The following is a 115,343-nucleotide window of genomic DNA, read 5'->3' as shown; positions in this document are numbered from 1 at the left end:
CACCAATGTAAACGATACCTGACTCGTCTAGTTTAGACAGAGCAGACTCACCTACGTTTGGAATATCAGCTGTGATCTCTTCAGAACCCAGCTTAGTATCACGAGCCACACAAGATAGTTCTTGAATGTGGATTGTCGTGAAACGGTCTTCTTGAACTACGCGCTCAGATACTAAGATCGAGTCTTCGAAGTTGTAACCGTTCCAAGGCATGAATGCGATACGCATGTTTTGGCCAAGAGCAAGTTCACCAAGGTCAGTTGAAGGACCATCAGCAAGAACATCACCGCGTGCAACTGGTTCACCAGGAAGTACAGTTGGACGTTGGTTAATACATGTGTTTTGGTTCGAACGCGTGTACTTAGTTAGGTTGTAGATATCGATACCAGCTTCGCCAGGTACCAATTCATCTTCGTTAACCTTAACTACGATACGAGAAGCGTCTACAGACTGAACCTGACCACCACGTTTAGCAACCGCTGTAACACCAGAGTCAACTGCGATGTTACGTTCAATACCAGTACCTACTAGAGGCTTATCAGCTCTAAGTGTTGGTACCGCTTGACGTTGCATGTTGGCACCCATCAATGCACGGTTCGCATCATCGTGTTCTAGGAACGGGATAAGCGAAGCAGCGATAGATACTACTTGGTTTGTCGCAACGTCCATGTAGTCAACGTGCTCGCGTGGGTGAAGACCAGATTCACCTTTTTGACGAGCTGTGATTAGCTCATCTGCAAACGTACCTTCTTCTGTAAGAATAGTGTTTGCTTGCGCGATTACGAATTGACCTTCCTGGATTGCAGACAGGTAATCAACTTCTTCTGTTACTACACCATCTACTACACGACGGTACGGAGTTTCTAGGAAACCGTAATCGTTACAACGTGCAAACGCAGATAGCGAGTTAATTAGACCGATATTTGGACCTTCAGGCGTTTCGATCGGACATAGACGACCGTAGTGAGTTACGTGAACGTCACGTACTTCGAAGCCTGCGCGCTCACGAGTAAGACCACCAGGACCTAAAGCAGAGATACGACGTTTGTGCGTAACTTCTGACAATGGGTTGTTTTGGTCCATAAATTGTGAAAGCTGTGAAGAGCCAAAGAATTCTTTAACTGCAGCAGAGATCGGCTTAGCGTTGATAAGATCTTGAGGCATAATTGCATCAAGGTCACCAAGGCTTAGGCGCTCTTTAACGGCACGTTCTACACGAACTAGACCAACACGGAATTGGTTTTCTGCCATTTCACCTACAGAACGGATACGACGGTTGCCAAGGTGGTCGATATCGTCCACTTCACCAATACCGTTACGGATGCCGATCAGTTTCTTCATCACTTCGATGATGTCTGATTCATCCAGAGTACCGCGCTCTTCTTCTTCTTCACGCTCGATAGAGCTGTTGAATTTCATACGGCCTACAGTTGATAGGTCGTAACGATCTTCAGAGAAGAATAGGCTTTCGAACAATGATTCTGCAGCTTCTTTCGTTGGTGGCTCGCCAGGGCGCATCATGCGGTAGATTTCTACCAATGCAGAGATGCGATCTACTGTGCTATCCGCACGTAGAGTGTCTGACATGAATGGACCATGGTCTAGGTCATTCGTGAACAGCACTTCTAGAGTCTTGTGACCTGCTTGAGACAGGTTAGCAAGTGCTTCTAGGCTAATCTCTTGGTTTGCGCCAACGATGATCTCGCCAGTTGCTTCGTTGATGTAATCTTTCGCAGCAATCTTTTCAACGATGTACTCTACTGGTACTTCGATGTGCTCAACGCCATCTTTTTCAAGTTGACGGATATGGCGAGCAGTAACACGACGACCAGTCTCAACGTAAGTTTTACCGTTTGATTCGATGTCGAATGACGCAGTTTCACCACGTAGACGATCAGGAACCAACTCCATAAGTAGAGTTTGGTCTTTAACTTCGAAGTTCACCTTGTCGAAGAACAGATCTAGGATCTCTTCAGTCGATTTACCAAGTGCACGAAGAATAATCGATGCAGGTAGCTTACGACGACGGTCGATACGTACGAATAAGTTATCCTTAGGATCGAACTCAAAGTCTAACCATGAGCCACGGTAAGGAATTACACGTGCGTTATAAAGAACTTTACCTGATGAGTGGGTCTTACCCTTATCACTGTCGAAGAACACGCCTGGGCTTCGGTGCAGCTGGGATACGATAACCCTCTCGGTACCATTAATTACGAAAGTACCATTGTCTGTCATAAGCGGAATTTCGCCCATGTAGACTTCTTGCTCTTTAATGTCTTTTACAGTGCCTGCTGGTGCGTCTCGATCAAAGATAACTAGACGTAGTTTTACGCGTAGTGGCTTTGAGTAAGTTACACCGCGGATTTGACATTCTTTAACGTCAAAAACTGGCTCACCAAGACGGTAGCTAACGTATTGCAGCTCAGAATTGCCGTTGTAGCTCTGAATTGGAAATACAGAACGGAAAGCAGCTTCAAGACCGTATTGACCTTCTGGATCCTGTTCGATGAATTTATCGAAAGAATCAAGCTGGATCGATAACAGGTATGGAATGTCCAAAACTTGTGGACGAGTACCAAAATCCTTACGGATGCGCTTTTTCTCGGTATAAGAGTAAACCATGGGGTTCCTCAGCTCGCTGATAAGTGACCCAAACCACCCAAAACACTCTTCAGAGGGGGCGGTGACAAACAGCTGTTTACTGTAGTTGAACAATCATTTCGAAAAAATGACTGTTTTTTTGCTCGGATTATGACGGTTAAACAGCGGGAAATTCGTCATAGCCCTACAGCGCAAAAAGGCCGGTGGTTAATAAACCACCAGCCAATAGCCTTGCGGCTAGGAAATTAAGTAATAATTACTTGATTTCAACAGAAGCGCCAACTTCTTCTAGCTGTGCTTTAAGAGCTTCAGCTTCAGCTTTGTCAACGCCTTCTTTAAGCGCTGCAGGAGCTGAGTCTACAAGACCTTTAGCTTCTTTAAGACCTAGGCCAGTTGCGCCACGTACAGCTTTGATAACTTGTACTTTGTTAGCGCCAGCAGCAGTAAGGATAACGTCGAATTCAGTTTGCTCAGCAGCAGCTTCAGCAGAAGCACCACCAGCTACAACTGCAGCAGCAGCAGTAACACCGAATTTTTCTTCCATAGCTTCGATAAGCTCAACAACTTGCATTACAGACATTTCTGCAACTGCGTCTAGGATTTGCTCGTTAGTAATAGACATAACAATTCTCTTTTAAGTCAACAATAAGTTTAAATAGCAACCAGTGAAAAGCAAGGCTTATGCCGCAGCTTCTTCTTTTTGGTCGCGAACAGCAGCGATAGTACGAACCAGCTTGCCAGCAGAAGCTTCTTTCATGCACATCATTAGGCGTGCGATAGCTTCGTCGTAAGTTGGTAGTGTCGCTAGTACATCAGCATCAGTAACTGCGCCTTCAAATGCAGCAGCTTTGATCTCGAATGTTTTGTTCTCTTTAGCGAAGTCTTTGAAAAGACGCGCTGCAGCACCAGGGTGCTCGTTAGAGAACGCAAGTAGGCTAGGACCAGTAAATGTGTCTTGTAGACACTCATACTCAGTACCTTCTACTGCACGGCGTGCTAGTGTGTTACGAACAACTCTCATGTAAACACCCGCTTCGCGAGCTTGTTTACGTAGAGAAGTCATCGCGCCAACAGTAACGCCACGAGAGTCAGCTACAACTGCAGAAAGTGCACCACTGGCTGCTTCGTTGACTTCAGCAACAATTGCTTTTTTGTCTTGAAGATTTAAAGCCATTTGGATTAACCTCTGGTTGTGATTACAGCACTCAATATAAAATACATTGAGCGTTTACGATGTTATTCAAAAATGAATAAATTCATTTCAAACGACAACATCGCCTACGTAGGTTTTATTAAGCTTCACCTTAAAAGGTTCAGCGCCTACGGTCTTGGGATAGACAGTTATGAATTGCTTCAAAAACCACCCAACCACAAATATTAGGCGCAGAATTATACACTAAATCTGCGCCAAAGCAAATTAGTTTGCTTGAGTGTCAAGACTAGCTTGATCAACAGTAACACCAGCACCCATCGTAGTAGAGATGCTTACTTTCTTCAGGAAAGTTCCTTTCGCTGAAGAAGGCTTAGCTTTCTTAAGAGCAACTAGAAGTGCTTCTAGGTTTTCTTGAAGCTGGTTAGCTTCGAAAGACGCTTTGCCGATAGTAGTGTGGATGATACCGTTCTTGTCGTTACGGTAACGAACCTGACCAGCTTTAGCGTTCTTAACCGCTTCAGCAACGTTAGGAGTTACAGTACCAACTTTAGGGTTTGGCATTAGACCGCGTGGACCTAGGATTGTACCTAGTTGACCAACAACGCGCATTGCATCAGGAGAAGCAACAACAACGTCAAAGTCCATTACGCCTTTTTTCACTTGCTCAGCAAGATCTTCCATACCAACGATATCTGCGCCAGCTGCTTTAGCTGCTTCTGCGTTTGCACCTTGAGTGAACACAGCAACGCGGATTTCACGGCCAGTACCGTGAGGTAGCACAGTTGCGCCACGTACGTTTTGGTCAGATTTACGAGCATCGATGCCTAGGTTAACAGCAACATCTACAGACTCAACGAATTTAGCAGTCGCTAGTTCTTTAAGAAGAGCAACAGCTTCGTTGATTTCGTATTCTTTAGTTACTTCAACTTTGTCGCGGATTACGCGCATACGCTTAGTAAGTTTTGCCATGATCTTATCCCTCTACCACTAGGCCCATTGAACGAGCAGTACCAGCAATAGAACGCTTCATTGCTTCGATGTCAGCACCAGTCATATCAGCAGCTTTAGTTTCTGCGATTTCCTGAACTTGAGCGTCAGTTACAGTACCAACTTTCTCAGTGTTTGGACGACCTGAACCAGACTTAACGCCAGCAGCTTTCTTAAGAAGAACAGCAGCAGGTGGAGTCTTAGTTACGAACGTGAAAGAACGGTCGTTGTAAACAGTAATAACTACTGGAGTAGGTAGACCTTTCTCAACAGATTCTGTTTTTGCGTTGAACGCTTTACAGAATTCCATGATGTTCACGCCGTGTTGACCTAGAGCAGGACCAACCGGTGGACTTGGGTTTGCCATACCAGCTGCAACTTGCAGTTTGATATAAGCTTCAACTTTCTTAGCCATGATATTTCCTAATTTTTGGGTACATGCGCTAGCCCTAAGGCAAGCTCCCCTTAATTTCAATTAACTCTTTCTTACTTCGATAGAAGCAAAAAGGCGCGAAATTATAATCATAATTCGCGCCTTTAACAACCCTAAAAAGGTGGTTTTTTATACTCTTTTATTTTGAACAACTTATGAAGCATTTATCCACAGCTTGTTCAAAAGTTAGAGTTTTAGTCTAGCTTTTCAACTTGACCAAATTCAAGCTCAACCGGTGTTGCACGACCAAAGATCGATACAGATACCTTAATGCGGCTTTTCTCGTAATCTACTTCTTCAACTGTCCCGTTGAAATCAGCAAACGGACCATCGTTCACACGAACCACTTCACCCGCTTCGAACATTGTCTTAGGACGTGGAGACTCGCTCGCTTTCTCTAGACGGTTCAAGATAGCATCAGCTTCTTTGTCAGTGATTGGTGCAGGACGATCAGAGGTACCACCAATGAAGCCCATAACACGAGGGATACTGCGCACTAAGTGCCATGATTCATCATTCATGATCATTTGCACTAATACGTAGCCAGGGAAGAACTTACGTTCGCTTTTACGGCGTTGACCTGCACGCATTTCCACTACTTCTTCAGTAGGTACTAAAACGTCACCAAAGAACTCTTCCATGTCGTGCATTTTAATATGTTCGCGTAGCGATTGAGATACACGACCTTCATAGCCAGAAAAGGCTTGAACTACATACCAACGTTTTTTTGGAGCTTCACTCATGAATCAGAACCCTCTACACCCCAGTCGCTAGAGAAACTAAACGGACCATAATGCCGTCAATTCCCCAAAGCACTAGAGACATAACAATACATACAGCTAAAACGATCAATGTAGTTTGCATAGTTTCTTGGCGAGTAGGCCAAACAACTTTACGAATCTCCATACGAGATTCTTTTGCAAAATCGATCGCAGCTTTACCTTTAACTGTTGTTGCTGCAACGCCTAGTGCGGCAGCAATCAGCACAACTACACCTGCAGCGCGAATTACAACAGACAATTCACCATACAGGTAATTACCCACAACAGCAGCAGCCAACAGTACAAAAGCGACTACCCACTTCATTGTATCTGCTGCACCTGAGCTATCAGGAGTTTCAGCGTTTGCTTTCATAAAACCAACCTGTGATAAGTCTTAAATATAGACGACAATAACCCCGCTGTTGCAGGGCACATTCCTTTGCGTTGCAAAACAACACATCTAACAGTCATTTTAGTCAAAAAGACCGTTTAATTCTTTGCTAAGAGCTAAAATTGATGCCAAAACATCCAACTCTTTTTTCAGCGAAGAAAAAGGGCATCAAATGATGCCCTTTTTACTAGTGGTTCGTCAAATCTTATGCAAAGATTTTAGCTACAACACCAGCACCAACTGTACGGCCACCTTCGCGGATTGCGAAACGTAGACCTTCGTCCATTGCGATTGGAGCGATTAGCTCAACAGTCATTTGAACGTTGTCACCTGGCATTACCATTTCTACGCCTTCTGGTAGAGTGATATCGCCTGTTACGTCAGTTGTACGGAAGTAGAACTGTGGACGGTAACCCTTGAAGAAAGGAGTGTGACGGCCGCCTTCGTCTTTAGAAAGTACGTATACTTCAGACTCAAACTTAGTATGTGGGTTGATTGAACCTTTAGCAGAAAGTACTTGGCCACGTTCAACGTCATCACGCTTAGTACCACGTAGAAGTGCACCAACGTTCTCACCTGCACGACCTTCGTCAAGCAGTTTACGGAACATTTCAACACCAGTACAAGTAGTAAGAGTAGTTTCTTTGATACCAACGATTTCTACTTCGTCACCTACACGTAGGATACCGCGCTCGATACGACCAGTAACTACAGTACCACGACCTTGGATTGAGAATACATCTTCAATAGGAAGTAGGAACGGTAGATCAACAGCACGCTCTGGAAGTGGAATGTAAGAATCTAGTGCTTCTGCAAGCTCAACAATCTTGTCTTCCCACTGCTTTTCGCCGTTTAGAGCGCCAAGTGCAGAACCTTGAATTACTGGAAGGTCGTCTCCTGGGTACTCGTACTCAGAAAGAAGTTCACGTACTTCCATTTCTACTAGCTCAAGTAGCTCTTCGTCATCAACCATGTCACATTTGTTCATGAATACGATGATGTAAGGGATACCAACTTGACGACCAAGTAGGATGTGCTCACGTGTTTGTGGCATAGGGCCATCTGTAGCAGCAACAACTAGGATACCGCCGTCCATTTGAGCAGCACCAGTGATCATGTTTTTAACATAATCGGCGTGTCCAGGACAGTCTACGTGTGCGTAGTGACGTTCAGGAGTATCGTACTCAACGTGAGAAGTTGCGATTGTGATACCGCGCTCGCGCTCTTCTGGAGCGTTATCGATAGATGCGAAATCTTTAGCAACACCGCCGTACACTTTTGCAAGTGTAGTACAGATAGCAGCAGTTAGAGTTGTTTTACCGTGGTCAACGTGGCCGATAGTACCAACGTTTACGTGCGGTTTCGTACGTTCAAATTTTTCTTTAGACATGGGGTGTCCCTCTAGGTACGGATTAGGTGGCTTAAAATAAGACCACGCAACCAAAAAAAATGGTTTTCTTTATTAAAGGAGAAGAAGCTTTAGACTGGTGCTAATACCCAGAGTCGAACTGGGGGCCTCACCCTTACCAAGGGTGCGCTCTACCGACTGAGCTATATCAGCACACAAAAATGAGTTGGAGCGTGCAGCGGGAATCGAACCCGCATCATCAGCTTGGAAGGCTGAGGTAATAGCCATTATACGATGCACGCAACACGTAACTCTTTTGAGCTATTTAACCTTTAGAATATGGTGGAGGGAGACGGATTCGAACCATCGAAGGCAGTGCCGGCAGATTTACAGTCTGCTCCCTTTGGCCACTCGGGAACCCCTCCAAATTTTGATCTTTCTCTCGCTCTCTATAAATAGAAGGGAGAAAGTGGTGCCGACTACCGGAGTCGAACTGGTGACCTACTGATTACAAGTCAGTTGCTCTACCTACTGAGCTAAGTCGGCACAAGTGGGGCGCATTTTATTGAATGATTTTCCACCTTGCAATAGTAAATTGCAAAAAAGTGTAAAATTCTCTTATCAAATTCCCATATACGGTTATTTAGCTCAAGGTTTCTGCCTTTAATCCGCATCTAGTAAAGGAAGATATTTAATTTATCTATCGCTTGATGTATTTTCCATGCACTTGTTTTGTTATCCACTATAGAGTTTTGTATGAGCCCATTTATGTCATTTGACCGCGCGCAGTGGTCTGAACTAAGGAATTTAGTTCCAATGACACTTTCTGAGAGCGATTTGAAAGAGCTTCAAGGCATCAATGAAAAGCTGACAATGGAAGAAGCTGTAGAAATTTACCTACCGTTATCTCGTCTGTTGAATCTCTATGTGGCCGCTCGACAAAATAGAAACTCAGTACTTCATCAATTTCTGGATAAGAAAGAGACTGCGCCGCCATTTATCATTGGTATCGCTGGCAGTGTGGCGGTAGGTAAAAGTACCACCGCTCGTCTACTCAAAGCTCTGTTATCTCGTTGGGACAACCACCCTAAAGTTGAACTAGTTACGACAGATGGCTTTTTGTATCCCAATGAAGTGCTTCAAGAAAAAGGCCTAATGAGTAAGAAAGGGTTCCCTGAGTCTTATGATATTAAAGCGCTAGTCAATTTTGTATCAGACGTGAAGGCATGCAAGCGTAATGTGACAGCACCTGTGTACTCTCACCTCACCTACAACATTACCAATGAAGTAAAAGAGGTCGACTTACCAGATGTGCTTATTATTGAAGGACTCAACGTTCTACAAAGCGGTATGAATTACCCACATGAGCCTCATAGAGTCTTTATTTCAGACTTCCTCGACTTCTCGTTATATGTCGATGCTGAAAGCGCTCAAATTCAACAATGGTATGTAAATCGTTTTATGAAGTTTCGTGAAGGTGCCTTCGCTAAACCAGGGTCATACTTCGGGCACTACACTAAATTATCAGATCTAGCCGCTAAGGAAAAAGCAGAAGGTATTTGGCAATCAATCAATGGTTTAAACCTAGAGCAGAATATCCTTCCGACCAGAGAAAGGGCTCACCTGATTCTACGCAAGGGCGCAGATCATATGGTCGAAGAAGTGTTACTAAGAAAATAGTAGAGCCTTAGTCTCCTTTTCTCAGCGAGATTTCTCCCCCGATATAGCTCTCTATACCACTCTCAGTTTTGAGCAGCACGGCGCCTTGTTCATCAATCCCCTGAACGACACCTTCAATTTCTCTAGGTCCAATAATCAACCTTACGTTGCGACCTAAGAAATTATCTAAGCGGTTCCACCGTTCGACAAAATTAGACATTCCTTTCAACTCATAGTCGGCAAGTGACTTGTCCCAAGCATTGATCAGAGCCTGTGCTAAATCATTACGATCTGGCACTTTCCCATCACACACTTCTTTGAGAGAGGTCCACGGCTGACCAATACCTGATGTTGTCGGGTCCATGGACAGGTTTAGTCCCAAACCAATAACAATATGAGCAGCGCCACCAGACTGTCCTGACAACTCGACTAAAATACCCGCGAGTTTCTTGTCATTATGATAAAGGTCGTTCGGCCACTTTAGTTTAACTCCTTCAACTCCCATATCCTCCAACGCCTCTACAACGGCGACACCAACCACAAGACTCAGCCCCATAGCCGCAGCCATACCGGCATCGAGTCTCCAATACATAGAAAGGTAAAGATTTGCACCAAATGGCGATACCCACTCTCTTCCACGACGTCCACGACCTGCAGCTTGATATTCAGCAATACAGACCGAACCCGATTCGAGGGTATTAGTACGCTCTAATAGATGCTGGTTTGTTGAACCTATGATTGGAATGAGTTCAAGAGAAGCATCACGACTCACAGCAGACAATTTTTCTTGGTCAAGCATATCTAAACGACTGGCTAGCTTATAACCTTTGCCTTGTACTCGGTAGATATCTAACCCCCACTCTTGGATACCTTTAATGTGCTTACTGATAGCCGCTCGTGATACACCGATCATTTCACCTAAGTATTCACCAGAATGAAACTCACCATCGGCAAGACATCTCAATAGTGCAAGCTTGGTACTGTGCTCTCTCATACCAATGACTCCAAAGCTTTATCTAGGTTTGTCTCACTGTCTTGACCCATGAAGCGAACTTCGTGTTCCAATGATATATCGAACTTGTCTAGGACAGCTTGACGTACTCGTGCTGCAAGTCTGAGGATATCCGTAGCAGACGCTTCATCATAATTGATGATAACTAATGCTTGATTTGGGTGAACTTGAGCACCGCCTTCTGTCACGCCTTTGAACTGGCATTGATCAATCAGCCAGCCTGCAGCTACTTTGATCATGCCATTACTCTCATAGCCGACAATGTTGGGATATAGAGCTGACAGGCGATCAAAATGATCTTTGATGATCACAGGGTTTTTGAAGAAGCTACCCGCATTGCCTTGGACTCTAGGATCTGGCAACTTACTTGAACGGATAGCGCATACTTCATCAAATATAGTACGAGGTGAGAGAGTTTCAGCCAGTAGGCTTTTTAACGGACCATAGTGATTACATGGTTTCCACTCTTTAGGTAGGATCAAACCAATCGCAACAACAATCGCTTTGCCATAGAGAGCGTGCTTAAAAATAGAATCTCGGTAGCCAAAGAGACATTCCTCTTTGCTTAACCGCTTAACTGTATAAGTATCCAGATACAGAATATCAACATATTCGCATACGTCTTGCAGTTCAACACCATACGCACCAATATTCTGAATAGGAGCAGAACCTGAACAACCAGGTATCATTGCGAGGTTTTCTAGACCACCCAGACCTTTATCAACACTCCACTCAACCAAGCTTGGCCAATCCTCACCACCACTCACATGCAGAAGGTGATGACGGTCCGTCTCGGTCATCTCAATCCCAGCTAATTTATTGACAATGATCAAACCAGCGAAATGCTTGGTAAAAAGCATATTGCTGCCCTTACCCAGAATTAACTTAGGTGAAGTTGACCATTTAGGATTCCTATAAACCGAAATCAGTTCGTCGATCGTAGTTACTTCAACCAACGCATCACAGGTCTGATCGATAGAAAAAGTATGAACATTTTTTAAACTAGCATTGAGATGGAATTGCATGGCGATATTCAATTAACTTACACTGCCATCATTCTACAGCAGATAAACCAATGGCGCAGTGACTGAATGAACAATGTCATCATTACTCAATTAGACCCAGTAAAGGTTCCCCTAGTTAAACGTTTCTATAAGGAACATTATCCAACGGGAAAAGCGAACAAGAGTGAACTGATCTATTCGTTATTACTAGATAACGAGCTTTGTGGTGTCGTGCGTTTTCGCACCATTGAAGATAATCGCTTACTTACTGGTATGGCGATATCAAAACAACATCGTGGTAAGCAATTAGGCTCTCTGCTTATGGACTATTGTGTGAAACATACGCTAACAGCAAGCGATTATTGCTTTGCTTATGCTCATCTCACCAACTTTTACTCTCGACACAAGTTCATGCAAGTAGACCCGACAGATCTTCCTAATGGCCTAAGAGTTTTGTACGAGCGCTATTCGAATAGCGGAAAAGATCTCATTCCTATGCATTATCTGCAAAATTGTTAGAGAATGCCTCGATTATCTAGTATTTGATGCTATCCCTTTGGTAAAATTAAAGGTTCGCAATTTTGCATATTTTTAAGGTAAAACAGTCAATATGATTGCCAGTAGGAATCCATTCATACAGTTGCCAACCATAGCGCAGAATCCTGACAAGTTTGAAGTACTACTATCAGCGCAAGAGTTTAGAGCTCGCTTACTTGATGAGATATCTCGCGCAACAACTCGTATTAGTTTAGTCGCTTTGTATCTTGAAGATGATGAGGCTGGCCGTGAGATCCTAACTGCCTTATATGAAGCAAAGCAAAAGAATCCAGAATTAGATGTGAGTGTGTGTGTCGATTGGCACAGAGCTCAACGTGGATTGATTGGCGCGGAGTCTTCTGAAGGCAATGCAGCCATGTATAAAGAGTTTGCGGAAAAATATCAGCACTCTGTACCTGTTTATGGCATTCCAGTTCGCGGCAAAGAAGTCTTTGGCGTATTGCACTTAAAAGGCTTTATCGTCGATGACAGCGTGATATACAGCGGTGCAAGCCTTAACAATATCTATTTAAGTTATCATGATCGTTACCGTTTCGATCGCTACCATGTTTTAAACAACGCAACACTTGCTGACTCAATGTTCTCCTATGTCCAAGAACAAATGATCTCAGACATCGCTGTTTATGATCTTGCTGATAAGAACAAACCGCTAACTAAAGAGTTAAAGCCAGCAATCCGTCAATTCAGAGCATCGTTAGCACGCTCTCAATACAAGTTCGACTCTCAAGATGTCTCCGCAGAACAAGTGGCCGTAACTCCTTTAGTTGGTATAGGTAAGAGACGTAACCGCCTAAATCAGGGAATTAACCAACTGGTTGCTCAAGCTAAAGATGAAATTTTCATTTGTACGCCATATTTCAATTTTCCGCCTAGCCTAGCGAAAGAAGTGAAGAGAGCACTTAAGCGTGGCGTAAAGGTAACGATTGTTGTCGGCGATAAGACAGCCAATGACTTCTTTATCTCACCAGAGGAAGAGTTTAAAACGATTGGTGGCTTGCCTTACTTATACGAATTGAACCTGCGTCGATTTGCGAAGGCAAATGAAGCGAATATAGCAAGTCGTAACCTGTCTATCCGACTTTGGCAACACGATTCCAACAGCTTCCATTTGAAGGGCATTTGGGTTGATAAACGCTACATGCTACTCACAGGTAATAACCTAAACCCACGCGCATGGAAGTTGGACTTAGAAAATGGCATATTCATCCAAGATAACTATCATCATCTAACGGATAAATTCCAAGCTGAGGTTGATAATATTGTTCAACACACACAGCTAATCTGCACTTATAAGCAATTGGACAAGATTGAGAGCTATCCGATGGAGGTTCAGAAGTTGATTCGTAAGATCACTCGTGTCAAAGCCGATAGAGTCCTTAAACAAATATTGTAGTCGATGTATTAGAAACATTATTTATCAACGCCTAGCAAACGCTAGGCGTTTTTGTATCTGCGAGATAAGTTTGTTTGTTGTAATTTCTCTATTTACTCAAGACTAATGCCAACGCCTAAATCTCCAAGTATCTACCTTTCTAGTCAGCCTAATAATTAAGGCTATCAGACACAAATAACAACCAAGTAAGATACCAACTCAATCGACAATTACTTTCTATATCCTAATCGCCACTCCTTACAACGAGGAACTAGCGTGATAGCTCACTTGTGCTCAGATTAGTCTAATTTGATGCTCAGTTCTACTTGGCTTAGCTAAAAAATAGTTAGAAAGAACTATTTCGATTCGTCAGATTTAAGAACCAAACTGCACCTCCCGACGCCGAGAGAGATACCTCATAGGTAGTGATAATGATCTGCAGCCAAACTCCAAAACACATACGCCAGAAACGACGAAAGCCTAGTCGTCAGACTAGGCTTTCTGATAAGTAGCGGAATGGACGGGGTTGCGGACTTCAGGCAATCCCTTTGTGGGACTCATTCGACCGAAGGGCAAAACACTTTTCTTGAGATGTAAAAAAGCCCTGCTATTTCTAGCAGGGCTTTTTTAATAAGTGGCGGAGTGGACGGGACTCGAACCCGCGACCCCCGGCGTGACAGGCCGGTATTCTAACCAACTGAACTACCACTCCGCAGTGGTCAACTCACTAAGTGAGCGTCCATATCTCCAGGTCGGTCAACCTAAAGATTTAATTTAAAGCCTGGCGATGTCCTACTCTCACATGGGGAAACCCCACACTACCATCGGCGCTATTGTGTTTCACTTCTGAGTTCGGCATGGAATCAGGTGGGTCCACAATGCTATGGTCGCCAAGCAAATTTTAAAATTCGGAAAGCTTATCTAAAAGTTATTTCTCTTCAAACGCATTCAAGGTCTGGTACTTCTGAGTCCACAAAACCCCTTGGGTGTTGTATGGTTAAGCCTCACGGGCAATTAGTACAGGTTAGCTCAATGCCTCGCAGCACTTACACACCCTGCCTATCAACGTCGTAGTCTACGACAACCCTTTAGGACACTTATAGTGCCAGGGAAAACTCATCTCAAGGCTCGCTTCCCGCTTAGATGCTTTCAGCGGTTATCGATTCCGAACTTAGCTACCGGGCAATGCCATTGGCATGACAACCCGAACACCAGAGGTTCGTCCACTCCGGTCCTCTCGTACTAGGAGCAGCCCCTTTCAATTTTCCAACGCCCACGGCAGATAGGGACCGAACTGTCTCACGACGTTCTAAACCCAGCTCGCGTACCACTTTAAATGGCGAACAGCCATACCCTTGGGACCGACTTCAGCCCCAGGATGTGATGAGCCGACATCGAGGTGCCAAACACCGCCGTCGATATGAACTCTTGGGCGGTATCAGCCTGTTATCCCCGGAGTACCTTTTATCCGTTGAGCGATGGCCCTTCCATTCAGAACCACCGGATCACTATGACCTGCTTTCGCACCTGCTCGAATTGTCATTCTCGCAGTCAAGCGGGCTTATGCCATTGCACTAACCACACGATGTCCAACCGTGTTTAGCCCACCTTCGTGCTCCTCCGTTACTCTTTGGGAGGAGACCGCCCCAGTCAAACTACCCACCAGGCACTGTCCGTAATCCCGATTCAGGGACCAACGTTAGAACATCAAAACTACAAGGGTGGTATTTCAAGGACGACTCCACCACATCTAGCGACGCGGTTTCATAGTCTCCCACCTATCCTACACATGTAGGTTCAATGTTCAGTGCCAAGCTGTAGTAAAGGTTCACGGGGTCTTTCCGTCTAGCCGCGGGTACACTGCATCTTCACAGCGATTTCAATTTCACTGAGTCTCGGGTGGAGACAGCGTGGCCATCATTACGCCATTCGTGCAGGTCGGAACTTACCCGACAAGGAATTTCGCTACCTTAGGACCGTTATAGTTACGGCCGCCGTTTACCGGGGCTTCGATCAAGAGCTTCGACCGAAGTCTAACCCCATCAATTAACCTTCCGGCACCGGGCAGGCGTCACACCGTATACGTCATCTTACGATTTTGCACAGTGCTGTGTTTTTAATAAACAGTTGCAGCCACCTGGTATCTGCGACTCTCGTCTGCTCCATCCGCAAGGGACTTCACTGATAAGAGCGTACCTTCTCCCGAAGTTACGGTACCATTTTGCCTAGTTCCTTCACCCGAGTTCTCTCAAGCGCCTTGGTATTCTCTACCCGACCACCTGTGTCGGTTTGGGGTACGATTCCTTACAATCTGAAGCTTAGAGGCTTTTCCTGGAAGCATGGCATCAATGACTTCACTACCGTAGTAGCTCGACATCGTATCTCAGCGTTAAGAAAGTCCGGATTTACCTAAACTTTCCGCCTACGTACTTGAACCTGGACAACCGTCGCCAGGCCCACCTAGCCTTCTCCGTCCCCCCATCGCAATTGTAAGAAGTACGGGAATATTAACCCGTTTCCCATCGACTACGCCTTTCGGCCTCGCCTTAGGAGTCGACTTACCCTGCCCCGATTAACGTTGGACAGGAACCCTTGGTCTTCCGGCGAGGGAGTTTTTCACTCCCTTTATCGTTACTCATGTCAGCATTCGCACTTCTGATACCTCCAGCAGCCCTTACAGACCACCTTCAACGGCTTACAGAACGCTCCCCTACCCCACATACCCTAAGGTATGTAGCCGCAGCTTCGGTGTATAGCTTAGCCCCGTTACATCTTCCGCGCAGGCCGACTCGACCAGTGAGCTATTACGCTTTCTTTAAATGATGGCTGCTTCTAAGCCAACATCCTGGCTGTCTGAGCCTTCCCACATCGTTTCCCACTTAGCTATACTTTGGGACCTTAGCTGGCGGTCTGGGTTGTTTCCCTCTCCACGACGGACGTTAGCACCCGCCGTGTGTCTCCCGGATAGTACTTACTGGTATTCGGAGTTTGCAAAGGGTTGGTAAGTCGGGATGACCCCCTAGCCTTAACAGTGCTCTACCCCCAGTAGTATTCGTCCGAGGCGCTACCTAAATAGCTTTCGGGGAGAACCAGCTATCTCCAGGTTTGATTGGCCTTTCACCCCTAGCCACAAGTCATCCGCTAATTTTTCAACATTAGTCGGTTCGGTCCTCCAGTTGATGTTACTCAACCTTCAACCTGCCCATGGCTAGATCACCTGGTTTCGGGTCTAATCCTAGCAACTGTACGCCCAGTTAAGACTCGGTTTCCCTACGGCTCCCCTAAACGGTTAACCTTGCTACTAAAATTAAGTCGCTGACCCATTATACAAAAGGTACGCAGTCACACCACGAAGGTGCTCCTACTGCTTGTACGTACACGGTTTCAGGTTCTATTTCACTCCCCTCACAGGGGTTCTTTTCGCCTTTCCCTCACGGTACTGGTTCACTATCGGTCAGTCAGTAGTATTTAGCCTTGGAGGATGGTCCCCCCATATTCAGACAGGATATCACGTGTCCCGCCCTACTCGTTTTCACTGATTATGAGATGTCGACTACGGGGCTATCACCCTTTACTGCGGCACTTTCCAGAGCCTTCGTCTGTCTCATTAAAAGCTTAAGGGCTAATCCAATTTCGCTCGCCGCTACTTTCGGAATCTCGGTTGATTTCTCTTCCTCGGGGTACTTAGATGTTTCAGTTCCCCCGGTTTGCCTCCTGTTGCTATGTATTCACAACAGGATACTTACTTATGTAAGTGGGTTTCCCCATTCAGGAATCCCAGACTCAAAAGGTTATTACTACCTAATCTGGGCTTATCGCAAGTTATTACGCCTTTCATCGCCTCTGACTGCCAAGGCATCCACCGTGTACGCTTAGTCACTTAACCATACAACCCGAAAGGGTTTCTATTTGCTTTCACTTTAAAAAGTGAAGACAAATAAGCGTATGGCAACTAACCAAGGTTTTTGGTTGCCATCAAGAAGGGTTAATTCTTGATGACTGTTTGCCGGACTCAATTGTGAATCAAACTAAAGTTTGATTCGAATACAAGACACTTGAATGTGTTTGTTGTGTTTATCTAATGAAAGATAAACATTGAGAACTTTTAAATTTGATTGAATTACTCGTAAGTAATCAATCAGTCAGCTTTCCAAATTGTTAAAGAGCTTGATTCAAACTAATGAACCATTTCTAAATATTTTCAAATAAAAACACTTAAAGATGGTGGAGCTATGCGGGATCGAACCGCAGACCTCCTGCGTGCAAGGCAGGCGCTCTCCCAGCTGAGCTATAGCCCCATCTTTGTTTCTCATCGATATTGGTGGGTCTGAGTGGACTCGAACCACCGACCTCCCGCTTATCAGGCGAGCGCTCTAACCAGCTGAGCTACAGACCCAATATCGTCTCTTTTACTTTCTAAACCTAATCAATCTGTGTGGACACTCATCGTAAGTATCTTCGTATAAGGAGGTGATCCAGCCCCAGGTTCCCCTAGGGCTACCTTGTTACGACTTCACCCCAGTCATGAACCACAAAGTGGTGAGCGTCCTCCCCGAAAGGTTAAACTACCCACTTCTTTTGCAGCCCACTCCCATGGTGTGACGGGCGGTGTGTACAAGGCCCGGGAACGTATTCACCGTGACATTCTGATTCACGATTACTAGCGATTCCGACTTCATGGAGTCGAGTTGCAGACTCCAATCCGGACTACGACGCACTTTTTGGGATTCGCTCACTATCGCTAGCTTGCTGCCCTCTGTATGCGCCATTGTAGCACGTGTGTAGCCCTACTCGTAAGGGCCATGATGACTTGACGTCGTCCCCACCTTCCTCCGGTTTATCACCGGCAGTCTCCCTGGAGTTCCCGACATTACTCGCTGGCAAACAAGGATAAGGGTTGCGCTCGTTGCGGGACTTAACCCAACATTTCACAACACGAGCTGACGACAGCCATGCAGCACCTGTCTCAGAGTTCCCGAAGGCACACCTGCGTCTCCGCTGGCTTCTCTGGATGTCAAGAGTAGGTAAGGTTCTTCGCGTTGCATCGAATTAAACCACATGCTCCACCGCTTGTGCGGGCCCCCGTCAATTCATTTGAGTTTTAATCTTGCGACCGTACTCCCCAGGCGGTCTACTTAACGCGTTAGCTCCGAAAGCCACGGCTCAAGGCCACAACCTCCAAGTAGACATCGTTTACGGCGTGGACTACCAGGGTATCTAATCCTGTTTGCTCCCCACGCTTTCGCATCTGAGTGTCAGTGTCTGTCCAGGGGGCCGCCTTCGCCACTGGTATTCCTTCAGATCTCTACGCATTTCACCGCTACACCTGAAATTCTACCCCCCTCTACAGCACTCTAGTTCACCAGTTTCAAATGCAGTTCCGAGGTTGAGCCCCGGGCTTTCACATCTGACTTAATGAACCACCTGCATGCGCTTTACGCCCAGTAATTCCGATTAACGCTCGCACCCTCCGTATTACCGCGGCTGCTGGCACGGAGTTAGCCGGTGCTTCTTCTGTTGCTAACGTCAAGATGCGCAGCTATTAACTACACACCCTTCCTCACAACTGAAAGTACTTTACAACCCGAAGGCCTTCTTCATACACGCGGCATGGCTGCATCAGGCTTTCGCCCATTGTGCAATATTCCCCACTGCTGCCTCCCGTAGGAGTCTGGACCGTGTCTCAGTTCCAGTGTGGCTGATCATCCTCTCAGACCAGCTAGGGATCGTCGCCTTGGTGAGCCATTACCTCACCAACTAGCTAATCCCACCTAGGCATATCTTGACGCGAGAGGTCCGAAGATCCCCCTCTTTGGCCCGTAGGCATTATGCGGTATTAGCCATCGTTTCCAATGGTTATCCCCCACATCAAGGCAATTTCCTAGGCATTACTCACCCGTCCGCCGCTCGACGCCCATTAACGCACCCGAAGGATTGTTAGTGTCGTTTCCGCTCGACTTGCATGTGTTAGGCCTGCCGCCAGCGTTCAATCTGAGCCATGATCAAACTCTTCAATTTAAGATTTTGTGACTCAACGAATACTGACTTCAAAACTAATATTTATTCGCTCTTTCGAAAAAGATTGATAAACATGTAATTTTAAAGCTATTACCATTCCAACAGAATGGTAATGAATTGACTGTGCCAAAATTAAATAAACTTAACTTTGTATTGGTCACTCAGTTCATTGAAATCAAGTTTGTTACCGAAGTAACTGTTACTACCTAAGTAATAACGTTTTGATATTCATCAACGAGTGCCCACACAGATTGATAGGTTTAAATTGTTAAAGAGCGTGTTCTCTAAAAAGAGAACGCTTTCAGTGCCTTAGCACGTAAGCAGGACGCGTATAATACGCTTTCCACTTTGAAAGTCAACATAAAACTCTAAGAAAACTTAGAACCCTATGGTGACTTGTCTATTAAATAGACAAAGTCGAAATTAAAGCCTGGCGATGTCCTACTCTCACATGGGGAAACCCCACACTACCATCGGCGCTATTGTGTTTCACTTCTGAGTTCGGCATGGAATCAGGTGGGTCCACAATGCTATGGTCGCCAAGCAAATTTTAAAATTCGGAAAGCTTATCTAAAAGTTATTTCTCTTCAAACGCATTCAAGGTCTGGTACTTCTGAGTCCACAAAACCCCTTGGGTGTTGTATGGTTAAGCCTCACGGGCAATTAGTACAGGTTAGCTCAATGCCTCGCAGCACTTACACACCCTGCCTATCAACGTCGTAGTCTACGACAACCCTTTAGGACACTTATAGTGCCAGGGAAAACTCATCTCAAGGCTCGCTTCCCGCTTAGATGCTTTCAGCGGTTATCGATTCCGAACTTAGCTACCGGGCAATGCCATTGGCATGACAACCCGAACACCAGAGGTTCGTCCACTCCGGTCCTCTCGTACTAGGAGCAGCCCCTTTCAATTTTCCAACGCCCACGGCAGATAGGGACCGAACTGTCTCACGACGTTCTAAACCCAGCTCGCGTACCACTTTAAATGGCGAACAGCCATACCCTTGGGACCGACTTCAGCCCCAGGATGTGATGAGCCGACATCGAGGTGCCAAACACCGCCGTCGATATGAACTCTTGGGCGGTATCAGCCTGTTATCCCCGGAGTACCTTTTATCCGTTGAGCGATGGCCCTTCCATTCAGAACCACCGGATCACTATGACCTGCTTTCGCACCTGCTCGAATTGTCATTCTCGCAGTCAAGCGGGCTTATGCCATTGCACTAACCACACGATGTCCAACCGTGTTTAGCCCACCTTCGTGCTCCTCCGTTACTCTTTGGGAGGAGACCGCCCCAGTCAAACTACCCACCAGGCACTGTCCGTAATCCCGATTCAGGGACCAACGTTAGAACATCAAAACTACAAGGGTGGTATTTCAAGGACGACTCCATCACATCTAGCGACGCAATTTCATAGTCTCCCACCTATCCTACACATGTAGGTTCAATGTTCAGTGCCAAGCTGTAGTAAAGGTTCACGGGGTCTTTCCGTCTAGCCGCGGGTACACTGCATCTTCACAGCGATTTCAATTTCACTGAGTCTCGGGTGGAGACAGCGTGGCCATCATTACGCCATTCGTGCAGGTCGGAACTTACCCGACAAGGAATTTCGCTACCTTAGGACCGTTATAGTTACGGCCGCCGTTTACCGGGGCTTCGATCAAGAGCTTCGACCGAAGTCTAACCCCATCAATTAACCTTCCGGCACCGGGCAGGCGTCACACCGTATACGTCATCTTACGATTTTGCACAGTGCTGTGTTTTTAATAAACAGTTGCAGCCACCTGGTATCTGCGACTCTCGTCTGCTCCATCCGCAAGGGACTTCACTGATAAGAGCGTACCTTCTCCCGAAGTTACGGTACCATTTTGCCTAGTTCCTTCACCCGAGTTCTCTCAAGCGCCTTGGTATTCTCTACCCGACCACCTGTGTCGGTTTGGGGTACGATTCCTTACAATCTGAAGCTTAGAGGCTTTTCCTGGAAGCATGGCATCAATGACTTCACTACCGTAGTAGCTCGACATCGTATCTCAGCGTTAATGAAAGTCCGGATTTACCTAAACTTTCCGCCTACGTACTTGAACCTGGACAACCGTCGCCAGGCCCACCTAGCCTTCTCCGTCCCCCCATCGCAATTGTAAGAAGTACGGGAATATTAACCCGTTTCCCATCGACTACGCCTTTCGGCCTCGCCTTAGGAGTCGACTTACCCTGCCCCGATTAACGTTGGACAGGAACCCTTGGTCTTCCGGCGAGGGAGTTTTTCACTCCCTTTATCGTTACTCATGTCAGCATTCGCACTTCTGATACCTCCAGCATGCCTTACAGCACACCTTCAACGGCTTACAGAACGCTCCCCTACCCCACATACCCTAAGGTACGTAGCCGCAGCTTCGGTGTATAGCTTAGCCCCGTTACATCTTCCGCGCAGGCCGACTCGACCAGTGAGCTATTACGCTTTCTTTAAATGATGGCTGCTTCTAAGCCAACATCCTGGCTGTCTGAGCCTTCCCACATCGTTTCCCACTTAGCTATACTTTGGGACCTTAGCTGGCGGTCTGGGTTGTTTCCCTCTCCACGACGGACGTTAGCACCCGCCGTGTGTCTCCCGGATAGTACTTACTGGTATTCGGAGTTTGCAAAGGGTTGGTAAGTCGGGATGACCCCCTAGCCTTAACAGTGCTCTACCCCCAGTAGTATTCGTCCGAGGCGCTACCTAAATAGCTTTCGGGGAGAACCAGCTATCTCCAGGTTTGATTGGCCTTTCACCCCTAGCCACAAGTCATCCGCTAATTTTTCAACATTAGTCGGTTCGGTCCTCCAGTTGATGTTACTCAACCTTCAACCTGCCCATGGCTAGATCACCTGGTTTCGGGTCTAATCCTAGCAACTGTACGCCCAGTTAAGACTCGGTTTCCCTACGGCTCCCCTAAACGGTTAACCTTGCTACTAAAATTAAGTCGCTGACCCATTATACAAAAGGTACGCAGTCACACCACGAAGGTGCTCCTACTGCTTGTACGTACACGGTTTCAGGTTCTATTTCACTCCCCTCACAGGGGTTCTTTTCGCCTTTCCCTCACGGTACTGGTTCACTATCGGTCAGTCAGTAGTATTTAGCCTTGGAGGATGGTCCCCCCATATTCAGACAGGATATCACGTGTCCCGCCCTACTCGTTTTCACTGATTATGAGATGTCGACTACGGGGCTATCACCCTTTACTGCGGCACTTTCCAGAGCCTTCGTCTGTCTCATTAAAAGCTTAAGGGCTAATCCAATTTCGCTCGCCGCTACTTTCGGAATCTCGGTTGATTTCTCTTCCTCGGGGTACTTAGATGTTTCAGTTCCCCCGGTTTGCCTCCTGTTGCTATGTATTCACAACAGGATACTTACTTATGCAAGTGGGTTTCCCCATTCAGGAATCCCAGACTCAAAAGGTTATTACTACCTAATCTGGGCTTATCGCAAGTTATTACGCCTTTCATCGCCTCTGACTGCCAAGGCATCCACCGTGTACGCTTAGTCACTTAACCATACAACCCGAAAGGGTTTCTATTTGCTTTCACTTTAAAAAGTGAAGGCAAATAAGCGTATGGCAACTAACCAAGGTTTTTGGTTGTCATCAAGAAGGGTTAATTCTTGATGACTGTTTGCCGGACTCAATTGTGAATCAAACTAAAGTTTGATTCGAATACAAGACACTTGAATGTGTTTGTTGTGTTTATCTAATGAAAGATAAACATTGAGAACTTTTAAATTTGATTGAATTACTCGTAAGTAATCAATCAGTCAGCTTTCCAAATTGTTAAAGAGCATGAGACTTTAAGAACCAGTGTTCTAAAATTCACATTTTCTAAAGACTCTCAGGGTCAAACATACCAACCAACGACAAAAGAAGTGGTTTGGATATGAATATAACCAAGAATTTTTAGAGAATGGTGGGCGATACCGGGCTCGAACCAGTGACCCCCTGCTTGTAAGGCAGGTGCTCTCCCAACTGAGCTAATCGCCCACGATAGTTTTAATTCCTTCGCGGAGAAAGAATGGTGGGTCGTGCAGGATTCGAACCTGCGACCAATTGATTAAAAGTCAACTGCTCTACCAACTGAGCTAACGACCCAATGGTATCCCGTAGGGGAGTCGAACCCCTGTTACCGCCGTGAAAGGGCGGTGTCCTAGGCCTCTAGACGAACGGGACACTGGATATTGAAGAACTTGGGAGTTCTTCGTCTCTTTACTTTTCTAAACCTAATCAATCTGTGTGGACACTCATCGTGACTATCTTCGTATAAGGAGGTGATCCAGCCCCAGGTTCCCCTAGGGCTACCTTGTTACGACTTCACCCCAGTCATGAACCACAAAGTGGTGAGCGTCCTCCTCGAAAGGTTAAACTACCCACTTCTTTTGCAGCCCACTCCCATGGTGTGACGGGCGGTGTGTACAAGGCCCGGGAACGTATTCACCGTGACATTCTGATTCACGATTACTAGCGATTCCGACTTCATGGAGTCGAGTTGCAGACTCCAATCCGGACTACGACGCACTTTTTGGGATTCGCTCACTATCGCTAGCTTGCTGCCCTCTGTATGCGCCATTGTAGCACGTGTGTAGCCCTACTCGTAAGGGCCATGATGACTTGACGTCGTCCCCACCTTCCTCCGGTTTATCACCGGCAGTCTCCCTGGAGTTCCCGACATTACTCGCTGGCAAACAAGGATAAGGGTTGCGCTCGTTGCGGGACTTAACCCAACATTTCACAACACGAGCTGACGACAGCCATGCAGCACCTGTCTCAGAGTTCCCGAAGGCACACCTGCGTCTCCGCTGGCTTCTCTGGATGTCAAGAGTAGGTAAGGTTCTTCGCGTTGCATCGAATTAAACCACATGCTCCACCGCTTGTGCGGGCCCCCGTCAATTCATTTGAGTTTTAATCTTGCGACCGTACTCCCCAGGCGGTCTACTTAACGCGTTAGCTCCGAAAGCCACGGCTCAAGGCCACAACCTCCAAGTAGACATCGTTTACGGCGTGGACTACCAGGGTATCTAATCCTGTTTGCTCCCCACGCTTTCGCATCTGAGTGTCAGTGTCTGTCCAGGGGGCCGCCTTCGCCACTGGTATTCCTTCAGATCTCTACGCATTTCACCGCTACACCTGAAATTCTACCCCCCTCTACAGCACTCTAGTTCACCAGTTTCAAATGCAGTTCCGAGGTTGAGCCCCGGGCTTTCACATCTGACTTAATGAACCACCTGCATGCGCTTTACGCCCAGTAATTCCGATTAACGCTCGCACCCTCCGTATTACCGCGGCTGCTGGCACGGAGTTAGCCGGTGCTTCTTCTGTTGCTAACGTCAAGATGCGCAGCTATTAACTACACACCCTTCCTCACAACTGAAAGTACTTTACAACCCGAAGGCCTTCTTCATACACGCGGCATGGCTGCATCAGGCTTTCGCCCATTGTGCAATATTCCCCACTGCTGCCTCCCGTAGGAGTCTGGACCGTGTCTCAGTTCCAGTGTGGCTGATCATCCTCTCAGACCAGCTAGGGATCGTCGCCTTGGTGAGCCATTACCTCACCAACTAGCTAATCCCACCTAGGCATATCTTGACGCGAGAGGCCCGAAGGTCCCCCTCTTTGGCCCGTAGGCATTATGCGGTATTAGCCATCGTTTCCAATGGTTATCCCCCACATCAAGGCAATTTCCTAGGCATTACTCACCCGTCCGCCGCTCGACGCCCATTAACGCACCCGAAGGATTGTTAGTGTCGTTTCCGCTCGACTTGCATGTGTTAGGCCTGCCGCCAGCGTTCAATCTGAGCCATGATCAAACTCTTCAATTTAAGATTTTGTGACTCAACGAATACTGACTTCAAAACTAATATTCATGTAAACATGAACATGTAATTCTAAAGCTATTACCATTCCAACAGAATGGTAATGAATTGACTGTGCCAAAATTAAATAAACTTAACTTTGTATTGGTCACTCAGTTCATTGAAATCAAGTTTGTTACCGAAGTAACTGTTACTACCTAAGTAATAACGTTTTGATATTCATCAACGAGTGCCCACACAGATTGATAGGTTTAAATTGTTAAAGAGCGTGTTCTCTAAAAAGAGAACGCTTTCAGTGCCTTAGCACGTAAGCAGGACGCGTATAATACGCTTTCCACTTTGAAAGTCAACATAAAACTCTAAGAAAACTTAGAACCCTATGGTGACTTGTCTATTAAATAGACAAAGTCGAAATTAAAGCCTGGCGATGTCCTACTCTCACATGGGGAAACCCCACACTACCATCGGCGCTATTGTGTTTCACTTCTGAGTTCGGCATGGAATCAGGTGGGTCCACAATGCTATGGTCGCCAAGCAAATTTTAAAATTCGGAAAGCTTATCTAAAAGTTATTTCTCTTCAAACGCATTCAAGGTCTGGTACTTCTGAGTCCACAAAACCCCTTGGGTGTTGTATGGTTAAGCCTCACGGGCAATTAGTACAGGTTAGCTCAATGCCTCGCAGCACTTACACACCCTGCCTATCAACGTCGTAGTCTACGACAACCCTTTAGGACACTTATAGTGCCAGGGAAAACTCATCTCAAGGCTCGCTTCCCGCTTAGATGCTTTCAGCGGTTATCGATTCCGAACTTAGCTACCGGGCAATGCCATTGGCATGACAACCCGAACACCAGAGGTTCGTCCACTCCGGTCCTCTCGTACTAGGAGCAGCCCCTTTCAATTTTCCAACGCCCACGGCAGATAGGGACCGAACTGTCTCACGACGTTCTAAACCCAGCTCGCGTACCACTTTAAATGGCGAACAGCCATACCCTTGGGACCGACTTCAGCCCCAGGATGTGATGAGCCGACATCGAGGTGCCAAACACCGCCGTCGATATGAACTCTTGGGCGGTATCAGCCTGTTATCCCCGGAGTACCTTTTATCCGTTGAGCGATGGCCCTTCCATTCAGAACCACCGGATCACTATGACCTGCTTTCGCACCTGCTCGAATTGTCATTCTCGCAGTCAAGCGGGCTTATGCCATTGCACTAACCACACGATGTCCAACCGTGTTTAGCCCACCTTCGTGCTCCTCCGTTACTCTTTGGGAGGAGACCGCCCCAGTCAAACTACCCACCAGGCACTGTCCGTAATCCCGATTCAGGGACCAACGTTAGAACATCAAAACTACAAGGGTGGTATTTCAAGGACGACTCCATCACATCTAGCGACGCAATTTCATAGTCTCCCACCTATCCTACACATGTAGGTTCAATGTTCAGTGCCAAGCTGTAGTAAAGGTTCACGGGGTCTTTCCGTCTAGCCGCGGGTACACTGCATCTTCACAGCGATTTCAATTTCACTGAGTCTCGGGTGGAGACAGCGTGGCCATCATTACGCCATTCGTGCAGGTCGGAACTTACCCGACAAGGAATTTCGCTACCTTAGGACCGTTATAGTTACGGCCGCCGTTTACCGGGGCTTCGATCAAGAGCTTCGACCGAAGTCTAACCCCATCAATTAACCTTCCGGCACCGGGCAGGCGTCACACCGTATACGTCATCTTACGATTTTGCACAGTGCTGTGTTTTTAATAAACAGTTGCAGCCACCTGGTATCTGCGACTCTCGTCTGCTCCATCCGCAAGGGACTTCACTGATAAGAGCGTACCTTCTCCCGAAGTTACGGTACCATTTTGCCTAGTTCCTTCACCCGAGTTCTCTCAAGCGCCTTGGTATTCTCTACCCGACCACCTGTGTCGGTTTGGGGTACGATTCCTTACAATCTGAAGCTTAGAGGCTTTTCCTGGAAGCATGGCATCAATGACTTCACTACCGTAGTAGCTCGACATCGTATCTCAGCGTTAATGAAAGTCCGGATTTACCTAAACTTTCCGCCTACGTACTTGAACCTGGACAACCGTCGCCAGGCCCACCTAGCCTTCTCCGTCCCCCCATCGCAATTGTAAGAAGTACGGGAATATTAACCCGTTTCCCATCGACTACGCCTTTCGGCCTCGCCTTAGGAGTCGACTTACCCTGCCCCGATTAACGTTGGACAGGAACCCTTGGTCTTCCGGCGAGGGAGTTTTTCACTCCCTTTATCGTTACTCATGTCAGCATTCGCACTTCTGATACCTCCAGCATGCCTTACAGCACACCTTCAACGGCTTACAGAACGCTCCCCTACCCCACATACCCTAAGGTACGTAGCCGCAGCTTCGGTGTATAGCTTAGCCCCGTTACATCTTCCGCGCAGGCCGACTCGACCAGTGAGCTATTACGCTTTCTTTAAATGATGGCTGCTTCTAAGCCAACATCCTGGCTGTCTGAGCCTTCCCACATCGTTTCCCACTTAGCTATACTTTGGGACCTTAGCTGGCGGTCTGGGTTGTTTCCCTCTCCACGACGGACGTTAGCACCCGCCGTGTGTCTCCCGGATAGTACTTACTGGTATTCGGAGTTTGCAAAGGGTTGGTAAGTCGGGATGACCCCCTAGCCTTAACAGTGCTCTACCCCCAGTAGTATTCGTCCGAGGCGCTACCTAAATAGCTTTCGGGGAGAACCAGCTATCTCCAGGTTTGATTGGCCTTTCACCCCTAGCCACAAGTCATCCGCTAATTTTTCAACATTAGTCGGTTCGGTCCTCCAGTTGATGTTACTCAACCTTCAACCTGCCCATGGCTAGATCACCTGGTTTCGGGTCTAATCCTAGCAACTGTACGCCCAGTTAAGACTCGGTTTCCCTACGGCTCCCCTAAACGGTTAACCTTGCTACTAAAATTAAGTCGCTGACCCATTATACAAAAGGTACGCAGTCACACCACGAAGGTGCTCCTACTGCTTGTACGTACACGGTTTCAGGTTCTATTTCACTCCCCTCACAGGGGTTCTTTTCGCCTTTCCCTCACGGTACTGGTTCACTATCGGTCAGTCAGTAGTATTTAGCCTTGGAGGATGGTCCCCCCATATTCAGACAGGATATCACGTGTCCCGCCCTACTCGTTTTCACTGATTATGAGATGTCGATTACGGGGCTATCACCCTTTACTGCGGCACTTTCCAGAGCCTTCGTCTGTCTCATTAAAAGCTTAAGGGCTAATCCAATTTCGCTCGCCGCTACTTTCGGAATCTCGGTTGATTTCTCTTCCTCGGGGTACTTAGATGTTTCAGTTCCCCCGGTTTGCCTCCTGTTGCTATGTATTCACAACAGGATACTTACTTATGTAAGTGGGTTTCCCCATTCAGGAATCCCAGACTCAAAAGGTTATTACTACCTAATCTGGGCTTATCGCAAGTTATTACGCCTTTCATCGCCTCTGACTGCCAAGGCATCCACCGTGTACGCTTAGTCACTTAACCATACAACCCGAAAGGGTTTCTATTTGCTTTCACTTTAAAAAGTGAAGACAAATAAGCGTATGGCAACTAACCAAGGTTTTTGGTTGCCATCAAGAAGGGTTAATTCTTGATGACTGTTTGCCGGACTCAATTGTGAATCAAACTAAAGTTTGATTCGAATACAAGACACTTGAATGTGTTTGTTGTGTTTATCTAATGAAAGATAAACATTGAGAACTTTTAAATTTGATTGAATTACTCGTAAGTAATCAATCAGTCAGCTTTCCAAATTGTTAAAGAGCTTGATTCAAACTAATGAACCATTTCTAAATATTTTCAAATAAAAACACTTAAAGATGGTGGAGCTATGCGGGATCGAACCGCAGACCTCCTGCGTGCAAGGCAGGCGCTCTCCCAGCTGAGCTATAGCCCCATCTTTGTTTCTCATCGATATTGGTGGGTCTGAGTGGACTCGAACCACCGACCTCCCGCTTATCAGGCGAGCGCTCTAACCAGCTGAGCTACAGACCCAATATCGTCTCTTTTACTTTCTAAACCTAATCAATCTGTGTGGACACTCATCGTAAGTATCTTCGTATAAGGAGGTGATCCAGCCCCAGGTTCCCCTAGGGCTACCTTGTTACGACTTCACCCCAGTCATGAACCACAAAGTGGTGAGCGTCCTCCCCGAAAGGTTAAACTACCCACTTCTTTTGCAGCCCACTCCCATGGTGTGACGGGCGGTGTGTACAAGGCCCGGGAACGTATTCACCGTGACATTCTGATTCACGATTACTAGCGATTCCGACTTCATGGAGTCGAGTTGCAGACTCCAATCCGGACTACGACGCACTTTTTGGGATTCGCTCACTATCGCTAGCTTGCTGCCCTCTGTATGCGCCATTGTAGCACGTGTGTAGCCCTACTCGTAAGGGCCATGATGACTTGACGTCGTCCCCACCTTCCTCCGGTTTATCACCGGCAGTCTCCCTGGAGTTCCCGACATTACTCGCTGGCAAACAAGGATAAGGGTTGCGCTCGTTGCGGGACTTAACCCAACATTTCACAACACGAGCTGACGACAGCCATGCAGCACCTGTCTCAGAGTTCCCGAAGGCACACCTGCGTCTCCGCTGGCTTCTCTGGATGTCAAGAGTAGGTAAGGTTCTTCGCGTTGCATCGAATTAAACCACATGCTCCACCGCTTGTGCGGGCCCCCGTCAATTCATTTGAGTTTTAATCTTGCGACCGTACTCCCCAGGCGGTCTACTTAACGCGTTAGCTCCGAAAGCCACGGCTCAAGGCCACAACCTCCAAGTAGACATCGTTTACGGCGTGGACTACCAGGGTATCTAATCCTGTTTGCTCCCCACGCTTTCGCATCTGAGTGTCAGTGTCTGTCCAGGGGGCCGCCTTCGCCACTGGTATTCCTTCAGATCTCTACGCATTTCACCGCTACACCTGAAATTCTACCCCCCTCTACAGCACTCTAGTTCACCAGTTTCAAATGCAGTTCCGAGGTTGAGCCCCGGGCTTTCACATCTGACTTAATGAACCACCTGCATGCGCTTTACGCCCAGTAATTCCGATTAACGCTCGCACCCTCCGTATTACCGCGGCTGCTGGCACGGAGTTAGCCGGTGCTTCTTCTGTTGCTAACGTCAAGATGCGCAGCTATTAACTACACACCCTTCCTCACAACTGAAAGTACTTTACAACCCGAAGGCCTTCTTCATACACGCGGCATGGCTGCATCAGGCTTTCGCCCATTGTGCAATATTCCCCACTGCTGCCTCCCGTAGGAGTCTGGACCGTGTCTCAGTTCCAGTGTGGCTGATCATCCTCTCAGACCAGCTAGGGATCGTCGCCTTGGTGAGCCATTACCTCACCAACTAGCTAATCCCACCTAGGCATATCTTGACGCGAGAGGTCCGAAGATCCCCCTCTTTGGCCCGTAGGCATTATGCGGTATTAGCCATCGTTTCCAATGGTTATCCCCCACATCAAGGCAATTTCCTAGGCATTACTCACCCGTCCGCCGCTCGACGCCCATTAACGCACCCGAAGGATTGTTAGTGTCGTTTCCGCTCGACTTGCATGTGTTAGGCCTGCCGCCAGCGTTCAATCTGAGCCATGATCAAACTCTTCAATTTAAGATTTTGTGACTCAACGAATACTGACTTCAAAACTAATATTTATTCGCTCTTTCGAAAAAGATTGATAAACATGTAATTTTAAAGCTATTACCATTCCAACAGAATGGTAATGAATTGACTGTGCCAAAATTAAATAAACTTAACTTTGTATTGGTCACTCAGTTCATTGAAATCAAGTTTGTTACCGAAGTAACTGTTACTACCTAAGTAATAACGTTTTGATATTCATCAACGAGTGCCCACACAGATTGATAGGTTTAAATTGTTAAAGAGCGTGTTCTCTAAAAAGAGAACGCTTTCAGTGCCTTAGCACGTAAGCAGGACGCGTATAATACGCTTTCCACTTTGAAAGTCAACATAAAACTCTAAGAAAACTTAGAACCCTATGGTGACTTGTCTATTAAATAGACAAAGTCGAAATTAAAGCCTGGCGATGTCCTACTCTCACATGGGGAAACCCCACACTACCATCGGCGCTATTGTGTTTCACTTCTGAGTTCGGCATGGAATCAGGTGGGTCCACAATGCTATGGTCGCCAAGCAAATTTTAAAATTCGGAAAGCTTATCTAAAAGTTATTTCTCTTCAAACGCATTCAAGGTCTGGTACTTCTGAGTCCACAAAACCCCTTGGGTGTTGTATGGTTAAGCCTCACGGGCAATTAGTACAGGTTAGCTCAATGCCTCGCAGCACTTACACACCCTGCCTATCAACGTCGTAGTCTACGACAACCCTTTAGGACACTTATAGTGCCAGGGAAAACTCATCTCAAGGCTCGCTTCCCGCTTAGATGCTTTCAGCGGTTATCGATTCCGAACTTAGCTACCGGGCAATGCCATTGGCATGACAACCCGAACACCAGAGGTTCGTCCACTCCGGTCCTCTCGTACTAGGAGCAGCCCCTTTCAATTTTCCAACGCCCACGGCAGATAGGGACCGAACTGTCTCACGACGTTCTAAACCCAGCTCGCGTACCACTTTAAATGGCGAACAGCCATACCCTTGGGACCGACTTCAGCCCCAGGATGTGATGAGCCGACATCGAGGTGCCAAACACCGCCGTCGATATGAACTCTTGGGCGGTATCAGCCTGTTATCCCCGGAGTACCTTTTATCCGTTGAGCGATGGCCCTTCCATTCAGAACCACCGGATCACTATGACCTGCTTTCGCACCTGCTCGAATTGTCATTCTCGCAGTCAAGCGGGCTTATGCCATTGCACTAACCACACGATGTCCAACCGTGTTTAGCCCACCTTCGTGCTCCTCCGTTACTCTTTGGGAGGAGACCGCCCCAGTCAAACTACCCACCAGGCACTGTCCGTAATCCCGATTCAGGGACCAACGTTAGAACATCAAAACTACAAGGGTGGTATTTCAAGGACGACTCCATCACATCTAGCGACGCAATTTCATAGTCTCCCACCTATCCTACACATGTAGGTTCAATGTTCAGTGCCAAGCTGTAGTAAAGGTTCACGGGGTCTTTCCGTCTAGCCGCGGGTACACTGCATCTTCACAGCGATTTCAATTTCACTGAGTCTCGGGTGGAGACAGCGTGGCCATCATTACGCCATTCGTGCAGGTCGGAACTTACCCGACAAGGAATTTCGCTACCTTAGGACCGTTATAGTTACGGCCGCCGTTTACCGGGGCTTCGATCAAGAGCTTCGACCGAAGTCTAACCCCATCAATTAACCTTCCGGCACCGGGCAGGCGTCACACCGTATACGTCATCTTACGATTTTGCACAGTGCTGTGTTTTTAATAAACAGTTGCAGCCACCTGGTATCTGCGACTCTCGTCTGCTCCATCCGCAAGGGACTTCACTGATAAGAGCGTACCTTCTCCCGAAGTTACGGTACCATTTTGCCTAGTTCCTTCACCCGAGTTCTCTCAAGCGCCTTGGTATTCTCTACCCGACCACCTGTGTCGGTTTGGGGTACGATTCCTTACAATCTGAAGCTTAGAGGCTTTTCCTGGAAGCATGGCATCAATGACTTCACTACCGTAGTAGCTCGACATCGTATCTCAGCGTTAATGAAAGTCCGGATTTACCTAAACTTTCCGCCTACGTACTTGAACCTGGACAACCGTCGCCAGGCCCACCTAGCCTTCTCCGTCCCCCCATCGCAATTGTAAGAAGTACGGGAATATTAACCCGTTTCCCATCGACTACGCCTTTCGGCCTCGCCTTAGGAGTCGACTTACCCTGCCCCGATTAACGTTGGACAGGAACCCTTGGTCTTCCGGCGAGGGAGTTTTTCACTCCCTTTATCGTTACTCATGTCAGCATTCGCACTTCTGATACCTCCAGCATGCCTTACAGCACACCTTCAACGGCTTACAGAACGCTCCCCTACCCCACATACCCTAAGGTACGTAGCCGCAGCTTCGGTGTATAGCTTAGCCCCGTTACATCTTCCGCGCAGGCCGACTCGACCAGTGAGCTATTACGCTTTCTTTAAATGATGGCTGCTTCTAAGCCAACATCCTGGCTGTCTGAGCCTTCCCACATCGTTTCCCACTTAGCTATACTTTGGGACCTTAGCTGGCGGTCTGGGTTGTTTCCCTCTCCACGACGGACGTTAGCACCCGCCGTGTGTCTCCCGGATAGTACTTACTGGTATTCGGAGTTTGCAAAGGGTTGGTAAGTCGGGATGACCCCCTAGCCTTAACAGTGCTCTACCCCCAGTAGTATTCGTCCGAGGCGCTACCTAAATAGCTTTCGGGGAGAACCAGCTATCTCCAGGTTTGATTGGCCTTTCACCCCTAGCCACAAGTCATCCGCTAATTTTTCAACATTAGTCGGTTCGGTCCTCCAGTTGATGTTACTCAACCTTCAACCTGCCCATGGCTAGATCACCTGGTTTCGGGTCTAATCCTAGCAACTGTACGCCCAGTTAAGACTCGGTTTCCCTACGGCTCCCCTAAACGGTTAACCTTGCTACTAAAATTAAGTCGCTGACCCATTATACAAAAGGTACGCAGTCACACCACGAAGGTGCTCCTACTGCTTGTACGTACACGGTTTCAGGTTCTATTTCACTCCCCTCACAGGGGTTCTTTTCGCCTTTCCCTCACGGTACTGGTTCACTATCGGTCAGTCAGTAGTATTTAGCCTTGGAGGATGGTCCCCCCATATTCAGACAGGATATCACGTGTCCCGCCCTACTCGTTTTCACTGATTATGATGTGTCGGTTACGGGGCTATCACCCTTTATTGCGAGACTTTCCAGACTCTTCACCTGCATCATTAAAAGCTTAAGGGCTAATCCAATTTCGCTCGCCGCTACTTTCGGAATCTCGGTTGATTTCTCTTCCTCGGGGTACTTAGATGTTTCAGTTCCCCCGGTTTGCCTCCTGTTGCTATGTATTCACAACAGGATACTTGCTTATGCAAGTGGGTTTCCCCATTCAGGAATCCCAGACTCAAAAGGTTATTACTACCTAATCTGGGCTTATCGCAAGTTATTACGCCTTTCATCGCCTCTGACTGCCAAGGCATCCACCGTGTACGCTTAGTCACTTAACCATACAACCCGAAAGGGTCTTAGCGTATGGCAACTAACCAAGGTTTTTGGTTGTCATCAAGAAGGGTTAATTCTTGATGACTGTTTGCCGGACTCAATTGTGAATCAATGTAAACATTGATTCGAATACAAGACACTTGAATGTGTTTGTTGTGTTTATCTAATGAAAGATAAACATTGAGAACTTTTAAATTTGATTGAATTACTCGTAAGTAATCAAATCAGTCAGCTTTCCAAATTGTTAAAGAGCTTGATTCAAACTAATGAACCATTTTTAAATACTCTGATAGAAGAGAATACTTAAAGATGGTATCCCGTAGGGGAGTCGAACCCCTGTTACCGCCGTGAAAGGGCGGTGTCCTAGGCCTCTAGACGAACGGGACACTGGATATTGAAGAACTTGGGAGTTCTTCGTCTCTTTACTTTTCTAAACCTAATCAATCTGTGTGGACACTCATCGTGACTATCTTCGTATAAGGAGGTGATCCAGCCCCAGGTTCCCCTAGGGCTACCTTGTTACGACTTCACCCCAGTCATGAACCACAAAGTGGTGAGCGTCCTCCTCGAAAGGTTAAACTACCCACTTCTTTTGCAGCCCACTCCCATGGTGTGACGGGCGGTGTGTACAAGGCCCGGGAACGTATTCACCGTGACATTCTGATTCACGATTACTAGCGATTCCGACTTCATGGAGTCGAGTTGCAGACTCCAATCCGGACTACGACGCACTTTTTGGGATTCGCTCACTATCGCTAGCTTGCTGCCCTCTGTATGCGCCATTGTAGCACGTGTGTAGCCCTACTCGTAAGGGCCATGATGACTTGACGTCGTCCCCACCTTCCTCCGGTTTATCACCGGCAGTCTCCCTGGAGTTCCCGACATTACTCGCTGGCAAACAAGGATAAGGGTTGCGCTCGTTGCGGGACTTAACCCAACATTTCACAACACGAGCTGACGACAGCCATGCAGCACCTGTCTCAGAGTTCCCGAAGGCACACCTGCGTCTCCGCTGGCTTCTCTGGATGTCAAGAGTAGGTAAGGTTCTTCGCGTTGCATCGAATTAAACCACATGCTCCACCGCTTGTGCGGGCCCCCGTCAATTCATTTGAGTTTTAATCTTGCGACCGTACTCCCCAGGCGGTCTACTTAACGCGTTAGCTCCGAAAGCCACGGCTCAAGGCCACAACCTCCAAGTAGACATCGTTTACGGCGTGGACTACCAGGGTATCTAATCCTGTTTGCTCCCCACGCTTTCGCATCTGAGTGTCAGTGTCTGTCCAGGGGGCCGCCTTCGCCACTGGTATTCCTTCAGATCTCTACGCATTTCACCGCTACACCTGAAATTCTACCCCCCTCTACAGCACTCTAGTTCACCAGTTTCAAATGCAGTTCCGAGGTTGAGCCCCGGGCTTTCACATCTGACTTAATGAACCACCTGCATGCGCTTTACGCCCAGTAATTCCGATTAACGCTCGCACCCTCCGTATTACCGCGGCTGCTGGCACGGAGTTAGCCGGTGCTTCTTCTGTTGCTAACGTCAAGATGTGCAGCTATTAACTACACACCCTTCCTCACAACTGAAAGTACTTTACAACCCGAAGGCCTTCTTCATACACGCGGCATGGCTGCATCAGGCTTTCGCCCATTGTGCAATATTCCCCACTGCTGCCTCCCGTAGGAGTCTGGACCGTGTCTCAGTTCCAGTGTGGCTGATCATCCTCTCAGACCAGCTAGGGATCGTCGCCTTGGTGAGCCATTACCTCACCAACTAGCTAATCCCACCTAGGCATATCTTGACGCGAGAGGCCCGAAGGTCCCCCTCTTTGGCCCGTAGGCATTATGCGGTATTAGCCATCGTTTCCAATGGTTATCCCCCACATCAAGGCAATTTCCTAGGCATTACTCACCCGTCCGCCGCTCGACGCCCATTAACGCACCCGAAGGATTGTTAGTGTCGTTTCCGCTCGACTTGCATGTGTTAGGCCTGCCGCCAGCGTTCAATCTGAGCCATGATCAAACTCTTCAATTTAAGATTTTGTGACTCAACGAATACTGACTTCAAAACTAATATTCATTCGCTCTTTCGAAAAAGATTGATGAACATGTAATTCTAAAGCTATTACCATTCCAACAGAATGGTAATGAATTGACTGTGCCAAAATTAAGTAAACTTAACTTTGTATTGGTCACTCAGTTCATTGAAATCAATTTTGATTCCGAAGAATCTGTTTTATCTAACGATAAAACGTTTTGATATTCATCAACGAGTGCCCACACAGATTGATAGGTTTAAATTGTTAAAGAGCGCTAGCGTTTTGTAATTTACATCTCAGTCGCTAGGGGTGCGTACTATACCTGCACCACTTAGAGAGTCAAGGGTTATTTTCAACTCCTTTTTCTCTACCGATTTCGCTGTGTGACTTTCGTCTCACTCCGTGTCGGTGAGGCGGCATTATAGAGAGATCGACATAGAGCACAAGGGCTTTTTTGAATAAAAGTTTTGTTCGCCTAAAAAGCCACCAGATCCGCATTTTTCGAATAAAAACTAAACATTTGAGACGTATCACAGCAATACATTGGCAAAATGGAAACCATGAACGTAAGATTCATGTATCTATTTTGTTAAGAGTAGATGCGCCTATTTCGTTTATTAATATGTAGTATTCCGATATGAACTCAAAAAAATCGATGTTGTTAATTGTCGCACTAGCTGTTCTAGGTGGCATTGTTTTCTCTCAGGTAGATATACCGCCTGAAATTACCTTTATCCTTGGTGTCTTGGCTTCCGCTTTTGTTGTTAACTTTTCAAGCACCGACTCAAAATCAGGCTCAGAACCTAAAGCATCAACAAAAACACTTTATGTAGGTAACCTTCCATACAAAGCGAATGAGTCACACGTACGTGAATTATTCTCAGAGTATGGTGAAGTATTTGCAGTACGCTTAATGAAAGACAAACGTACTGGTAAAAGAAGAGGCTTTGGATTTGTCGTAATGGCTAGCAATGATGTGAATCATGCTATTTCAGAACTTAACGATAAAGATTACATGCAACGAACTTTAAAAGTGCGAGTTGCAAATGATCCTAAACATCCAGAAACGGACGAAGCTGAACTGAGCTAAATCCTAACTGCTTTAACATGCTATTTAGTGCACTTTCTTTCTTAGGAAGTGCACTACAAAAAACCTCACGCACTCCCCCTTCTTTATCACTACTTTCCAAATCCAATAAATCTTGAACTCGCTTCGCAATCGCTTTACCAGAATCAACCAATAAAACACTCTTACCTAGGACTTGTTGAATCTCTGATTTTATCAGCGGGAAATGTGTGCATCCTAAAACGGCTACATCAATTGTATTGATCATCGGTTGAAGGATGAGTTGCAGCTCTTCAAGGTCAATAGTCTCCCCCCTGAGTTTATCTTCAGCCATATCCACCAGCCGAGTAGAACCTAAAAGTTCGACTCTTTTATTACTTGAGAAGTTTTTGATGAGCTCGTGTGTGTATTCACGAGTAATCGTTGCAGGAGTAGCAATAAGACCCACCGCTTTATTGGCAAGCAGGGATGCAGGTTTGATTGCCGGAACAACGCCAACAATTGGGATTAGATTATTAGCACGCAGTGTAGGTAAGACAATCGTACTTGCGGTATTACAGGCTATTACTACGATATCAATAGCGTGGCTAGCCACAAAGCTAGCGACGATATTTTGGACTCTGCGGACAAGAACTTGTTGATCGAGTTCACCATATGGGTAAGCCTCGTTATCGAATACATAAGTATAGTTATGATTCGGTAGTAACTGGCTTATCTCCTTATATACAGATAGGCCACCCACTCCAGAATCAAAGACCAATATATTTTTTTGCAGACTATCCGACACAACGATTACCTATAATAAATTTCGCTGCAATGATACTCCTTCGCTTAGTTTTCGCCAATCCTCACTCTATATAATGCAAGCTTGATAACGTTGATGAACAAAGCGCTTACCTTGCTCCACATTTTCTAGATCTACCTTGAGCTTACCTTTAAAGCATGGCGCTGATGTCACTAAGGTATGGAACTCGCCATCTTCGCCACATGGATCAACATGACTCGGTAAGCTGTCTATTAGTTCAAGCGTGTATTTTTTCCCGCAATAGCTCATGTCTAATGCATCGCTATCGACCGTGACGAGAAAGGTTTCGATGCCTCTGTCTATTATTTCACTCGCAAGTGCCTGACTGCTCTCTCCCATGAGAGGAAATACACACTCCCAACCCGCTGGTTCTATATAGCTTTTGCGGTAGTCAGCTATGCCGTTACAAAACATATCGCCAAATGCGACCGCATCGATTGATAAGCCAGAACCTTTAAGTGCGGAGACAATGGTACTTTGATAAATCTCATTACTAGGAAACACTTCCGGGAGCTCAATCGTGATGAGTGGCAAACCGACTAATTGCGCCTGCATGGCAACCACATCAATGGGAGTCACTTGGAAAGGAACTTCATCTCCAACATATGTCGTGTATAGAGCGACAACTTCATATTCGGAGCTTTCAAGTAGACGCTCTAGCGTTAATGTCGAGTCTTTGCCAGACGACCAACTTATGACGACTTTCTTTTTCATTGATATACCCAATAAGAAAAAACCGCCCGGAGGCGGTTTAGGTGTAAATTAGAATTGGTAAGAAGCTGATATAAAGTATTCACGACCAGGCGTCGCGTAACCGCTATACATTTCATAGTCTTTATCGAATGCGTTACTCAGTTTTCCTTTCACCTTTAGATCTGCCGAAACTGCGTACTCAGCAGTAAAGTTCCAAAGGCTGTAACTTGCCAATCGTGTCGTCCCGTTAAAGCGCTCGCCTTGATAAAGGTACTGAGAGCCTAAGATCCAATCACCAAATTCAGCAAAAGCATTCCACTTAGCACCTTGTTTGGAACGGTATGCTAACTGTTGTTCTTTGCCATTAGATTTGTCTACTGGATCTTTCCAGTCTAAGTAGAGCTGATGTGTAACAATTGAGGTGTCAAAACCTAAGCCCAGTTCAACACCTTTGATTTCAGCCTCTCCAATATTAGTCATGCCTGAGCCTTGCCACATCAACATGTTATCAATCTTGTTGATGAAACCAGTAATCGACCAATCTAGATAAGAATGTGAACCTTCTAGCGTTAGCTCTGTATTTTGAGAATCTTCTGCTTTGAGATTAGGTGCTTCAAAGCCCGGATAATAGAGGTCCAAAAAGGTAGGTGCTCTGAAGGCTGTGCCATGGCTTGCTTTAAGCTCATAGTTATCCAGGAACGTCCAACCCGCCGCTGCTTGCCACGTCGTGTTGTTTCCATATTGACTGTTCTCATCATTTCGAGCACTTGCTTCAAGTGTCCAGCTATCTATGGTGTATTGACTAATAACACTTACACCATAGTTTTCACGAGGATTCTCTTCTGGCTTATAGTAACTAAAGCCTGTGTAGCCTTCATCTAACTCTTCACGTCGGTAATCTAAACCACCACCTAAAGCCAACTGCTCATTTACTCGGTAAGAGTTTAACCAAGCAGCATTGATCTGGTTAATAGATGTGATACCACCACTTTTCTTACTCTTACCTACGACATAATCGTAGTTATCTTGTTCTGCATAAGTAAGATCTAAAGTTGAAGTGAGGTTGTCTTCGTTGTAAGCCAAGTTTGTATTAATTGAACGAAACTCAGTTCGGCCAACTTTTTCTTCATGATTTGTTCCATACGTATTGTCGTACTCACCTTCATTGTCGTAAGCCACGACATTAACAAAAGCATTAACTGTCTTAGTTAGCTGATTTTGGTAGCCGATATTTACATTGTATGACTCAAAACCGTGTTCATCACCATCGTTGATACCCTCAATCGGCTTAACATTAAACCCATCATCTTTTTCATAACCAATAACAGCTTTAATATGTTGGCTGTCATCAATCTTATGCAGAGCAGCTAAAGAGGTTACATAATGATTGTTTGTACCATACCCGCCATACACTTTAACGGCATCTTCATTCACATCTGCTCTGGTAATAATATTGATGACACCAGAAATAGCTTCTGAACCATAGATAGAGGCACGAGCACCACGAATGAATTCAATTCTTTCAATTGAGTTAACTGGCAAAGAGTTAAAATCAACACCGCCCATCATAGCTCTTGGTAAGCGGGTACCATCCATTAGAACTAGTACTTGAGAAGAACTACCTCCTCGCACATAGAACGAGGCTGTTTGCCCACGACCACCATATTGAGCAACTTCAACGCTTGGCAACGTTCGAAAAACTTCAATAAGGCTATTTGCTTGAAGTTTTGAGATATCTTCTTTGGTAACGACAACAGTTTGAGCTAATACAGCACCGTCAACTTGCTCAAAACGGTTAGCCGTAACCACCATGGTTTCGTCAGTAGATGCTTCTTGGGCGTGTAAATTGGAGATAGGTGGAAGTAGCGATGCTACAGCAACCGCTAAAAGGGATTTGTTCATGTTGTGATCCTAAATCGCGTAAAGTCCTACCAAGCCACATTGTATGGCTTAGCCGCTGGCAGGTATTCGGACTCAAGAGCACAACCTTATGGTTTACCTCATATTCGACTTCCCACAAAAAGCTATTTGCAGTGTCTTTGAATACTCGTTCTCTCTTACCGCTGCGCGTCAGTTCTGGATTTACACCAGATTCCCTCTTCAGCCATCTATACATCCAAATGGCACCAGCTTGCGGGAGATAGTATTAACCTATGAATCATTTGTCTAGTCTAAGATAGTTATAAGCTATAGTTTTCATGCTCGATTTACATTGAATAGCTCTCAACACTGGACAAGCGCCTGTGATTGAATAAAATCTGCGCTCTTGATTTAAAAGCACGACAGCAAAAAGGCATAACAATGGCGAATTTAGATGTAAACCCGCAACGCTACCAAGAACAACTAGCAGAAAAGACTGAGCGTCTTACTGAAATGTTCTCACAATACGATGTGCCTGAGTTGGAAGTGTATGAATCTCCAGAACAACACTACCGCATGCGTGCTGAATTTCGCGTGTGGCATGAAGGTGACGATATGTATTACGTCATGTTCAATCAAGAGACCAAAGAAAAATACCGTGTAGACCAGTTCCCAGCGGCTAGTCGTCTTATCAACGACTTAATGCCTCTACTAACAGATGCAATGAAAGACAACCACTCTCTACGCCATAAGCTATTCCAAGTAGATTTTCTTTCTACGTTGAGTGGTGAGATTTTGGTATCACTGCTTTACCACCGTCAATTGGGTGAGCAATGGATTCAAGATGCTAAAGCACTGAAGCAGCAATTGAATGATGAAGGTTTTAACCTAAACCTGATTGGCCGTGCGCGTAAGATGAAAATCGTCCTTGATCGCGACTACGTAATTGAAAAGCTAGATGTGAATGGTGATAGCTATATATACCAGCAAGTAGAGAACAGCTTTACTCAACCAAACGGCAAAGTAGCAGAGAAAATGCTGGAATGGGCTGTCGACTGTACTCAAGACAGCAAAGGTGACTTGCTAGAACTTTACTGTGGTAACGGTAACTTCTCATTAGCACTAGCACAAAACTTTGAGCGTGTACTTGCAACTGAGCTAGCGAAGCCATCTGTTGAGTCTGCACAGTACAACATTGCGGCGAATAAGATTGATAATGTTCAGATCATTCGTATGTCTGCGGAAGATTTTACCGTAGCAATGGAAGGTAAGCGTGAATTCCGCCGTCTGCAACAAGCAAACATCGATCTGAAGAGCTACAACTGCAACACTATCTTTGTTGATCCACCGCGTTCAGGTATGGACGTTGATACTTGTAAGATGGTTCAAGGCTACGAGCGCATCATGTACATCTCTTGTAACCCTGAGACATTGAAAGAGAACCTAGACATTCTAAGCGAAACACACGACATCACTCGTTTTGCTCTATTTGACCAGTTCCCTTATACGCACCACATGGAAGCCGGTGTATTCCTAGAGCGTAAAGCGTAAGTATCGCTATCTAGGTCGAAGTCGAAGCTAAACAGCAGATACAAAAAAACGAGCCAATTGGCTCGTTTTTTTATTTATACGTTGGTTTAAGCGGTTTTACCGATAAAGCCTAGTTTCTTACCTACCCAAGCGAGCAGTAGCATCGCGACGATAATCGCGAAGAAGTTTGATCCTGCATCAGGGTGTTGTGCTTTCACAAAAGCCGAATGGCCAAATGCACCTACAAAGAAACAAGCTAAACCCACTAATGGAATATCTTCAGATACTGGATTAGTTAGGTATTCTTGGTAAAGCGCTTGTACAGCCAAAACTAAAGCAATCAATGGGAAAATAGAGAAGCCCACTTCGCTCATTGTTACCCAAGATAACAGTGCATCACCACACACACCTGCAACAACAGCAAGTACGAGTGTCTTTCTTTCAGAACCACGGTTTACAGTATTATTTTCATTCGACATTATTCAATCCCGCCTTTTAATCGGTTACGTTCACGTTCTTTACGATACCAAAAAGCACCTTTGGCCATCATTCGCAATTGCATAATCAAGCGATCAGCCAATTCATCTCGCTGACGTCGATCTAAATCTAATGCTTCTGCCCCTGAGTTGAAGACCAAAATGACGGAGGCTTCAGCTTGAGTAAAAGCTTCATCTCGTGTCATGCCAGTCGTTATCAAATATTCGGTTAACTCAGCAGAGAAGTGCTGTATCTCACGAGCTACCGCAGCACGAAACTCAAAAGAGGTTCCTGAGCGCTCTCGCAATAACAGTCTGAATACGTTTGGGCTGCTTTCAATGAACTCCATAAAGGTTTCAACCGAGGTACGAATCACACTGCCTTCTTTTACTATGCGTTGCCTAGCTTGACGCATTAGCTGACGCAACAGTAAGCCACCTTCATCAACCATGGTTAAGCCAAGCTCATCCATGTCTTTGAAATGACGATAAAAGGAAGTCGGCGCTATTCCAGCCTCACGAGCAACTTCTCTCAAGCTTAGGTTGGAAAAGCTACGATCGGCACTGAGCTGGCTAAATGCTGCGTCGATTAAGCTGCGACGAGTTTTTTCTTTTTGCTGCGCGCGAATGCCCATTGGTTTCATACTTTATCAAACTCTTCTTTTACAGCCTAAACAGGCATGCCTAATACTCTGTTCAATATAACGCGAATCACATATTTATATAAGGCACTCTGGTTATATAAGACACTAAACACACCTCTTTGTTCACGTACCGAAGTAAATACGTTCGAAGAAAAAATTTCAATATCCACACTGTCATTTGGAGACATACGACATACCAAATATTATTTTTTCGATAACACTGCGTGATCCCACCGACTCTCTGATGCCCTTTTCATGTACCCAAGAACAGAATCAGTTAAAATCTCGCTAAAGCAATGTTAATCAAATATAACAAGGAAGATATCTATGCCGCACTCCAACCACTTTGATGTAATCGTAATTGGTAGTGGCCCCGGAGGAGAAGGGGCAGCGATGGGATTAACCAAAGCCGGGTTGAACGTTGCAATCATTGAAAAAGAGAGCAGCGTTGGTGGTGGTTGCACCCACTGGGGAACGATTCCTTCAAAAGCGCTACGTCATGCAGTAAGCCGCATCATTGAATTCAATAGCAACCCGCTGTTTTGTCAGAATAATAAAAGCATTCACTCAACGTTCTCCAACATTCTGGGGCATGCTAAGTCAGTCATCGACAAACAGACTCGATTGCGTCAAGGCTTCTACGACCGTAACCAGTGCACATTAGTGTTTGGTACTGCGCGTTTTATCGATACTAACACTATCTCTGTCATGCAGAGCGATGGTACTGAAGAACATTACAGCGCAGACAAATTTGTTATCGCAACAGGTTCTCGCCCTTATCAGCCAGACAACGTCGACTTTCTGCATGAACGTATCTACGACAGCGACTCGATTCTTTCTCTTAAACACGACCCTCAACACATCATCATCTATGGTGCTGGCGTTATTGGTTGTGAATACGCTTCAATCTTCCGTGGTTTAGGCGTTAAAACCGATCTTATTAATACTCGCGATCGCCTGTTGTCATTCTTAGACAATGAAACCTCGGATGCTCTGTCTTATCACTTCTGGAACAGCGGCGTTGTTATTCGTAACGATGAAACCTTTGAGAAAATTGAAGGTACTGACGATGGCGTGATCATTCACTTAGAGTCTGGTAAGAAAATGCGTGCCGACTGTCTACTGTATGCCAATGGCCGAACGGGTAATACTGACAAGTTGAATCTTGGTGCCGTTGGCTTAGAAGCGGACTCTCGAGGACAAGTATCAGTCAACAGCAACTACCAAACCAGTGTTGAACATGTTTACGCTGTTGGTGATGTGATTGGTTATCCTAGCCTAGCAAGTGCTGCTTATGACCAAGGTCGATTCGTGGCTCAAGCCGTGGTGAAAGGTGAAGCAGAACGACACCTTATCGAAGACATCCCAACAGGTATCTATACTATTCCTGAGATCAGCTCTGTCGGAAAAACAGAACAAGAGCTTACCGCGGCTAAAGTACCTTATGAAGTGGGACGATCTTCATTCAAGCACTTAGCTCGTGCTCAAATCGCAGGTAAAGATATTGGTAGCTTGAAGATACTTTTCCATCGTGAAACTAAAGAGATTTTAGGTATCCACGTGTTTGGTGAGCGTGCTGCTGAGATCATCCACATCGGTCAGGCAATCATGGAACAGAAAGGCGAAGCAAATACCATAGAGTACTTTGTGAATACGACCTTCAACTATCCAACAATGGCCGAAGCTTATCGCGTCGCAGCGCTGAACGGACTTAACCGTTTGTTCTAAACAAAGAACCAATAGGACTATTTGACCACCTGTAGGCCAAATACATAAACAGCAAGCCATGAGCTTGCTGTTTTTATTTAAACTACTGAATTATATAGTCATGCTAGCAATTAGATCATGATGTTCCAAATGCCACTTTACCTGCACAGCTTCTCTTTTTCGCTCCCTGAACTAATCTATCTAATCTAATCTATCTAATCTATCTAATCTATCTAAGCTAAGCTAAGCTAAGCTAAGCGAGAAACTCACCTTTCTTCCACTGAGAGATAAATAGAACACCAAGACCAATGCCGCGCATTGCCATAAAGCTCAACATTGCTAGCCACAGCGCATGGTTCTCTAAACCTGATGCTAAGTAGAAAATCGCAAAGAAACTGCAGGTGGCCACAAACATACTGTTACGCATATCTTTGCCTTTGGTAGCGCCCACGAAAATACCGTCTAGCAAGAAGCACCACATAGAAACTAGCGGCATCGCAATCAGCCATGGCAGATATACCTCAGCCTGACTCTTAACCTCTGGAATTGTAGTAATCATATTAATCAAACTAGACCCAACAATCGCGAACGCTATGGTCAGTACCAAACAAATATTGAAGCTCCAGAAGAAAGTGCCAATCAAAGACTGATTTAACTCTTCTTTATCTCTCGCGCCAATCGCCTTTCCGACCATAGCTTCCATTGCATAAGCAAAACCATCCATCCCATAAGATATGATCATCAAGAAGCTCATCAATACCGCATTGGCCGCCACCACATCATCACCAAAGCTTGCACCTTGGAAGGTCATAAAAGTGAAAGTCGCTTGCAGACAAAGCGAGCGCAGAAAGATATCGCGATTCAGTTTCACGAAACGACTCAAACCTTGGCTGGTTTTCTTAAGCAGATCCCATGGCGATGGTAACTGCTTCTTTGCCCAGATTCGATAAACACAAACCAAGCCAAACGTTAGCCCGGCATAATCTGCTATCACCGATGCCAATGCCGCACCTTCAACTTGCCATCCAAGGCCAATCACAAAAACGATATCCAAAACGATGTTGGTGATATTAGTGATAATCACCATCCACATTGGCGCTTTAGCATTTTGGGTTCCGAGCAACCAACCTAAAATTACAAAGTTAGTTAGGGCAGCAGGCGCACTCCAGGCACGGATAGAGAAGTACTGCAGGCCATAATGTTTGACTTGATCGCTGGCACTGCTCAATGAGAAAACCGCATCCGCAACAAAGCTATGCAATAGCAAAAAGACACCAGCAAACCCTAGTGCCATGGTCACGCCTTGCACAAAGACTAAACCAAGTTGCTTGCCATCGTTCGCCCCATAAGATTGCGCGGCCAGTCCAGTCGTCGACATTCGTAGGAAACCAAGCAACCAAAAGGTCACGCTGATCATAGTGCCACCCAAAGCGACACCACCTAAATACCAAGAATGCTCTAAGTGACCGATAACCGCAGCATCGACTAAACCCAGTAGAGGAACCGTAATATTGGAAAGAACCATCGGGATCGCGAGCAACAACACTTTTTTGTGCATCGCCTGATTGGATAGCGTTTGAAAAATAGTTTGGGGATTAAATAGCTTCACGATCACCTCTTTGATTAGAGGCGATAGTTTAACCTAGTGAGTGTGCTTTCACTATGTTGTGTACTTTGTATATTGGTTAGCTTTTTCCAAACTATCTGTTGATAGAAGAAGCTAGAGCTACCATTTAACGAGTACTAATTGAGGAGTTAAACGCTTTTTAAGCTGAGAAATTTTACACAATAATCGTTGCCACAACTTCCAACGATTACATTGCTGCTCTAATGGTGAAAATGACTTAACCCATTGCGCCCATGGCAACCAATTAAGAACACTGTCTATTGGTGAAGACAACCCGTGAGCATATTCACCAGATCCTAGCTTTTGCCCCAACGTACTTGAGCTCTTATCTCCAGCCAATACTAAGCAGGCGTGGGCATGAGTAAAATAACGGCTGAGAGACTGAATAAAATGTGCCGTCTGCTGTTCGTTGCAATCAAGCAGAGCGTGTTCACACACCACCATCACTGAGGCTTGCTCTGGAATGTTCAATTCATCGAGCCACGTTAGATCGTCAACCGAGCCACATTCTAAACGGTAGCGTTCATTCTTGTGGAACAGGCGTTGGCGCCAAACTAGATTTTCAGTTACATCCAATTCAACCCAATGACAGCGGCCATTATCTAAACGGTAGAAACGAGTATCGAGGCCTGCCCCAACATTGATAATCCAAGCATCTGGGTTATGAGATAGAAATTGTTGAACTTGAGAGTCACAAAGCTGAGTCAATGTTGCGTAGAGAAGTTGTTGTTGGTCGAGTTCACCAGTAAGACATTCTGGTGCTAATTGGCAGCGCTTGCAGGCTTGAGCTGCGATAGGGTCATAGACTAGGCCGTCATCGGCAAGACTTTCGCGGCTGCGAAACCAAAGATGTTGAACGAGATCCGTCGGAACTTGGAATTCCTGATGTGCAGACCCTCGATCAGAAGAAGCCTTTTGATCGGAGGAGCGCGGCTTACGAATAAGCGGCTTTATTTGAGGTTTGGTTGGGTTTGGCATCATCATCTTCCTTGTATCTCGACAAAGAAGATGATAATGAATATCAATTACAATAACAAGTTATTGAGAATAAATATCAATAAGCGGTTTGTACTGACTACATCCAATCGGTATTTCGAATAATACCAACCGCAAGTCCTTCGATAGATAAGTGTTGAGATTCTAGATCAACATGAATAGGAGAAAAGTCTTCATTTTCAGCATGTAACAGAACCGTTGAACCTTTTCGTTCTAGACGTTTTACTGTTACATCATCGTCGACACGAGCTACGACAACCTGACCATCACGTACATCTTGTGTTTTATGAACAGCCAGTAAATCACCATCCATAATACCGATATCTTTCATACTTTCGCCATTTACACGAAGTAAGAAGTCAGCTTGTGGTTTAAACATACCTGGGTCAACTTGGTAATGCATTTCTACATGCTCTTGAGCCAAAATAGGCTCACCAGCGGCAACCTGACCGATTAGTGGTAAACCTTGCTCTTCATTCGCTGCATCTTCAAGCAAAATACGAATACCACGAGACGCACCCGGGATAATCTCAATCGCTTCTTTACGAGCAAGAGCTTTTAAATGTTCTTCTGCAGCATTAGCAGAACGGAAGCCAAGTTCGCGCGCGATTTCTGCACGTGTCGGTGGCATACCGAAATCTTCGATCTTACTTTTGATAAGGTCAAAAACTTGTTGCTGGCGGGGCGTTAACGGCTTCATGATTCACCTGTCTTTTTATACAGTTGACTGTGAGTATATCCAGTAACTGAACAAAAGCAAAGCAATTGGTTGTTTTTAGTTCATTTTTAGCTAATTACAAAAACAAGATCTCTAGCCACACGTAACCCGCTAATACTAAACAGATAAAAACTGCAGCTGAGCCAACATCTTTCGCCATCCCAGAAAGCTCATGATGTTCACTACCGATTCGGTCAACGACCGCTTCAATCGCGGTATTGATCAACTCGACAACCATCACCAACACGATTGCTGAAATCATCAAGATTCTCTCAACTTGGCTTACATCTAAGTAAAAAGCCAACGGAATAAGCACTGCGGCCATGAAGACTTCTTGTCGAAATGCCGCCTCGTTTTTAAACGAGCTCGTGATGCCTTGCCATGAGAAGCCCGCCGCTTTCACGATACGTTTGAATCCGGTGTTTGATTTTTTGGTCATTTTTAACCCTATACTCAATCAGTCGATGAATGATTTTCCACAAACTTAACGGCAATATGACTATTTCCATTAAAAGGTTAGACCAGTTTCTGGTATTCTTGCATCGATTAAATTTACGCCTAGGCTTATCCCTATTTCACTCACAGGATTTATCCTTTTCATCATAGAAATAGAGATACGCTTGAGCACATTGAAATAACTATTGAGGCAGTGAACCTATATGTCTTCTGGACAATCTTTTTCACGTTCATTAATGAAGCTACCTTTATCCGTATTGGTAAAGGGCACATCAATTCCTTCAAACCCTGTTGAGGATTTGAACATTGATTTGAGCAAACCGATTGTATACGCCTTACCGTTTCGCTCAAGTGTAGACATTCTTACATTGCAAAAACATGCACTTGAATTAGGGTTACCTGATCCGTTGAGCAAGCTTGAAATCAATGGCAAATCACTGCAACGCTACGTTTTTATCTCTTCTCGCAAAACTCTACTGCAAGACGATGATTATGTACCAAGCTCATCAATTGAAGTCTTCTCTGAGCTGCTTTCACTGCATGCTGAAGACTCTGATCTTGACGTTCAAGTTATCCCTGCCACTGTATTGTGGGGGCGTAAGCCTGGTAAAGAGAATAACCAGAAACCTTACCTACAAGCAATGAACGGCTTAGAGAAATCAAAAGCGGTATTACTGGCAGGTCGTGACTGCTTGGTTCGCTTTAGTCCTGTGGTTTCTCTACGTTACATGGCTAACTCACACGGCACCGACAATACCATCGCACACAAACTGGCGCGCGTGGCACGTATTCACTTTTCTCGCCAAAAATTGGCGGCATCAGGTCCTAACCTGCCAAGTCGCCAAGCTCTGTTTGACCGCCTACTAAAATCTGAAGCGATCAAGAAAGCGATTGAAGATGAAGCACAAGCAAAGAACATCTCGATCGAGAAAGCGAGCAAAGAAGCTCAAGACATCATGGACGAGATTGCTGCGAACTTCTCTTACTCGCTAATCAAACGCGGTGAGAAGATTCTTGGTTGGTTGTGGAATAAGTTGTATCAAGGCCTGCATATCAGCAACGCTTCAACCGTTCGTAAGCTGGCTCAAGATGGTCACGAGATTGTTTATGTGCCTTGTCATCGCAGTCACATGGATTACTTACTGCTTTCTTACGTGCTTTACCACGAAGGCATGGTGCCACCGCATATCGCTGCGGGTATCAATCTGAACTTCTTCCCTGCCGGTCCTATTTTCCGTCATGGTGGTGCGTTCTTTATTCGTCGTAGCTTCAAAGGCAACAAGCTGTACTCGACTATTTTCCGTGAATATCTGGCGGAATTGTTCGCCAAAGGTTACTCGGTCGAGTATTTCAGTGAAGGTGGTCGCTCTCGTACGGGTCGTCTACTGCAAGCGAAAACGGGCATGTTGGCGATGACTATTCAGGCTATGCTGCGCGGCATGAACCGTCCAGTGACGTTAGTACCTGTGTACATCGGCTATGAGCACGTAATGGAAGTGGCGACTTACGCAAAAGAACTTCGTGGTAAGCGCAAAGAAAAAGAAAATGCGAGCCTAGTGATTCGTACGCTCCGTAAGCTGCGCAATTTTGGTAAAGGCTACGTCAACTTTGGTGAGCCGATTCAGCTTAACCAATATCTGAACGAGCACGCTCCAGAGTGGACTAAAGATATCGATCCAATGGGAACCAGCAAGCCACAATGGATGAATCCAGTGGTCAATGATCTGGCAACCAAAATGATGACACACATTAACGATGCGGCAGCGACCAACGCACTAACACTTTGTGCAACGGCGTTACTGGCTTCAAGACAGCGTGCATTGTCTCGTGATTCTTTGGTTTCTCAGATCAACTGTTATCTGTCTCTGCTTAAGAACGTACCTTACTCTGATACATTTACGGTACCAAAAGACAGTGCTGAAGATCTGGTAAAACACGCTGAATCGCTGAACAAGTTCCTAATTGAATCAGACTCAATGGGCGACATCATTTCGCTAGACCGTCACCAGTCAATTCTGATGACCTACTACCGTAATAACATCATTCATTTGTTTGCTCTACCATCATTAATTGCTCAGATGACCATTCGTCAGCACGGCCTAACCATTGACACGATTCAAGAGAACGTTGCTGCTATCTACCCGTTCTTGAAGAAAGAGTTGTTCTTAAGCTACGACGAAGATCAGCTTGAAAGCGTGGTGGCGAACATCATTGAAGAGCTTGTTGGCCAAGGTATGCTTGTGGTGTCGGACAACCAAGTCACCATCAACCAATCAAACAGCCAAGCACTGATGCTGTTAGGCCGTACGATTTCAGAAACGCTACAGCGCTACTCTATTGCTTTGAACCTATTGGCAGAAAACCCTGATCTGGATAAATCTGATCTTGAGCAGAAGAGCCAAGACATCGCACAACGACTGGGGCGTCTACAAGGCATTAATGCACCAGAGTTCTTCGATAAAGGCGTGTTTGCGTCGATGTTCGCAACTTTGAAACAGCAGCAATATTTGGATAACGATGGTAACTGCGATTTAGAAAAGACTCAGCAATTCGCTAAGCTTCTTTACTCAATGCTTTACCCAGAGGTCCGTCTGACGATTCAAGAAAGTATCCACCAAGCAGAGTAACCGCTTGGTTAACAATTGCTTTAATCACTAGACTGAACACGATCAAAAAAGGCACCCATTGGGTGCCTTTTTATTGAGCGTTCGTTTAGCAAAAAACTCGTGCTTACCAGAAGGTAATGAATAAACCTGCTGTCACTGCCATTCCAACATAATTGTTGTTTAGGAAAGCTTGGAAACATAAGTCTCGATCACGATGGCGCATCAGATGTTGTTGATACACAAACAAGCCCCCCGCAACCAGCAGTGCCCAATAAAAGGTATCTCCTAATTGGTAATGCATGCCTAACGCTATTAGCATCGCCAGCGTTACTAGCTGTAAGAAGCCAACAATAAGCTTGTCGAAACGACCAAATAGAATAGCCGTCGATTTGATACCAATTTTCAAGTCATCATCTCGGTCAACCATTGCATATTGTGTGTCGTAGGCAATCGTCCACAGCGCATTGATAATGAAAATAAACCAGACCACACTAGGTAGCTCATTAGTTTGCGCCGCCCAAGCCATTGGAATTGCCCAACTAAACGCTAAGCCGAGGAACAACTGTGGAAGGTGCGTAAAACGCTTCATAAAAGGATAAATGAAAGCTAAGCCAACACCGATAACAGAAAGCTTAATCGTCAGCGGATTCATGGTTAGCACCAGTAAGAATGAAACCATGGCTAACACTAAAAAGAGCAGAATAGCTTCCTTACTAGAAACCAAACCGGAAGGTAATGGACGCTGCTTGGTGCGTTTTACATGGCCATCCACTTTACGGTCAGCAAAATCATTGATCACACAGCCAGCTGAACGCATCAATACCACGCCGAGTACGAAAACAACCAAGACATCAAAATCAGGCATGCCTTGCGCGGCGATAATCAGCGACCATAAGGTCGGCCAAAGGAGTAACAGGGTACCAATCGGGCGATTCATTCGCGTTAATTGCCAATACGCCTTCGCTTTGGTGGCAAACATTTACACACTCTCCTTAGAGTAAATGGGTGATGTTGGCAAAAACAGTTCTGCCACAAGCATCGGTTTATGGTTCATCCATAATCGAGAACGACGCGCGAGCAGTCGCTCATCGCCTGCGATAACCCAACCGACTTGCAGCGCATCTCGCTCCACGTTCTCAGCGCTGAACACGGTTAAACCAAGTGGGACATTACCTTGTTGAGAAAGGTCAGAGTGCTGATGATCTTCTAATGTGACTCGAGGAATCAAGGTTCGCCCTAACACCCACGGCTCATCATCACCCTTCAAAATCACTTTACGCAGTAAGCAATCAAACGATGATAAAAGAAGTTCCTCGTCCTGTTGTAGCATTGAGCGTTCTACAACTTGATTATGAAGCAATTCAACAGACAGGTGCTGACAGCTCTTGCCCAACTTGCGGGAAAGAGAACCTTGCTCCAAAAGCCACTCTCTGGTGATTTTATTAGGAAAATCAAATGTTTCTGTACTTTGCCAATCTACATTCATTAACGAATTAAGATACAGCGATATTGGCTGATTCATACTAGTATTCAATAGGTGACTTTACACGTACAATAAAGCTTCAACTTTCGAACAAAATTAAAGCGTTCTTCGAATTGTAAACGTATTTAGATTTAGACCGCTCATTGTAACAAGACTAATGCGTTTCGAATATCGCGAATAAACTAAAGAAAAGTCACAAATATGCACAAACGTTATGTAGCCCAAATATTTCTTGCGATTACCCTACTCTTTTCAGCATCAAGTTTCGCTGAAGAGGAATCGGCACCCAAACTAGCCTACTTCACGCTAGAGCCTGACCTGACCACCAATTTTTACACTAAAGGTAAAAAACTGGGCTACATTCAGGTTCGCCTCGATATTATGGTTGCGAATAGTAACGACTTGGCAGCCATTGAGCACCACCAACCACTGATTCGTGATGCTGTGATTGAATTGCTCGGTAAACAAAACGAAGAAACCATTAAGTCTCTATCTGGTCGTGAAGATTTAAGAAAAACCTTAGTTGAACATCTCAACAAGGTATTGCTTCCTGAAACAGGCAAAACCCTCATTGCTGACCTACTGTTTACCAAATACCTTTATCAGTAATAATGATGTAAAAACGAATCCAAATAAAAAAGCGGCTCATCTGGCCGCTTTTTTGTCTCTATTATTTAGCTACTGCCAAAAAGCATCTACTCGCTTCGTGCTGAACTCGGTGCTTTCATAGCATCAATCCAACCAATAATGACACCAGCGGCTAGGCCAGCCAAATGAGCGGTGTTTGCAATGGCCATGAACGGTTGCATGTAACCAAGCACTAGCCACACCAACATAAAGCCGACGATCTGTCTTGGAATGCCTAAGCCAAGCTGAGGGGCTTTTGCACCCACCACCCATAGATAGCCAACCAAGGCATACACAACACCAGACAAACCACCGAAATTCGCCCCTTCAACCCAATACTGCCCAGCACCTGAAAGCGCAGAAGAGACAGCAAAGATCTGAAGTAGCTTGAGGCTACCTAGTTTTTTCTCAATATCCCCACCTAACTGCCACCACCACAAAATATTAAATGCGATATGCATAACAGAGAAGTGCAGAACAGCATGGCTTAACCAACGCCACAATTGCCATTGTTGTCCGTCAACCGCAGGGAAATGTAGGGCGTTGAAAATAGCTTGACCAAAACCGACTTGCTGCAGTGCAAAAATCACCACACACACCAACATCAGGCTGAGTGTCACGGGGCCCGCTTTGGCTTTTATCATGCCCATAAAACTTGGCGTGTGATAATGAAAGTTGCTCTTTCTTGTCTCTGCCATGTCCCAAGATGCTGCTTGATAGCGCTTATGATTGGGTTCCGACAGGAAACGATTGAGCTCGGCCTCGGTTTCAACCTGATATTGACCCTCAAGAAGCCAAAGAGCAAAACGCCCTTCTCCCTCAGGTGACATCTGAATAGGGATCTGACGAGAGGCCATATAATCAATAAACGCTTGAGCAAGACGTGGATTGTCTAACACCATCAATCTAATCATTGTTACTTCCTATTCATGCTATGAGAGATGCTTGAAGCGGTTCAAGTGATAAAGGCTATTAACCCGCGATCACTGGAAGTTCAGCACGATGCCAAGCTTCAAATCCACCATCAACACTATATACCTCTTCAAAGCCTTGGTTCACTAAATATTGTGCCGCACCTTGGCTACTAATACCGTGATAACACATCACTAAGATTGGCTGTTCGAACTCCACCTCATCCATGAACGACACCATGGTATCGTTAGTAAGATGGTAAGCGGTTTTTGAGTGAGCTACCGCAAAAGACTGCGGGTCACGTATATCGACAAGTCGAGCTTCGCCTTGTTCAATAAGGGCTTGAGCACCTTTAACATCAATATGTTTAAACTGGTCCATGACTTTCTCTTTTATACTGATTTACTTTGCTGCCATTGTAACCTATCCCAAGGCTAACAATCACATCCACTTAATAAGGTTATCCACCAGCGATCACTTTTACACCATTTGTGGATAAACCTGTGAATTGCGTGAATAAAGTGCTTTTTTTAAAATGGATCCACAACATGTAGTAATGATCCTGATCTAGCTGTGGGTTAACTGAAACATATCCCCACTCGAAAAACCCCTTCAAAGCCTTACTACACCCTGCTTTTAGACAGCTGACGAATAAACTTCTCACAGAGTTATCCACAAAATCACTTTGCAAATTTCGATCGCAAAAATTGAGAAATCGATCCAAAACAAAAAGGCCGAGATCTCTCGATCTCGGCCTTTTCAAAATTCAGCTATTTGTTAGCTCTACTATTAGATAGAAGCTAGATGCTATTAGAAATCGCCAACGGCTTGTTTCAATTTCTTCATCGCATTCTTTTCTAACTGGCGAACACGCTCTGCAGAAATGCTGTAGGTATCCGCTAAGTCTTGCAGTGTCGACTTATTATCATCTAACCAACGTGAGCGCACAATGTGCTGGCTGCGTTCGTCTAAGCTCTTCAATGCGAGTCCTAGGCGATTGTTGGTGTGTGATTCCCAGTTCGCCGCTTCAACCGTTTCAGCAACGTCTGATGCTTTGTCTTCTAGGTAGTAAACTGGAGCCGTGTAAGCAGAACCCCCGTCATCGTCATCCATCGGGGCTTCAAACGTAGCGTCTTGTGCCGCTAAGCGTGATTCCATCTCACGAACTTCTGAAGGCTCAACACCCAACTCACGTGCAACCGTCTCAACTTCGCCATTATTGAACCAACCTAAACGCTTTTTAGACTTACGAAGGTTAAAGAACAATTTACGTTGTGCTTTCGTTGTTGCGATCTTAACGATACGCCAGTTACGCAAAACGTACTCATGAATCTCAGCTTTGATCCAGTGAACAGCAAAAGAGACTAGACGAACACCAACTTCTGGATTGAAGCGCTTAACAGCCTTCATCAAGCCGATGTTACCTTCTTGGACGAGATCAGCCATTGGTAGCCCGTAGCCAGAGTAGCCTCTTGCAACGTGCACCACGAATCTTAGGTGGGAAAGGATCAAGCCTTTCGCAGCGTCGATCTCACCTTTGTAATGTAATCGCTCTGCAAGTCCACGTTCCTCTTCAGGAGTCAGCATAGGGTAGCTGTTCGCTGAGCGGATATAGCTATCTAAACTATCTTGTGTGACTAAAGCCATTTGATACGCTTGGTTTGCCATTCGGTTCCTCATCAATCTCTGATCTGGAGTAATACATCTATTAAAACCCGACAATCTTGAACCTAAAATGAACAGGTTTCAAGGAGGGGGAAGTAATTATGCATAATCAATTCGTCTATACAAGGCAAAAACTGGTTAAGAACTGCCTATTTTTCGTATAAATATGACTCTATTCACCTAAACTGGTTCAATTTCTTTTAGGTGACGCTGTGCAGAAAGCTTCGCAGCCACACTACCAAGCAGGGTTCCGACGATCAAAAGTAATAAAGACTCATCCCAACTCAGGCCAATTAAGCGGAAATGGCTATCATAAAGCTGAGCCAAATCATCCACTGCACTGTTGAGCAATACGGTAATCAATGCCGTCATAACCCAAGCACTAATCGAACCTAAAACGCCAAACCACATCCCAGCATAAAGGTATGGTCGAAGAATGTAGCTGTCGGTAGCACCAATCAGCTTCATGGTTTGAATCTCGTCTTTATGCGCCAACACATTAAAGCGTAATGTATTACCAATAATCAAAAATACCGCGCCCAACATCAATACCGTTAGAGTAATAACGATGACCGCTGCTAATGCTTTGATCGCATCTAATCGAGCTAACCAATCTTCGTCTAAACGAACATCGGTCACTAGCTCTTGCTTTTTAACCTTGCTTGCTAATTCTTTGATTAAGACATCACTGTGCACGCTTGGCGTAATCACCAACACACCTGGCAATGAATAATCATCTAGGATAGTCAGGGCATCTTCAAAACCAGAATACTGGCTAAGGTCTTCAAGCCCTTGTTGCGGTGAAATGTATTCCACCAGCTCGACTTGATCCCAACTTTCAATTTCATCCTTAAGCACCATTACTCTCGGCTCAGGAATACCATCCTCTACATAAGCACTTATTTGTGACGGGCTGGTGACATCTTGAGCCACTTCACCAACGTTCTTACCCAGTAGGTACAAACAAGCTGGCATCGCCAAAGCCATTGAGATCACCGCAAGGGTCAACAAGTTGCCCAACGGACGTTGCCACATTTGCGAGAACGATGACTTAGCTTGTTTCCAATGAACAACAAAGAAGCCGTCGCTTGAAGCCCGGTTTGCTGCTCGATTGGATTGAGGTTTCTTGATGCGCTTATTCGCGGCCATAGTCTTCAACCTCACTCAAAAAGCCTTGGTTTAATTCAAGATGACGGTACTGAGGGCGAGTGTTCACTAACCCGATATCGTGCGTCGCTAGGATGATCGTGACACCTGCGCGGTTGAATTCTTCAAACAAACGTAATACACGGTTAGATAATTCAGGATCGAGGTTACCGGTCGGCTCATCCGCTAAAAGCAGAGTTGGACGGTTAACCACAGCGCGAGCGATACCCACGCGTTGCTGCTCACCACCAGAAAGCTGGCTTGGCAAACAACGGGCTTTGTCTAGTAAGCCGGTTTTATCCAACGCAGCGCTGACTCGGCGTTTTATTTCATTTTCAGAAATAGATTCAATACGCATAGGCAGTGCGACGTTATCAAAGATAGAGCGATCCATCAGTAGGCGATGGTCTTGAAAGACAATCCCGATGTTACGACGTAAGAAGGGAATGTCTTTAGCTGGAATACGAGTGATATCGTGATCGTTAAACCAAACACGTCCGTCAGTTGGACGCTCGATGGCGCAGATCAACTTCAGCAAGGTACTTTTACCAGCGCCAGAGTGCCCACCCAAAAAAGCCATCTCTCCACGTTTAAGGTGAAAGTCCACTTTTTGGAGCGCTTGTCGTCCGCCTCGGTAGGCTTTGCTCACTTGCTGAAATTTGATCACCGAAAATTCCTCTTACGATCACTCATATCAAATTTAAAACGGTAGCAGGTTAAGGATAAACCACTTTGCTACTCGCGTTACTCTTCGCGGCTAAATAGTGCTTCAATAAAGTCTTTAGACTCAAATGGACGCAGGTCATCAATGCCTTCACCCACACCAATGTAGCGGATTGGAATCTGGAACTGGTCAGCAATTGAGAAAATCACGCCGCCTTTCGCCGTACCATCTAGCTTAGTGAGCGTAATACCCGTTACTGGTGCCACGTCACTGAACAGCTTCGCTTGGCTGATAGCATTCTGACCGGTACCTGCATCGAGCGTTAACATGATTTCGTGCGGTGCAGAGTCATCAATCTTCTTCATTACACGAACAATCTTACGCAGCTCTTCCATCAAGTTGCTCTTGTTCTGCAAACGACCTGCAGTATCAGCAATAACAACATCAACACCACGCGCTTTCGCCGCTTCAATGGCATCGTAGATAACAGACGCGCTATCGGCACCTGTGTGCTGAGCGATCACAGGAACATTATTACGTTGGCCCCAAACCTGAAGTTGTTCAACCGCTGCCGCACGGAAGGTATCACCCGCCGCCAACATCACTTTCTTGCCTTCACTTTGGAATTGTTTAGCCAGCTTACCGATGGTGGTTGTCTTACCAACACCGTTCACACCAACCATTAAAATAACGTAAGGTGTTTTAGTCGTATCAACAACCAGTGGCTGTTCCACTTGGCTTAAGATATCTGCCATCTCTTCTTTGAGCAGACCATATAGAGCTTCACCGTCTTTTAGGTCATTGCGAGATGCTTTTTCTGTCAGATTTTCAATGATCTTAACGGTGGTATTCATACCCACGTCTGCAATCAGAAGTTGCTCTTCTAGTTCTTCAAACAGGTCTTCATCGATTTGTTTACCCTTGAACAAGCCAAAGAAGCCAGCACCGATGTTTGCTTTAGTACGGCTAAGGCTACGCTTAAGGCGCGCAAAGAAGCTTTCTGTCGGCTTATCTTGAACTTCTTCAACCTGAGCTTGAGGAACAGCAACTTCTTCCTGTTCTGCTTCTGCTTCTGCTTCTGCTTCTGCTACGACAGGCTGCTGCTCTTGCTGAATCTCTTCAAGCGCTTGCTCTGAATCAACTGGCTTAGATTCAACTGGCGTAGTTACCTCTAGTTCAGACTCGGCTTGTTCAACCTCGACTTGTGATTCAACTTCAGTTTGATCTTCAACGTTTTCTACGTTCGCTTCATTCTGAGTTTTTGGGCTTTGTTCTTCGTCACCAAAACCAAGCCACGATAATAATCCGCGCTTCTTTTTTTCCGTCATCAGAGGAGTTTCCTAGATCTACTAATTAGCTGTATTGACTTAATACACGTCGACTCTTTGCTATTGTTATACAATACAAGCTTGTACAAACGAATAGTAAAGAAAAATGACAAAGCAGTGATAAGTTTGCTTTTAGCTTGATACACTTTGTCATTGCAAATTTATTTAATACTCGAACCCACTTAAATTGGGCTCGGTATAGTATCACTTTATTAGCGGTCAAAAAATCTATGGTAAGACGTCGCCAGCAAAACACATCACAAAAAAAGCCATCCGGAGGCTTTGTTCGAATTATTAGTGGCTCATGGAGAGGTAGAAAGCTGCCTGTTCATGATTTAGAAGGATTACGCCCAACCATTGACCGAGTAAAAGAGACACTCTTTAACTGGGTGGCTCAAGATATCCCACATTCAACTTGCTTGGATGTATTTGCCGGTTCTGGCGGTCTAGGTTTTGAAGCAGCTTCTCGCCAAGCAAAAATGGTGACACTGCTCGAAATGAATCAAAAGGCAGCCAAACAGCTTTCTGATAACGCGAAAGAGCTCAAAGCAGACAACATCAGTGTCGTGAATACTGATGCTATCTCTTTCCTTAAGAAGCCAGGTACTCCTTACGATATGGTTTTCCTAGATCCACCATTTCGTAAAGGCTTACTTGCAGAAACTGTACAACTGCTTGAGAGCAATGGCTGGTTGGCAGACAACGCCATCATTTACGTAGAGACAGAAAAAGAGCTGCAGCTTGAGGCTATGCCAGAAAACTGGGAATTACATCGCGATAAGACCACTGGCCAGTCTAGCTACCGACTGTTTAATCGAACCACTGAAGAATAGGAGTTATTGAATGAAGTTCTTACTTCCACTAGCAAAAGTAGCCATCGCCTTTGTTTGGTTTATCTTAATCGTAAATATTTTCTACCCATTCCCAGGTAATGCTGCGATTGCGCTTTATATCATGACAGCATTCTTGTTCTTCATGCACGGCCTGCAGATGCTGATTTTCATCGGTGCTTTTGGCGATAAGATCGAAATGTCACGTTGGGAGAAGTGGTCAATATTGATTTTCGGAGTCTTTGCCCTCCTCGATATCCGACGTAAACACATGATGTAATAAAACTTAAGCTCAGATACAAAAGCGCCGCTCATTTGAGCGGCGTTTTTTTTATTCATCGTTGATACTGATGTTACCCCATGTAGCCCTTTACGCCATCTAGGAACATTTGCGTCGACAGCATAACCAGTAACAAGCCCATCAAGCGTTCGATGGCTTTAAGGCCTCGCTCACCTAGCACTCGCAGGAAGAAACCATTAAACATCAGAATAAAGAAGGTCGCGCCCCAAGCCAGCATCACTGCGCCTGAAAGCTCTAACATGTTGTCAGGGTGCTGTGTCGACAACAGAATCAATGCCGCAATCACTGACGGGCCTGCAATCATAGGGATCGCCATCGGCACAATAAATGGTTCTTCACCCGCCGCGAGGCCGGTAATACTGCCTGCACTTGGGAAAATCATCTTAATCGCGATGATGAACAGAATAATACCGCCAGAGATACTCAAGGTTTCAGGTTGCACGTGCAAGAAGTTCATAATGCTTTGGCCAGCAAACAAGAACAACAGCAGGATAATCAGCGCAAACATCAGTTCACGAACAAGAACAATACGGCGACGTTTCGGATCAATATGCTTAAGGATAGAGAGCACGATTGGTAGATTGCCAAGCGGATCCATAATAAGAAACAGCATGGTTGCTGCAGATAAAATTTCCATAAGTTTGTCTCGAAAAGCGTAAGTGCGCGGAGTATAGCAGCCTCAACATTGATTTTCGAACGCAGTAATAAAAGGATTAATTTACGTAATTAGAAGGGAATTTTGCGAGAGCAGATAGAAAGCTAGAAGATATAATTTAAAGAGTGGAGCCGAAACATCGCATCCACTCTTCTTATATAAAAGTCAAAGGGCTCAAAGAACCAGTTGTTACTCGAGATTAGTGGTTACACACGCGTTCGCGATTGGTGCAAAGTTTGTCATCAACAACTACGACCTTTTCCATCTTGAGGAAAAATTTCAGCAGGCCTTCCAAATCCAGACCATTTAGCTTACACGTATGGAAGCGAGCTTCTGCGCCGTAAGTTTGAGCGAGTTCTTGCGTCAACTCTTCACGGGTCAGGGGCTTTTCACTCAGTAGGTTTAAAACATTGTGTGCATGAATTTCGGTAGTCATAACTCTATCTCATGTTTAATGAAGTAGACGTAGAGTACCTACTTTCATCTGAGCTGCCTTGATGTAGCTCAGAATTAAGCTAGCTCTACCCTAAATGGTAAGGGAAGCAACAATGAGAGCGTGTGCGAGAAAGTAACTGCCCGTCACCCAAAAATAGGCACCTTTGATTGGGCTACGATAGAAATTTAGCGCATACGCCAGTGCCGAAAGTAGTAACACGCTACAGCCAGCAAAACCAACCGCATGTGACAATTGAGGCTCAAGCAACCAGAGCTCACCAGAAGCCCATGCAAGCTGAATAAGCACGATACCCATGATGACCACAGGAAAGACGAGTTTGTCTAAGCGAGGCAGAAGTAAGAAGAAAGCAACGACACAAGCCGCTAATAGGAGCGCGAACAACCACCAGACCATTTCTCCTGATAGCTGTAACCAAAATGCTTTGCTGTAACAGAGCTGAGCCAATAAGAAGCACACAAAATGCAAAGGACGCTTTTGAGTCACCGTATGAAGGACATCTGCGATTGCAGAGATCGCCAACCCAGCGACTATCCAATAGGTAAAGTCAGAAACGACAGATTGAGTTAAAGCAATGGTCGCCAATAATACAAAGGTAAATACCTTATACGACAAGGCCTGACCGATATGTCCATGTTTCGTTCCTGCTATTGCTCCGATACCAGATAAGGAAACCGCCAACCAACTCCACATACCATTTGCCCCATTGCTTTAAATCGTCGCCAGTCTAGGCACACGAGTGTTGATGTAAAGCCTCAGCCCCTCAAAATTGGATCTTGATTACGCTTCCACTAAAAAGAGCCTCTTTAGATTGAAGTCGTAACAATTACTATGATGACTATGGCTATTCTTTTAAAACTAGAGCGATTCATCGACAAACTTATTTAAATTGGCATTAGAGCGTCCAGACTTGAATTTTAGTCACTTCTAACCTATAGACTCCTTATAAAACCCCCATATATCATCAAATACCACACTTGAAAATTTAAAAACACTGAAATTAAGATCAATTATAACAATAACTTAAACAAACAAATCCAGAATTAATAGGGGAATGAAAACACCACATTACTCTAGACTTACAAAGTCAGTGGCTTGCTTTCTTAAAACCCAACTTTGTCAGGTTTTTTCAAGTCCTCTGTAAAAATCCCTACAAAAACCAATCCGAAAAATTTAAAACAGAACAAAATCAAAGCCAGAAACCACCAACCCCTATTAATACAGTTTAACAACCTTTAACAATATAAATTGCACAAAATGACCATTGTAAAACAACAACTTAAATCAAAAATGGATAAACATGAAGCACAACGTATAAAATAAGAACACACCAAAACACACAGTTAAACACACCCAAACAAGCCAAAAACCAATAGTTTTCTACTACTTTTAAAGCTTTCGAAAGTAATTCTTGATCTAAACCTATAAGTAGTGCTATTCTTTAAAACATAGCGAGAGACAACCAAATTTAGGAGTAGTGTTATGATTTCATCTTCGCAAAGACAAGGACTTGTAATGATCGCGGTAGTTGTAGGTCTAATGACACTACCGATGATGTACTAAGCAAGTTACAAATAAAAAAAGGGACGCCATGAGCGTCCCTTTTTTGTTCAATTTTTTCACTTCGAAAACAGATGCAGTGTTAGCACATCCCAGTTCGCATAATAGAAACCCGCGGCTGCTAAAGTCATTGCCATCATCAGTAACATCGCAACTCGCCAGATAAAACGACCACTACGTGGAGTCAGCTCCTTCTCACAGTCGTTACACATCATGATGAACTTATGTTGGTCTTCCAACTTAGCCTCATGTTCATTGACTACCTTATTACGACACGTCGCGATATAACGCAGCTTACTCACCATATCGTGCGGTAGCCTTTCTTCACAGCTTGTTACAAGCTCATGCAATCCTTCGCCTTCGGCATGATATTGAAGCCTCAATAACTTCTCTATATTGCGAGTTCTTGTCACCACTTTTTCAATATCGGTCATCTTGGCCCTCCCACTCCACACTATAATTCTAGTCGAGCATTCCCTTATTTTTATACAAATTTACTGATATTTACGTGAGAAAGAGACAATAAATAACAATGCTTTATCCCAAACAAGCCACTAAATGTGATGTCTGCCGAAAAATAATCAGCTTGGCTTACAACAGTTCACGAATAACAGCTTTAAACACATATCCCTATTGCTTGAAAGACTAGAATAACCATCACGACTACATGGAGGTTATATGCCTAATTCACTCTTTTTTGCCATCTTTGCACTTGCTGGTCTAGCGGCTTGGGTATTTATTGGTTTCTATCGAAAACACTCGCAAGGTGAAAATGCGCCAGAAAAGAAAGTGAATGTCACGGTATTAGACAAACAATCCATCGACCTTCCTGATGCAGAACCAGGCCAAGAAGATCAAGAGTACTGGATTTACGTTCAACGTGGTGTCGTTGGTCCAAAACGAGAATTCCAAGTCGGCATCCACTACTTCCACGCCCTTAACCCTGGCGACAAAGGAACCTTAACCTACCAAGGCGATAAGTTCTTACACTTTGCGTTGAAGCGCTAACCCTAGCCGCCTCAACTGTCTCTTCTAAGCAACCCATCAAAAAGCCTTAGCCCCTACCGCTAAGGCAATAACCAACGCGTTCTCTCTGACTTTGAGACCAAACAGCTCATCCATAACGCGCCAGCTCCGCTGATCACAATCCATAATGGAATAACCCAAGCAGGGTGTCCTTGGTACCAACCGAACTCTTTCATTGGCCACAAGAAAATCGGGTGCAGCAGATAAATACCTAAGCTGTGTTTACTGATAAAACCAACCACTTGATTGATCTTCTCAGACAAGCCTTCACCATAATAACGACATACCATGAACACCATGCTCGCTGCTAATACGGTATTCAACGTTTTGTAAGATAGCCAGCGCCCTACCGTGTACTCTTCTGCCACCAAGCTTGCATCAACCACCATGTAAACCGTGGTCAGTAACGCTAACCCACCAAGTAACACACTCACGCCGACGGTCATCTTGTTAAGTGGCACAATCTTATACAGCAAGTAACCCAATGGTAAGTAGCCGGTGTACAACCACAATTCATGGCTCCAAGGGCCATCGATTTTCAATAAGAACAATAACGTAGTGAACAACCATACCGCCGTAAAGGCATAGACCGATCTATCACCGTACTTTCTGACCATGATCTGTAAAAAAGGAATCACAAAGTAGAGTGGGATAAAGTAATAAAAGAAGCCAAGGTGATAGTAGGTATAGTGATGATAGCTATTGAGTAGCACATCCCAACTAACTTCAGCATCAAAGCCCATCGCAGACCAACCCGATAGGTAGGTATAGAACAGCGACCAGACAATGAAAGGGATCAGCACCTTACCCAGACGACGCTTGAGGTAGTACTTAGCGTCAAACGGGCGCTGATCACTCAGCATCAGAGCACCAGTAATCAAGATGAACACCGGCACCGCCCAACGACTGAAACCGTTCACCGTAATGGCGGTCAGCCACTCACCGAAAGGAATGGTGCCTAATTCATTCCGATAAGGCGCCAAAACATGAATCGCGATAACTGCTATGGCCGCGACACATCGTGCTAAATCAAAAAAGAGAATTCGCTGCTTCATGTAAATACCTGATTAATATTCAATCATTCTACTATAGCAATAAAAAAGCTGACCGGAATAAATACCAAGTCAGCTTACTGTTAAAGGAGAGGCTTATCGCGAATTTAGCTCGTGCGGCTTAAGCTTATGCGACTTTCACTCTTACAAATGAGGCTCATGCGGTTGAAGCTTATGCCGCTGAGATTTGCGGCACTTTAGGTAAACGCAGAGAGATCACCGTCGTTATCGCTAAGAACGCAAAAGATACCCACAGACACGCAGACAAACCGGCCATTTGGAATACCAACCCTGACAGGATAGTGCCAATCAAACGGCCCATTGCATTTGCCATGTAATAGAAACCGACATCAAGAGAAACGCCATCGCCTTTCGCATAACTCACAATAAGGTATGAGTGCAGCGATGAATTCACCGCAAAGATGGCACCAAACACCATCAAGCCACCGATAATAACGAACTCGGGTTGCCAGCCAATTTGCACCGCATAGGCAATACCTGCAGTCACGATAGCCAACGCCCCCGCCCATAATAGCGCTGCATGTCCATCAGGCACCTTGCCTTGTGCTTTACCAGTAATCTTAGGTGCAATGCCCTGCACAAAGCCATATGCGATGGTCCAAACCGCTAAGAAGCCACCCACCCATGAGTGATCCCATCCAAACACGCTGCCTAGGTAAATCGGCAAAGCAATCACAAACCACACATCACGAGCACCAAACAGGAACATACGCGCAGCAGATAGGATGTTGATGGATTCAGACTTAGAGAAGATCTGTTTGAATTTAGGTTTAGTTTTCGCTTTACCCATGTCCGCTTCTAAGCTCACCAAGCTGCCGATGAACACTAATGTCAGTACAGCAGCCATCGCAAGCACTGCATATTGGAAACCAATTGTAGAAAGCAGCAAACCACCAATAAAGAACCCAGCACCTTTCAGTGCATTCTTAGATCCGGTCAGAATCGCAATCCACTTATAAAGCGCACCCTGCTGCTCATCCGGAACCAAGGTTTTGATTGAGCTCTTGGCACTCATCTTATTGAGGTCTTTAGCAATACCAGACAACGCCTGCGCCGCCATGACCCAAGGAATAGTCAACATTGCGCTTGGCACCGCGAGCATACCCAAGGCAACAACTTGCATCCCTAAGCCGATGTTCATGGTCTTATTGAGGCCAAGACGCGCCCCTAACCAACCACCGATTAGGTTGGTCACCACACCAAAGAATTCATAGAAAAGGAACAGTGAGGCGATTTCTAGTGAACTGTAGCCAAGGTCGTAAAAATACAGAACCACCAGCATACGAAGTGCACCATCAGTAATGGTGAAGTTCCAGTAGTTGAAAGTCACCAACATATATTGGCGAACGCTCTTACTTAGATTTGAAAACATAACGCTATCTCTGCAATCTAAACAAAAAGAGCTTTTGGATCATGATAAGTTCAACACTCCAGATACCAAAAGCTCCTTGTATTCCAACAATGGCTTATTAGCTGTTCGCTACGCCATTAATGTATTCAACCTGAATGGGCTTAGTGAATGCGCCGGGACGCAGTGCCTGCACCTCTTGAACAATCTTGCTCATGTCCCAGCTCTTCTCTAACAGCAGCTGTGCAGCCAGCAAACCAGTACGGCCAGAACCGCCCATACAGTGCATTGCTACCTTGCCGCCGTTATCAACCACTTGATGCAACGCAGGGCTAGCCGCTTGCCATTTCGCAGCAAAATCAGCACCCGGTGCACAGTCGTCTTCAATTTCGATCTGGAACCATTGCATGCCTAGCGCACGTGTTTTTTCGCCAAGTGCCGCCACGTCTTTGCTTGCAAGCTCATGATCATCAAGTGCTGTCACGATAGCTTCAACGCCTTGTGCTTTCAGTTGCGTTAACGATGCATCTAGGTCAGCGTCTTTAGTACCTGGGCACGGAGTAAGCACTAACGCACCAGTTTCTAGATCTAGTTGCCATGTTGGGTGTACTTGAGAATTCATCATCGTCATCAATCTCTTAAAATTCTTTTGTATATAAACCGATACTCAAAATAATTGGAGTTGCAGCTAGGCAACCAGTAAGTTCAGCCCTATGAGCATAGGGGTTCTATGTGATTAGGGTGAACTTACGCAGTTAACAACGCTTGCAGCTTCAAGTATGAAGAGTATTAAGCTAGGCCAACTGTACGTACTAGCTCTGCCGTACGCGTCGCGTAACCCATCTCGTTATCGTACCAAGCGTAAATCTTAACCATGCGCTTACCTACCAACATCGTTGATAGTGCATCCACGATGGTTGAGCGTTGATCGCCTTTGTAATCGATAGAAACCAGTGGACGCTCTTCAAAGCCAAGGATACCTTTCAGTTCATTCTCAGACGCTTCTTTCAGCATCGCGTTAACTTCTTCTGCTGTGGTGTCTTGCTTCACTTCGAAGATGATGTCGGTCAGAGAAGCATTCGCTAGTGGTACACGAACTGCGTGGCCGTTGATGCGGTTTTCAAGCTCTGGGAAGATCTCAACAATCGCTTTAGCACTGCCCGTTGTGGTCGGAATAAGGCTCATGCCACATGCACGAGCACGACGTAAATCTTTATGGGGCGCATCAAGAATAGTTTGCGTATTGGTTAGATCGTGAATGGTGGTGAAAACTGCATTTTCGATACCCAGCTTCTCGTTGATCACTTTAACCACTGGCGCGAGACAGTTGGTTGTACAAGATGCTGCGGTTACGATTTTATGTACAGCTGGGTCGAAGATATTGTCGTTCACACCGACAACGATGTTTGCAATGCCTTCTTCTTTCACTGGCGCCGATACCACAACGCGCTTCACACCTTGCTCAAGGTATTTATTTAGGAAAGATGCCTTACGGTGAACACCGGTCGCTTCAAGGACAACATCGCAACCAGACCAATCGATCGCATCGATGTCGCGCTCTTGCGTAGTTCTAATGCGTTGACCGTTGATGATCATCTCATCGCCTTCAACCGCGACTTCGTGGTTCCAGCGACCTTGAACCGAATCGAACTCAAGAAGGTGAGCCAATGTCGCGGTGTCGCCAGCCACATCGTTAATCTGTACGAACTCGATTTCCGCCCAATCAAACGCTGCGCGAAGTGCTAAACGGCCGATACGACCAAAACCATTGATACCTACTTTGACTGTCATTTTCTATTCTCTCAGCTCGTGGTGAATCTAAAAATATTAAATTAAACGCAACATTGAGGGCGTGAAGTCATGGCTTCTAAGCACTCAATATCTTGCTGGTATTCAGTTTTCAAACAGTTCGATGCGATAAGGTCGTCAATTAACTTTAGCATCCAACCTGGTAAATCTTGTGACAGGCGGTAAAACACCCACTGCCCCTGGCGAACATCAGTCAAAATGCCGTTTGAACGCAACTGCGCAAGATGGCGTGAAACCTTTGGCTGACTTTCTTGCAATGCCTGAGTCAACTCACCAACCGATAAGCACTCATTGCGAACTATCAACATTAAGCAACGCACTCGCGTTTCATCGGACAGTAATTTAAAAAATTGGTGAGGAAGCATAACTACATACTCATATATGGATATGCATATATGATAGGTGTAAAAAAACGCACGTCAAGGCGTGCGTTATAATTGTCATAAAAGTTTAACGAAGATAAATCAGAGCTGATTGGTTACGTTATGACTCCAGCGTCGAGCTTCGGTGAGCTCAGTTTTAACCTGTTCCACACTCAATCCTAAATGAGCACAGTGCTCATCCATTTGCTGCCAATCGGCATGTTCAAAGCTCTCTTCAAGGGCCAGCAAGGTTCCATATGGCCCTTCTCTACGTAGCAAAGCCACCTTGATACTTTTACACAAAGGCAGTTGCTCAACTAAATTCTCTAACGACAAGTCGAGCAGCGCATCAAGCAACGAGAACAATCCAATCATAAAGGCTTGCTCGGCATGCCCTTCAAATGCCTGATAACGAGACATACGTTGGCAGAACTGAGCTCGCTGAAGCGATAAGCCATATAGCTCTTTTGGCTTTTTATCAGAGACATAAGACGCCACTGCCAACGAGACAAACATTTTCAATTTCTCTTGCCCCAGATAAACCAAAGCCTGGCGGAACGAAGAGATGGTGACCTCAAGGCGAGGTGACATGGTATTCACAAAACGCAGTAACTTATACGATAAGGCGACATCTTTCGCGACGATGCTTTCGACACGTTGGAAGTTGACTTCCGGCTTACACACTTCTTGGAACAGCTCCATCGCAATTACTTGCTCAGGACTAATGTACTTGGTCTTGATGATTTCAGGTTTGCTGAAGAAGTACCCTTGGAAGAACTTAAAACCCGCCTCTTTCGCTTGCTTAAACTCTTGCTCAGTTTCGACTCGTTCAGCCAGAAAGCTAAACTTCTTCCCTTGATGAGCTCTTACCAAATCACACGCTTCATTCAAGCCCATTTGCATGATATCGAGCTTAACAATATGCGTGTATTTAAGGAATCGTTCCCATTCTGGCGTAGAGGTAAAGTCATCTAGGGCAATCATGTACCCCGCTTGATAGAGCTCTTTGACCGCCTCTAACAGCTCATCCGTCGGTTGGCAGGTTTCAAGAATCTCGACCACAACCTTGTCTTTCGGCAAGCCTAAAGGAAGCCGACGAATCAAGCTTTGATGAGGGAAATTAATAAAACAGCGCGAAGATGGAATCGAAGGGTTATGCCCAACCGATAAGAAGTTCTCAACAATCAGACGGTACGTTGCTCGATTAGACTCAATATGCGCTGGGTAGGCATTCCTTTCTCCGTCGCGAAACAACAGCTCATAACCAAGCGTGTTCTTGTTACGGTTTAAGATAGGTTGTCGAGCAACGTAGGTAGCGGTCATTTATCTATAACTCTATTGATTTATCTATAACTGTATTGCTTTACTAAGCTTTAGCGGCAGCAAGCAAGGCACCGCAACCCATGAACATACCACCAAATATTTTATTTATCTTACTCATTATACGATCAGAACGAATAAAACGTCCCATTTGTGAAGCTAATGAGGTGTAGCCCAACATAACAACACTATCAATGAATACTGTTGTAACTCCTAACACTAATAACTGCTGTGCTTGCGGTTGTGTAGGATCGATAAACTGAGGAAACAGAGCCACCAAAAACACGATAGATTTTGGGTTAGTTAGATTGATAAGCACGGCATTTCTAAGCAGCTTACCACTCGATAGCGTTGAGCTTTCTTCTGAAGCCACCAAGCTAGAATTATCACGCCATTTTTGAATACCCAACCAAACAAGGTAAACCACGCCTACCCATTTGATGATGGTGAACGCTAACGCAGATTGAGCCACCAGAGCACCAATACCTGCACCCACCAGCATGATGTGGAATGCAAGACCGAGCTGTAAGCCGGCGATCGACGCAAGTGACTTCTTGGTGCCATAACTTAGCCCATTGCTGATTGAGTTAACGGTACCTGAGCCCGGAGCCAAACTAAACAATATCGCCGTGACGACATAAGCAAGCCAAACATGAGTATCCATTTGCATTTCCTTACTAGTTCTTTAATCTAACAACATTAGTAGCGATAAAGCTCTCACATGCATCAGTTCAGGTAATTTCCCATGGAAAACCACAGTGCCGCCCCATTTTCGTACACGCAAGAACCTGAGTTCGAGCAAGCGATTAAACACCCGATCCCTGCCCTTTGGCAACAACGTAAAGATGGGTATGTCACATCATCAGGTAAAAAGAAGCTGTACTGGTGTAGCCTAACCTCACCAATGCACACCAAAGCCATTGTTATTTCAAATGGCCGCATTGAGTGTTGCTTGAAATACCAAGAACTCTTTTATGATTTTTATCAGCAAGGCTATGACGTTTATTCATTTGACCACCAAGGTCAAGGCCAGTCGGAACGTATGGTAACAGACTCTGACATTGGTCACATTCATGAGTTTGATGATTACGCCTCAGACATGTCTGACGTCATTGCCAGTTTTGACCTAAGCCGATACTCCAATCGCTACCTACTGGCACATTCAATGGGCAGCACCATAGCTACTCGCTATCTACAAACTCACCCCGATCACCCGTTTGACAAAGTTACTCTGTGCGCTCCGATGTTTGGGATTAAGACTGAATGGTACTTCAAGCCCATCGCGATGGTTGTTGGGCAAGTACTCACCGCTTTCTATGCTAAGCCGACTTATGCCCCGGGGCAGCAAGCGTACTACTCTAAGCCCTTCGAAAATAACTTACTCAGCCACAGCAAGGTACGCTATCACTGGTTCCGTTGCTTGTATGACGGGTCCCCTTCTTTGCAGGTTGGCGGACCAAGCACTCGCTGGGTATGGCAAGGGTTAATGGCAGCGAAGCAGGCGATACAACAAACTCGTCAAATCAAGATCCCACTGTTATTGATTCAAGCTGGAGAAGAGAAGATTGTCAGCAACAGCGCTCAAGTGAAGTTCATCAATAAACTGAGGAAAACCAACTCAGCCTGCCAGTTTAAGGCCATTGAAGGGTCTAAGCATGAGGTGCTGTTTGAGAAAGACGAATATCGCAATCAAACACTGAATGCTATCAATCAGTTTTTTGCCTAGAGCTAATAAACTAATAAGCGAATAAGCGAATAAGCGAATAAGCTGAGTAACCGACCAAGAACATAAGTGCTAAAGAGGAAGAGAAGTAAGTGAGCTTTGCCCTCTTTTCTTGCATGAAATTGGCATACAATTTCTACCTAGAGATATTGTAGTTAAAACGATTCTAGCGTTGGCTAGCGTCGATATTGGTTAAGCATTTTTGCAATGAGGGTTAAATGAGTATTCCTGCACTAAAAGATTCCGTGAAAATTGTTGCTTCTGATTTAGATGGTACGCTTTTGGCTCCCAACCATCAGCTAAGCGACTTTACCAAGCTAACACTTAAGAAATTACACGACCAAGGTTATACCTTTATCTTTGCTACGGGTCGTCACCACGTCGATGTGGCGGGTATTCGTCAGATCGCAGGTATTCCGGCGTACATGATCACTTCAAACGGTGCACGCGTGCATGACCAGAACGATCAACTGATGTATAGCCAGAACGTGCCTCAGGAACTCGTTCAACCTGTTATCGATATTGTTCGCCAAGATCCAAATCTCTTTATTCACATGTACCAGAATGAAGATTGGCTATTGGACCGTGAAGACGAAATGCTGGCAAAATTCCACAGTGAGTCTGGCTTTAGCTACAAGCGCTTTGAAGCAGAAAATGCACCAAGCGAAGGTATTGCGAAAGTCTTTTTCACTCACCCAGAACAGGACCACGAATATCTCGTCACGTTTGAACAAAAGCTAAGAGATACTTTTGGCGACAAGCTGAACATCGCCTTTTCAACGCCTTGGTGTTTAGAAGTGATGGCCGCTGAAGTTTCTAAAGGCCATGCCTTAGACGCTGTTGCGAAGTCACTGAACCTGACACTGGATAACTGTATTGCCTTTGGTGACGGAATGAACGATGCCGAGATGCTGGCTATGGCAGGCAAAGGCTTAGTGATGGGTACATCGCATGAGAAAGTATTTAAAGCTTTGCCAGACAATGAAGTGATTGGCAGCAGCGCAGACGACGCCGTTGCGCACTACCTAGAAAAGCACCTGCTCTAACCTCATCTCGTCGAAGAGATCTGAATAAATAAAAAGGCAGCCAATGGCTGCCTTTTTTGAACCTTACGTAAAAAGTTCTCTCTAACGCTAACGAGAACCTAGCACTTCTTTGCTTAAGATCGCCTGCCACTCTTGCTCTGTAACCGGCATGATGGATAAGCGATTGCCCCGTTTAACCAACGGCATCTCTGCTAGCTCAGGCATCGCTTTAAGCGTTGCCAAAGGAATTAAGCGCTCAGTCACTCGCACAAACTCGACATCCACCATTATCCAACGTGGGTTGTCTGGCGAAGACTTGGCATCGTAGTAATCACTTTCTGGATCGAATTGAAAATGGTCTGGGTAGGCTTCTCTGGTTACTTTAGCGATCCCCGCGACGCCCACTTTTTTACATGATGAATGGTATATCATCACCAGGTCTCCAAGCTTAACGTCATCGCGCATCATGTTTCGAGCCTGATAGTTGCGTACACCCTCCCAACAAGAGGTTTTTTGTACTCTCAGAGTCTGAATAGAGAAGGTGTCAGGTTCTGTTTTAAATAACCAATATGCCATAATAAATCCAATTAACGGTTGCTCCGAGGAAGATATAACATGAAGGTAATGAAAAACCCAGTGACATGGCTAGTCGCATTCGCTCTACAAGGCTGTGTCACAGCACCAGATTCCCCCCAAAAGCCAGAACTACCACCAGCAACCTTGGATGAGCCACTAAGCATTCAACCGCAAACCTTCATCATGCGTGGCCAGGTGGTGGTTGGCCATGAAAGCCGAACCTTCACCCCTTGCGGTAGCCAACAACAATACTGGTTAGATTTAACGCCAGAACTCGCATTAGAAGCGCAAGGGCTCTCAACGAGACCTTACCAAGCCTTATACGGCGAGCTGATTGGTCATCTAACCGTACCGAGCCAAACAGGGTATAACGCAGATTTCACGGCACGTTTCGTGGTTGATCAAGTGAATATCCTCACCGCAGAAAACCCTGATCGTTGTGACCAACCCCTGCGTTCAACACGTGTATTCGGCAATGAACCTTTCTGGTCAGCAAACTTCGATAAGGACCAGCTCAAATACACTAAGATGGGCGAGCAGCCACAGATCCTCGATATTGAATCAAGCCGCACCACACCAAGCAGTCGTGATTACCAATTAGAAGGTAAAGCAGCGCAAGGCAAACTCAACCTTACAAAAGAGAGTTGCAGCGACGGCATGAGCGATTCTATCTATGGATGGCATGCCAAGCTTAACCTCAATGACAGTAACTATAATGGCTGTGCAACGGTCTCTAACCAAGATCCAACATTGGACTGGAGCGGACTCTACTTCGCTAGCTCAACGCAGAACACTGGATTCTCTATCAACCTTGAGCTCAACGATGACCACAGCGCCATTACGACATACTCGTACAGCAATGGCGACCCCTCTATTGTTGAACAAGGCTTCTGGCAGCAACTGAACCAAAATCAGGTACAAGTGGTTATGACTCGCCACCAGCAACAATATTTAATCTCCGAGCGCATCTTCACGCTCGATAACGGCAAGCTGGTCGCTGAAAAAGAGAAAGTGGGCAACGTTGTCTACCCGATAGCCAATGGCGGTCTGGTGCTATTCGAAGCTAAGAATGCACAAGCGCAAGTAAACACCACCGCTAACGTTGATCTAACCGCAAAGCAGGTGAACTCCAGTGATCAACTTGATCAAAAAGTCGACCAAGCGATCCGTGAGTATTTTAAGATCAACAACAGCTCACCTGACGATACCAAGTACCGCTGGTTAACCTACGACTTAAATGGCGATGGTAAGGAAGAACTGTTTGCCCAGCTCGATTGGTGTGGCTCTGGTGGCTGTACACTGCTTATTTTTGAAAATCATCAAGATAACTGGCGCTTCAATAGTCGAGTGACATTGGTTAAGGGCGACATACGCTTAGGCAAATCACAAAACCACGGTTGGCAAGATCTGATCTTCAATGTCAGCGGCGGCGGTGCAACACCTGCGAAGCACACACTGTCTTACACCGGTGTTAGCTACCCACTCAACCCAAGTGTCGCTCCAGTTGCAGATGATGCTGATATCAGCGATGTGGTTTTGTTCGCTGATGGTGTATCACCTGCACAAAGTGGAGTTAAGCTGTAAAGATGAGTAACCAACAAGCTTGCCATGGTTGTGGCTTCACTCACCAGTGCGTTTGTCATCTAATACCGACGGTTGAAAGCCAAACCGATCTTGTACTACTGACTCATGAGAATGAGCTGTCGCGAGACACCAACACCGGAAAGTTGCTTGAGCAATCCCTTGAGCAGTGTCAGTCCTTGATATGGCAAAGGAAAACACCACCAGCCGAGCTAATGGCACTGCTTGAAGATGAAACACGACAACCGTTTCTTTTATTCCCGAGTGATAAAAGCATTGAGTGCCAGCAAGCTGTAATGACCCAAGCCCAGAATCGTAAGCCGCTATTCATCATCTTGGATGGCACATGGCAAGAAGCGAAGAAGATGCTTAACAAGAGCTCGTGGTTACAAGCTGTCCCACAAGTTCACCTCGACATCACCAGCGAATCCTCTTACACCTTGCGCCGCAATCAAGACAGGGGCCATCTGTGTACTTGCGAAGTGGGCATTGAGTTACTCAAGTCTTTAGGTGAAAGCGAACCTGCCAAACTGATTGATGACTACTACCAACAGTATCTAAAAGTATTCCACGCCGACAAATGTGGCCACGCTCTCAAATAGATCAAGCAGGAGCGTAGGAAGGCAATAAGCACATTTCAGGGCGGGACAGATACTAAAAACAAAAAGGGTGAGCCGTAAGCTCACCCTTTTCACATCGTACTTTAATCTATTGAACCATTTAGTGTTTCACGTGAAACGCACACGCTGGCTGTTCGCTGAAAAGAGATTTTACTCTCCCTATCAGAATAAGCGCTGAGGTTGGCCGAAGTAGTAACCCTGCAGGTAATCGACACCCATATCCTCTGCGATTCGACACACCTGTTCGTTATGAACAAATTCAGCCACCGTCTTAGCATTCAGAATCTGACATAAGCTCACCAGCTGTTGCGCTATCTTGCGTTGCTTTTTATCCTTATCGATATTGCGAATTAAACTGCCATCAAGCTTTATCACTTGTGGTTCCAGTTTCAAGATCTCATCAATGTTCGAATAGCCTGAACCAAAGTCATCGACAATAATATTCACACCAAGATCTCGGAAGTGATTACACACCTCGATCAAGCGACCGTAATCCTGAATTTGTTCCGTTTCTAACACCTCTAAGCCAATACGCTGTGGGTGACTGATTTTTTTGATGGCTTGTTCAAGGTGAAGAATGGTTTTCTCATTGTTGAAATCTTGTGGTGCTAAGTTAATTGAGAACGAATCGGTTCGCTGACTCATAAAATCAAAGGTACGCGTTATCATCTGGCGACTTAAACGCGTATAGAGATGAGTTCCTTCAATGATTGGCAAGAACTTACCCGGCGCAATCAACTGACCATCCTCTTCAATTCGAACTAAGCACTCATAGCTTTCTACCTGATGGCTATGCGCCGATACAATAGGTTGCGAGCAAGCAACAATATTTTGGTTGAGCACCGCGCGGCTGACACACGATAGCCAACCGAGTTGTTCTTGGCGATGCTTCTCTAATTGGATTAACGCCTTGGCACTCACCAGATGTTTATTCTGACTCACCGCGCTGCGTCGAGCTTCAATCGCTTTCAGTAATAAATCATCAATGGAGGTCGTAGGGAAATCGCGACGACTCGCGACACCTGCGCAGACCGAAACCGAAAGATAATCGATATCGGGTAGCCCCATCGGCTCAAAATTAACATGCTCGGTTTGATCTGAAAATTCAGAGAAACGCTGATGAATGTGTTCTTGGCTGGCCCAACTATCAAACACCACCGCCCACTCACCAATACCAATACTGTAGAGCTGGCAACCCTCATCAAAAAACTGCCACAGTGCTTTCTGAAAGTACTCACTCAGATCATGCAGAAGTTTGTCACCTACTCGATAACCATACTTCTCATTGATTTGACCAAATGTGGTGACCTTCAAAGCCAATAAATGACTGTCAGAGCTCATTTGTGACAGCTTCTCACGCAGTACACTTCTATTGGGTAACCCAGTGCGACGATCAATTCGGTAGCTCGCCGTCAATGCAGTCGCTTGCTGCTGAATCTTACTCGCCATGCTATTGTTCATGTCATCAACATCAAGCAGTGCATTTCGAATCAATGAAAACAGAGGCGATATGTTGGTCGTGGGTTGTGTCTCTAATGGCTGTACAGCCTTGCCTTCACCTTCTCTAAGCGCGAGATAAGTGAGGCTATGATGCAGGATTCGTTGTTGGCCACGATCTTGATAGAGTTCTCCCATGCAGTATACTCCATAGGTGTCTGCGAGCGTCTGGAAGACCTCTACTTCTTGGTTACCATCAATAAAATCGATACGAGAGGTGCAGTTGTAGATAAAAAACTGCTCCGGTTTATGAGAGGCAATCTGTTGTACACCGAGTCGGATCTGCTCCAAGGTCAGTGAAGGATGGTCGTAACAAAACCTGACCTCATCACCAATCTGAAAATGACCACTAAATTCTATCTCTCCACATTCTCTCACCTTGAGTGGCAAGTGAATATTTTGCTCTTTCGGGTCGCCGACCATCAAGGGGAAATTATGCAGTTGCTCGAAAGGTACTTCGAGGCCATCAGCAAGGTAGCGATTATAAAGATCGCGAACAGGCATACCATCCAATTCAGCCAACCGGTTATCTTGAGCACCAGTGACACGAAAGGTGCGGCCAATAGGGTTCCACTCGGTGTAATAACCCTTGGTGGTTACGAGCTCGACACTGTGCAACGCCAACATCACATAAGCATTCTCATAGCAAATGCCGTCTAGCATTACCCATCGCCCATTATCTGTGATGGTCGATGCACCGCCACAAATAGGCAATGAATATCTCGATTGTTCAAACGCTGAAAATAAGTCGCGGTTGTTTATCTGCAAGCGATCGGCGAAACAGATGATATTTTGAGTATTGGTATTACACTCAAGCTGCTGCCACATCGATTGACTATCTAATAGTGGTTGCTTGCTGTATTCGACAACGCCACAAGTGTAAGAGGTCGCATCGAAGCGAGTGACAATAAGATAGAGACCTTGATGCAGGATGACGCCTTGGCTGATGTAGTGGTTTGCACTACAGCCAATCAGCCTAGCATTAGGGAAAGTCGCTTGAATCACTTGGCAGGCAGCCAAAACCGAACCTTTCTCGAAAGAAGAAAACACCTGAATCAGTAGGTCTTCATGTTGATGAAAATCTATCTTTTGCAATTCACGCTGGGTTTGCTCTATATCTTGTATCAGGAGAGAGGTCGATTGCATATTCACATTAATCGTTACGTTAATGATTGGTTATTGTGCTTATTATAGATAAGGCTTGCACGGAATACTTACGATCGTCTTATAAATAATGTGACGTTAGTTAGACATCATTGATTCCACCCAAAACAGTCACCAATAGCGGCAGAACACTTTTTAAAGCAAGTCACAATAGGATACGGAAAGCTTTAACAACTAAAACAGTCGCTTAGGCTCACCAAAGTAGTAACCCTGCAGATAATCGACACCCATTTGCTCTGCTATCTCACAAACCTGTTGGTTATGGACAAATTCAGCGACGGTTTGCGCATTAAACACCTGGCATAAGCGAACCAACTGAGAGGCGATATTTCTTTGTTTTTGGTCTTTGTCGATGTTGCGAATCAGACTACCGTCGAGCTTGATAATCTGCGGCTCAAGCTTAATGATCTCATCAATATTGGAATAGCCAGACCCAAAGTCATCAACAATGATTCTCGCCCCAAGAGCACGGAAGTGATCACACACCTCAATCATACGACCGTAATCTTTAATCTGCTCAGACTCAAGAACCTCTAGGCCAAGTCGAGTGGGATCGTTCATAGCACTGATGGCGGTCTCGAGTACCTCAAGCGTCTTGTCGCTCAACAAATCTTGTGGGGATAGATTGATAGAAAATGAGCTTTGCTTATCCGCCATATAACCAATGGTGTTCTTAATCATGTGTCGGCTGAGGCGAGTGTAAAGGTGCGTGTCGGCAATGATAGGCAAGAACTTACCTGGTGGCACAATGGTACCGTCTGACTCCATGATTCTGACCAGGCACTCTTGGCCAATCATTTCGTGAGTACCGGACGCCACAATTGGCTGGGAATAAGTGATGATGTTCTGATCTAAAATCGCACGACTTACACAGCTCAGCCAGCCGAGTTGCTCTTTACGATCTTCTTCACTCACCTGAATGTCTTTAGCATTGGTGATGTGAGTGTTATTCCTGACCCCATAACGTCGAGCTTCGATCGCTTTCAATAAGATCTCATCACCACTATCAGTTAGGAAGTCGCAACGACTAGCGAAGCCGCCACACAGAGAAACTGACAGATAATCAATATCAGCCAAGCCATACGGCTCAAAATTGATGTGCTCAATATCATCAGCAAACTCAACGAAACGTTGTTCTATCTTATCGCAGCCAACATTGGCGTTAAAAATGATCGCCCATTCACCGATACCAATGCTGAACAGCTCTACTTTCACCTGAGATTCTTTAGCCACACTAAGGTGTAATCGCTCGACAAAATGATTAGACAGATCAAGTAACAGCTGGTCACCCACTTGGTAACCATACTTCTCGTTAACTTGATGGAAATTAGTCAGCTTTAACGTCAGTAAGTGCTCACTGAAGAGAATCGTATTGAGGCGCTCTTTTAACACGATACGGTTGGGCAACCCGGTGCGGGAATCAATACGGTAGCTTTCGGTTAAACGACGCGCCTGTTGATGAAGTTTTTTCTCCATCTGCGTGTTCATACTGTCGAGATCAGCCACCGCATTTCTGACGAGATTAAGCAGTGGCGATACCGTTGAGTCACGCTGGAAATCATCACAACGAAACTCATTAATCTCGTCCGACTCTCTCATCGCAATATAGGTGAGGCTGTGATGCAGTATCTCTTGGCGATCGTCGTTGCGGTATAGCTCACCCATGCAGTATGCGCCGCACGCGTTTACTATCCCCTCAAATGGCTTGAGCTCAAGTTTACTGTCGATAAATTCAAGTCGAGAGACGCAGTTATAGATGATCACCGATTCCGGCTGATGCATGGCAAGCATCTCAGCGCCGTGACGCACTTTTTCTGCGGTCAAAGAAGGATGGTTATAACAAAACTGTGCCTCTTCGCCGACATGCCAAGGACTATCAAACTCGATACTGCCATCATCATTAATACGCAGCGGTGTCGATATGCCCTTCTTTCTGCCAAGCTCTCGATAAAGCGGAAAGCTCATCAGCTGACTGAAAGGGAGATCTTTACCATCAGCAAGATAATGTTTGAATACGTCGATAGCCGGCTTGTCGTTCAACGCGTATAAGCGATTTCCGACTGCATGTGTGACTCGTAGCTTCATCCCGATCGGGTTCCACTCAGAATAGGCATCTGACCAAACCTTCAATCTGGGGTTAGTCAGAGCCACCGCCACACAAGCGTGTTGGTAGGTCTGTTCATTATGCATAACCCAACGCCCGTATTCATTCTCATGACACAAGCCACCAGCAACAGGCAATGTATAGGGTAGGTTTTCAAAGGCGCTATAGATAGGGTAATCACGACCTTCAACCTGATCGCATAGGCTGATGACCGTTTTCGCATCTTTCGAGAGATCTAGTTGAGAAGCGAGCTCTTGGCTGTCTTGGTTTGGGTTGCCTGTAAAAGGCTGAACCGCGGAGGTTAAACGGGTTTCATTAAACTCACTGATAATGATTAAGGTACAACGACTCTCAAGACAATTGTCACAGATAACATGACGAGCACTCTGGCCAATTAAGGTGGCATTTCTTAGGCGATTGAGAGCAACACTCGCGATTCGACGAGCCATATCAGAAGATTGGGTAGAGAAAAGTTGAATAAGATATTGTTTGCTGTCACACCACTCTCGCTGATCAAATTGAGATTTAAATAGCTCCTCAGTATTTGCGAGAAATGTAAATGTTTGCATGCCAACCCTTGATCGAAATAGAGTGAAGTGAAGAACCCGCAACCACTGCTATGACTGAAATGAATCGATAAAAAGTAGTCGCCAATTATCCTAGCCTAAACAGGCATTTAATTGCGACTAATGTAACAATTCAATATCATAAATGCGACACAATAAGCTTACAGAGGTCTTTAAATTAGTCGCATGAGATCGCTAAGTTGCTCTATTTCAACATCAGGCAGCACACTCGCCTTCGAAGAGAGGTATAAATTGGAACCAATGTCATTAAACCAGCATGCTTGGAAGCCATTTTGCTTAGCTCCGTAAACATCCGTTCTCAGATGGTCACCCACATGAAGAATGTTGATGGCATCAACATCTAAGTATTGTTGCGCTTTATCAAACATATCTGGGTAAGGTTTTGCTCTACCGTTTGGGCCAGCTTTAAGGATTAGTTGAAAATACTGCCCTAAACCAATTTTATGTGGATCGACATTGCCATTGGTAATCGCAACCAAAGGAATGCGTTGGCTAAGTTCTGCCATCACTCGATGCGTTTCTTGAGGGACATCGACTTGATTGCGCAACCACAAAGCATGTTCTATCCCCTCACGAGCCGCCTGTTCAGCTTGCTGCTGAGAGTAGCCCAACTGCAGTAAGCCACTCTTAATCTGTGTTTCACGCCAAACGGTAACATCATGCTTTAAAGCTGGGTTTTCAGAGGCGACTTGCTGCTTAATGCCCTGCCACTCTTCAAGCGATAAAGAAGCCGACACTGGGTGCTTTTGGTAAAGCCACTGCGCCATCTCTTTTTCTACCATCATGATCACAGGCCAGTTGTCATACAGGGTGTCATCCAAGTCAAAGGTCATGGCTTTGATGGACTTTAACCCTCGATAAATTCGCATAGTAAAACCTTTAATCTATTCTTTATTCTTCTTACGTGCTCTTGGGTGAGCTTGATCGTAAGCTTGTGCTAAGTGTTGAAAGTCCAAGTGGGTGTAAATTTGGGTGGTTGAGATGTTTTCATGCCCAAGTAATTCTTGGACAGCTCTCAGATTTTGGCTCGATTCAAGCACGTGAGTTGCAAAGGAGTGACGCAGTTTATGCGGGCTAATATGACTCGCGACGGATTGCTTCTTACCCCACTCTTCCATGCGCTTTTGCACACTGCGATGAGAGATCCGGGTCCCTAACTTGGACACAAACAGGGCCTTTTCTCCCGGAGAAGCAAGATCACCGCGCACTTTGAGCCATTTATCGACCCACTCTTTAGCCAGTCCTGAAAACGGTGCTTTGCGTTCTTTGTCGCCCTTACCAATCACTCGGATTTCGCCTTGCCGGCCCAGCACATCTTTAAGATTGATGCCAACCAGTTCAGCGAGACGTAAACCTGCACCATACATCACCTCCATCATCGCTCGATCACGAATCGATAATGGATCGTCTTCATTCACGTCAAGCAACTGTCCGACTTCATCGACATCGAGATTTTTAGGTAAAGGACGCTGTTTGCGAGGTGCAGAAACCCCTTTGGCTGGATTTGCAGTCATTTCGCCACGTAACACAAGGAAATCAAAGAAGCTGCGTAGTGACGATAAGCGCGTCGCGATACTGCTCGCTTTCATTCCTTCTCGCATGCCTTTACTGGCAAGTTGTCTTACCCACGCCGCGTCTACTTGGCCCCAATCTTTCAGTCCAAGTGTGACCAAATGAGAAGCCATAGTTTCAAGTTGTTGTTTGTAATTACGTTGGGTGTGCAGGCTGAGTCCCTTCTCGCTTCTGAGATATTCATAGAAGCGAGAAAGTGGCTTTTGAAGGCTGTTAGGAAGAGGTATTTTGGGCTCTAGGCTCATTATTTATCTGCCAAGGTAAGGTGTCCGCCAAATGAGACACAACAAGTGCTAAATGGCGTAAAAATAGCGTATCCATATGAGGTTGGAAATGTCCGCCATCTTCACTAGAAAAGGCAAGCAAACCCAATGGAGACTGCTTAGCAAGTGGTAGTACTACATAAGAGCCTAGCTCTGGAACTTGGAAATCACCAAACAAATCGTGTCTGTCGGCTTTTCTCAAGCGTCCTAGATAAGCATCTTTACCATTGAAATGGTTGAGCGAAAACTTCGAATAGCGGTCTTCACTCAGCTTATAAAAGCCAGGTTGCGAGAGAATTCGTACATGGGCCTTCAACCCTAAATCTAACGCTTTTTGTTCAACAGCCTTGATAACCTGCATAAAGTCACTGCATTTCAGCACGTGAGCTTGCAGATCCATAAATTCATAGAAGGTTTTATCGTTATTCGCTGCCAACGACATCAAGCCAGTGATTTCTTCCTCTAGCTCTTCGATTCGGTGGCGTTGGCGTTTAAGCTGAACCTCCACCAGAGAAACAGCACCCTGCTCAACATTATTGATAGCAAGGCGATCAACCAAACCTTTCCTGTCTTGGAAAAAATCTGGGTTATCACGTAAATATTCCGCGACCACTTCTGCGGTGAGTGCGTCGGCTTGAACGTAAGACAAAACCTATCCTTTATTTTTATGAATCTATTGGTTATGAATGTTTATTAGCAAGAAAGTTGACCATCAAACACATGGGTTGCCGGGCCAGTCATAAACAGAGGTTTACCCGGACCTTGCCAACTAATCTGCAAATCACCACCAGGTAGACGAACTTTCACGTTCTCAGCCAGCAAACCTTGATTGATACCAACCGCAACCGCGCCACATGCACCGCTGCCACACGCCTGAGTTTCACCCGCACCGCGTTCATAAACACGCAAGCGAACCTCTTCACGGTTAATCACTTGCATAAAGCCAGCATTAACACGCTCAGGGAAGCGTTCATGTGATTCAAGAAGCGGACCTAAGGTCTCCACATCTGCAGTATCGACATCATCAACAACGGTAACCACGTGCGGGTTACCCATACTTACGGCACCACAGAACAAGGTATGTACATCCGTTCTTAAGATATACGTCTTCTCAGGCTGCTTTGCCTTGAATGGGATTTTGCCAGGTTCAAACTCAGGAATGCCCATGTTGACAGTGATCTGGTCATTGTCTTCAATCTTGAGAACCATTTTTCCTTTCTTGGTGCTCACGTTGATGCTGTACTTATTCGTTAAGCCTTTCATGCGAACGAATCGAGCAAAACAACGCGCACCATTGCCACACTGCTCCACCTCACTGCCATCCGCATTGAATATGCGATAATGGAAGTCAGTTTCTGGATCATAGGGAGCCTCAACCACAAGTAGCTGATCAAAGCCCACACCAGTGTGACGATCCGCCAAACGACGGATCAAATCTGGAGAAAAGAAAATATTTTGAGTAATGCAGTCCACGACCATGAAATCATTGCCCAAACCATGCATTTTAGAAAAGTGGAAGTGCATAACGCTTAAAATTACTCCGGAAGAATGTTTTCAAGTTCCCACAGACTCGTAAGCTCTTCACGCTGACGAACCAAGTGAGTTTTATCGCCATCAACCATCACTTCAGCCGCACGCGAACGAGTGTTGTAGTTAGATGACATAGCGAAGCCATAAGCACCAGCAGAACGAACGGCCAGTAGATCGCCTTCTTCAAGAACAAGGTCACGATCCTTACCTAGGAAGTCACCCGTCTCACAGATAGGGCCAACCAAGTCGTAAGTCACCGCTTCACCCTGACGCGGGCTCACTGGCACAATATCCTGCCAAGCTTGGTAAAGTGCCGGGCGCATCAGATCGTTCATTGCCGCATCGATGATGGCAAAGTTCTTATGCTCTGTTGGCTTCAGGAACTCGACTTTCGTTAATAATACACCAGCGTTCGCAGCAATCGCTCTTCCAGGCTCGAAAATCAACTCTAGATCAGAATGATTGTCTAGACGAGCCAACAAAGCCTTCGCGTAATCTGAAGGTTGTGGTGGTAATTCATCTCGGTAAACCACGCCCAAACCGCCACCAACATCAAGGTGCTTGATGTTGATATCATTGGCACGTAGTTGGTCGATCAGTGCAAGCAGACGATCAGTGGCATCGATAAAAGGTTCGATATCCGTTAATTGGGAACCGATGTGGCAATCAATACCGTGGATAGACAAGTTATCGAGTGTTTTTGCAAACGCATAAACTGCAGGAGCACGGTCGAAGGCAATGCCGAACTTGTTATCACGCAGACCCGTAGAAATGTAAGGGTGAGTGTTCGCATCAACATCAGGGTTGATACGCAGTGAAATCGGCGCTTTAACACCAAGCTCACCAGCCACTTTATTCAGTCGCTCCAGTTCTGGCTCAGACTCTACGTTGAAACATTTAATGTTCAACTCAAGCGCACGCTTCATTTCTGCGGCTGTTTTGCCAACACCAGAAAACACAACTTTAGCCGGATCGCCACCCGCAGCAACCACACGCTCTAGCTCACCGCCAGAAACGATGTCGAAACCTGAGCCCATGCGAGCCAAAGTATTCAACACGCCAAGGTTCGAGTTAGCTTTAACGGCATAACACACCAAGTGTGGATGCTCACCAACCGATGAATCAAACGCATTCCAATGGCGTTCTAATGTTGCACGAGAATATACGTACAACGGAGTACCATATTGCTCTGCTAGTTGTGAAAGTGCGACGTCCTCAGCCCAAAGCTGGCCATCTTCCTGATAGTTGAAGTAATCCAAAGTTCTTATCCCTTATAAATAACGATTTCTGCGTGTTTTCACTTATTCTGATTGTTCAGTTTGCTGTACTGCATCAGGATCGTACAACGGACCTGTTTGACCACAACCAGAAAGTCCAATAACGGACACCATAAACAGAGCGGTAATTAATTTTTTCATTTTGCATATCGTGATTATTAACTCAATGCCCCCTATAATCGCACCACACTCAGGAAAAGCAATAGGATAGAAAGGATGAACGAGACTGAATTTCATCAACTGGTCGATATACAGATGCAAAACATCGAAGAAGCTATCGATGAATCAGAGGCAGATATTGATTACGAAGTGACTGGTAACGTAATGACGCTGGAGTTTGAGAACCGCAGCCAAATCATTATCAACCGCCAAGAACCAATGAAAGAAATCTGGTTAGCGTCTAAATCTGGTGGTTTTCACTTCAAGCTAGTTGATGACAAATGGACATGCTCAAAGACGGGTATGGAATTGTTTGAGATGGTCAAAGAAGAATGCGAAAAACACGCAGATGAAGAGATCAATTGGATCTAATTATTGGTAAAAAACAAAAAGGAGTGAATCAATCACTCCTTTCTTAATATCAATTATCGAGAATAAGCCTAGATGTTGACTATCTTTGAGCTCCGAGAAGCTAAAGTCGCATCGTTACGGTAAGGCACCACATAAGAGTTACCTTCTTCAGGATGAACGATTTGGTAGTACTGAGGTAGATTGAAATTAATCAACTTAGACGACACCTTCGACTCATCTTTTACTGAAGTGTAGAAAGAATTCACGCTCGCGATCATCTCATCTTTTTCACCGCTGTATTGGTGATACACCTCAACTTGATTCGACTCGTCCAATACATAAATATTGAAACCTTTATCGGTATCCTCAAAGAAAAATTGAATTAAACCTTCACTCGCAAAACCATCAACCACTTCTGGTAACTGATACTCTTGCTCTTTATCGAGCATCAGTAAAGGTGAGCCCTTCAGCTTATTCGTCGAGATACTACGATAGAAATCGACCGAGTTTTCCAGCATCTGCACCGAAACGCCTCGACGTTCAAAAAACAGGCCAAACATCTTGTTGGCTAAGCGAATAGCTTTAAAACGGCGGCGTTTCTCTGGCTCAATCGGTTTCAAGCGTAAGTCGATACACTCAGCAAGCAGTTGATACACCATATTACGCATCACACCACGCAGGTTTTTGCTGTAACAGAACACATCGACCGATTCTGGCGGTAAAGCATCTTGGTGCATTTTACCAAGTACCGTCTTCAACGCGTCGAGCATTGCAGTATCACCTTGGAAATGAAGCGTACGTACTTCATGCCAAGAGTTACGATAAACCAGATCAACACTTCCGACTAAACTCTTACCCTCTTCACCAAAACTGAAGATATCGGCGTTCTTAAGATCAACCTTCAACGCACGACCACTTAATTCAGAAGTTGGGTCACTTTCAAAATTGATGAACATCGCTAGCTGGCTTATTTCACACGGGCTCGCCAGTGCTTGCATGCTCGGGCGGCGCTTACGTAAAGAGAAAGTATTGCGCAGATCGCTCACCATTTGATAGAACTTATCGATATCAATCTGAGCATCACGTACCACAGAGTGCAAACGCGTCGACTCTGTAATCAAGCCATTAAAGAATGACCAAGCAACCAGTTTACTCAAGTACTCATGGTGCTCAAGTGAAGGCTGACCAAGAATACGATGCGCTACCAGTGGCTGCTTATACAAGTACCAACCGGCTTTATTCGACTGACCCTGACGAACTTCGATGAAGCTCAAGTCTGGTTCATGAAGATCAGGAGAGATTTGTGGGTTCAGTAGTGTCACTTTACCCGGCAACACCTCAAACGCAGCGTAAAGCTTACGAGCCAAGATACTAATATCTTGTGGGCTGATTGCCGAAGTGATGTCGTTACGACGCGCAAATTGAATCAGATTGCGGTAGCTCAGCATCAAGGCATCAAGCAGTGCATGGTGTACCACTTTAACCTGCTCTACCTTCCAGTTACGGCGGTTATCGAGCTCAGCAATGGTTTCATGTCCCCAATTCCAAGACTTAGTCATCTCAGTTAAGGCCTCACGACGCCACGCAACAGAACCAATGCCCGCATCTCGTGACAACTTCTCGTGGGTCTTAAGGTAGAAACAACGTCTCACCAAGTCCAATCGAGTGTGGTCGTTAATGCGTTCTAGATAGCGCGTTACCTTCTCAAGCATCAGATAATAGCTATCCATGCCATACAGATCCGGTTCATCCGCGAAGAAGCGACGCTTGGTATCAATACTAAGCAGTTGGGTGTTTGGGTATTCCCATGAATAAGCTTCTAACAGGATCGCCTTCAAAACCGATTTATACGGTGAGTCGATACTCTTATAAAGCTGCCACAGGTTTGAACCAAAGTACTCTTCAGCAGGGATGCGGTTCAGCTTGCCGAAATCGATCCACTGCGAGCAATCAAGATAACCATCCTGACACAGGCCTTGGACATACTCGTCGTAACACTCTTCCATTTCTGGCGGAATTATTTGCCACAACAAACGCTGGCCAGCCAAACGAACGGCAGAGCGATAGAACTCATCAAGCAGTAATAAGTGCTGTGAAGAACCACAGTTATCACCGGTCATCTCTTCAGAATGGTTTGAGCGGAAACGCTGTTCATCCATCAAGAAGAAGTTAGCTTCAACCCCTAAGGTTTCAGCCCAGTCGGTAATCAACAGACATTTGTTGGTAAGGCTGTCGCGAGATGCGCCATCCATATCCGGAGAAACACACACCCAGATATCGAGATCACTTGAAGTGCTTTGGCCAATAGAAGAAGTACTGCCCATGGTGTACAAGCCCAGGATTGCCGGTTCAGCAGCCTCGGTGAGTTTTCCACCCAGCGTTAATTCGGTATCAGAGACAAATTGCTTTTGGAATTCATTAGGCGTGAAGCTGCGAATTCCAAAAGGAACTTGTTGGTCATAATAACCAGGCATCATGGGATGATTGAAGTGAAGTAGTGCAGGAATAAGGTTGAAAACTCGCTGGCCTTGGACATTCATCAACGCCAACGCACGATCAATGCGCTGCTGATTAAGATTGTCTAATCGTTGAATCAAAGTCTGAGTGTAAGCCTGCAAGGTAAGTCCTTGGTTTGAGATTAAATGCACTTCTGTTTAGTTACTGAACGAAAGGAGCAACAAAACGTGATCAATTTAACACTTTTACCCTTAATGGTAAAGCAAAGGAACCTGTCATACTGGCCAATGCCTTGATGACAAAAAGTTAAACTCACGGCGCCGTAGTGTCCTCTTTATTACCTATTTCTAATAATAGCCCATGTTTCAAATGAGATACCAATCACACTATTTTGGTGAACTCATGAAAATCCCTCAGCTATCAAAGCATGGAATGATCAAACAGTAAGAATTTTCGCCTCACAATGGTAGGATTAGCCTATTACAGAACCTATATCGGAAACACCATGACAAATTCAGCACCAATCCGTATCGCGACCAGAAAAAGCCCTCTTGCCCTTTGGCAGGCATACTTTGTAAGGGATGCACTGCAAGCTGCTCACCCTGGTTTAGAGGTTGAGTTGGTAACTATGGTGACCAAAGGTGACATCATCCTAGATACCCCGCTGGCTAAAGTGGGTGGTAAAGGGCTGTTCGTTAAAGAACTCGAAGTGGCGATGCTAGAAGGCCGTGCTGACCTAGCCGTTCACTCAATGAAAGATGTACCGGTCGACTTCCCTGAAGGTCTAGGTCTAGTAACTATCTGTGAACGCGAAGACCCTCGTGATGCTTTCGTTTCAAACACTTACAACAACATCGACGAGCTACCACAAGGTGCTGTCGTGGGTACGTGTAGCCTGCGTCGTCAATGTCAGTTGCTAGAATACCGCCCAGATCTGATCATCAAAGAACTGCGCGGCAATGTTGGTACTCGTCTAGGTAAACTCGATGATGGTCAATACGATGCGATCGTACTGGCTGCTGCAGGTCTTAAACGTCTAGAGCTAGAAGAGCGTATTCGTAGCTTCATCGAACCAGAGCAGTCTCTCCCTGCTGTTGGCCAAGGCGCTGTTGGTATTGAGTGTCGCCTTGATGACGAGCGTCTGATTAAACTCCTTGAACCACTGAATCATAAAGACACGGCTGATCGTGTACTGTGCGAACGTGCAATGAACCTTACCCTAGAAGGTGGTTGTCAGGTGCCTATCGGCAGCTACTCATTATTAGATGGCGATAATATCTGGCTACGTGCATTAGTAGGCGAACCAGATGGTTCTAAAATGGTTCGTGGTGAGATCTCTGGCCTTCGCAAAGATGCAGAAGCGCTTGGCGTTACTCTGGCAAATCAGTTGCTGGATGATGGCGCGAGAGAAATCTTAACCAAGCTCTACGCTGACCAAGAATAATCATGACAGTGTTGGTGACACGTCCCGGCTCAGAGGGACAATCGCTTTGCCAACAACTAGCGGATGAAGGGATTCAAGCAATCCATCATCCGCTTATTCGTATCGTTGATAATCCACACTCATCGGATTTAAGCACCCAGCTTAATAACAGCGATATCATTATTGCAGTCAGTCACCACGCTGTGACCGCTGCCCAAAGCATCCTTTCGAAAACTTCATCTATTTGGCCAACTTCGCCGCTTTATCTTGGCGTTGGTCAAAAAACTGCGCACGTTTTAAGCAAAGTTAGTAAACAAAAAGTAAACTATCCCCAAGTGAGTGATAGTGAACATCTTCTCAAACTTACTGAACTTAATGGCGTAGATAATAAATCCATTTTGATACTGCGTGGAAATGGTGGGCGTGAGCTCATTCGAGATTCTTTACTCAATCGAGGTGCACAAGTCTCTTATTGTGAGACCTACCGTAGAGAATATATTCCCATTAACGATCACAATATCTATCAAACATGGATAAACAAAAAAACGTCCAAAGTTGTCATCACTAGTCAGGAACAATTGGAGTATCTCTGCTCAATTACCCCTGATGAGTATTTGGCTTGGCTTTCAACGAGACAACTATTTGTCCCAAGCCAGCGCATAGTAGAACGAGCACAACAACTCGGTTTCTCGAACGTAACCAATACTCACAGTGCTACGAACCAAATATTACTGGCTGCTCTCCGGCCCTAGCTAGAAACAGGAAATAAGCATGACAAGCAAAAAAAATAATGAGCATATTGAACCTGAAAAAAAACAAGACACTCAGCCAGTAGTTGTTGAAAACGAAAAAGCTGAATCTACAGAGACAAAACAGCCTGAAAGAAAACTTGATGCCTCTGCGTCAAATACGGTTCAAAGTGAACAGCCTCAAGCTGAGCATAAAGAGCAAATCGAGAAAGCAGAAAAGCAAGGTAAGCGCGGTGTCAAACTAGGCGCTATTGCGATCGCTATTTCTATTATTTTCAGTGGCGGTATCGCATTTCAAATGCAGCAAAAGAGCGCTGAGTACTCGGCTCAAATCTCGGCTCTTCAAACACAACTGCAAAATACCCAATCTGCAGTAAATAAAGACCTGCAAACCATCAAGCAAGAGACTATCCAAGAAGCTTCTCACGCCGTGGAGAAAACTCAGGTCGTACAATCCCAGCAACAAAAGAGTATTCAAAGTCTGCAGTTAGCAGTAGCTGACGTTAAAGGCCGTCGACCAAATGACTGGTTGCTTGCTGAAGCCGATTACCTAGTAAAACTAGCAGGTCGTAAATTGTTCCTTGAGCATGATGCCGTTAGCGCAACCAAACTAATGGAAAGCGCCGATCAACGTATCGCAGCACTAAATGACCCAAGCTTAGTATCACTGCGCCAATCAATGACCAATGACATTACTAAGCTTCGCACTATCCCTCTTATCGACCGTGACGGCTTAGTTCTGCGTATCACAAGCCTACAACAACAAGTCGATACGCTACCGCTTGCCAATGCGATTCTCCCAGAAGCTGCAGTTGTAGAGAAAAAAGCCGTATCGCAAGACATCAATGATTGGCAGAACAACCTGATGACGTCGATGAAAGACTTCTCAGAAAACTTCATCACCTTCCGCAGTCGTGATGGAGAAGTCATCCCTCTACTATCACCAGAGCAGCACTTCTACCTGCGTGAAAATATCAAAGGCAAACTAGAGACAGCTATTCGCGCCGTCTACAAGGAGCAAGGCGACATCTACAGTGCCGCACTGCAAACAGCTAACGAGTGGTCGAAGTCGTACCTAAACCAAGATAACAACTCAGTGATTGAGTTTGAGAAGGCAATTAAGCAGCTGAGTGAGCAGAATATTTCTGTGAAATATCCTGTGAAACTTGAGTCTCAAAATGAGTTATCTGACGTAATTCGTGAACGCCTACGTCGTGAAGTAACCGTTATGACCACGGAGGAAAAATAATGATTCGCTGGATTTTTCTTTTTCTCGTTCTAGGTGCCGGACTAGTTGTCGGTACCCAGTTCTCAGGTCAACAAGGTTATGTCCTGATTTCGATAGCAAATAAGACCATTGAGATGAGTGTGACAACACTGGTTATATTTGTCATTGCTCTTCTAGCTGCTCTATTCGGCTTGGAGTACCTATTCAAAAAGCTTATGTACGCAAGCTCAACGACTTGGAACTGGTTCAGTGTTCGTAAACTAAAACGCTCTCGTCGTTATACCAATGAAGGCATCATCAAGCTTCTTGAAGGTGATTGGAAAGGCGCAGAGAGGAAAGTAACTCGTTGGGCTAATCATCACGACATGCCTCTACTTTGTTATTTAGTCGCTTCTCAAGCTGCTCACGAACAAGGTAATACGAGTGAGCGTGATAAGTACATCGAGCTTGCTAGCCAACAAGAGGACTCTCTACTGGCCGTTGAGCTAACTAAAGCAAAACAACAGATCAGTGAGTCGAACTACGAAGCCGCATTCGACACACTTTCGACCTTAAAAGGTACATATCCTAATAACACCGCTGTACTTGGCCTATTAAAAGCCACTTACATGCAGCTTAAACTCTGGCAGCCATTACTAGAGTTAACGCCTAAGCTAGCTAAAAACAAGCTTCTTACGGCTGATGAGCAAGTTGAGTTAGAACAAAAAGCACAATGCGGCTTGCTTCACGATGTGGCACAACAGCAAGGTAGCGAAGGTTTAATCAGCCATTGGAACAAGCTTTCAAGAAAGCAGAAACAAAGCTCTCACCTTGTTTCCTGCTTTGTGAAGCAACTGATCGCTCGTAAAGCTGACTCAGAAGCCTTCACTGTGATCAAAGAGAACATTGCGAAGAGTGGTTCAAATGAGCTCTACATGTTGCTTCCAGAGCTTAACCTTGCCGATCACCACCCAGTCGTTGTGATGCTAGAGCGCGCCATCAGTAAAGATGGTGGCAATGCCGAAGCACACAGCGCATTGGCTCAGTTCTACCTAAGAGAACAGAAATGGGCAGAAGCACAAGGCCACTTCGAGAAAGCACTAGCACTTCGCTCAAACGTATCAGATTACGGATACCTATCTGATGCACTAGAAAAGCAAAACTTAACGAAGGCAGCTCACGAAGTTTCTCGTAAGGCACTCGCTCTGGTTCAACCAGCTTAAACTGATACAACTAACATGAAGCCGATGCCTAGCATCGGCTTTTTTGTATCTACTGTTTACCTTAAGTAACTTGCTCAGTACGAATAAGCAAATACTAGAGATGGTAGTAAAAGTCTTCCATCCAGATCCCTTCTCCACACCCAGCTTATTGCTGACCGAAGCATCGTCCATTTTTAATAGGACCTACCTAGCTCGTAACAATCCATAAGTCACACATCTTGATCATGGATTTTCAAATGCTATTAATGCTTTATAAGTACTGATTTTAAGTCATGAGGTTAAATCTTCTTGGAATCCCCCGCAAGGTTTCCTAAAAAACACTGAGGGATACGTTAGGTCTATCCGTATGTAGTTTTAGCAAACTATAAAACAAGCTGTTTAGAATCCATTTGAGCTGACTGACAACCTTTATATAGATTTTTGAAGGAATAACGATCAGATAGCTTGGTTTAAGATTGAAGAAGTGAATGTATAGCAGCCGAGTTTCAGACTCTAGACGAAATCAATTCTGGGACACAGCAAAACTCCGAAGTTTAAAGCGCGGCTTAATCATCACTCAACAGAAGTAATTAAGAAGCCACAGCCACTTAGAGAACTCCTGCTAACTTATTAATTAAAATCAATTTGTCATGTTAGATCGCAAAGCCCGGCTATTGCTTAGCACAGCTTTCTAATCAATCGTCGATTCAACGATTACTAGCCAAAACAACCTTTTACGGAAGCCAAAGCCAAGAGTTAAAACACATACCCAGAAACGACGAAAGCCTAGTCGTCAGACTAGGCTTTCTAATAAGCAGCGGAATGGACGGGGTTGCGGACTTCAGGCAACCCCTTTGTGGGACTCATTCGACCGAAGGGCAAAACACTTTTCTTGAAATGTAAAAAAGCCCTGCTATTTCTAGCAGGGCTTTTTTAATAAGTGGCGGAGTGGACGGGACTCGAACCCGCGACCCCCGGCGTGACAGGCCGGTATTCTAACCAACTGAACTACCACTCCGCAGTGGTCAACTCACTAAGTGAGCGTCCATATCCCCAGGTCGGTCAACCTAAAGATTTAATTTAAAGCCTGGCGATGTCCTACTCTCACATGGGGAAACCCCACACTACCATCGGCGCTATTGTGTTTCACTTCTGAGTTCGGCATGGAATCAGGTGGGTCCACAATGCTATGGTCGCCAAGCAAATTTTAAAATTCGGAAAACTGATTTAAAAGTTATATCTCTTCAAACGCATTCAAGGTCTGGTACTTCTGAGTCCACAAAACCCCTTGGGTGTTGTATGGTTAAGCCTCACGGGCAATTAGTACAGGTTAGCTCAATGCCTCGCAGCACTTACACACCCTGCCTATCAACGTCGTAGTCTACGACAACCCTTTAGGACACTTATAGTGCCAGGGAAAACTCATCTCAAGGCTCGCTTCCCGCTTAGATGCTTTCAGCGGTTATCGATTCCGAACTTAGCTACCGGGCAATGCCATTGGCATGACAACCCGAACACCAGAGGTTCGTCCACTCCGGTCCTCTCGTACTAGGAGCAGCCCCTTTCAATTTTCCAACGCCCACGGCAGATAGGGACCGAACTGTCTCACGACGTTCTAAACCCAGCTCGCGTACCACTTTAAATGGCGAACAGCCATACCCTTGGGACCGACTTCAGCCCCAGGATGTGATGAGCCGACATCGAGGTGCCAAACACCGCCGTCGATATGAACTCTTGGGCGGTATCAGCCTGTTATCCCCGGAGTACCTTTTATCCGTTGAGCGATGGCCCTTCCATTCAGAACCACCGGATCACTATGACCTGCTTTCGCACCTGCTCGAATTGTCATTCTCGCAGTCAAGCGGGCTTATGCCATTGCACTAACCACACGATGTCCAACCGTGTTTAGCCCACCTTCGTGCTCCTCCGTTACTCTTTGGGAGGAGACCGCCCCAGTCAAACTACCCACCAGGCACTGTCCGTAATCCCGATTCAGGGACCAACGTTAGAACATCAAAACTACAAGGGTGGTATTTCAAGGACGACTCCATCACATCTAGCGACGCAATTTCATAGTCTCCCACCTATCCTACACATGTAGGTTCAATGTTCAGTGCCAAGCTGTAGTAAAGGTTCACGGGGTCTTTCCGTCTAGCCGCGGGTACACTGCATCTTCACAGCGATTTCAATTTCACTGAGTCTCGGGTGGAGACAGCGTGGCCATCATTACGCCATTCGTGCAGGTCGGAACTTACCCGACAAGGAATTTCGCTACCTTAGGACCGTTATAGTTACGGCCGCCGTTTACCGGGGCTTCGATCAAGAGCTTCGACCGAAGTCTAACCCCATCAATTAACCTTCCGGCACCGGGCAGGCGTCACACCGTATACGTCATCTTACGATTTTGCACAGTGCTGTGTTTTTAATAAACAGTTGCAGCCACCTGGTATCTGCGACTCTCGTCTGCTCCATCCGCAAGGGACTTCACTGATAAGAGCGTACCTTCTCCCGAAGTTACGGTACCATTTTGCCTAGTTCCTTCACCCGAGTTCTCTCAAGCGCCTTGGTATTCTCTACCCGACCACCTGTGTCGGTTTGGGGTACGATTCCTTACAATCTGAAGCTTAGAGGCTTTTCCTGGAAGCATGGCATCAATGACTTCACTACCGTAGTAGCTCGACATCGTATCTCAGCGTTAGTAGTGGTCCGGATTTACCTAAACCACCCGCCTACATACTTGAACCTGGACAACCGTCGCCAGGCCCACCTAGCCTTCTCCGTCCCCCCATCGCAATTGTAAGAAGTACGGGAATATTAACCCGTTTCCCATCGACTACGCCTTTCGGCCTCGCCTTAGGAGTCGACTTACCCTGCCCCGATTAACGTTGGACAGGAACCCTTGGTCTTCCGGCGAGGGAGTTTTTCACTCCCTTTATCGTTACTCATGTCAGCATTCGCACTTCTGATACCTCCAGCATGCCTTACAGCACACCTTCAACGGCTTACAGAACGCTCCCCTACCCCACATACCCTAAGGTACGTAGCCGCAGCTTCGGTGTATAGCTTAGCCCCGTTACATCTTCCGCGCAGGCCGACTCGACCAGTGAGCTATTACGCTTTCTTTAAATGATGGCTGCTTCTAAGCCAACATCCTGGCTGTCTGAGCCTTCCCACATCGTTTCCCACTTAGCTATACTTTGGGACCTTAGCTGGCGGTCTGGGTTGTTTCCCTCTCCACGACGGACGTTAGCACCCGCCGTGTGTCTCCCGGATAGTACTTACTGGTATTCGGAGTTTGCAAAGGGTTGGTAAGTCGGGATGACCCCCTAGCCTTAACAGTGCTCTACCCCCAGTAGTATTCGTCCGAGGCGCTACCTAAATAGCTTTCGGGGAGAACCAGCTATCTCCAGGTTTGATTGGCCTTTCACCCCTAGCCACAAGTCATCCGCTAATTTTTCAACATTAGTCGGTTCGGTCCTCCAGTTGATGTTACTCAACCTTCAACCTGCCCATGGCTAGATCACCTGGTTTCGGGTCTAATCCTAGCAACTGTACGCCCAGTTAAGACTCGGTTTCCCTACGGCTCCCCTAAACGGTTAACCTTGCTACTAAAATTAAGTCGCTGACCCATTATACAAAAGGTACGCAGTCACACCACGAAGGTGCTCCTACTGCTTGTACGTACACGGTTTCAGGTTCTATTTCACTCCCCTCACAGGGGTTCTTTTCGCCTTTCCCTCACGGTACTGGTTCACTATCGGTCAGTCAGTAGTATTTAGCCTTGGAGGATGGTCCCCCCATATTCAGACAGGATATCACGTGTCCCGCCCTACTCGTTTTCACTGATTATGAGATGTCGATTACGGGGCTATCACCCTTTATTGCGGCACTTTCCAGAGCCTTCATCTGTCTCATTAAAAGCTTAAGGGCTAATCCAATTTCGCTCGCCGCTACTTTCGGAATCTCGGTTGATTTCTCTTCCTCGGGGTACTTAGATGTTTCAGTTCCCCCGGTTTGCCTCCTGTTGCTATGTATTCACAACAGGATACTTACTTATGTAAGTGGGTTTCCCCATTCAGGAATCCCAGACTCAAAAGGTTATTACTACCTAATCTGGGCTTATCGCAAGTTATTACGCCTTTCATCGCCTCTGACTGCCAAGGCATCCACCGTGTACGCTTAGTCACTTAACCATACAACCCGAAAGGGTCTTAGCGTATGGCAACTAACCAAGGTTTTTGGTTGTCATCAAGAAGGGTTAATTCTTGATAACTGTTTGCCGGACTCAATTGTGAATCAAACTAAAGTTTGATTCGAATACAAGACACTTGAATGTGTTTGTTGTGTTTATCTAATGAAAGATAAACATTGAGAACTTTTAAATTTGATTGAATTACTCGTAAGTAATCAATCAGTCAGCTTTCCAAATTGTTAAAGAGCTAGATTTCTTTCGAAACCATTTTTAAATATTTTCAGATAAAAACACTTAAAGATGGTGGAGCTATGCGGGATCGAACCGCAGACCTCCTGCGTGCAAGGCAGGCGCTCTCCCAGCTGAGCTATAGCCCCATCTTTGTATCTAGTCGATATTGGTGGGTCTGAGTGGACTCGAACCACCGACCTCCCGCTTATCAGGCGAGCGCTCTAACCAGCTGAGCTACAGACCCAATATCGTCTCTTTTACTTTCTAAACCTAATCAATCTGTGTGGACACTCATCGTGACTATCTTCGTATAAGGAGGTGATCCAGCCCCAGGTTCCCCTAGGGCTACCTTGTTACGACTTCACCCCAGTCATGAACCACAAAGTGGTGAGCGTCCTCCTCGAAAGGTTAAACTACCCACTTCTTTTGCAGCCCACTCCCATGGTGTGACGGGCGGTGTGTACAAGGCCCGGGAACGTATTCACCGTGACATTCTGATTCACGATTACTAGCGATTCCGACTTCATGGAGTCGAGTTGCAGACTCCAATCCGGACTACGACGCACTTTTTGGGATTCGCTCACTATCGCTAGCTTGCTGCCCTCTGTATGCGCCATTGTAGCACGTGTGTAGCCCTACTCGTAAGGGCCATGATGACTTGACGTCGTCCCCACCTTCCTCCGGTTTATCACCGGCAGTCTCCCTGGAGTTCCCGACATTACTCGCTGGCAAACAAGGATAAGGGTTGCGCTCGTTGCGGGACTTAACCCAACATTTCACAACACGAGCTGACGACAGCCATGCAGCACCTGTCTCAGAGTTCCCGAAGGCACACCTGCGTCTCCGCTGGCTTCTCTGGATGTCAAGAGTAGGTAAGGTTCTTCGCGTTGCATCGAATTAAACCACATGCTCCACCGCTTGTGCGGGCCCCCGTCAATTCATTTGAGTTTTAATCTTGCGACCGTACTCCCCAGGCGGTCTACTTAACGCGTTAGCTCCGAAAGCCACGGCTCAAGGCCACAACCTCCAAGTAGACATCGTTTACGGCGTGGACTACCAGGGTATCTAATCCTGTTTGCTCCCCACGCTTTCGCATCTGAGTGTCAGTGTCTGTCCAGGGGGCCGCCTTCGCCACTGGTATTCCTTCAGATCTCTACGCATTTCACCGCTACACCTGAAATTCTACCCCCCTCTACAGCACTCTAGTTCACCAGTTTCAAATGCAGTTCCGAGGTTGAGCCCCGGGCTTTCACATCTGACTTAATGAACCACCTGCATGCGCTTTACGCCCAGTAATTCCGATTAACGCTCGCACCCTCCGTATTACCGCGGCTGCTGGCACGGAGTTAGCCGGTGCTTCTTCTGTTGCTAACGTCAAGATGCGCAGCTATTAACTACACACCCTTCCTCACAACTGAAAGTACTTTACAACCCGAAGGCCTTCTTCATACACGCGGCATGGCTGCATCAGGCTTTCGCCCATTGTGCAATATTCCCCACTGCTGCCTCCCGTAGGAGTCTGGACCGTGTCTCAGTTCCAGTGTGGCTGATCATCCTCTCAGACCAGCTAGGGATCGTCGCCTTGGTGAGCCATTACCTCACCAACTAGCTAATCCCACCTAGGCATATCTTGACGCGAGAGGCCCGAAGGTCCCCCTCTTTGGCCCGTAGGCATTATGCGGTATTAGCCATCGTTTCCAATGGTTATCCCCCACATCAAGGCAATTTCCTAGGCATTACTCACCCGTCCGCCGCTCGACGCCCATTAACGCACCCGAAGGATTGTTAGTGTCGTTTCCGCTCGACTTGCATGTGTTAGGCCTGCCGCCAGCGTTCAATCTGAGCCATGATCAAACTCTTCAATTTAAGATTTTGTGACTCAACGAATACTGACTTCAAAACTAATATTTATTCGCTCTTTCGAAAAAGATTGATAAACATGTAATTTTAAAGCTATTACCATTCCAACAGAATGGTAATGAATTGACTGTGCCAAAATTAAGTAAACTTAACTTTGTATTGGTCACTCAGTTCATTGAAATCAAGTTTGTTACCGAAGTAACTGTTACTACCTAAGTAATAACGTTTTGATATTCATCAACGAGTGCCCACACAGATTGATAGGTTTAAATTGTTAAAGAGCCTGTTCTCTAAAAAGAGAACGCTTTCAGTGCCTTAGCACTTAAGCAGGACGCGTATAATACGCTTTCCACTTTGAAAGTCAACATAAAACTCTAAGAAAACTTAGAACTCTATGGTGACTTGTCTAAAAACTAGACAAAGTCGAAATTAAAGCCTGGCGATGTCCTACTCTCACATGGGGAAACCCCACACTACCATCGGCGCTATTGTGTTTCACTTCTGAGTTCGGCATGGAATCAGGTGGGTCCACAATGCTATGGTCGCCAAGCAAATTTTAAAATTCGGAAAACTGATTTAAAAGTTATTTCTCTTCAAACGTATTCAAGGTCTGGTACTTCTGAGTCCACAAAACCCCTTGGGTGTTGTATGGTTAAGCCTCACGGGCAATTAGTACAGGTTAGCTCAATGCCTCGCAGCACTTACACACCCTGCCTATCAACGTCGTAGTCTACGACAACCCTTTAGGACACTTATAGTGCCAGGGAAAACTCATCTCAAGGCTCGCTTCCCGCTTAGATGCTTTCAGCGGTTATCGATTCCGAACTTAGCTACCGGGCAATGCCATTGGCATGACAACCCGAACACCAGAGGTTCGTCCACTCCGGTCCTCTCGTACTAGGAGCAGCCCCTTTCAATTTTCCAACGCCCACGGCAGATAGGGACCGAACTGTCTCACGACGTTCTAAACCCAGCTCGCGTACCACTTTAAATGGCGAACAGCCATACCCTTGGGACCGACTTCAGCCCCAGGATGTGATGAGCCGACATCGAGGTGCCAAACACCGCCGTCGATATGAACTCTTGGGCGGTATCAGCCTGTTATCCCCGGAGTACCTTTTATCCGTTGAGCGATGGCCCTTCCATTCAGAACCACCGGATCACTATGACCTGCTTTCGCACCTGCTCGAATTGTCATTCTCGCAGTCAAGCGGGCTTATGCCATTGCACTAACCACACGATGTCCAACCGTGTTTAGCCCACCTTCGTGCTCCTCCGTTACTCTTTGGGAGGAGACCGCCCCAGTCAAACTACCCACCAGGCACTGTCCGTAATCCCGATTCAGGGACCAACGTTAGAACATCAAAACTACAAGGGTGGTATTTCAAGGACGACTCCATCACATCTAGCGACGCAATTTCATAGTCTCCCACCTATCCTACACATGTAGGTTCAATGTTCAGTGCCAAGCTGTAGTAAAGGTTCACGGGGTCTTTCCGTCTAGCCGCGGGTACACTGCATCTTCACAGCGATTTCAATTTCACTGAGTCTCGGGTGGAGACAGCGTGGCCATCATTACGCCATTCGTGCAGGTCGGAACTTACCCGACAAGGAATTTCGCTACCTTAGGACCGTTATAGTTACGGCCGCCGTTTACCGGGGCTTCGATCAAGAGCTTCGACCGAAGTCTAACCCCATCAATTAACCTTCCGGCACCGGGCAGGCGTCACACCGTATACGTCATCTTACGATTTTGCACAGTGCTGTGTTTTTAATAAACAGTTGCAGCCACCTGGTATCTGCGACTCTCGTCTGCTCCATCCGCAAGGGACTTCACTGATAAGAGCGTACCTTCTCCCGAAGTTACGGTACCATTTTGCCTAGTTCCTTCACCCGAGTTCTCTCAAGCGCCTTGGTATTCTCTACCCGACCACCTGTGTCGGTTTGGGGTACGATTCCTTACAATCTGAAGCTTAGAGGCTTTTCCTGGAAGCATGGCATCAATGACTTCACTACCGTAGTAGCTCGACATCGTATCTCAGCGTTAGTAGTGGTCCGGATTTACCTAAACCACCCGCCTACATACTTGAACCTGGACAACCGTCGCCAGGCCCACCTAGCCTTCTCCGTCCCCCCATCGCAATTGTAAGAAGTACGGGAATATTAACCCGTTTCCCATCGACTACGCCTTTCGGCCTCGCCTTAGGAGTCGACTTACCCTGCCCCGATTAACGTTGGACAGGAACCCTTGGTCTTCCGGCGAGGGAGTTTTTCACTCCCTTTATCGTTACTCATGTCAGCATTCGCACTTCTGATACCTCCAGCATGCCTTACAGCACACCTTCAACGGCTTACAGAACGCTCCCCTACCCCACATACCCTAAGGTACGTAGCCGCAGCTTCGGTGTATAGCTTAGCCCCGTTACATCTTCCGCGCAGGCCGACTCGACCAGTGAGCTATTACGCTTTCTTTAAATGATGGCTGCTTCTAAGCCAACATCCTGGCTGTCTGAGCCTTCCCACATCGTTTCCCACTTAGCTATACTTTGGGACCTTAGCTGGCGGTCTGGGTTGTTTCCCTCTCCACGACGGACGTTAGCACCCGCCGTGTGTCTCCCGGATAGTACTTACTGGTATTCGGAGTTTGCAAAGGGTTGGTAAGTCGGGATGACCCCCTAGCCTTAACAGTGCTCTACCCCCAGTAGTATTCGTCCGAGGCGCTACCTAAATAGCTTTCGGGGAGAACCAGCTATCTCCAGGTTTGATTGGCCTTTCACCCCTAGCCACAAGTCATCCGCTAATTTTTCAACATTAGTCGGTTCGGTCCTCCAGTTGATGTTACTCAACCTTCAACCTGCCCATGGCTAGATCACCTGGTTTCGGGTCTAATCCTAGCAACTGTACGCCCAGTTAAGACTCGGTTTCCCTACGGCTCCCCTAAACGGTTAACCTTGCTACTAAAATTAAGTCGCTGACCCATTATACAAAAGGTACGCAGTCACACCACGAAGGTGCTCCTACTGCTTGTACGTACACGGTTTCAGGTTCTATTTCACTCCCCTCACAGGGGTTCTTTTCGCCTTTCCCTCACGGTACTGGTTCACTATCGGTCAGTCAGTAGTATTTAGCCTTGGAGGATGGTCCCCCCATATTCAGACAGGATATCACGTGTCCCGCCCTACTCGTTTTCACTGATTATGAGATGTCGATTACGGGGCTATCACCCTTTATTGCGGCACTTTCCAGAGCCTTCATCTGTCTCATTAAAAGCTTAAGGGCTAATCCAATTTCGCTCGCCGCTACTTTCGGAATCTCGGTTGATTTCTCTTCCTCGGGGTACTTAGATGTTTCAGTTCCCCCGGTTTGCCTCCTGTTGCTATGTATTCACAACAGGATACGTGCTTATGCACGTGGGTTTCCCCATTCAGGAATCCCAGACTCAAAAGGTTATTACTACCTAATCTGGGCTTATCGCAAGTTATTACGCCTTTCATCGCCTCTGACTGCCAAGGCATCCACCGTGTACGCTTAGTCACTTAACCATACAACCCGAAAGGGTTTCTATTTGCTTTCACTTTAAAAAGTGAAGACAAATAAGTGTATGGCAACTAACCAAGGTTTTTGGTTGTCATCAAGAAGGGTTAATTCTCAATGACTGTTTGCCGGACTCAATTTACTTTTTGTTTCCACTTTTAAAAAAAGTAGAATCAAAAAATGAACAATCATTTCTGATCATTCGAATACAAGACACTTGAATGTGTTTGTTGTGTTTATCTAATGAAAGATAAACATTGAGAACTTTTAAATTTGATTTGAATTACTCGTAAGTAATCAAATCAGTCAGCTTTCCAAATTGTTAAAGAGCATAAAGCAAAAAGCTTTAATCAATAACTTACGTTATTAATTAAAGCTCTGGCTTTAACTAAATCTAAACCATCAATCTGTGTGGACACTCATCGTAAGTATCTTCGTATAAGGAGGTGATCCAGCCCCAGGTTCCCCTAGGGCTACCTTGTTACGACTTCACCCCAGTCATGAACCACAAAGTGGTGAGCGTCCTCCCCGAAAGGTTAAACTACCCACTTCTTTTGCAGCCCACTCCCATGGTGTGACGGGCGGTGTGTACAAGGCCCGGGAACGTATTCACCGTGACATTCTGATTCACGATTACTAGCGATTCCGACTTCATGGAGTCGAGTTGCAGACTCCAATCCGGACTACGACGCACTTTTTGGGATTCGCTCACTATCGCTAGCTTGCTGCCCTCTGTATGCGCCATTGTAGCACGTGTGTAGCCCTACTCGTAAGGGCCATGATGACTTGACGTCGTCCCCACCTTCCTCCGGTTTATCACCGGCAGTCTCCCTGGAGTTCCCGACATTACTCGCTGGCAAACAAGGATAAGGGTTGCGCTCGTTGCGGGACTTAACCCAACATTTCACAACACGAGCTGACGACAGCCATGCAGCACCTGTCTCAGAGCTCCCGAAGGCACACCTGCGTCTCCGCTGGCTTCTCTGGATGTCAAGAGTAGGTAAGGTTCTTCGCGTTGCATCGAATTAAACCACATGCTCCACCGCTTGTGCGGGCCCCCGTCAATTCATTTGAGTTTTAATCTTGCGACCGTACTCCCCAGGCGGTCTACTTAACGCGTTAGCTCCGAAAGCCACGGCTCAAGGCCACAACCTCCAAGTAGACATCGTTTACGGCGTGGACTACCAGGGTATCTAATCCTGTTTGCTCCCCACGCTTTCGCATCTGAGTGTCAGTGTCTGTCCAGGGGGCCGCCTTCGCCACTGGTATTCCTTCAGATCTCTACGCATTTCACCGCTACACCTGAAATTCTACCCCCCTCTACAGCACTCTAGTTCACCAGTTTCAAATGCAGTTCCGAGGTTGAGCCCCGGGCTTTCACATCTGACTTAATGAACCACCTGCATGCGCTTTACGCCCAGTAATTCCGATTAACGCTCGCACCCTCCGTATTACCGCGGCTGCTGGCACGGAGTTAGCCGGTGCTTCTTCTGTTGTTAACGTCAAGATGCGCAGCTATTAACTACACACCCTTCCTCACAACTGAAAGTACTTTACAACCCGAAGGCCTTCTTCATACACGCGGCATGGCTGCATCAGGCTTTCGCCCATTGTGCAATATTCCCCACTGCTGCCTCCCGTAGGAGTCTGGACCGTGTCTCAGTTCCAGTGTGGCTGATCATCCTCTCAGACCAGCTAGGGATCGTCGCCTTGGTGAGCCATTACCTCACCAACTAGCTAATCCCACCTAGGCATATCTTGACGCGAGAGGCCCGAAGGTCCCCCTCTTTGGCCCGTAGGCATTATGCGGTATTAGCCATCGTTTCCAATGGTTATCCCCCACATCAAGGCAATTTCCTAGGCATTACTCACCCGTCCGCCGCTCGACGTCCATTAACGCACCCGAAGGATTGTTAGTGTCGTTTCCGCTCGACTTGCATGTGTTAGGCCTGCCGCCAGCGTTCAATCTGAGCCATGATCAAACTCTTCAATTTAAGATTTTGTGACTCAACGAATACTGACTTCAAAACTAATATTCATTCGAAAATGAACATGTAATTCTAAAGCTATTACCATTCCAACAGAATGGTAATGAATTGACTGTGCCAAATAACCCCTCTCTATAAAGAAAGTAATTATTCGTATTGGTCACTCAGTTCATTGAAATCAAGTTTGTTACCGAAGTAACTGTTACTACCTAAGTAATAACGTTTTGATATTCATCAACGAGTGCCCACACAGATTGATAGGTTTAAATTGTTAAAGAGCTTCACTTGTTGAGCGTTCCTTTTAAGTAAGGAGCCTCTCGAAGTGGACGGCCATTCTAGCGAATTAACATTCAGTGTCAAACACTTTTTGAAAATTAATTTTTGTCGCTTTCCGTCTGACTGATTCTTGCTGAAGCCTTGTGGCGTCTGCCGTCTCAGTGGTGTCGCATTATAGGGAACCCACTCAGCTTAGCAACTACTTTTTCATGAAAAATGAATAAATAGAGCTTAAGTGCCTAATAGTTCACCTAAACGGAAAAAAGAGAGCATTTCTGCTCTCTTTTTGCTCTAAATCTAAAAGTATTCTTAGATAAACGCGTAAGCATCTGCGTACATATGGTCACGCTTTGCTTCTTTATTCTGAGTAAACAAGTCTCTTGCAGCACCTGCCATTTCGAAACGACCCGCAATGTAGATATCGAAATCAGCTAATGATTCGAAACTTTGCGTGATTGCTTCAAGTACATTACCCGTTTGACCGTGCCAAACTTCAGGCGCTTCTTCTACTACTGGTACAAAATGTACATTGCTGTGTTTTGCTGCAATGTCGACAAGCTCTTCTTTCGCATACAGCTGACACTCATCTTTTGCGCCCCAGTATAGATGAATCTCTTTTTTACTGTTCTGCGCGATGCAGTGATCGAGAATAGAGCGCACGTAGCTAAAGCCAGTACCACCAGCAATGAGTAACAGAGGACGATCGCTTTCTTCTTTAACCCACGCATCACCGTGCGGAGCATCAATAGCTATATCGCCATCTTCAGCTTGCGCTTTCTTCATTGCCTCAACGACTTCTGAAGCGTAAGCATTGTGCTCAGCTGCACCAATGTGCAACTCAAGCTCGCCTTCATGGCGACAAGGGCTGCTTGCAATCGAAAATGGACGCTTATCTTTCTCGCCCATTTCAACCATCAGATATTGGCCCGCTTTAAAAGCGACTGGTGTTTCTGGGTGAAGTAGGATTTGGTAAGTATTACAAGCCAAAGGCTCGATAGACTTCACTTTACATTTAATAGTCATGTTCTTCCTCTTACTAACCCTTAATCGGCAAAGGTTAGAACTAAATTACTTTCTGCAAATGCTTGGCAAGCAAAAATCCAACCTTGTTGCTGCTCTTTCTCTGTAAGCATGGGTTCAAGATGGTAACTCACTTGCCCTTCTAATTTTCTGCACATACACATCGCGCATGCGCCGACTTGGCAACGGTTTGGGAAATAGATATCGCTGTTGAGCGCAGCATCCAAGACCGTTTGCCCTTTTTCTACGGTAAAACTGATGTTTTCTGGGTATAAGACTACTTGGTAGCTCATGAAATTCCTAGCTGTTCCCAGATGCTATCAATCTTTTTAACGACATCAGGATCTTTTGTGATTGGAACACCCCACTCACGCAGGCATTCGCCTTCCCACTTATTGGTCGCATCTAGACCCATTTTTGAGTGTCCTGTTTCATTCTGTAGGAACAACGTATCTCTGGCCGGATCCATTCTTGTGGTCACCGCCCAAATAATGTCATTCCAATCACTAACGTTGACATCGCCGTCACACACGATAACAAACTTGTTCTCATCAAATTGAGACCAAACCGCTTCCATGATTTTCTTACCATTACCTGCAGTTTGCTTATCAATAGACACCACAACCATGTTGGCATTATCGTTTTGCAGGTGAATATCAATAATTTCAGGTTGAGTCTTGGTTAACTCAGCTAAGCTGCCCTCTATATGTTCATTATTTACAGGTGTTGATTCGACATCTGGCGATAGTGCTAACTCTGCATCCCACTTCTTAGTGATGTCTAGGCCCATCTTAGAACCTAACCCAACCACAGGTGATGCAAAATCCAATGAATCGATCGGCGTGTTCTCTATCATCAGGCTATCGCGTGACGGATCCATATGTTCACACATAGCAGCGGTCACTTGAGACCAGTCTCGTGCATTCACACCTTCATCGCACACCAATACAAACTTGGTGTACATGAATTGGCGTAAGAAAGACCATACACCCATCATCACTCGCTTAGCGTGACCTGGGTATTGCTTCTTCATGGTCACTACTGCCATTCGGTATGAACAACCTTCAGGCGGTAGATAGAAGTCTTCAATCTCTGGGAACTGCTTTTGAAGAATAGGAACAAACACTTCATTGAGCGCAACACCCAATACCGCAGGCTCATCAGGTGGACGGCCAGTATAGGTGCTGTGGTAGATAGGGTTTTCGCGCATGGTTACATGAGTAATAGTGAACACATGGTGCTTTTCTTTCTCGTTGTAGTAACCAGTATGATCTCCGTAAGGCCCTTCGTCCGCGAACTCATTCGGGTCGATGTAACCTTCCATCACGATTTCCGCACTTGCAGGAACGTCTAAATCATTGCTGATTGATTTAACAACCTCAGTTTTACTACCGCGTAGTAAGCCTGCAAACGCGTATTCCGATAAAGTATCCGGCACTGGCGTAACCGCACCAAGAATGGTGGCAGGATCTGCTCCAAACGCTACAGAAACTGGGAATGGTTTACCTGGGTTAGTTTCCATCCAATCACGCAGATCAAGCGCTCCACCACGGTGGGCTAACCAACGCATAATGACCTTATTCTTGCCGATTTTTTGCTGGCGATAGATGCCTAAGTTTTGGCGTTTCTTATTAGGGCCGCGAGTAACCGTTAATCCCCATGTTAGCAACGGCGCGACATCATCGGCCCAACAGCTCATCACGGGAATTTTATCAAGGTCGACGTCATCACCCTGCCATATCACTTGTTGGCACGCCGCTTTACGAAGACGTTTAGCTGGCATATTTAAGACTTGCTTAAACACCGGCAGTTTATCAAGAGCATCTTTAAAGCCTTTTGGTGGCTCAGGTTCCTTTAGGTAAGCTAACAACTTACCCACTTCACGCAGTTCTTTCACTTCCTGACGACCCATACCAATAGCCACACGATTAGGTGTACCAAATAGATTGGTTAAAACAGGCATGTCATAGCCTATTGGGTTTTCAAACAAAAGAGCCGGGCCACCAGCACGTAGAGTACGGTCGCTAATCTCGGTCATTTCATAGTCTGGATCGACTGGGTGAGAAATGCGTTTCAACTGACCAATACTTTCAAGATGGTCGATAAAATCACGTAAATCTTTAAAACTCATAGGACTTCTACATGCTGATTATTCTGCGCTCAGTATATCAAAAAGGGTGAAGCTGAGATCCCCCTTTTTAGTGTGGTTATTGAGAGGCAAAATCCACTTTACGGTAATGCTTGCTCGATCAAAGAGCTCTTTACCTGAGGGTTATCATTCACAAGATCTTGCAACCATCGCGTATGACCCTGTTTGGCTAATTCACGGGCGACTAATGGCGCTTCATCGGCAATCGCCATCCTAGAGACAAGAAACTCCTTCACCTCTTCTGATAGCGGGTTAACCTTGGTAAGCAAAGTAATCGCTTCATCTTTCAAACGAGGGTTCTTAGTCGCAGCCATTACTTGTTCAAGTGCGAACGCTTGTTTGGTTTCAGCAAGGCGGACTAGCTCAGCTTGGCTATGATAATCGGCCTTCATTCGCCATAGAATCTTGTAGACCTCTGGGTCTTCGCTCACTTGCGCCAATCGAACCACCACCTCAGTAGAAGGTAGCCAGCTAACAATCGAGGAGGCCGTGAGTTGCTTAGTCAGATAATCAACCGCTTCAGGAGACAAACTGTCTAGCTCTCTGATTAACAATGCTTCTCGTGTTTGAACTTGATGCTCAGATCCAGATAACCACTCTTTTAGGTCGAGTTCTTGTTTCTCTGCATCTAACACAAACACCAGCGTCTTCTGGTCTTGGCGCCACTGTTTGATGAGCCGGTTGGCAATCGAAGGGTAATTAAAGGCAGGTACCGTAAACTCATAACCATCGCCACGCTCTAAAACTTGGTAAGTTGGCGTGATAGCGAGTTGCTGCTCAATAAAGATAGACATCTTGGGGGTGAGTACAATTTTTTGCTGTTCGAGCTTCTTCAAGAGTTGGTAACGAGCCACTTCTTGTTGGGGAAATGTCAGACGCTCAAGCGCAAAACGTAGCGAATTGACTTCGTCACGCACGACAAGCTCGAGTAATTCAGCAGTTTTCAGTTTTACTTGATCATTCTCAAGCCAAGACTCTACTGTAAGTGGAGACATCTCGGTGGCATAGCTCATGCCAACCGGGGAAAGTAACAGTGAAGTAGACAGGAGTAATGATGCCAACAGTCCATGTTGCATTTTAACTTCCTTTTAACACTTTTGCTCATTCTGCAAGCTGTCGCTATAAAATGCAAATAAAAAGCGCCACCCGAAGGCAGCGCTTATTAATAACTATCAGCTAATCAAAATTACTGACGACGCATTGCGTCAAAGAACTCATCGTTCGTTTTAGTCATTGCTAACTTGTCGATAAGGAATTCCATTGCATCAGTTTCGCCCATAGGGTGAACAATCTTACGCAGGATCCACATCTTCTGTAATTCATCGCTCTTAGTAAGAAGCTCTTCACGACGAGTACCAGAGCGGTTGAAATCAATCGCTGGGAATACGCGCTTTTCAGCAATCTTACGGTTAAGGTGCAGTTCCATGTTACCTGTACCTTTGAATTCTTCGTAGATTACTTCATCCATCTTAGAACCAGTATCAACCAGTGCTGTTGCGATGATAGTTAAGCTACCGCCTTCTTCTACGTTACGTGCCGCACCGAAGAAACGCTTTGGACGATGTAGAGCATTCGCATCAACACCACCAGTAAGAACTTTACCTGATGAAGGAATAACAGTGTTGTAAGCACGAGCTAGACGAGTGATTGAGTCCAGTAGGATAACCACATCTTTCTTGTGTTCAACAAGACGCTTCGCCTTCTCGATTACCATTTCTGCTACTTGTACGTGGCGAGATGCTGGCTCATCGAAAGTCGATGCGATTACTTCGCCTTTAACTAGGCGCTGCATTTCTGTTACTTCTTCTGGACGCTCATCGATAAGTAGAACCATTAGTTCACACTCAGGATGGTTGCGTGCAATGCTTTGTGCAATATTTTGCAGAAGCATTGTTTTACCTGCTTTAGGCGGAGCAACAATCAGACCACGCTGACCTTTACCTATAGGTGAAGCAAGGTCAAGAATTCGAGCTGTGATATCTTCAGTCGCACCATTACCCGCTTCCATCACCATACGTTCGTTGGCGTGAAGAGGAGTCAGGTTTTCAAAAAGGATTTTGTTACGAGCGTTGTCTGGCTTGTCGTAGTTAACCGTGTTTACTTTAAGCAGTGCAAAGTAACGTTCGCCATCTTTAGGTGGACGGATTTTACCGCCAATCGAGTCACCGGTGCGAAGGTTAAAACGACGAATCTGGCTTGGTGATACGTAAATATCATCTGGCCCAGCAAGGTACGAACTGTCGCCGCTACGCAGGAAGCCAAAACCGTCTTGAAGAATTTCTAGAACACCATCACCAAAGATGTCTTCACCACTTTTTGCATGCGCTTTAAGGATGGAGAAGATAATATCTTGTTTTCTTAGGCGAGCTTGATTTTCAAGACCTAGGCTTTCGCTAAGTTTAACAAGTTCAGACACAGGTCTGTTCTTCAGTTCAGTAAGATTCATAGTGGTGGAAGTTTGTTTAGTCAAAATAGGATCTGTTTTCTTAAGTTAAGAAGGAGTTGGTCACAGGATCGACCAAGAAGAGAAATTCGTTCAATTAACGTGCGATAAATTAGCACTAAAACTAAGAGTAGTCCATAGCTTAGAAAAAACAAAACCGCGCATTTGTTAACTGCGCGGTTTCTTTTCAAAGGCTCACCTAATTAAAGGTTAGCGTCTAGGAACTCTTTAAGTTGAGTTTTAGACAATGCACCAACTTTAGTTGCTGCTACGCCGCCATCTTTGAAAAGAAGCAGCGTTGGAATGCCACGAATACCAAATTTTGGTGGAGTTCCAGCATTTTGGTCGATATTTAATTTACCGATTGTGAGCTTGCCTTCGTACTCGTTTGCGATTTCATCAAGAATCGGCGCAATCATTTTACATGGACCACACCATTCTGCCCAAAAATCAACAAGAACCGGGCCTGCAGCATTGATCACATCGTTATCAAAACCGTCATCAGTTAGCTGCAAAATCTTATCACTCATCTTCCACTCCAATGTATTTTTTAGAACTGGTTGGATGATAACCAGTAAATAGATGCCCTATTGGAATGTATTTACTTTCGTATTGCAAGCTTAAGCTGATATTCTATAGCAATGAAAAAGACGCATATCACAGAGCAAAAGTTCGCCGACTTGGATTTACTTTCTCAAGTCATTGAAGGATTGGAGAAAAAAGGGTTCGATTATTGTACCCCTATCCAAGCCTTGGCGCTCCCGGTACTGCTCACCGGCCAAGACATTGCAGGCCAGGCCCAAACGGGTACTGGTAAAACGCTTGCGTTTCTAACTGCTACTTTTAACCACCTACTAAAAACACCTGAGCATGAAGGGCGTAAGCCTAACCAGCCACGTGCAATTATTATGGCACCAACGCGTGAACTCGCGATTCAGATCTACAACGATGCTGACTCTCTGGTTGAAAGCACGGGTATCAAAGCAGCACTCGCTTACGGTGGCGAAAGCTACGACAAGCAGCTAGGTAAGATCGAAGAAGGCGCAGATATCTTAATTGGTACGACTGGCCGTATCATCGATTTCTACAAGCAAAAGGTATTTAACCTTAACCACATTCAAGCGGTTGTGCTTGATGAAGCCGATCGTATGTTTGATCTGGGCTTTATTAAAGACATTCGCTTCTTGTTCCGCCGTATGCCTGAGCCAAAAGATCGCCTGAACATGCTGTTCTCTGCGACGCTGTCTTACCGCGTACAAGAGCTAGCGTTCGAGCACATGCACAACCCAGAGCACGTGGTTGTTGAGCCTGAACGTAAAACAGGTCACCGTATTCAAGAAGAGCTGTTCTACCCTTCTAACGAACATAAGATGGCTCTTCTACAAACGTTAATCGAAGAAGAATGGCCAGATCGCGCAATCATCTTCGCTAACACGAAGCACAAATGTGAATCAGTTTGGGGCCACTTGGCTGCCGATGGTCACCGTGTAGGCCTGCTAACTGGTGATGTTCCTCAGAAGAAACGTGAAAAGATTCTTGAGCAGTTCACCAAAGGTGATGTTGACCTTCTTGTCGCAACTGATGTTGCAGCTCGTGGCCTACACATTCCTCAAGTAACACACGTATTCAACTTCGACCTACCTGATGATTGCGAAGATTACGTTCACCGTATCGGTCGTACAGGTCGTGCTGGTGAAAGCGGTCACTCGATCAGCTTTGCTTGTGAAGATTACGCAATCAACTTGCCACCAATCGAAGAATACATTGAGCATGCTATCCCAATGTCTGACTACGATGCTTCTGCACTACTAGAAGATCTGCCAGCACCGATGCGCTTACGTACACGTAACCCGCAACAACGCCGCTCAAACAACAATGGCCCACGCAACGGTAACCGTAAACCAAACCAGAACCGTCGCCCACGCCAACCGCGTCATAACAAGGAAGCTTAGTCGCTTATGAGTCAAACAGTGTCACCCCCGCTTTATGCTGCAATCGACCTCGGGTCGAACAGTTTTCATATGCTCGTTGTGCGTCACATCGATGGCAGCGTACAAACCATGGCTAAGATTAAGCGTAAAGTGCGTTTAGCAGCAGGCTTAAATGAAAATAATGCGCTTAGTACAGAAGCTATGCAGCGCGGTTGGGACTGTTTGAGTCTCTTTGCAGAGCGACTGCAAGATATTCCAAAAGAAAATATCCGCATTGTGGGTACAGCGACCCTACGTACCGCTATCAATGTGGATATATTTCTAGAGAAAGCGAACCAGATCCTTGGTTATGACATCAATGTTATCTCTGGTGAAGAAGAAGCTGCGACTATCTATAAAGGCGTAGCACACACTTCTGGTGGCAGCGGCCGCCGACTGGTCGTTGATATAGGTGGCGCAAGCACCGAAATGATCATAGGTGAAGGCTTCTCAGCGAAAGCACTAACTAGCCTGAAGATGGGCTGTGTTACCTGGCTTGAGCGCCACTTTAAAGATCGCCAATTAACCGCAACCAACTTTAACAATGCCATTGAAGCGGCTAAGTCTACGTTGGCTCCTATTCTAGATAGCTACACGGATATTGGATGGGATGTGTGTGTTGGTGCCAGTGGTACCGTTCAAGCACTGCAAGAAATCATGTTGGCGCAAGGCATGGATGAAGTCATTACTCATGCCAAGCTTAAGCGTCTACAGAAACAAGCCATGATTACCGAGCGCTTGGAAGAGCTAGAAATAGAAGGATTAACACTAGAGCGTGCATTAGTGTTCCCAAGTGGCCTTTCTATTCTTATCGCTATTTTTGAGCTACTTGAAATTGATTCAATGACACTCGCAGGCGGTGCACTCCGTGAAGGCCTAGCCTACGAGATGGTGGATGAACTTCGCCAAGAAGATATTCGAGCGCGTACCGTCAAGAGCGTGCAATCACGCTATCAAATGGACGTAAGCTACGGTGAACAAGTTGCTGTAGTCGCACAAACTCTGTTAGAGCAAGCGGGCGCCGAAGAGTGGGTTTCAGAGCCTCAAGCTGGCGTGCTATTACAAACCGCAGCTAAGCTTCATGAGATTGGTTTAACCATCGATTTCAAAAAAGGCGGCGAGCACAGCGCTTACCTACTGCAGAACTTAGACCTGCCAGGCTTTACTCGAGCGCAAAAGCACTACTTGGGTGAGTTAACTCGTCGCTACCGTGAACAGTTAACCTCATTGCCAGAGCAACATGCAATCTCAGGCACCAGCAGCAAGCGTATTTTACGAATTCTGCGTTTAGCTATTTTGCTGACCCACCGTCGCAATCCAGCGCTAGAGCCTGATTTTAAGCTTGCAACTGATGGTAACAACCTGACCTTGACGCTTTCTAAGCAATGGCTAGCAGACAATCCGCTGACAGCTGCTGAGCTAGAGATCGAGTCGAATAGACAGACCGATATTGGCTGGCCATTGAATATTGAATGCCTCTGATATTAGTATCTGACGCTAGAAATTAAAAAAGCCCAAGTTAGTAGACTAACTTGGGCTTTTTCTATCGCTGAATTAATGCTTTGTGTTACAAATCTCAAACTTAAGCGTTAACACCTGTCGCTTTAAAATCAGGGTTCACTGCGGTTAACTTCTTAACCACGTAATTAAGAAGCACACCGTACATAGGCACGAACAAACCTAAGCTAATGATGAGTTTGAATCCGTAATCAACCAACGCAATCTCAGTCCAGTGCTCAGCCATGAATGGATCTGGGCTTTGGTAGAAGGCAATCGCAAAGAACGCGATGGTATCAATGGCATTACCAAAAAGTGTCGAACACGTTGGCGCAACCCACCATTGCTTCATTTGGCGTAAGCGGTTGAACACATGCACATCCAAAATCTGACCGAGCAAATAAGCCATGAAGCTTGCCGCTGCGATGCGTGCAACAAACAGGTTGAACTCGCCTAGTTGGCTAAAGCCTTGGAATGAACCTTCAAAGAACACAACAGACAATAAATAAGAAACGGCCAGTGCAGGCAACATCACTAAGAAAATAATTTTACGAGCAAGCTGCGCGCCAAAAATGCGTACTGTGAGATCGGTCGCTAGGAAGATAAACGGGAAAGTGAAAGCACCCCAAGTGGTGTGCATACCGAAGACGGTAAAAGGTAGCTGAACCAGATAGTTGCTTGACGCAATAATCACCAAATGGAACAAAACTAATAGTGCTAGGGCTTTGCGCTGTTGCGCAGGGGTAAAGTTACTCATGCTGTACCTTTTTAGTTTGGTTTGGGGGTGAGGGAACCCAAATCGAGTCATTTCTTCAAATAAACTAAGAAAGCTCTTACCAATAATGTGAATTAAAAATGTTTCTATAATTTGCTCTATTGAGCGGCGGGCGATTATACATTAATCAATATTGGCTGCAATGGTGAGAACAAACGCAAACGTTTATCCTCACTTTAATTAGTGAATGACACTAGAAGATCTGTTTTTTAAAGCGATATTTTTAGAA

77 protein-coding genes, 16 tRNA genes, 18 rRNA genes and 1 riboswitch (1 of these 112 only partly in view) are annotated in these 115,343 nt (G+C 45.8%); of the genes, 22 read left to right on the top strand and 89 right to left on the bottom strand.

What is annotated here, in order from left to right; genetic code table 11:
* The 12 genes from rpoB to AC3CHU_RS00760 all read right to left on the bottom strand — a co-directional run.
* On the bottom strand, positions 1-2,623 hold the 5' portion of the coding sequence (rpoB, locus tag AC3CHU_RS00815) for a DNA-directed RNA polymerase subunit beta (RefSeq protein WP_029222057.1). It extends 1,406 nt beyond the left edge of the window; the window shows 2,623 of its 4,029 coding nt (coding positions 1-2,623); its start codon is at positions 2,621-2,623; the stop codon falls past the left edge of the window.
* 235 nt (positions 2,624-2,858) lie between these two features.
* Positions 2,859-3,224, bottom strand: a complete 366-nt coding sequence (gene rplL, locus AC3CHU_RS00810; protein ID WP_054548256.1) for a 50S ribosomal protein L7/L12 — start codon at positions 3,222-3,224, stop codon at positions 2,859-2,861.
* Between the two features lie 57 nt (positions 3,225-3,281).
* Complete coding sequence (rplJ, locus tag AC3CHU_RS00805; RefSeq protein ID WP_017077558.1) at positions 3,282-3,776, bottom strand: 50S ribosomal protein L10; 495 nt, start codon at positions 3,774-3,776, stop codon at positions 3,282-3,284.
* Positions 3,777-4,019: 243 nt separating this feature from the next.
* A complete protein-coding gene (gene rplA / locus AC3CHU_RS00800; RefSeq protein ID WP_017077557.1) occupies positions 4,020-4,724 on the bottom strand; it encodes a 50S ribosomal protein L1 in 705 nt (234 codons plus the stop codon).
* A 4-nt stretch (positions 4,725-4,728) separates the two neighbouring features.
* Complete coding sequence (gene rplK, locus AC3CHU_RS00795; protein ID WP_010435555.1) at positions 4,729-5,157, bottom strand: 50S ribosomal protein L11; 429 nt, start codon at positions 5,155-5,157, stop codon at positions 4,729-4,731.
* 212 nt (positions 5,158-5,369) lie between these two features.
* Positions 5,370-5,918, bottom strand: coding sequence for a transcription termination/antitermination protein NusG (nusG, locus tag AC3CHU_RS00790; RefSeq protein ID WP_012605006.1), 549 nt, complete (start codon positions 5,916-5,918; stop codon positions 5,370-5,372).
* A gap of 13 nt (positions 5,919-5,931) precedes the next feature.
* A complete protein-coding gene (secE, locus tag AC3CHU_RS00785; RefSeq protein WP_017073785.1) occupies positions 5,932-6,309 on the bottom strand; it encodes a preprotein translocase subunit SecE in 378 nt (125 codons plus the stop codon).
* A 223-nt stretch (positions 6,310-6,532) separates the two neighbouring features.
* On the bottom strand, positions 6,533-7,717 hold the full coding sequence (tuf, locus tag AC3CHU_RS00780) for an elongation factor Tu (protein WP_012604914.1): 1,185 nt from the start codon (positions 7,715-7,717) through the stop codon (positions 6,533-6,535).
* A 95-nt stretch (positions 7,718-7,812) separates the two neighbouring features.
* Positions 7,813-7,888 (bottom strand) — tRNA-Thr (locus tag AC3CHU_RS00775).
* A 14-nt stretch (positions 7,889-7,902) separates the two neighbouring features.
* Positions 7,903-7,977: transfer RNA gene (locus AC3CHU_RS00770), tRNA-Gly, on the bottom strand.
* A gap of 38 nt (positions 7,978-8,015) precedes the next feature.
* Positions 8,016-8,100: transfer RNA gene (locus AC3CHU_RS00765), tRNA-Tyr, on the bottom strand.
* 45 nt (positions 8,101-8,145) lie between these two features.
* Positions 8,146-8,221 (bottom strand) — tRNA-Thr (locus AC3CHU_RS00760).
* Between the two features lie 210 nt (positions 8,222-8,431).
* On the opposite strand from AC3CHU_RS00760, the gene coaA reads away from it, so the two are divergent.
* Positions 8,432-9,355, top strand: coding sequence for a type I pantothenate kinase (gene coaA, locus AC3CHU_RS00755; protein ID WP_171313578.1), 924 nt, complete (start codon positions 8,432-8,434; stop codon positions 9,353-9,355).
* A 7-nt stretch (positions 9,356-9,362) separates the two neighbouring features.
* Here coaA and birA read toward each other — a convergent pair whose 3' ends face one another.
* Together birA and murB are read right to left on the bottom strand one after the other, a co-directional pair.
* Complete coding sequence (gene birA, locus AC3CHU_RS00750) at positions 9,363-10,328, bottom strand: bifunctional biotin--[acetyl-CoA-carboxylase] ligase/biotin operon repressor BirA (RefSeq protein ID WP_488524943.1); 966 nt, start codon at positions 10,326-10,328, stop codon at positions 9,363-9,365.
* Entirely contained in the window at positions 10,325-11,371 is a 1,047-nt protein-coding gene (murB, locus tag AC3CHU_RS00745) for a UDP-N-acetylmuramate dehydrogenase (protein ID WP_488524942.1), read from the bottom strand. The genes birA and murB overlap by 4 nt, the downstream gene beginning before the upstream one ends.
* 66 nt (positions 11,372-11,437) lie before the next feature.
* On the opposite strand from murB, the gene AC3CHU_RS00740 reads away from it, so the two are divergent.
* Entirely contained in the window at positions 11,438-11,869 is a 432-nt protein-coding gene (locus AC3CHU_RS00740; protein ID WP_488524941.1) for a GNAT family N-acetyltransferase, read from the top strand.
* Positions 11,870-11,960: 91 nt separating this feature from the next.
* Positions 11,961-13,301 (top strand): CDP-diacylglycerol--serine O-phosphatidyltransferase, encoded by a 1,341-nt coding sequence (gene pssA, locus AC3CHU_RS00735; protein WP_237291009.1) that lies wholly within the window; start codon positions 11,961-11,963, stop codon positions 13,299-13,301.
* A gap of 614 nt (positions 13,302-13,915) precedes the next feature.
* On the opposite strand, the gene AC3CHU_RS00730 is transcribed toward pssA, so the two are convergent.
* From AC3CHU_RS00730 to AC3CHU_RS00630, 21 genes are all read right to left on the bottom strand, one after another.
* Positions 13,916-13,992, bottom strand: a tRNA-Asp gene (locus AC3CHU_RS00730).
* 67 nt (positions 13,993-14,059) lie between these two features.
* Positions 14,060-14,175: ribosomal RNA gene (rrf, locus tag AC3CHU_RS00725) — 5S ribosomal RNA — on the bottom strand.
* A 98-nt stretch (positions 14,176-14,273) separates the two neighbouring features.
* Positions 14,274-17,166: ribosomal RNA gene (locus AC3CHU_RS00720) — 23S ribosomal RNA — on the bottom strand.
* A 336-nt stretch (positions 17,167-17,502) separates the two neighbouring features.
* Positions 17,503-17,578: transfer RNA gene (locus AC3CHU_RS00715), tRNA-Ala, on the bottom strand.
* 21 nt (positions 17,579-17,599) lie between these two features.
* Positions 17,600-17,676 (bottom strand) — tRNA-Ile (locus tag AC3CHU_RS00710).
* Positions 17,677-17,743: 67 nt separating this feature from the next.
* Positions 17,744-19,298 (bottom strand): 16S ribosomal RNA (locus tag AC3CHU_RS00705).
* Between the two features lie 428 nt (positions 19,299-19,726).
* Positions 19,727-19,842, bottom strand: a 5S ribosomal RNA gene (gene rrf / locus AC3CHU_RS00700).
* A gap of 98 nt (positions 19,843-19,940) precedes the next feature.
* A 23S ribosomal RNA gene (locus AC3CHU_RS00695) occupies positions 19,941-22,834 on the bottom strand.
* Between the two features lie 403 nt (positions 22,835-23,237).
* Positions 23,238-23,313 (bottom strand) — tRNA-Val (locus tag AC3CHU_RS00690).
* A gap of 32 nt (positions 23,314-23,345) precedes the next feature.
* Positions 23,346-23,421, bottom strand: a tRNA-Lys gene (locus AC3CHU_RS00685).
* 2 nt (positions 23,422-23,423) lie between these two features.
* A tRNA-Glu gene (locus AC3CHU_RS00680) sits at positions 23,424-23,499 on the bottom strand.
* Positions 23,500-23,590: 91 nt separating this feature from the next.
* Positions 23,591-25,145, bottom strand: a 16S ribosomal RNA gene (locus tag AC3CHU_RS00675).
* Between the two features lie 413 nt (positions 25,146-25,558).
* Positions 25,559-25,674 (bottom strand): 5S ribosomal RNA (gene rrf / locus AC3CHU_RS00670).
* A gap of 98 nt (positions 25,675-25,772) precedes the next feature.
* Positions 25,773-28,666 (bottom strand): 23S ribosomal RNA (locus tag AC3CHU_RS00665).
* Between the two features lie 336 nt (positions 28,667-29,002).
* A tRNA-Ala gene (locus tag AC3CHU_RS00660) sits at positions 29,003-29,078 on the bottom strand.
* Between the two features lie 21 nt (positions 29,079-29,099).
* Positions 29,100-29,176: transfer RNA gene (locus AC3CHU_RS00655), tRNA-Ile, on the bottom strand.
* A 67-nt stretch (positions 29,177-29,243) separates the two neighbouring features.
* Positions 29,244-30,798 (bottom strand): 16S ribosomal RNA (locus AC3CHU_RS00650).
* A 428-nt stretch (positions 30,799-31,226) separates the two neighbouring features.
* Positions 31,227-31,342: ribosomal RNA gene (gene rrf / locus AC3CHU_RS00645) — 5S ribosomal RNA — on the bottom strand.
* Between the two features lie 98 nt (positions 31,343-31,440).
* Positions 31,441-34,334 (bottom strand): 23S ribosomal RNA (locus AC3CHU_RS00640).
* 305 nt (positions 34,335-34,639) lie between these two features.
* Positions 34,640-34,715 (bottom strand) — tRNA-Glu (locus AC3CHU_RS00635).
* 91 nt (positions 34,716-34,806) lie between these two features.
* Positions 34,807-36,361, bottom strand: a 16S ribosomal RNA gene (locus tag AC3CHU_RS00630).
* Together the 16S, 23S and 5S rRNA genes with 9 tRNA genes alongside form the textbook arrangement of a ribosomal RNA operon.
* A 641-nt stretch (positions 36,362-37,002) precedes the next feature.
* Here AC3CHU_RS00630 and AC3CHU_RS00625 point away from each other — a divergent pair.
* A complete protein-coding gene (locus AC3CHU_RS00625) occupies positions 37,003-37,455 on the top strand; it encodes an RNA recognition motif domain-containing protein (protein WP_488524940.1) in 453 nt (150 codons plus the stop codon).
* On the opposite strand, the gene murI is transcribed toward AC3CHU_RS00625, so the two are convergent.
* From murI to AC3CHU_RS00610, 3 genes are read right to left on the bottom strand one after another with little or no spacing between them, the layout of a single operon-like run.
* Positions 37,418-38,224, bottom strand: a complete 807-nt coding sequence (gene murI, locus AC3CHU_RS00620; protein ID WP_488525462.1) for a glutamate racemase — start codon at positions 38,222-38,224, stop codon at positions 37,418-37,420. The two genes, AC3CHU_RS00625 and murI, sit on opposite strands and share 38 nt — an antisense overlap.
* 60 nt (positions 38,225-38,284) lie before the next feature.
* Positions 38,285-38,950: a Dph6-related ATP pyrophosphatase gene (locus AC3CHU_RS00615; RefSeq protein ID WP_488524939.1), complete on the bottom strand. Its 666-nt coding sequence runs from the start codon at positions 38,948-38,950 to the stop codon at positions 38,285-38,287.
* Between the two features lie 48 nt (positions 38,951-38,998).
* Positions 38,999-40,831, bottom strand: coding sequence for a TonB-dependent receptor domain-containing protein (locus tag AC3CHU_RS00610; protein ID WP_488524938.1), 1,833 nt, complete (start codon positions 40,829-40,831; stop codon positions 38,999-39,001).
* A 40-nt stretch (positions 40,832-40,871) separates the two neighbouring features.
* Positions 40,872-41,075: riboswitch (cobalamin riboswitch) on the bottom strand.
* Positions 41,076-41,230: 155 nt separating this feature from the next.
* Here AC3CHU_RS00610 and trmA point away from each other — a divergent pair.
* A complete protein-coding gene (gene trmA / locus AC3CHU_RS00605; RefSeq protein WP_004736694.1) occupies positions 41,231-42,340 on the top strand; it encodes a tRNA (uridine(54)-C5)-methyltransferase TrmA in 1,110 nt (369 codons plus the stop codon).
* A gap of 86 nt (positions 42,341-42,426) precedes the next feature.
* Here the strand turns inward: trmA and AC3CHU_RS00600 are convergent, their stop codons facing one another.
* Positions 42,427-42,798, bottom strand: a complete 372-nt coding sequence (locus tag AC3CHU_RS00600) for a YijD family membrane protein (protein WP_004736696.1) — start codon at positions 42,796-42,798, stop codon at positions 42,427-42,429.
* Positions 42,798-43,439 (bottom strand): HTH-type transcriptional repressor FabR, encoded by a 642-nt coding sequence (fabR, locus tag AC3CHU_RS00595; protein WP_004736697.1) that lies wholly within the window; start codon positions 43,437-43,439, stop codon positions 42,798-42,800. Before fabR ends, AC3CHU_RS00600 begins: the two co-directional genes overlap by 1 nt.
* Positions 43,440-43,766: 327 nt before the next feature.
* On the opposite strand from fabR, the gene sthA reads away from it, so the two are divergent.
* Positions 43,767-45,167, top strand: a complete 1,401-nt coding sequence (gene sthA, locus AC3CHU_RS00590) for a Si-specific NAD(P)(+) transhydrogenase (RefSeq protein WP_004736699.1) — start codon at positions 43,767-43,769, stop codon at positions 45,165-45,167.
* A 232-nt stretch (positions 45,168-45,399) separates the two neighbouring features.
* Here the strand turns inward: sthA and dinF are convergent, their stop codons facing one another.
* The 4 genes from dinF to AC3CHU_RS00570 form a co-directional block, all read right to left on the bottom strand.
* Complete coding sequence (gene dinF, locus AC3CHU_RS00585) at positions 45,400-46,755, bottom strand: MATE family efflux transporter DinF (protein ID WP_171309412.1); 1,356 nt, start codon at positions 46,753-46,755, stop codon at positions 45,400-45,402.
* Positions 46,756-46,872: 117 nt separating this feature from the next.
* Positions 46,873-47,751 (bottom strand): class I SAM-dependent methyltransferase, encoded by an 879-nt coding sequence (locus AC3CHU_RS00580; protein WP_488524937.1) that lies wholly within the window; start codon positions 47,749-47,751, stop codon positions 46,873-46,875.
* 97 nt (positions 47,752-47,848) lie between these two features.
* Positions 47,849-48,469, bottom strand: coding sequence for a transcriptional repressor LexA (lexA, locus tag AC3CHU_RS00575; RefSeq protein ID WP_428784615.1), 621 nt, complete (start codon positions 48,467-48,469; stop codon positions 47,849-47,851).
* 94 nt (positions 48,470-48,563) lie between these two features.
* On the bottom strand, positions 48,564-48,926 hold the full coding sequence (locus AC3CHU_RS00570) for a diacylglycerol kinase (protein ID WP_065682864.1): 363 nt from the start codon (positions 48,924-48,926) through the stop codon (positions 48,564-48,566).
* A gap of 220 nt (positions 48,927-49,146) precedes the next feature.
* Between AC3CHU_RS00570 and plsB the strand changes: the two genes are divergently transcribed.
* Entirely contained in the window at positions 49,147-51,570 is a 2,424-nt protein-coding gene (gene plsB / locus AC3CHU_RS00565; protein ID WP_004736704.1) for a glycerol-3-phosphate 1-O-acyltransferase PlsB, read from the top strand.
* 103 nt (positions 51,571-51,673) lie between these two features.
* Here plsB and ubiA read toward each other — a convergent pair whose 3' ends face one another.
* Both ubiA and AC3CHU_RS00555 read right to left on the bottom strand, forming a co-directional pair.
* Positions 51,674-52,528 carry a 4-hydroxybenzoate octaprenyltransferase gene (ubiA, locus tag AC3CHU_RS00560; RefSeq protein ID WP_004736705.1) on the bottom strand — a complete coding sequence of 285 codons (855 nt, stop codon included), beginning with the start codon at positions 52,526-52,528 and terminating at the stop codon, positions 51,674-51,676.
* Complete coding sequence (locus AC3CHU_RS00555) at positions 52,529-53,071, bottom strand: chorismate lyase (protein WP_004736706.1); 543 nt, start codon at positions 53,069-53,071, stop codon at positions 52,529-52,531.
* Between the two features lie 162 nt (positions 53,072-53,233).
* On the opposite strand from AC3CHU_RS00555, the gene AC3CHU_RS00550 reads away from it, so the two are divergent.
* A complete protein-coding gene (locus AC3CHU_RS00550; RefSeq protein ID WP_004736708.1) occupies positions 53,234-53,641 on the top strand; it encodes a flagellar basal body-associated protein FliL in 408 nt (135 codons plus the stop codon).
* 86 nt (positions 53,642-53,727) lie between these two features.
* On the opposite strand, the gene glpG is transcribed toward AC3CHU_RS00550, so the two are convergent.
* The 6 genes from glpG to ftsY all read right to left on the bottom strand — a co-directional run bounded on the left by glpG (position 53,728) and on the right by ftsY (position 59,374).
* A complete protein-coding gene (gene glpG / locus AC3CHU_RS00545; protein WP_017079821.1) occupies positions 53,728-54,573 on the bottom strand; it encodes a rhomboid family intramembrane serine protease GlpG in 846 nt (281 codons plus the stop codon).
* Between the two features lie 58 nt (positions 54,574-54,631).
* Complete coding sequence (glpE, locus tag AC3CHU_RS00540) at positions 54,632-54,952, bottom strand: thiosulfate sulfurtransferase GlpE (protein WP_004736711.1); 321 nt, start codon at positions 54,950-54,952, stop codon at positions 54,632-54,634.
* Positions 54,953-55,381: 429 nt separating this feature from the next.
* Positions 55,382-56,239, bottom strand: coding sequence for an RNA polymerase sigma factor RpoH (gene rpoH / locus AC3CHU_RS00535; protein ID WP_026012297.1), 858 nt, complete (start codon positions 56,237-56,239; stop codon positions 55,382-55,384).
* 177 nt (positions 56,240-56,416) lie between these two features.
* Positions 56,417-57,385, bottom strand: a complete 969-nt coding sequence (ftsX, locus tag AC3CHU_RS00530; RefSeq protein ID WP_488524936.1) for a permease-like cell division protein FtsX — start codon at positions 57,383-57,385, stop codon at positions 56,417-56,419.
* On the bottom strand, positions 57,372-58,049 hold the full coding sequence (gene ftsE, locus AC3CHU_RS00525; protein ID WP_004736585.1) for a cell division ATP-binding protein FtsE: 678 nt from the start codon (positions 58,047-58,049) through the stop codon (positions 57,372-57,374). The genes ftsX and ftsE overlap by 14 nt, the downstream gene beginning before the upstream one ends.
* A 77-nt stretch (positions 58,050-58,126) precedes the next feature.
* The gene (gene ftsY, locus AC3CHU_RS00520) at positions 58,127-59,374 is read right to left on the bottom strand and encodes a signal recognition particle-docking protein FtsY (protein WP_237291232.1); all 1,248 of its coding nucleotides are present in this window, start codon (positions 59,372-59,374) and stop codon (positions 58,127-58,129) included.
* Positions 59,375-59,604: 230 nt separating this feature from the next.
* Between ftsY and rsmD the strand changes: the two genes are divergently transcribed.
* Positions 59,605-60,207, top strand: a complete 603-nt coding sequence (gene rsmD / locus AC3CHU_RS00515; protein WP_016796095.1) for a 16S rRNA (guanine(966)-N(2))-methyltransferase RsmD — start codon at positions 59,605-59,607, stop codon at positions 60,205-60,207.
* Between the two features lie 10 nt (positions 60,208-60,217).
* The gene (locus AC3CHU_RS00510; protein ID WP_004736590.1) at positions 60,218-60,484 is read left to right on the top strand and encodes a DUF1145 domain-containing protein; all 267 of its coding nucleotides are present in this window, start codon (positions 60,218-60,220) and stop codon (positions 60,482-60,484) included.
* Between the two features lie 73 nt (positions 60,485-60,557).
* Here the strand turns inward: AC3CHU_RS00510 and AC3CHU_RS00505 are convergent, their stop codons facing one another.
* From AC3CHU_RS00505 to AC3CHU_RS00490, 4 genes are all read right to left on the bottom strand, one after another.
* The gene (locus AC3CHU_RS00505; RefSeq protein WP_009848232.1) at positions 60,558-61,142 is read right to left on the bottom strand and encodes a YhgN family NAAT transporter; all 585 of its coding nucleotides are present in this window, start codon (positions 61,140-61,142) and stop codon (positions 60,558-60,560) included.
* 217 nt (positions 61,143-61,359) lie between these two features.
* On the bottom strand, positions 61,360-61,596 hold the full coding sequence (locus AC3CHU_RS00500) for a YecH family metal-binding protein (RefSeq protein WP_017063767.1): 237 nt from the start codon (positions 61,594-61,596) through the stop codon (positions 61,360-61,362).
* Between the two features lie 90 nt (positions 61,597-61,686).
* The gene (locus tag AC3CHU_RS00495) at positions 61,687-62,307 is read right to left on the bottom strand and encodes a lysoplasmalogenase (protein WP_488524935.1); all 621 of its coding nucleotides are present in this window, start codon (positions 62,305-62,307) and stop codon (positions 61,687-61,689) included.
* Between the two features lie 926 nt (positions 62,308-63,233).
* Positions 63,234-63,608, bottom strand: a complete 375-nt coding sequence (locus AC3CHU_RS00490; protein WP_488524934.1) for a DUF4145 domain-containing protein — start codon at positions 63,606-63,608, stop codon at positions 63,234-63,236.
* Positions 63,609-63,852: 244 nt separating this feature from the next.
* On the opposite strand from AC3CHU_RS00490, the gene AC3CHU_RS00485 reads away from it, so the two are divergent.
* On the top strand, positions 63,853-64,182 hold the full coding sequence (locus AC3CHU_RS00485) for a DUF2500 domain-containing protein (RefSeq protein WP_004736596.1): 330 nt from the start codon (positions 63,853-63,855) through the stop codon (positions 64,180-64,182).
* A 59-nt stretch (positions 64,183-64,241) separates the two neighbouring features.
* Here AC3CHU_RS00485 and AC3CHU_RS00480 read toward each other — a convergent pair whose 3' ends face one another.
* The 7 genes from AC3CHU_RS00480 to rhtB form a co-directional block, all read right to left on the bottom strand.
* Complete coding sequence (locus AC3CHU_RS00480) at positions 64,242-65,255, bottom strand: acyltransferase (protein WP_488524933.1); 1,014 nt, start codon at positions 65,253-65,255, stop codon at positions 64,242-64,244.
* A gap of 169 nt (positions 65,256-65,424) precedes the next feature.
* Complete coding sequence (arsJ, locus tag AC3CHU_RS00475) at positions 65,425-66,645, bottom strand: organoarsenical effux MFS transporter ArsJ (protein ID WP_065682858.1); 1,221 nt, start codon at positions 66,643-66,645, stop codon at positions 65,425-65,427.
* Between the two features lie 97 nt (positions 66,646-66,742).
* The gene (locus AC3CHU_RS00470) at positions 66,743-67,252 is read right to left on the bottom strand and encodes a cyclin-dependent kinase inhibitor 3 family protein (protein ID WP_488524932.1); all 510 of its coding nucleotides are present in this window, start codon (positions 67,250-67,252) and stop codon (positions 66,743-66,745) included.
* 158 nt (positions 67,253-67,410) lie between these two features.
* Positions 67,411-68,412 (bottom strand): ArsJ-associated glyceraldehyde-3-phosphate dehydrogenase, encoded by a 1,002-nt coding sequence (locus AC3CHU_RS00465; RefSeq protein ID WP_171309422.1) that lies wholly within the window; start codon positions 68,410-68,412, stop codon positions 67,411-67,413.
* A gap of 41 nt (positions 68,413-68,453) precedes the next feature.
* The gene (locus AC3CHU_RS00460; RefSeq protein ID WP_171309423.1) at positions 68,454-68,795 is read right to left on the bottom strand and encodes a metalloregulator ArsR/SmtB family transcription factor; all 342 of its coding nucleotides are present in this window, start codon (positions 68,793-68,795) and stop codon (positions 68,454-68,456) included.
* Positions 68,796-68,894: 99 nt separating this feature from the next.
* On the bottom strand, positions 68,895-70,115 hold the full coding sequence (locus AC3CHU_RS00455; protein WP_054548349.1) for an EAL and HDOD domain-containing protein: 1,221 nt from the start codon (positions 70,113-70,115) through the stop codon (positions 68,895-68,897).
* A 43-nt stretch (positions 70,116-70,158) separates the two neighbouring features.
* The gene (gene rhtB, locus AC3CHU_RS00450) at positions 70,159-70,776 is read right to left on the bottom strand and encodes a homoserine/homoserine lactone efflux protein (RefSeq protein ID WP_488524931.1); all 618 of its coding nucleotides are present in this window, start codon (positions 70,774-70,776) and stop codon (positions 70,159-70,161) included.
* 81 nt (positions 70,777-70,857) lie between these two features.
* Between rhtB and AC3CHU_RS00445 the strand changes: the two genes are divergently transcribed.
* A complete protein-coding gene (locus AC3CHU_RS00445; protein ID WP_171309424.1) occupies positions 70,858-71,838 on the top strand; it encodes an alpha/beta fold hydrolase in 981 nt (326 codons plus the stop codon).
* Positions 71,839-72,053: 215 nt separating this feature from the next.
* Positions 72,054-72,881, top strand: coding sequence for a Cof-type HAD-IIB family hydrolase (locus AC3CHU_RS00440; protein ID WP_114634112.1), 828 nt, complete (start codon positions 72,054-72,056; stop codon positions 72,879-72,881).
* Positions 72,882-72,968: 87 nt separating this feature from the next.
* On the opposite strand, the gene AC3CHU_RS00435 is transcribed toward AC3CHU_RS00440, so the two are convergent.
* Positions 72,969-73,436, bottom strand: coding sequence for an EVE domain-containing protein (locus AC3CHU_RS00435; protein WP_017096078.1), 468 nt, complete (start codon positions 73,434-73,436; stop codon positions 72,969-72,971).
* Positions 73,437-73,475: 39 nt separating this feature from the next.
* On the opposite strand from AC3CHU_RS00435, the gene AC3CHU_RS00430 reads away from it, so the two are divergent.
* A complete protein-coding gene (locus tag AC3CHU_RS00430) occupies positions 73,476-75,020 on the top strand; it encodes a COG3650 family protein (RefSeq protein ID WP_488524930.1) in 1,545 nt (514 codons plus the stop codon).
* A 2-nt stretch (positions 75,021-75,022) separates the two neighbouring features.
* A complete protein-coding gene (locus tag AC3CHU_RS00425) occupies positions 75,023-75,619 on the top strand; it encodes a tRNA-uridine aminocarboxypropyltransferase (RefSeq protein WP_488524929.1) in 597 nt (198 codons plus the stop codon).
* Positions 75,620-75,799: 180 nt separating this feature from the next.
* Here the strand turns inward: AC3CHU_RS00425 and AC3CHU_RS00420 are convergent, their stop codons facing one another.
* The 8 genes from AC3CHU_RS00420 to lptM form a co-directional block, all read right to left on the bottom strand.
* Positions 75,800-78,280: a bifunctional diguanylate cyclase/phosphodiesterase gene (locus AC3CHU_RS00420; protein ID WP_488525461.1), complete on the bottom strand. Its 2,481-nt coding sequence runs from the start codon at positions 78,278-78,280 to the stop codon at positions 75,800-75,802.
* A gap of 192 nt (positions 78,281-78,472) precedes the next feature.
* Complete coding sequence (locus AC3CHU_RS00415; protein ID WP_488524928.1) at positions 78,473-80,971, bottom strand: bifunctional diguanylate cyclase/phosphodiesterase; 2,499 nt, start codon at positions 80,969-80,971, stop codon at positions 78,473-78,475.
* 170 nt (positions 80,972-81,141) lie between these two features.
* Positions 81,142-81,858: a 5-amino-6-(5-phospho-D-ribitylamino)uracil phosphatase YigB gene (gene yigB / locus AC3CHU_RS00410; RefSeq protein WP_171309429.1), complete on the bottom strand. Its 717-nt coding sequence runs from the start codon at positions 81,856-81,858 to the stop codon at positions 81,142-81,144.
* A gap of 15 nt (positions 81,859-81,873) precedes the next feature.
* Positions 81,874-82,806, bottom strand: coding sequence for a tyrosine recombinase XerC (gene xerC / locus AC3CHU_RS00405; RefSeq protein WP_171309430.1), 933 nt, complete (start codon positions 82,804-82,806; stop codon positions 81,874-81,876).
* The gene (locus AC3CHU_RS00400; RefSeq protein WP_065205723.1) at positions 82,775-83,473 is read right to left on the bottom strand and encodes a DUF484 family protein; all 699 of its coding nucleotides are present in this window, start codon (positions 83,471-83,473) and stop codon (positions 82,775-82,777) included. Before AC3CHU_RS00400 ends, xerC begins: the two co-directional genes overlap by 32 nt.
* A gap of 44 nt (positions 83,474-83,517) precedes the next feature.
* A complete protein-coding gene (gene dapF / locus AC3CHU_RS00395; RefSeq protein ID WP_004736615.1) occupies positions 83,518-84,348 on the bottom strand; it encodes a diaminopimelate epimerase in 831 nt (276 codons plus the stop codon).
* Between the two features lie 11 nt (positions 84,349-84,359).
* A complete protein-coding gene (gene lysA, locus AC3CHU_RS00390; protein WP_004736616.1) occupies positions 84,360-85,613 on the bottom strand; it encodes a diaminopimelate decarboxylase in 1,254 nt (417 codons plus the stop codon).
* A gap of 42 nt (positions 85,614-85,655) precedes the next feature.
* Positions 85,656-85,772 (bottom strand): LPS translocon maturation chaperone LptM, encoded by a 117-nt coding sequence (gene lptM, locus AC3CHU_RS00385; RefSeq protein ID WP_425336951.1) that lies wholly within the window; start codon positions 85,770-85,772, stop codon positions 85,656-85,658.
* 75 nt (positions 85,773-85,847) lie between these two features.
* Here lptM and cyaY point away from each other — a divergent pair, with 75 nt between their 5' ends.
* A complete protein-coding gene (gene cyaY / locus AC3CHU_RS00380; protein WP_146458265.1) occupies positions 85,848-86,162 on the top strand; it encodes an iron donor protein CyaY in 315 nt (104 codons plus the stop codon).
* A gap of 68 nt (positions 86,163-86,230) precedes the next feature.
* Here cyaY and AC3CHU_RS00375 read toward each other — a convergent pair whose 3' ends face one another.
* Complete coding sequence (locus AC3CHU_RS00375; protein WP_017084846.1) at positions 86,231-88,759, bottom strand: class I adenylate cyclase; 2,529 nt, start codon at positions 88,757-88,759, stop codon at positions 86,231-86,233.
* A gap of 344 nt (positions 88,760-89,103) precedes the next feature.
* Between AC3CHU_RS00375 and hemC the strand changes: the two genes are divergently transcribed.
* Genes hemC through AC3CHU_RS00355 form a run of 4 tightly spaced genes read left to right on the top strand, consistent with a single transcriptional unit; the run spans position 89,104 to position 93,200 of the window.
* On the top strand, positions 89,104-90,042 hold the full coding sequence (gene hemC / locus AC3CHU_RS00370; protein WP_009848205.1) for a hydroxymethylbilane synthase: 939 nt from the start codon (positions 89,104-89,106) through the stop codon (positions 90,040-90,042).
* A gap of 2 nt (positions 90,043-90,044) precedes the next feature.
* On the top strand, positions 90,045-90,773 hold the full coding sequence (locus AC3CHU_RS00365; protein WP_054548359.1) for a uroporphyrinogen-III synthase: 729 nt from the start codon (positions 90,045-90,047) through the stop codon (positions 90,771-90,773).
* 19 nt (positions 90,774-90,792) lie between these two features.
* Positions 90,793-92,019: a uroporphyrinogen-III C-methyltransferase gene (locus AC3CHU_RS00360; RefSeq protein WP_488524927.1), complete on the top strand. Its 1,227-nt coding sequence runs from the start codon at positions 90,793-90,795 to the stop codon at positions 92,017-92,019.
* The gene (locus AC3CHU_RS00355; RefSeq protein WP_004736627.1) at positions 92,019-93,200 is read left to right on the top strand and encodes a heme biosynthesis protein HemY; all 1,182 of its coding nucleotides are present in this window, start codon (positions 92,019-92,021) and stop codon (positions 93,198-93,200) included. The genes AC3CHU_RS00360 and AC3CHU_RS00355 overlap by 1 nt, the downstream gene beginning before the upstream one ends.
* A 920-nt stretch (positions 93,201-94,120) precedes the next feature.
* On the opposite strand, the gene AC3CHU_RS00350 is transcribed toward AC3CHU_RS00355, so the two are convergent.
* The 15 genes from AC3CHU_RS00350 to trxA all read right to left on the bottom strand — a co-directional run bounded on the left by AC3CHU_RS00350 (position 94,121) and on the right by trxA (position 111,402).
* Positions 94,121-94,197, bottom strand: a tRNA-Asp gene (locus AC3CHU_RS00350).
* Positions 94,198-94,264: 67 nt separating this feature from the next.
* A 5S ribosomal RNA gene (gene rrf / locus AC3CHU_RS00345) occupies positions 94,265-94,380 on the bottom strand.
* 98 nt (positions 94,381-94,478) lie between these two features.
* Positions 94,479-97,372 (bottom strand): 23S ribosomal RNA (locus AC3CHU_RS00340).
* Positions 97,373-97,672: 300 nt separating this feature from the next.
* Positions 97,673-97,748, bottom strand: a tRNA-Ala gene (locus tag AC3CHU_RS00335).
* A gap of 21 nt (positions 97,749-97,769) precedes the next feature.
* Positions 97,770-97,846: transfer RNA gene (locus tag AC3CHU_RS00330), tRNA-Ile, on the bottom strand.
* Between the two features lie 67 nt (positions 97,847-97,913).
* A 16S ribosomal RNA gene (locus AC3CHU_RS00325) occupies positions 97,914-99,468 on the bottom strand.
* 428 nt (positions 99,469-99,896) lie between these two features.
* A 5S ribosomal RNA gene (rrf, locus tag AC3CHU_RS00320) occupies positions 99,897-100,012 on the bottom strand.
* 98 nt (positions 100,013-100,110) lie between these two features.
* Positions 100,111-103,004 (bottom strand): 23S ribosomal RNA (locus AC3CHU_RS00315).
* A 431-nt stretch (positions 103,005-103,435) separates the two neighbouring features.
* Positions 103,436-104,990, bottom strand: a 16S ribosomal RNA gene (locus tag AC3CHU_RS00310).
* A gap of 579 nt (positions 104,991-105,569) precedes the next feature.
* Positions 105,570-106,283 carry an NAD(P)H-flavin reductase gene (gene fre, locus AC3CHU_RS00305; protein ID WP_009848201.1) on the bottom strand — a complete coding sequence of 238 codons (714 nt, stop codon included), beginning with the start codon at positions 106,281-106,283 and terminating at the stop codon, positions 105,570-105,572.
* Between the two features lie 20 nt (positions 106,284-106,303).
* Complete coding sequence (locus tag AC3CHU_RS00300; protein ID WP_017081534.1) at positions 106,304-106,573, bottom strand: 2Fe-2S iron-sulfur cluster-binding protein; 270 nt, start codon at positions 106,571-106,573, stop codon at positions 106,304-106,306.
* Positions 106,570-108,411 carry a 4-hydroxy-3-polyprenylbenzoate decarboxylase gene (gene ubiD / locus AC3CHU_RS00295; protein WP_488524926.1) on the bottom strand — a complete coding sequence of 614 codons (1,842 nt, stop codon included), beginning with the start codon at positions 108,409-108,411 and terminating at the stop codon, positions 106,570-106,572. Before ubiD ends, AC3CHU_RS00300 begins: the two co-directional genes overlap by 4 nt.
* A gap of 98 nt (positions 108,412-108,509) precedes the next feature.
* Positions 108,510-109,505: a hypothetical protein gene (locus tag AC3CHU_RS00290; RefSeq protein WP_488524925.1), complete on the bottom strand. Its 996-nt coding sequence runs from the start codon at positions 109,503-109,505 to the stop codon at positions 108,510-108,512.
* A 110-nt stretch (positions 109,506-109,615) separates the two neighbouring features.
* On the bottom strand, positions 109,616-110,875 hold the full coding sequence (gene rho, locus AC3CHU_RS00285; protein WP_029222011.1) for a transcription termination factor Rho: 1,260 nt from the start codon (positions 110,873-110,875) through the stop codon (positions 109,616-109,618).
* 200 nt (positions 110,876-111,075) lie between these two features.
* On the bottom strand, positions 111,076-111,402 hold the full coding sequence (gene trxA / locus AC3CHU_RS00280; protein ID WP_004736635.1) for a thioredoxin TrxA: 327 nt from the start codon (positions 111,400-111,402) through the stop codon (positions 111,076-111,078).
* Positions 111,403-111,513: 111 nt separating this feature from the next.
* Here trxA and rhlB point away from each other — a divergent pair, with 111 nt between their 5' ends.
* Both rhlB and gppA read left to right on the top strand, forming a co-directional pair.
* Positions 111,514-112,824 (top strand): ATP-dependent RNA helicase RhlB, encoded by a 1,311-nt coding sequence (rhlB, locus tag AC3CHU_RS00275; RefSeq protein ID WP_488524924.1) that lies wholly within the window; start codon positions 111,514-111,516, stop codon positions 112,822-112,824.
* A gap of 6 nt (positions 112,825-112,830) precedes the next feature.
* Positions 112,831-114,324, top strand: a complete 1,494-nt coding sequence (gppA, locus tag AC3CHU_RS00270; protein ID WP_054548413.1) for a guanosine-5'-triphosphate,3'-diphosphate diphosphatase — start codon at positions 112,831-112,833, stop codon at positions 114,322-114,324.
* A gap of 100 nt (positions 114,325-114,424) precedes the next feature.
* Here gppA and AC3CHU_RS00265 read toward each other — a convergent pair whose 3' ends face one another.
* Positions 114,425-115,096 (bottom strand): 7-cyano-7-deazaguanine/7-aminomethyl-7-deazaguanine transporter, encoded by a 672-nt coding sequence (locus tag AC3CHU_RS00265; protein ID WP_004736638.1) that lies wholly within the window; start codon positions 115,094-115,096, stop codon positions 114,425-114,427.
* Between the last annotated feature and the right edge of the window lie 247 nt (positions 115,097-115,343).

The sequence above is a fragment of the Vibrio sp. QJM3NY_39 genome (assembly GCF_057785895.1).
This window is presented reverse-complemented; position numbering and strand designations above follow the sequence as displayed.

Excerpts from the sequence above, each read along its gene's own strand:
- AC3CHU_RS00355 (WP_004736627.1), top strand. The coding sequence starts at position 92,019 with ATGATTCGCTGGATTTTTCTTTTTCTCGTTCTAGGTGCCGGACTAGTT.
- AC3CHU_RS00490 (WP_488524934.1), bottom strand. The coding sequence starts at position 63,608 with ATGACCGATATTGAAAAAGTGGTGACAAGAACTCGCAATATAGAGAAG.
- rplK (WP_010435555.1), bottom strand. The coding sequence starts at position 5,157 with ATGGCTAAGAAAGTTGAAGCTTATATCAAACTGCAAGTTGCAGCTGGT.
- AC3CHU_RS00440 (WP_114634112.1), top strand. The coding sequence starts at position 72,054 with ATGAGTATTCCTGCACTAAAAGATTCCGTGAAAATTGTTGCTTCTGAT.
- secE (WP_017073785.1), bottom strand. The coding sequence starts at position 6,309 with ATGAAAGCAAACGCTGAAACTCCTGATAGCTCAGGTGCAGCAGATACA.
- gppA (WP_054548413.1), top strand. The coding sequence starts at position 112,831 with ATGAGTCAAACAGTGTCACCCCCGCTTTATGCTGCAATCGACCTCGGG.
- glpE (WP_004736711.1), bottom strand. The coding sequence starts at position 54,952 with ATGGACCAGTTTAAACATATTGATGTTAAAGGTGCTCAAGCCCTTATT.
- AC3CHU_RS00485 (WP_004736596.1), top strand. The coding sequence starts at position 63,853 with ATGCCTAATTCACTCTTTTTTGCCATCTTTGCACTTGCTGGTCTAGCG.
- sthA (WP_004736699.1), top strand. The coding sequence starts at position 43,767 with ATGCCGCACTCCAACCACTTTGATGTAATCGTAATTGGTAGTGGCCCC.
- AC3CHU_RS00570 (WP_065682864.1), bottom strand. The coding sequence starts at position 48,926 with ATGACCAAAAAATCAAACACCGGATTCAAACGTATCGTGAAAGCGGCG.
- AC3CHU_RS00290 (WP_488524925.1), bottom strand. The coding sequence starts at position 109,505 with ATGCAACATGGACTGTTGGCATCATTACTCCTGTCTACTTCACTGTTA.
- AC3CHU_RS00555 (WP_004736706.1), bottom strand. The coding sequence starts at position 53,071 with ATGAATCAGCCAATATCGCTGTATCTTAATTCGTTAATGAATGTAGAT.
- pssA (WP_237291009.1), top strand. The coding sequence starts at position 11,961 with ATGATTGCCAGTAGGAATCCATTCATACAGTTGCCAACCATAGCGCAG.
- AC3CHU_RS00505 (WP_009848232.1), bottom strand. The coding sequence starts at position 61,142 with ATGGAAATTTTATCTGCAGCAACCATGCTGTTTCTTATTATGGATCCG.
- AC3CHU_RS00265 (WP_004736638.1), bottom strand. The coding sequence starts at position 115,096 with ATGAGTAACTTTACCCCTGCGCAACAGCGCAAAGCCCTAGCACTATTA.
- AC3CHU_RS00550 (WP_004736708.1), top strand. The coding sequence starts at position 53,234 with ATGCACAAACGTTATGTAGCCCAAATATTTCTTGCGATTACCCTACTC.
- rplL (WP_054548256.1), bottom strand. The coding sequence starts at position 3,224 with ATGTCTATTACTAACGAGCAAATCCTAGACGCAGTTGCAGAAATGTCT.
- coaA (WP_171313578.1), top strand. The coding sequence starts at position 8,432 with ATGAGCCCATTTATGTCATTTGACCGCGCGCAGTGGTCTGAACTAAGG.
- fabR (WP_004736697.1), bottom strand. The coding sequence starts at position 43,439 with ATGAAACCAATGGGCATTCGCGCGCAGCAAAAAGAAAAAACTCGTCGC.
- AC3CHU_RS00465 (WP_171309422.1), bottom strand. The coding sequence starts at position 68,412 with ATGACAGTCAAAGTAGGTATCAATGGTTTTGGTCGTATCGGCCGTTTA.
- AC3CHU_RS00610 (WP_488524938.1), bottom strand. The coding sequence starts at position 40,831 with ATGAACAAATCCCTTTTAGCGGTTGCTGTAGCATCGCTACTTCCACCT.
- plsB (WP_004736704.1), top strand. The coding sequence starts at position 49,147 with ATGTCTTCTGGACAATCTTTTTCACGTTCATTAATGAAGCTACCTTTA.
- rhlB (WP_488524924.1), top strand. The coding sequence starts at position 111,514 with ATGAAAAAGACGCATATCACAGAGCAAAAGTTCGCCGACTTGGATTTA.
- yigB (WP_171309429.1), bottom strand. The coding sequence starts at position 81,858 with ATGCGAATTTATCGAGGGTTAAAGTCCATCAAAGCCATGACCTTTGAC.
- AC3CHU_RS00425 (WP_488524929.1), top strand. The coding sequence starts at position 75,023 with ATGAGTAACCAACAAGCTTGCCATGGTTGTGGCTTCACTCACCAGTGC.
- glpG (WP_017079821.1), bottom strand. The coding sequence starts at position 54,573 with ATGATTAGATTGATGGTGTTAGACAATCCACGTCTTGCTCAAGCGTTT.
- rsmD (WP_016796095.1), top strand. The coding sequence starts at position 59,605 with ATGGTAAGACGTCGCCAGCAAAACACATCACAAAAAAAGCCATCCGGA.
- xerC (WP_171309430.1), bottom strand. The coding sequence starts at position 82,806 with ATGAGCCTAGAGCCCAAAATACCTCTTCCTAACAGCCTTCAAAAGCCA.
- AC3CHU_RS00500 (WP_017063767.1), bottom strand. The coding sequence starts at position 61,596 with ATGACTACCGAAATTCATGCACACAATGTTTTAAACCTACTGAGTGAA.
- AC3CHU_RS00740 (WP_488524941.1), top strand. The coding sequence starts at position 11,438 with ATGAACAATGTCATCATTACTCAATTAGACCCAGTAAAGGTTCCCCTA.
- AC3CHU_RS00455 (WP_054548349.1), bottom strand. The coding sequence starts at position 70,115 with ATGACCGCTACCTACGTTGCTCGACAACCTATCTTAAACCGTAACAAG.
- tuf (WP_012604914.1), bottom strand. The coding sequence starts at position 7,717 with ATGTCTAAAGAAAAATTTGAACGTACGAAACCGCACGTAAACGTTGGT.
- AC3CHU_RS00300 (WP_017081534.1), bottom strand. The coding sequence starts at position 106,573 with ATGAGCTACCAAGTAGTCTTATACCCAGAAAACATCAGTTTTACCGTA.
- AC3CHU_RS00445 (WP_171309424.1), top strand. The coding sequence starts at position 70,858 with ATGGAAAACCACAGTGCCGCCCCATTTTCGTACACGCAAGAACCTGAG.
- rplA (WP_017077557.1), bottom strand. The coding sequence starts at position 4,724 with ATGGCAAAACTTACTAAGCGTATGCGCGTAATCCGCGACAAAGTTGAA.
- dapF (WP_004736615.1), bottom strand. The coding sequence starts at position 84,348 with ATGCACTTCCACTTTTCTAAAATGCATGGTTTGGGCAATGATTTCATG.
- trmA (WP_004736694.1), top strand. The coding sequence starts at position 41,231 with ATGGCGAATTTAGATGTAAACCCGCAACGCTACCAAGAACAACTAGCA.
- fre (WP_009848201.1), bottom strand. The coding sequence starts at position 106,283 with ATGACTATTAAATGTAAAGTGAAGTCTATCGAGCCTTTGGCTTGTAAT.
- AC3CHU_RS00480 (WP_488524933.1), bottom strand. The coding sequence starts at position 65,255 with ATGAAGCAGCGAATTCTCTTTTTTGATTTAGCACGATGTGTCGCGGCC.
- murB (WP_488524942.1), bottom strand. The coding sequence starts at position 11,371 with ATGCAATTCCATCTCAATGCTAGTTTAAAAAATGTTCATACTTTTTCT.
- AC3CHU_RS00470 (WP_488524932.1), bottom strand. The coding sequence starts at position 67,252 with ATGACGATGATGAATTCTCAAGTACACCCAACATGGCAACTAGATCTA.
- AC3CHU_RS00615 (WP_488524939.1), bottom strand. The coding sequence starts at position 38,950 with ATGAAAAAGAAAGTCGTCATAAGTTGGTCGTCTGGCAAAGACTCGACA.
- cyaY (WP_146458265.1), top strand. The coding sequence starts at position 85,848 with ATGAACGAGACTGAATTTCATCAACTGGTCGATATACAGATGCAAAAC.
- trxA (WP_004736635.1), bottom strand. The coding sequence starts at position 111,402 with ATGAGTGATAAGATTTTGCAGCTAACTGATGACGGTTTTGATAACGAT.
- AC3CHU_RS00415 (WP_488524928.1), bottom strand. The coding sequence starts at position 80,971 with ATGCAAACATTTACATTTCTCGCAAATACTGAGGAGCTATTTAAATCT.
- AC3CHU_RS00430 (WP_488524930.1), top strand. The coding sequence starts at position 73,476 with ATGAAGGTAATGAAAAACCCAGTGACATGGCTAGTCGCATTCGCTCTA.
- AC3CHU_RS00460 (WP_171309423.1), bottom strand. The coding sequence starts at position 68,795 with ATGCTTCCTCACCAATTTTTTAAATTACTGTCCGATGAAACGCGAGTG.
- rhtB (WP_488524931.1), bottom strand. The coding sequence starts at position 70,776 with ATGGATACTCATGTTTGGCTTGCTTATGTCGTCACGGCGATATTGTTT.
- ftsY (WP_237291232.1), bottom strand. The coding sequence starts at position 59,374 with ATGACGGAAAAAAAGAAGCGCGGATTATTATCGTGGCTTGGTTTTGGT.
- arsJ (WP_065682858.1), bottom strand. The coding sequence starts at position 66,645 with ATGTTTTCAAATCTAAGTAAGAGCGTTCGCCAATATATGTTGGTGACT.
- AC3CHU_RS00580 (WP_488524937.1), bottom strand. The coding sequence starts at position 47,751 with ATGCCAAACCCAACCAAACCTCAAATAAAGCCGCTTATTCGTAAGCCG.
- AC3CHU_RS00420 (WP_488525461.1), bottom strand. The coding sequence starts at position 78,280 with ATGCAATCGACCTCTCTCCTGATACAAGATATAGAGCAAACCCAGCGT.
- AC3CHU_RS00625 (WP_488524940.1), top strand. The coding sequence starts at position 37,003 with ATGAACTCAAAAAAATCGATGTTGTTAATTGTCGCACTAGCTGTTCTA.
- ftsX (WP_488524936.1), bottom strand. The coding sequence starts at position 57,385 with ATGGCCGCGAATAAGCGCATCAAGAAACCTCAATCCAATCGAGCAGCA.
- birA (WP_488524943.1), bottom strand. The coding sequence starts at position 10,328 with ATGAGAGAGCACAGTACCAAGCTTGCACTATTGAGATGTCTTGCCGAT.
- AC3CHU_RS00510 (WP_004736590.1), top strand. The coding sequence starts at position 60,218 with ATGAAGTTCTTACTTCCACTAGCAAAAGTAGCCATCGCCTTTGTTTGG.
- AC3CHU_RS00600 (WP_004736696.1), bottom strand. The coding sequence starts at position 42,798 with ATGTCGAATGAAAATAATACTGTAAACCGTGGTTCTGAAAGAAAGACA.
- hemC (WP_009848205.1), top strand. The coding sequence starts at position 89,104 with ATGACAAATTCAGCACCAATCCGTATCGCGACCAGAAAAAGCCCTCTT.
- rplJ (WP_017077558.1), bottom strand. The coding sequence starts at position 3,776 with ATGGCTTTAAATCTTCAAGACAAAAAAGCAATTGTTGCTGAAGTCAAC.
- rpoH (WP_026012297.1), bottom strand. The coding sequence starts at position 56,239 with ATGGCAAACCAAGCGTATCAAATGGCTTTAGTCACACAAGATAGTTTA.
- AC3CHU_RS00435 (WP_017096078.1), bottom strand. The coding sequence starts at position 73,436 with ATGGCATATTGGTTATTTAAAACAGAACCTGACACCTTCTCTATTCAG.
- rho (WP_029222011.1), bottom strand. The coding sequence starts at position 110,875 with ATGAATCTTACTGAACTGAAGAACAGACCTGTGTCTGAACTTGTTAAA.
- AC3CHU_RS00360 (WP_488524927.1), top strand. The coding sequence starts at position 90,793 with ATGACAAGCAAAAAAAATAATGAGCATATTGAACCTGAAAAAAAACAA.
- AC3CHU_RS00365 (WP_054548359.1), top strand. The coding sequence starts at position 90,045 with ATGACAGTGTTGGTGACACGTCCCGGCTCAGAGGGACAATCGCTTTGC.
- AC3CHU_RS00495 (WP_488524935.1), bottom strand. The coding sequence starts at position 62,307 with ATGTGGAGTTGGTTGGCGGTTTCCTTATCTGGTATCGGAGCAATAGCA.
- nusG (WP_012605006.1), bottom strand. The coding sequence starts at position 5,918 with ATGAGTGAAGCTCCAAAAAAACGTTGGTATGTAGTTCAAGCCTTTTCT.
- ubiA (WP_004736705.1), bottom strand. The coding sequence starts at position 52,528 with ATGTTTGCCACCAAAGCGAAGGCGTATTGGCAATTAACGCGAATGAAT.
- lexA (WP_428784615.1), bottom strand. The coding sequence starts at position 48,469 with ATGAAGCCGTTAACGCCCCGCCAGCAACAAGTTTTTGACCTTATCAAA.
- ubiD (WP_488524926.1), bottom strand. The coding sequence starts at position 108,411 with ATGAGTTTTAAAGATTTACGTGATTTTATCGACCATCTTGAAAGTATT.
- lptM (WP_425336951.1), bottom strand. The coding sequence starts at position 85,772 with ATGAAAAAATTAATTACCGCTCTGTTTATGGTGTCCGTTATTGGACTT.